This is a genomic window from Erysipelothrix piscisicarius (genome assembly GCF_003931795.1).
Classification (GTDB): Bacteria; Bacillota_I; Bacilli_A; order Erysipelotrichales; family Erysipelotrichaceae; genus Erysipelothrix; species Erysipelothrix piscisicarius.
Window position 1 is genome coordinate 1 of record NZ_CP034234.1, and the last position, 115,343, is coordinate 115,343.

Sequence of the window (115,343 nt, forward strand, 5' to 3'; positions counted from 1 at the left end):
CGTAATGGACGGTTCCTAATCACAATATCTGCCGTCAAGATCCTGGCAAATCAAATCAAGTTCTTGTCCCCAAACATAATAATCCCAGTTGAGGTTTGTATTGAGTCGATTTGTATAATTTGTATGACCGTAAGGCTCACCCGTGTCTTTTTCACCGAGAAGTTGGTGCAGCACCCGCACATAAAGCAGTGCGGATTTTGTGATAACTTGTGCCTTAGGCATTGTATTGGTTCGCGTTGCTTGAAGAATATAATCGTCTTCAATCAAATCGTTGCTTCAGACATTACAAAGTCTCCACGATAATCGCCATCGGTTATAAACCCAACTGCTTCTTCAGATTTAAGTAATGCATTTATGGCTTGATTGAAGCGACACTGTTATTGGAAACAATCACAATTTCACCCTTACCATCAACATGCGTTGTGGTTTCAGGTGCTGCATCAAGCCATGTAAATTCTGCGCTTTCGAAGGCACCAACTTGGGTGATCACATCCATATCAAAGCCACGTAGCTCTGAGAATGCGGTGAGCGGTTCTGAATAGAGGTCGGTCCAATTTTTAATAACGATGTTGTTGTAGAGTGCTGCATTGGCCATATTTCGTTTTGCCTGATGCAAATCAACAATCATGGTTCCTTTAGGATTCGTGATGCCCTTAACGTCTATCTCATTTCCTAACACTTTTACCTTAACATCATTACGTAAAGATATTCCATCATCTCGGATGCTGCGTAAGTTTTTGCATTGCCGGTTCCATTGAATAACATAATACCAGGAAGAAGTTATTATTTTCTTCATAACGGGCACGGAAGATATCTGCTTCTGCACCTTTTCATCTTGTTGATTTACGTAGTATGGGCGAATTTCATCGGCATCAATATTCTTATGACCTCGGTCCCAACCTTTCAATTGGTTGGTATAAAATGCTTTATGCATTCCCACATAACGTCCATTGTTGAGTAGTGCATACTTAACTGCTTGCGTCGCATCCTCATTTCCATATGGAACTTCAACGGTATAAGCAACGACACCGTGAAGCATCGAATATTGGGGTGTATAACTTGAAGACATATCGTCAAACGGTTCCCATTCATAGCCACCTTTATCGCTTGCTTTTAAATAATCACGCATCGGCATTTGGAAACTGTTAATTGATTTATTATTTGTAATCGCAACACCCCAAACTCTTCCCTTGTGCGAGTGCATTCTCAATAAACAAATCATACTCCACGTTTGGCTCATGGTTGGTGAGCAAGGTTCAATTTGGAATTGATTATAGAAACCATGAATTTCATAAAGGTTCACAGGATTCCACGTTGAAATAAGACGCGCCATGGCTTGTGTTTCTGGTTGTGTTTGTAAGTGTTATCACGATTTAAATCGAACCCATTACCATTTGTTCGAACATTTGTTGCGGCTGCATCCGCATTTTCTGCAGGCACAACGATAAAGAACACATCCTCGAGCATCGTTTTAATGTTTAAGTCTACTTGCTCCATTTCATAAAATTTCGCAAGTTGTTCACTTAATTTGCAGCTGCATCGGTACTGTTAGATGTTCTTCACTTTGAACGCCATTCGGATATAACCACTCCGGTGACATCATTTGCAATGAGTTCAGACCACTTAATACTCTGCTTGCTTTTCTGCCTCGACTTGTGCTTTCCTTCAGACGTTAATCCACTAATACGACGGTATTCAACACTTCCATCAGCATTCTCGATCATCACGGATAAAATTCCATAATCGCATCAATTCCCGGATTTTCATCGGAGTGAATGTTATTGTAGAGAATTGAACTTTATAATCAATTGATCCCGATTCAATATCTTGAATCACAGATTGTGGATCCGCCTCTGCGCGTTCATTTAACGCAAGGTGATTCGACAGCGTCTCAGCCGTATCCGCATAAAGATTGCATTCATCGGTCTTCCCATTGCCGTACGTCCCATTCGCGAACTTCCGCATGAATTCCTTGGATAATGCGAGTGCTGCAAGATCTGCAAGACGTTGATCGATTTCATTATAAAGTGTAGCTATTATAAGGTTTAAAGGACACGGGCGTTGTTGCCAATACCTGTTCCCTTCCACCAGTTTTAAATCATAGGTCCTGTGTAATCAAGAAGTGCATTACGGATTAAGGCGCGATCACGACCATCAATTCCATTCACACCAAACATCAGCACATTCTTAAACGTTAACTGCAATCCTCCAGGAATGACTTCCGTTTTATATCTTTAAATAGAGTATCGCCTGCAGTGGTAAATTAGTTTTAAAGACAGTCCATTCATTCAAAGGTCCACCCAAATACTGATAAGGAAATCCTCCTCATTTTGACCCCTTCATCCCGCGTCAAAGTCCAAGACGCATTCACAAAACTTTAAGTTCCTCAGGCGTTTTCTCAAACATTACTGTCGCTTTATATTCTTTTGACTCTGTCATGGAATGACTTCAGACTCACCCGTAGTATTTATAAAATCAATGACCGGTTGAGTATCACTATAAATTGACGCGCATGACTGAATACCAGTCCAATCGATAGTACAAATATGGTTAAGCATTTAGGATTCTATGTTCATTTCTTTTGTCCATTTTTCTCCTCATAGTATTAATAAAATATACGAACATCCAATACTTAAACCGCTACAATCCCCTTCCTTACTTTTAATATTTTGTGAGTTCACGGACTCACGCTAAGCATATTGTAATCAATTTTATTGGGTGTTGTATTTATAACGACTTTTATGTATAAACGGTTGCACTTTTAGGGAAACTTTTATTGAAATGGCAAGATATCAAAGCCTTCGTCCCAAATTACGCAGCCATTCATAAAACCGTGCATTTTGAAAATAAAAAAAATGATTGAAATCCAATCATTTTTTAATTTTGAGAAAATTCATACCATATTCGATTGATTCACAGACTTCTTTGGTAAAGGCAGCCACAAAAATGCAACCCATATAAATAAAATCAACCCCGTAAATCGTCTAGAAAATACAGCGAGCATCATTATTATTTGTGCTCCGATAACCAACACTTCTTCAAAGCGTTCTTTATTGATCATCAACACGTGATTATCTTCGGTCTCAGACTTCAATAAGTCATCCACACGCACACCATAATACTTCGCAATTTGAAGCAGCATATTCGCATCGGGGTAACGTTTCCTTGTTCCCATTTGAGACAGCTTGGCGTGAAACGTTTAAGGCCTTCGCAACCGTATCTGTGTAAGCGATCGTTTTCTCGTAATCGTTTTAAATTATCATTAAGTTTCATAAAGCCTCTAACTCACATTCTAAAGTAGCTTCACCGAATCGTAAAGACATTTTGTTGCATCAAAGTTTTCAAGGACCATAACACCAACCCCAAAGTCCCGTCAAACAATAATCTTCGTAGGATCTAACTTAAATTTTCGTAAACCAAGGTTGCGAATACAAATAGAATACCGTTTGAAACATCAAATGACTTATATCGCGGAGACCTTCACCAAAACGCAGTAATAAGGATTGTAAGCCCCGCTGAAGCAATTAAAGCCACCACGGTAGGTCTTAGTCCATCCAAAACATTTTGAATGATGGTGATATCACTAAACTTGTAATAGATTGTCGCAAGAAGAAGGACAATTACAATTGAAGGAAAAACATTACCTAAGGTGGCCGCAACGGCACCTGGAATCCTGCTACCCTTAATCCAACAAACGTAGCTGCATTCAACGCAATGGGTCCAGGGTCATTTGCGATATTGTAATTAAATCCGTAAACTCGGTCATCGTAAGCCAACCATGACCGACGACCACTTGACTTTGAATGGGTGCAAGCGCTGCATAACCACCGCCAAAACTTACCAAACCAATTTGCATAAAAGAAATAAAAGTTCCCAAAGAATCATTGTGACTCTATCTTTCCACCTCGAGACAATGCCCCAACAATCCCTGCCGCAAGGATAATATAAAGGACATTAATCTTAAGGAAATATGCAGCAATAAATGACGTAACCATTATCACGATTGGTAAGGTTCGTTTAAGATTAAATACCTGCCGTGCCATCGTCATAACCACATCCACAATCACTGCCGCAACGCCCGCTTGCATCCCATGAAGTGCTGCATTCACAAACACATTGATTTAAACTCCGCATAAAATTGAGAAATTATTGTGAGGAGAAATAAAGGTGGTAAAATGGTGCCGAGAATGGAAAATATCGCGCCCATAACCCCATCAACTTTATATCCAACTAAAATGGATGCATTCACCGCTAAAGATCCTGAGAGGATTGCGCAAGTGCCATCAAATCCATCATTTCATCCTCATCAATCCAGCCTAATTCTTCCACAAATTTCGTTCGCATTAATGGGATGATAACATAACCACCCCCAAACGTAAATGCACTTAAGTGAAACGATGATTTAAACAATTTCCAATATACCTCTGATTTTTTCATAATTCACGACCTTCCACTGTTTACTATTCTATCGCGTATCTTTTCAAGATTGCAAATGCGAAAAAAAGAGCGTAACTCACGCTCTAATTATTTAACTAAATTTTCATAGATATCTTCCAGTTTTTGAACATTTATCCGCTCGTCAAACCCTTTTCAATTAATTGTTCCCGAGTACTTCGACGCTCATAGTCTAGATGTCCCACAATATAATCAGCCCACTCATGGGGATTATCTATAGAAATGAAAATGATCTGTGAGAGCACTTTGACGATCAATTGTATCGGATGCAAAGCATAAGAGTCCTGCCGCTTGAGCCTCTACCAGCACATATGGCAACCCTTCAAAACGGAAGGAGCAAAAGACATCGAGAACTTGTAAACATCCGGAATATCATCCCTTAATCCAAGGAACTTAACATGATCTTCAATTCCAAAATTTTTCACTTGCAATTTCACATCGTCAAACAACTCCCCTTCGCCTGCTAGTGCTAAGATTGCATTGGGTTTTGTTTTCACGACTTCATTAAACACTTCAATCAGAAATTTATGATTTTTTTGGAAGTTAAAACGACCGATATGACCAAATACCAATTGGTCATCCAAATTCAATGCTTTACGTAATCGTTTTCGTTTCGTTTCATTATACTCGTATTGTTCAAGATCAATTCCGTTATTCATAATTGTATATTCTAAATTAGTAGAGAAAATCGCCTGCTTCTTTTGAACACGCTAAAAGCACATCCGCATAATCAGGAATCTTCATCAATTGATCCTTATATTTGATTAATAGAACATTGTCAACAAAATGACGACTCCCATGGGAATGTGAAATCATATAGGAATTCCATCTTACGAGCAGCTTGGAATATGAGTGGATTCAGTGCGTTCATATGACTGTGAATAATATCATATTGCTCTTTTCTAACATTTTAGAATTGTTTACGTGAAGGATGTTTCCAAAAATCATGGGGTTAATGGAATTCTAAAATTTTACCCCATGCGTAATGACTTCCTTATCGTAATAACCTTCCTTGCATCCAAAACAAGAAAATCAATATGAACTTTTTGGATCAATATTTCGAAATACACTCATCATATATGCTTCAGTACCCGCTTTTTCAAGCGTTCCACCGTGGGCAAATAATACTTTAATTGGTTTCATAGACACCTCGAAAATAATCGTATCATTTAAAAATTACGATTGCAATGACCACAAAATACCACTTGACTGTTATTGCTTGACTTGATTGTAATATTCTATAAATTGATTCATGACCCCATCGATAAAGGTTACAGTCCCTTCATCAATTAACATCCCGGATTCATCAAATTTTGTATGTACAGCACCAATCAAGATATCATTGCCAGGTAGAAGCCACATAGGCATTGTATCAAGCACTGTATAGAGGTTTAGATAACCTCGTGCCCAGCCGTTTGTCCCATCGAACAAGAAGCAATTAAACCCGCTTTATTCTTAAGTCCTGGTTGCGTACGGCTTGCCCAATCAATAGCATTTTTTAATACACCTGATAATCCATGATTATATTCTGGCGTAATCATAAACACTGCATCCGCATCATGAATTTTTTGATTCATAACCTTTACCTTTTCAGGTGTATCCGTTGGATTATCCAAATCACCATTATAGTTTGGAACATCGATATCTAGTATTTCAATTTCCATCTGATCTGCATATCGTTTTTGTATATGTTTTCCCAACATCATATTGTAAGAACCTTTACGTAAACTTCCAACCATCATCACAATTTTATCATAGCATGTGCTCCTTTTATTTATAGTATACGTGATTTTAGGGTTCGTATTTGAAATCTGTATTAAATGTTAAATTAATGTGACGAAATGGTGTTTTAATTGATATTATCTTGCTCTTTCTATATGATAGTCTTAGCGTTTTTAGAAGGAGGTCGAATCGATGAATCTAAAGCGATTTGTAGGCGATAAAGACTTTTATAAAAAGGCTTTATTTATTGCAATTCCGTTAATGCTCCAACAGCTTATCAGTACATCCGTAAACTTACTGGATAACTTGATGATCGGTCAGCTCGGGGACCATGCATTATCGGGTGTTGCCACCGTAAATCGTTACTTTATTATCGCTGTATTTGGAACAAATGGCGTGATTGCTGCATCAGCTGTATTTATGGCTCAATTCTTCGGAGCAAGAGACAAAGATCATATGAAGCAAACATTCCGTTTTTCAATTCTAACATCAATGTTGATAATGAGTACATTCGTCATCCTCGCATTACTTTTTCCAGGAAATATTATCCGGTTCTTTGTAAAGGATCCAAAAGTAATTGAGCAAGGTATGAGATATATTTACGTATGTGCGTTGGCGTTTATTCCCAACCTATTTACATTGGCCATAGCGGGCTCAATGAGAGCAACTGGAGATTCAAAAACTCCTCTTGTTGCAAGTGTTATTTCAATGATTACAAACTTTTGTTTTAATTATTGTTTGATTTATGGTAACTTCGGTGCACCACGTCTTGGTGTACTAGGTGGTGCAATTGGAACGTTTATTGCACGATGTGTTGAATTAACATTTATCAGTTATTTCCTTGTTACGGGAAATTATGCGTTTAAGACACGCATTCGTGATATGTTTGATATCTCTAAAACACTCGTAAAACGAATTACCGCCAAAGCCTTTCCCCTTGCTTTAAATGAAGTATTGTGGGCATCAGGAATGGCATTATTACTTCGTTTCTATGCAACCCGTGGAGCGGAAGTTATTTCTGGTTACTCGATTGCGACTACGGTTTCGGATATGTTCTTCACCATGAATGCCGGTATGTCTGTCGCCATTACCATTCTTGTTTCTCAACCACTTGGAGCTAATAAACTCGACGAAGCGCGCGAAAACGGGTATCGCCTTATTGGATTTGGTGTATTACTCAATGCAGTCTTTGGCACCCTGCTTTTAGGTTCCACGTTCCTTATACCGAAAATTTATTCAGTATCGGCTGAAGCGATGTGGACCGCTCAAACATTCTTGAGAATTCAAGCACCATTATTTAGTATCTATGTGATTAATACAACATGTTACTTTATTCTTCGTGCTGGTGATACACGTTCTACATTACTTCTGGACTCAGGGTATATGTGGTGTGAATTTGGTTGCGGTGGGCATTGCAACCTACACAACAGACTTAAGCATTCTTTGGCTTTATATTGTAGGGCAATCTACAGATATCTTAAAAATGATGCTTGCATTACGATTTGTGAATAAAGAAAATGGATCGTAAATCTTGCGGAAGAAGAAAAGCAAGAAGAAGCATTTGTTTTAGAGTTTGAATCTTAATCGATCAATTGAACGAAGAAAACACCATCATAGTGAAAGGAACTGACCTAGTTCCAAATGATGGTGTTTTTTTTAATGATCTGGTTTTTCCTTTGCTAATTCAAAGGACACAATTTTAGAACCATTGGTTGTTATGATTACATGAGTTCCTTTAGTCAAGAATGCAAGTTCATCATTTAGAATAAGATTTGCTTGATAAATGGCTTCATCCCCTTCAAGACGAATGAGGTAATGCGTATTGCCATCAATGATAACTTGTTTAACATCTGAAACGACCCCGGTTTTCTCCACAATTTCTTCTGGAACAATACCTACTTGATTTCCCATAACATTGAGATAATTCTTCTCAGATAGTTGATAGGTGTCGCCTACGGCTGACTTGGTGTAATCTTGGTAATTAACCATTGAGAAACCACGAACTACACTCGATGTATCTTTGAGACATCACATATGTAGAATCCTCCAACGTTTTGTAGAATTGGTGTTGGTGTATATCCTTTTCTTGATCGAACCAACTGAAGTCATTTCAGCCGCTGTAATGGAAACCCCTGGTAAATCCATTTGAAGCGTCTCCAGTTCGCTTATTCATAAATAAGAGCCCTGTTGTTGAACTTGAATCTAATTTTATGGGACGTATTCCAGTATATAGATCTCATCGTCGATACTTACATAGTTATAAGAACCTTCTTGCTGGTCTACAGCCATCACACCTTGTTGTTGCATGAAAGAATTAAAATAACTCCCTTTAAAGTGAAATGATCTTTCGCATGCGATAACATCATATCCGTTGGATAAACGGAATCCACCCACTCTGGGATTTCATTGAGTTCATAACGTGCAGTTTCTCCAGTGACCGCATCCACAACAATCACAGCATCCATGTCTTTAGCGCCCCAAATCCCAACACGTTTTGTAATCGATTGAACAATCCAATAGGGATGTCCTGCATCGTCAATTTCAAAGTTCCAATCATCAAGATAACTAAATTTATGGTGTAAAGCCACATGACGACGTAGATCATATTGTAATGGTGCACCTGGGTAATATTTAATGGGTGCGGGTAACGTTACAATCTCTGACTTCGCATTCATATTTCCGTCCCCTGTAGTTACAAGAACATAGTAGGGCACACCACTTGAGAAGTTCGTATATTTTTTAAAAGTATCCGCATAAACAAACGGTGCAACACGCGCCATTTTGCCTTGATAATTTATTTGGGTAAATTCATTGGTATTAATATCAAAACGCGATGATACCTCACTGAGTTCTCCCATTTTTTTCTCTGCCGATAACAACGCTGAGTCCTTATCTACATAAGAAACTTCAATATTATGATTTTCACCATAGAGATCTTTAAACTCTACTGGTTTTACTTGCCCCAATACATTTGCATAGCGTTTCGCATTAATCATACGTGATGATGTCACACTACCCACTAAGAAAACAATGGCAAAGATCCCTACGATGATGCCGAAGGTATTAAAGAACTTTTATAGTTTTCACGGTCGATAAACAGTATTCAGCAATCACTAAGATAAATGTACTTAAATAGAGCATCGAGCCGATATCCATGTAGTGATATGTATTTCCAAACCAGATATCAAGTAGGATAAATACAATCACAACGATACCGATTTGTATTGATTTGCGTTTATTCATAGTAGAACCTCCATCTCCTTATATCTTAACGATTTCTCGCAGTGCAAATAAAAAGCTAGATAACCTAGCTTTTATTCAACAGTACAAACCCATCAGTACACATCATTGCATCATTTTTGAGCATTAAGCGTCTCAACATGTTGAGCGCTGACTTAAATGTTTCAATAGGTTGATCCTGATAAGGATACTTGGTCATCAATTACAAAGTGTGGAACACCTCGAGCACCAATCATCTGTGCCCATTGCTCGTCTTGACGAACACTTAATCCGTACTCATCAGATTCAAATGCATGTTTGATGCCTTCTGCATCAAGTCCAACTGAGACACCAAGTTCAATTAAGGCCTCAAGATCGTTTAAGTAAACACCTTTTGAAAATACGCATCCATTAACTTTTCACTGTATTCATTTCTAAACCTTTAAACTTTGCATACTGAAATACTTTATGTGCTTTAAATGTATTAGTATATTTCATCGCATCAAAATCATAGTTTAATCCAACTGTCTGAGCCATGGACCTACACGTTCGTTATTCAATCGTGCTTCATCAACGGATATGTTATATTTTGAGCCAACATTTCATGAATGTTTAAATCCGGTTGATCAACATAGTTTTGATCTAATTCAAAACTCATAAACTCTACTTCAATTTCTTTATCTAATTGCTTTATTGCTTCTTCCAAATGTCTTTTCCCATAGCAAAATGGGCAGACAAAATCGGACCATACTTGTACTTTCATCACATTCACCTCTAGATACATATTGTATCGACTAAGCGATTTGAGCGCCATCAATATGCCCCCATGGTATAATATAACCAAGGAGGAATTATGAATAATACAATTAAACAACAACTCAACCATCGTACCATTCGTCAATTTACGGATGAACCCATTTCTCAAGAAATTATTGATACGTTGGTTTCCGTCGCTCAAGCGACATCCACAAGTAATTACATGCAATCTTATTCAATTATTAGCGTAACGGATAAAGCAAAGAAGAAAGCAATCGCAACTATAGGCGCACAACCTTATATCGAAAACGTTGGTCACTTATTTATTTTGTGATTGATCAACATCGTAATGGGAAAATTGCACACGAAGGAAATATCGACGACATCGAAGTCCTTGAAACATTTGATCGTATGATGATTGATATACCGATGCGATTCTCGCTGCACAAACACAATGTTAGCTATTGAGAGCCTTGGCATGGGTGGGTATTTTAGAAGTATTCTCAATGATGCTCAAGCAATCATCGACTTATTAGAGTTGCCTGAATATGTTTTCCTGTACTGGGACTTGGTTTTGCTATCCGAATCAAAGCCTCAGCTCAAACCGCGAATGCCACAACAACTCATGCATTTTGAAAATACATATCCTAACATGGATGCAATTACCGATGCGATGCGCGACTATGACGAGACGGTTACAGAATATTATGACTTACGTGATGCAAACAAACGCATCGACTCATTCACAAATCAGATTAAACAAAGCATGAGTCGACGACATCCTGACGCATGCAGTTAAAAGATGCGATGCATAAACAAAAGCTCGGTCTAAAATAAAAAGTCTATCACTTGAACTGACCTAGTTCCTTGGGACTAAAGAAAACCAAGTTAGGATGAAGTTAACCGATAATTTACGGGAGATTGATATCCTAGCTTTTCTTGTATTCGATTTTCATTGTAATATTTTAAATAGTTTATCACAGTTTGTGATACAATTTCAGTAGAACCTTTAGTTCTGGGTTTAATTCGAATGTTTCACTTTAGCGAGGCATGAAACGATTCGATAGAGCATTATCAGCGGTGTACCCTTACGGGACATACCATGGTAATGCTTTTATTTTACTTTGAGTTGATACTCTTTTGATGTATAGACACCCCTTGATCAGAATGAAGAATACATGGCTGAACGATATCCGGAAGTTGATTTAATGTATCAACCACACATTCTAGGTTTTGTCTGTCACTCAATGTAGACGCAATAATCTCACCATTATATAAATCCATGATCGTAGATAAATAGAGCATCTTATGGCCATAAGGGATGTAAGTGATATCTGTCACCAATTCTCTAGAGGAAGTAGTGATTTAAAGTCGCGATTAATGATATTGGGCATAATGATCTTCGGATTTTGTTTTTTTTCGATTTGACCTTAACACGGCATTGACATTGGTGTTTCTGCATTATCTTTTGAACAGTGTTCTTATTGATAATTCTTTCTTTCGAATTAATGCAGTTATTTTCGATATCCATAACGAAATTTATTTTCTTTACAAAGTTCAATTACTAATGCTTCATTGACAGAATAATTATTAGACTCTAGTTGCTCTTTTAGTCCAACGGTAATACGTTGACTTAGGTACCCCAAAAGATTCAAGATATCTTTAAGAGATACAGTGTTGCGATACTCTTCAACGAGCTTGATGATTATTTCAGGAACCACATCCTTCTTTCCAAATACTTTTTAATAGTTCAATTTGTTGCTCCAAAGATTTAATTCTAAGTCTTTGTGTTTCTTCGACCGTGTCTCCTTCAGGCCCTTCCAAAAGTATATTGCTTGCCTACAGGTTGAGAAAATCGATAGTGTTCACCATTTCGATACCATCTCCACCATGTTTTGACTTGTGTTACATTTTTATTCCAAGTTCAGTCTGAATAAACCTGCTTGAGTAGCTGCCAATTTCATTTCTATAACTTTCATCTTTGTCTCATAGCTATGCATAGTTCGTGTTCATATAAAACCTCCTATATTGAACTATTTTACAATAATTTCATACAAGAGGTTTTTCTTAGTCCCACGGAACTAGGTCAGTTCCTGTTTAAATACGCTACTGATTTTCGTTTTTCTTTTATTCATAAGCATTAAGACAAATCCTAGAACAACAAGGCCACTTGCAAGAAGTACGGTGTACTCGACTGCAATACCTGTTGATGGAAGGATGAACCCTTGATTCTGAATGCGTTCCGTTCTCAGAACCGTTACTTGATTCTTGATTGGAACCGTTATTCGATCCATTGCCATTACTGCTATCAACCGTAATATTTAAGTTGACATTCTTGCTCATGGTTTTCATAAGTCCAAATGTCATTGATCTTTTACGCATGTTTCTTCATCAATAAAGTCACCATCAATCGCGTATGTCAACTCAATATCATAGTTACCGGGTGCAAGTTCTCAACATCAATTGATCGGTAATCAACTTCTGCTAATTCTGCTTCTTCACCGGTATCCAGATTGATCAGTTTTCCTTCAGCACGGTTGATAATTTTTCGAGCGTACCGTTTGCTTTAAATGTCTTGAATTCGGTCATTGTCATGTTTAAATCATGACCTACAACTTCATAACGTGCGGATACGACCTAATACCGTGACCTGAACACCCCGCTTCAAAGACAAAGTTATGGTATCCAGCGGTTTGAGGTAGTTCGCCAACAAGTTTAATATCTTGAACATCAACTGCATTTCCGCAGCATCAAATGCAGTAACACCTGCTGCGATACGCACGGAATCTTGTGTCATATGCTTCATTTTAATTTCAAAGTTGTTTGCGTAAATTGAACCGGTTCCAGGAACAACAGTACCGTTGTAAAGCGTTGCTACTACACTCAGTGTCGACGTTTTCCGAGGTCACTTGTTGCTTCGAAAGTAACTGTATGGTTACCCAATGACTGTGGAAGGTCTGTAAGTACTGTAATATCTGTAATCGGTGTGATTTGCGTTGATTTGATACATCAAATGCTTCAACTCCTGAATTTGCAATCAGTGCTTCCGTAGATACATCATCAAGCAACATTGAGAAATCATGAGCATTCATAGCAATCTTATTCACATTATCAATCACATCGAAGACATGGGCAACGACCGTAATCTGTGTCCCTTCAACGTCGTAAATGTAATGTTATGATCACCAATTGTTGTGGGTAAATCTGAAACGGTAATGGTATCTAGATCTAACGGAAGTGCTGGATTGACACTAATATCGTAGGCTTCTAAACCGGATAATTGTTTTACATTAATCATTCACATAAGATAATTGAATTACGAAGTCATCGGCGTTCATTGCTTCTTTATTTTCTATATTTACAGAGCTGTAAACATGAGCCGTAACTTCTTTTGACGTACCTTGGTCCGTTTCAAATTTTACAGTGTAATCACCCGTACCGGTAATCGCATGCGTTACTTTTGTAATCTCAATTTCTTTAGGTTTTCCACCCAATACGATGAATGCTTTGGCTTTGCATGCTCAATAAGATTTTATCATTGACATCCTCAAGTTGAATATCGAAGTCATGAGCATTTATGGATTCATTTGTATTTGGATCAAATTTATCAACTACATTGACGGTAATGGTCTCAACATTTGAACCCAATCCCGCTTTATCGATAACTTGAATTTGGAATTGGTAGCGACCAATTTCATTCCTTTACCGACCCAAAGTCGATTGTAGTTTCTTCAATTCCTGTCATATCACCATTATCGGTAAACTTGATTGATTTCTTGTTTAAGGTCCGCATAGGTTAAACCATCGGTCTTTTCAAGCACTACCACATTCTTAGCGATTGTTAAGATTGGTGCAGTTGTATCCTTTACCGTTACTTTAACGGTTACAAATTTGTATTGCCTGCACCATCTGTTGCAGTGATTGTGACGTTTACACCAATTGCGGTGTCTTTGGTCAACGCCAATGGTATCAAAGTCTGATGACACGGTAACATTACCACTGTTATCTGTTGCATTCACATTCACAAGCCCAAGGAATGCACTTTCATTAAGATCGGCATCGCTCGAGTTTAAGACTAAGCTTGACTCCGCTGTAATTTCTGGTTTCACATCATCCACCAAGGTTACAGATACAGCGAATACTTGTGTATTGTTTGAAGCGTCTGTAGCTTTAAGTGTCACAACAACACTTCGGTTTTGACTGAATTGCTTGCGTTAGCTTGATGTCAAAGTCAGATGTTGTTACAGTCCCAAGTGAGTTATCCGTAACATGATATTGAATTAGTGCTAAGAACTCTGCTTCTGTTAGCGGCTTGAGTTGTTGATGTTTACCGCATTTAACGTTTCAGATCCAATGGTTGGAGCCAATGTATCAACCGTTGTAAATTTGATTGTTTGTTTGACTTCATTGTCATCTCGATCTTTTACCGAGTATTCTACATTTTGTATTGCACCCAATACTGATGTATCAAGTGTAGATGGTGTAATCACAACATTAGAAGGATCAATAGGACCATCTTCATTATCCGTAACACTCGCAATATAATCACTAAGATTTACCGATGTGTTAATTTCCACATCCGCCACGATTTTTTGAAGCGTTAAGACTGGAGGGGTATTGCTTGTAACAGTAACTTGAATCGTATCACTTGCGGTATTACCGTAAATATCAGTAACCGTTACAGTGATATCTGCAGTTCCTACAGCTTGCCCAGTAACACGACCGGTTGATGATACAATTGCCACACTTTCCTTACTTGAAGTAAAGGTCATTGATTCTTTAATTGAATTAAAGAAATCTGGTGTAATGGTTGTAGCAAGATCAATTTCCTTTTTCGCTTTAACAGTTTCAGATGATTTATCAAATTTAACCGTTAATTGCGTGAGGTCGTAGTCAATAACACCGACTGTAATTTGTCCAGATTGTGTTGATGTTGGATCAATAGACGATACAAGACCAGCATTTGGTCCTTTCACATCGACATCAGAATCTTTCATGCCATCATTACCTTGGCCTTTTAGTGTAAACATTTGATTACTTCCTAATACACCATTGAAGTTTACTTGGTAATCACCATTTCCTAAATCACCAAAAGCATACGTTCCATCTGCATTCGTGTTCATCGTTTTCACGGAAACATAGGCTCCGTTTGTATCTTTTTTCAAAAGTTCTACGGGTTTGCTTCCAAGTCCAACTTCTGAACCGTCCATGATCCCATTCTTGTTTGCATCAAGGAATACAAGACCTTTAATTTCTGCAATTTCTAAATTAGCACCAACACGTGATCCGATGACCCCAACAGTTCCTGCATCAAATGAGTAGAATGGCATAAAGTCATTAATTTTACCCAATTTGCCAATTGCGGTTGCAGGTGTTTCATCCACAACATAGTCCATCACAAGCACGGCACGTTCTCCACTTTCAACCGATCCGCTTGTATTTTCGAGTCGAATCATGGTTGTATTGGGGTTAAAGGATGTACCGTAGGCTGCACCTAAATAATTAGCTTCTGTTGTTGCATCGGTAGAGTATGTTAGTTTATAACTTGAACCTTTTCTATCGAAATGTCAGCACCATTCTTATCGTAAATTTCAATTTTGGTACTGCATTCAGTTTCATATTCCATGCGAATGGTGTCGATTGGAAGTTCTTTCCGAAATCATTACCCTCTTTTGGTACTGAATATATACTGCGAATCCATTGATTGAACATTTTATTGTTTAATAAATCAACGGTATAGGTCGCTTCTGTACCTGGTGTAAATGAAACTGCTGTTTCCGGTTTCGTGATATCAAATGAAGGACGACGAATATCTCCTTTAGGTTGGGTATACGTATCAATAATTAACTCTTCACGCGAAATAATATTTAATTGGGTAGCTTTGGCATAATGCGTTCTGTTACGTCGTTATCATTATTGATATCGTCAGTATCCGCAACAGATCCAGGGCCCGGAAACATTTGAAACGGTCCAATTTTATCAATTTCCAGAATCCTGCTTTATTTAGCTCATAAATACCACCAGATTTAATATTGGTGTTTAAGTTAAAACGAACATAAGGCAATACTGGTAAATAACTGTCTTTATAGTTTGCACCAAAGACGCCTGAGAATTGTACTCTTAATGCACGTTGTCCTGTAGCATTAATTGTAAATCTCTGAAGTGTAATCAGAACTTCCTATCGCTTTATTTGATGCCCACACTTTAAATGTGCTCATATCAATTTGTGTATTTTCTGGGATGATAAAGAAGAATTCTGGATCAATTATACCAAATGAGTTGGCACCATTATCGTAGTAATATTGCTCTGAGAGGTTAAATTGTAACGTTGTAGTGTCTCCGCATTCACAACTTTACCGTCGTTGTTTGAAGCATACGTACATGTGGCTTCGCAATTCGACTTACGACTTGAGTTTCTGAAACGACAGACTCTAAATCTTCGGTTCCATCTGCAAGGCGCGCAAATACTTTTACAGTAACATTACCGGCAGCAGCACCATTTTAGACGTCCAATGATATTTCCATATTTGCTATTTGAAAGATAGTCAGCAGATCGATATGCTTTTGGAATATCATTCATCTCAAATACAACGCGTAAAGTACTCATCCGCTTGGAGACCCAGGATTGTTTGGCTTACACCAGTCATACCTGCAGAGTTCAAGCCTACAATTTGACTTTATTCTCGAAGCGAAGTGTTCTTATTGGTAACATAGAATACCTTTTAACATTTTTAACGCCACCTGAGCTAAAGCTGCTTTAACTTCTAAATTCGCATCAAAATCTAATTGAATAATTTGATTTGTTTTGACTGTTGTATTGTCGTTTAAAATTGAGTAACGAACAAGACTGTTACTAAAGTCTTCGTGTTGATTCACAAAGGGTGTTTTATCTGTTCGCAATGTTAATTTATTTGGAACTGTTTCAGGATCAATAATGTTTAGTGAAGCTTTAGGACATCTTTATCCGTAACCTTAATGACAGCGCCATCGTAGGTATTTATTTCGAAATATGACTGATCCGAAGCATAGTAAAATCCTTCAGCTAAATGACCATATTTTAAAGGTACAGTAAATAGCTGTAGTTGAACTCGATAGATTATCTGCTGATAAAACAATTTTCCGATTGAATCATCTTTAGATACAACTGTTTGAGTAAGTTGTGTCATCAATTGTCGTCCAATTGATAATACATGGTAGTTGTAATGTTTTTACAGCAAAGCGTGTTTGATTAAAACGACCATCACGACTTACACGAGGATTCCCATTATCAATGTGTCTGTATCACCTTTTGATACTGTAGCATGAAAGTTTGAAGACGGCGCACGCAAGAGGTAAGAAACCTTTTCTACGGTTGTATGAGAAAATGATTTCATATCTGCAAGATCGCCATTTTTAAATGCTTCTACTTTAATCGCATCGGTAAATGTTTTGGGTCCATAGTAAATTTTTTCATCTACTTTAACGGTAATCATACGTTCTAACTCAACAATTTGAGTTGTATCGCTGACTTTATAGACAATTTGCCCATTAAAGGATTCGTAATACGTTGGTTCTAATTTTTGTGATTCTGTAATAACACCATCAACCAGTGTACCATTCATCGAATATTCTGGAGTACCACTTTCTGGTGATCCTTTAACGGGATAGGAAACGACTTCCATTCCTTCAGGAACGTTAATTCGAATCTCTTTACCGGTTGAGTTATTGTCCTTGAAATCAACCTTTACATTAATCTGATGTTGTTCTCCCGCTTTCCATTCAACAGAAGGATCATAGTCCACAACTTCTAAGGTAATATCCGCATCACCCAATGCATCCACCGAAACTTCAGGTGCCTTAACATCCTCCGTTTGTGTTAAGGGTGCTTCAGAATTGGTTTCTGGCTCTACTTCTGTGATTTCATCAACATTTACACTAAATGTAAGTGTTTCTTCACGGTTAATTGCTTCCGCATCATCTTGAGCTTCCTTGACCTCTTTTGAATACGTTAACTCAAATTCATAGTCATCATTTTCTGAAATTTTAATTTCATACTCATCCTCTGAATCATTGCGTAGCGAAAGTTCCTCTTTCCACACCTTTTTGAGTTTTGATATGAGAAATCTCCTTGGAGTATCTTTCTTCTTATCTTCGAGTTTGATTTTAAATCTACTGTAAGATTCGTAGGGTTTAGTTTCTTATCAACGCCCACTTTATAGTCGTCATTTCCAAATCTGCATCCATCGCAAATGTTGGGGCCATTTCAAATGATGACATCATGAGAACTGCTGATAAGAATGCTACTAAATTTTTCTTAAATCCCGCCATATCTTTTCCTACTTCTGACACACCGCAGTGCGCTTATGTATGAATCTTAAAAGAGAATGAACGCGTTAAGCTGGATATGTCACAAACAAAACTATATTTGTCATGAATAAAAACGGGATTTATGTAGATAGTGAAGATGAAAAGCGTTCGTGAACAAGATTGTGAAACAGCCTTAAATCCTTTAATAAGTGGGTTTGTGTTTTTTCGTATATGAATCATGTTCACATAACCATCTCATTAATCTACACAAATTGTTCACAGTGATTTACGTTTTAATGGATAAATTCCATGAAATAATTCATAAATTTAATTTTTATTACATGTATACGTATTTCGAGAACATCAAGACCTTCATATTCTTTAAAAACAGTAAAATTAAATCATAAAAAAAGAGGTGACATTTATGAAAAAAATACTATTTGTAGAAGATGATGTTGAGTATTCAAACTTTATCACTGAACAACTTTTAAAAGTACCCTATGAGGTCGATTGTGTCTATAGCGGGATTGATGCCATGGAACACTTAGCGTTAAACCAATATGATTTATTGCTTACGGATCTAGAGTTAGATGTATTAGATGGATTGCGCTTGGTAGATTCTGCACGGAAAATGGCACCAGGAACCCGTTCCATTATTCTGACAGGAAAACCAAGCAATCACACTGAACTTGAATCCTTGAAACTTCATGCTGATCTCTACATTGAGAAATCAAAAAGCTTAAAAGTGATTCTACACTATATCGCCAATATTTTGGAACGCGAAAGTTTACCAATCACACACATTAAGTTTCTTTCTTCAAGTGTTGAGAATATCATGATGGACCTAAGAAACCGTACGGTATATAAAGAAAATGTATCTTATAAGTTAACGCCTACAGAGTTCAATCTACTTGAATATTTCTTGAATCATAAAAACACATTGGTTATGCGTGAAGATTTATTGCGCGCTGTATGGGCTGAAGAACCGACAGCTGACAATATCCGAAAGGTTGATGTTCATCTTAAAAATTTAAGAACTAAAATGGGAATCTTTTCGATTGTTTCAGTAAGAGGGGCTGGATATAAGTGGAATGAAGGCTCCTAAACGAAGTACGTGGGTCGGGGTTGTTTTAACACTTGCCTATGCCGTGCTCATCGTTGTATACATTCTTAATCTTGTGAATTTCCCTCAACGCTATCAAGAGGAAGAAAAGAATACCGTGCACCAAATGGAACAACGTATTAGTGAGTCGGTCAATGAGTATGCATTAACCAAACAAGCTTCATTTGATGAACTTGTGGAAAACTATCCCCTCGATTTACTTGTGTTTGAAGGTGATCAAATGATCTATCATTCTTCTGAAGTGTTAAATGAAGCAAACTTCTTTGGCGTGGTCTCGTCAAAAGCAGTACTTTATGAATCTAAGGGTTCCTTGAGTGCTTATGATTCTACATACCGTTTTTGGGTGCGCATGTATAACTTCCCTGATGATGCCTACTTGATCCCCTTTCTTTCGAAACAAGTGTCCGTCCTAGGGGCTTCGTTTGTGGTGATGACAATTGGTTATTTCTTCATAATGTATTCACTGTTTAAGCCACTTCACTACGCAAAAAAATCGCTTGCGTCCCTTCAAAATTATGATTTTGATGCGATTAAACCACGCGATGATGTTATTAACCAAACATTATCCAATGTTTCTACTCAAATACATCATGCCATGACCGCTGCATCGCATCGTTATACCGATTTTGAGAAAGATTTAGAGATTGGTCGTCAACGTCTAAACAATACGTTACTCGTGTCCAAATCGTTTGTTCATGACCTTAAAACACCGATTCACCAACAAATTATGATGAATGAATTGGTGGTTGATGGTATTGATGAATCCAATACACCATTGGATGTCGCAGAAATGAACATTAAGCAAAGCCAAAAAATTATGGAACGGATCAATGAAATCCTAACAGTCTTAAATCAAGATAACCTGACTTTGGAACATAACTTATCTGAATTTGACTTGGTATCCCTAACCTACGATACGTTACGTTACTTTGGTCAACATTTCGCGAAACGAAATCTTATGATTGATTTGGATTCTCCGGATACACTTGTGATTGAATCCAATAAAGTCATCCTTCAACTTTTAATTCACAATTTAATGTCGAATATTGGAAATTATGCTACGGATAATTCAACGGTTTCAATTGGCTTGACCCTTGATGATGAAACGGTCATCATGACCTATCGTAATCAAACCTTACCTGCCAATCTTGAACACATGAAGAAATCAGAATTTTTATTTAATGTATTAACCGATGAAGCACACCAATACAGCAGTGGCAATGGGCTTTTCTTAATTAAAGATCTCAGTTATCTTGCCAACGGCTCTTACACCCTTCATACAGAAGATGGTGCTGTACTTATAACGATTCCCCTACCTTTGAAAGGTGGAACAAATCATGCGTAAAATCGGAGTGATTTTGGGATGTATGGTTTTGATTGTAATGCAATTTACACCCTTATTCGCAACTTATGAAAGTGTCAATCTTGATGAAATCGATGCCCCAGGTACATACCTTGTACGGCTCCAATTCCATGATCATGAAGGTCGATCTTATTGGAAACGTGTGCAGATGACGATCACGGCGGATGATCTTAAAACCATGGATTTAAAAACGCTTCAATCTGAACCAATCACTTCTAAAACCGAACGAATTGAAGCCTTTGACCTTAAGATACCGGCAGGCAGTTTAGAACGTCTAACAGACCTCCGTTTAATTGAACTGGCCAAAGCACATGCTTGGATTCTAGAAACACAGCTTGAAGTCCCCATCACCTCTGTCATTAAAGAATATGGGGATGGTTCTGATACGGTCCTCTTTAAGACAGCACTTGGCACACAAAAGCTTGTCCAAGTATTTCCGAAATCGTTAAGCAATCCAACATGGACCCCTTCACATCCATCCCATACTTCCGGACGTAATGATGAAGGATTTCAATCAATCATGTTTACACACATCAAAACAACACTTCTAATCCTGCTTTTACTCCCGATTATTGTAATTTCATTTATGTATTTGTATACGAAGAAGCAATTGAAAGAAGTCGATGTCATTCTCTATAAAAAAGATCAGAATACCTTCTGATCTTTTCTTATACCTTAAATTCATGCACCTTGACTACACCACTCAATGTATCAATTGTCACCCATTCCAATCCTTCATCGATAAGTCGACAGACAATCCCTTTTTCAAGCTCATACATTCGATTGGATTTACGATCAATCAAAACCATACGTAATCCTTTTCGGGTTTTCTTGTACCCTACAATAATTGCTTCATTATGAGCAATTGGAAATAAATCTTCATATTGTGATGGAAAGGTTTGTTGGTTTAGAACACGATATTGATTCAACCATACTGAAATCCCTTCACGCATTCCTAATAACCATTCTGAATCATTAACGGATGCGATATTATAATAGATATTCGCATCATGCTTTAATAAATTTTGGTCATCCAACTGATACTCAAAGACCCCTTTAAAACAACGGGTTCGATTCATTTTACTGCAATAACCAAAAAGGAAATTATCACCAAATCTGCGCATCATCCCTGCCCCAGAAACGACCTTAAACGTTGATCGTGTGAGAAGGTTAAAGCGATAGATGTTGGGACATGACACAGAATCTGTTTGTCCTGAAAAGTAAAGCGTATGATTGTGAAGAATTGCTTGATCCAAGAGTTCCAGGCATCCATCCAAATAGGGCGTGACAAAGTCAATCGTGTTTGAATCCATGCGATAGATTAAATAACAATCATCACCATGACTGTTCTCATAAGCATAATCGACACGAAAGACACAGCGATGATCTGTTGCATCTAAATATTTAATTTTCGCAATCTTCTGACTTAAGAAAATATCATTTTTAGTTCCCGTTTTAAAATCGAACCGAACCAGACGCGTTCGATGCTTATGCATATCCACAGCACAATAGAAAAGATATGAATGTGTCGCCGTAAGCAATTCAATCTTCTCCGAAATGGGTTCATTTAAATCATAATATTCACTCCGTATTTGAGGATTTAAAGTCTCTTCTTTCTCGACGTTTGGAAATTCATCCATAATTTTTAGATTTACATTCCATTCATTTAAAACTTTTTCTACGGTTTCTTTTGAATGATTAAAATTATTTTGAAAAGATTGATGGAGGCAAGTTTGGGGAAGGATAATATCAATATCTTTGAGGGCACTCTCTAAGGTTTCATAACCACCCCATGGTTCGTGATGGTAATAGTTTAAGTCATCCACACACAAGTCAAACATACGATTGGTACCAATCACGTCAAAAAGTTGTGGCATGGATGCCTTTCCCATTCCCATCTCCTGTGTTTTATGATACGTCTCATCCGGTGTCGATAAGATTAATTTATAAAATGTGTAACCTTGACTCAATGTCCACGCATAAAATCCATCCAGAACCGTTTGTTCGGTTGAACCATTCACAATCGAGCACACCAAAGTAGGCCAAAGACTTTTTTCTAAGATTCGGACATACGTATAAAAATAATCGGTAAACCCTTGATAGTCTGATGCCGACATTTTTTGTGTTGTCTTTTCTAAGAGAAAATAGAACAACGCATCATCCTTTTGACTTTGTTGGCGGACCGTATCCATGATTGTCCAAAAATTTACTTGATTCATAAAAATACCTCATTTCACCGTTTCATCACAAATAATATAAGCGATTTCGAGAAAATGGATGGAACTATGTTATCTAAGTGAACAAATTTGTCATCAAAATTAAAAAAATAGCCTTTCAGGCTATTTTATGGGTGTTGTGCGATCATCAAGCCAGTCAATACTATCTTGCATGACTTCCATACCATTAGGCTCATCGTATAAAACGTGCCTCATGTGTGGATAAATTTTGAGTTGCTTATCCTTCGACTTAATTGAATCGTAAAACGTTTCCGAGATATCTTTGGGAACCGTAGGATCTGCTTCCCCTTGTGCAATAAAGGTTGGGTAGCGATAGGCATCAAATTGAGACATTATTGTCTCTGCGCCATCAAGGAAGACGGTCTTCGCAAAGCGTACTGTAAAATAGGAAAGCTTGAGTGGATTTTTACTGGTAAACGCATAATCACGTTCAAGTGCTTCTTTTTTAACGGGATTATTTAATTCCAAAGAATCCCCTGAAAACTTTACCAACAGATCATCCGCAAGCTTATTCATGACTTTAAGTGCCAGTTTATTCGGACCGCGTACGGCACTGACATAGCCTACTGCAGGACCTAAAAAGACTTGTCCACTTAAACTATTAGGATACTTGACCCCATACAAGGCGGAAATCAAGCCTCCCATACTGAAACCAAGTGTAAAAATGGGACGATGAATATTTTCACGCGTCGCCAAGCGTATGATTGTATGGAGGTCTTTAACGTACGTCTGAAATGAATCAATATCACCACGCGCAGACTTCGTCTTACCATGCCCTCTCATATCATAGCGATAGACCGAATAATTATGGTCATTTAATAATCGGGCATAAACATCATAATCACCCGAATGATTCGTAAATCCATGACACATCACCACAACCCCACGGGGTTTGGGTACGGTGTTTTTAATATAAAATAACGAAGCATCCTGACTCACTTTTAAATAATCATACATTTTTATACCTCACATTCTCTAAAACATCATACCACGACACGCCCTAATCATCATCTTCATTAAACGCTTCAAGAAAATGGTGTGATGTTTCATCATCAAAATACGAGATTACCTTGTTTAAATTTACCTGCTCAACACTTCGGAAAATATTTGCCTCAATAAAAGGATTAATCTTCTTATATTCTTGAATCCATGACTTAATTTCTATGCGCTTACTCTTTGACTCATGATCGAAGCTATGCTCTGTAAAGCGACAGGCGCATTGAAGAAAGGTGAGTCCCGTATAATGAACCCAACGTAAAATCGCTGCTTCACGGACCAAATAAAGCGGTCTGATTAATTCAATATGTGGATGACTTGTGGACTTTAGACGGGGCATCATCGTTCCAACCTGACCCCATAAAACATATTCATCAGAATTGTCTCAATCACATCATCATAGTGATGTCCGAGTGCAATTTTATTACATCCTAAAGACTCCGCAAATTCATAAAGATGTCCGCGACGCATCCGTGCACACAAATAGCAGGGATTCTTTTCAATTGTATCCACATAGTCAAAAATCTTAGCGTCAAAGATTGTGACATCCAAGCCCAGTAAATCTGCATTTTTCTTTATTTGTTCACGATTAAAAGGTGCATAGCCGGGATCCATCACCAAATACTTAACCGTAAATGGAACCTTGGAATGTTGAACGAGAATACTAAAGCATAATGCCATGAGCATGCTGTCCTTTCCTCCTGAAATACACACGCCAATACAATCCCCTTCTTGAATTAAATCATAGTTCGAGATTCCCTTCATAAATGGCGTCCAAATATCTTTACGATACGTTTTTAAAATGATATTTTGATGCGTCATAACCGCTACTCCTTTTGCTTGTAATCAAATCCTAACATAAACTCAAAACGTCACGCAATAAAAAACCAAGCTGTCGCGATACAGCGACCCTTGGTTCTTAGGATGTTTACGTTGTTTCTCCACATTGGCCCGTAACTGTCCACATGCAGCATCAATTTCACTTCACTTTTCACGTCGAATGGTACATTGAATTCCATTACGTTTGAGGTAATCATAAAATTTCGCAGCTTGCTCAGGCTTTGTTTGACGGAATGGATTTTCATCCACTTCGTTATAAGGGATGAGGTTGACATATGCATTCATACCTCGGATTAGTTGTACTAATTCCTTGGCATGTTCTAATTGATCATTCACGTTATCAATTAGAATGTACTCAAACGTCAAACGGCGATTGCTTTGATCTTGATAATATTTTAAAGCTGAAAACAACTTCTCAAGATTAAACATCTTATTGACCGGCATAATCTCAGACCGAAGGGTATCGTTAGGCGCATGAAGCGAAATCGCAAGGTTTACCTGTGTTTTCTCATCTGCGAATTTTCGAATCACTGGAGCAACACCGGAAGTTGAAACCGTAATGTGTCGAGCACCAATGCCCAAACCATGATCATGATTTACAATCCGAAGGAAACGCATGATATTATCATAATTATCAAACGGTTCCCCAATTCCCATGACGACAATATGACTGACACGCTTGTCTTGTTCATCCAAATGACGTTGTACAAACATAATTTGGTTGACCACCTCAGCTGTAGTCAAATTTCGCTTTTTCTTTAAGAGACCGGATGCACAGAACTTACAGCCCATTGCGCAGCCCACCTGCGACGTTACACAAACACTATATCCATAGTCATGTTTCATCATTACCGTCTCAATAAGCGCCCCATCATGACACTCAAGCAAAAATTTAGTCGTTTCATCTGAAGCGACTTGTTTCATAACAACATTTAACGTATCCAAGACAAAATCTTGTTTTAATTTTTCTCGTAAAGCAATGCTTAAATCACTCATCTCATCAAACGAATTTACACGTTTTTGATAGAGCCATTGAAAAAATTGTTTTGCGCGAAAACGTTTCTCCCCATACGACTCAAAGAGATCGCCCATTTCATTTAAATCATATTCATAGATTGCTTTCATATTTATCACCGTATCAAGTCTAGCACGGGTAACTGAAACTTCATAGTTCCATATTGCATAATTTAAACTTTTTTTCACAAATTAGTTCAATCTAGAATCATATAAAACAATCTTGTGAGAATTGTTAAGGTTCTTAGCAAAATCACAAATAAAAACTCAATCCCCTACAATCTAATTAGAGATTGCAATTTTAAAATCAAAAGTACCACAACTTATTGTAAGAAAGATTATATTCAAACACGTAAGAATAACGAAATATAACGAAGTAAAAAAAGATAGAATAAAATAAACTGATTGATTACCTCATATTCTCGACTCTAGATATTCTTAACAGTATTAAAACTACCCACTCCAAAACAACCAAAAATTTGGTCTTGAATGTAGAGTAAATCTAAGCAAAATATTTACTCTTTAGATTTTTAGTCGAATTTATATTTGAAAAAACATAAGAGTTTATCATACTTAAAATTACATAAAGAATCCAAAAAATATTTTTAAAATTTATTGGGTCAATTAATGACGCAAATAATATAAAGGATTGTAGAAGTAAAGATACTGATATTAAAATTTTCAGGACACTAATTGAATAATCTTTGCTTTCATTTGTATTAATTTCACTTAATAAATAACTCGTTTTATAGTAGCTAAACAACAGTGGAGACATTATTCCAAGAAATCCCACTAATCCTGTTTCTGCAAGCAGTTGTAGAACAATATTATGAACATTTCTTGTAGTTCCCGCTGGTTTTCCTAAAACGAGGTAACCATGTTTGGCAAATGATCCCCAGCCCACACCAAAAACTAAGTTTTCCTTAAATAAACTGTATGCTTTATTATATAATTCTATCCGTCCAGAAGTTACTCCGCCCGTCATATTTGTTCCATTAACTAGTGCATTCAAAGTCATAGTATATCTATGTAAGAACTTTATTTTCAATAAAAACGGAAGACAAATAATGATTAAAATAATAATTCCGATAATAGTAGAAACTACTATAGATGCCCTTTTTAACCTACTACCCTGTCTAGCCCTAAAAATGTAATATACGATGAGTGCAACTAAAAAAGCAAGCAATTCACCGCGTCGTCCTAATAGTATCAGTGTTAAAGTTAATAAAGCCATAATTGAGTAGAGTCTCAACTTTGACTTAGCATGTAAATCATTATATATTAAGTAGGATAGTAAAATTATTAATCCAAATACTATGATATATGATGTATATGCAACACCCCCAAACGAAATACTATATCCCTTAAAGAAATATCGCTTTGCTAATTCTTGAGCTGTTACTGATAAAAGAGGATAAATTAAAGACCAATAGAGATCTTTAAAAACCTGAAAAAATAAAATTATAATTGAAAATACGACTGATGTACCTAAAAATACTGACAATGATTTTTTTACGTCAATGAGATTTATTTTAGAAAAAACAAAAAAGCCAAAAGTAATAATCATTATAACTATATAAGAAAAACTTTCCTTATCATGATATGCATCAGGTCTAATAAAATTTAGCAATATGACTATCAACATAAATAAATAAGTATAATGAAAGATATTTAAATTTTCAATACTAAAATTAGAAAAGTTCTTTAATACAATTCCAATCAGTAATAGTGATAGGACAGCATATCCTAGAACTTGTCTTACTCCAAAATCTTGATAGATAAAATAAGTACAGGCATAAACTGATAAAATAGTCATCGGATAATCCAAAAAATCAAATACTTTTTTTTCAAAAATTTCTTTAATATTGCGAGTTAACTTAGTTCCCATTATTTCTCCTTTTCAATTCTATCAATTATAGGAAGATACGAATCATTTTTCTATAACTGATAATATTGCTTCTTTCTAAATCATATAAAATAGAAAGAAATATATGTAATTTCCATATATTCAATTTACTTTACTCTAAAATCTTTGTTCTGTTCTAATAATCTATTTAATAAAAATCCCAGAATAATGGAAAGCGGCACATAAATTAGACTAAACAATAAAACCTGTGGTCTGGTTTTTCTTTTATCAAATCTCAACCGCACCACTTTCACTTTTATTAAAGTCTATCTCATAGGCCGTTTTGAAGTCAAATATTTTTCGCGGCATTGAGTTAATTTTGAAGCAAATATCATCAAGATATTGTTGCGCTATATCATACATTGATTTTCCTTTTGGTATAAACCTTCTAACGATTGCATTCGCTCGTTCATTGGTTCCACGTTGAAAAGAACAGTATGGATCACACTTATATAGTTTCACACCCAACCGCTTGGCTGTAATTCCTAATGTTTTAAATTCAAGGCCATTATCTACTGTTATCGATTTCGTGGTTATATTATTCTCTTCAATAAATTTTCGAATTAAGTTTGATGTGTAATAGTCATATCGATATTCTGCTTTAATAAGCCAGGTCATTCTTGAGCAGCGGTCTACAATGGATATAATCGCTGCAGATTCATGTCTTACCGATTATAGAGTCGATTTCGAGATGGCCAATCTCGTTACGTTCCTCAATGTATTTAGGTCTAAGGCTAATTGGAAGTACCGTTTTCTCTTCCAAGTTCCATCTCAAGTGATTCATCATTCCACTAATTCTCTTTTTACGTTTTCGACGTTTATAGCACATTCTATTTGGTTTTATATCAAGTTTACCTTGATTAATCCAGTTATAGACTTGCTGCGATGAAACACACGGTTTATATGGATGATATCGTTTATAGTTACTCAAGCATACTTCTACCCAATGAACTTTAGGATCATAGTGAGAATGCAGATATTCGATTAAGTGGGAATATTTTTCTCGAATATCAATCGTTCGTTTCTTATAGACATTATTTTATATCTAGAAATCGTAGAATGAGATATATTGAGTTTACGTGCTGCCTTGCGCATAGAGTAGCCGATGCTTAATAGAATATCAATTTGGTCTTTCATTTTTATCTAATTGTTTATACTTCATATGGGAGCTTAGTGAACCGCACCCCGAATCTTGGACAAAGATGAGGAGGTGCGGTTTTATGCTAAGCTAACACGAAAACAAAATTGAAATATATGAAAACGAAAGTTAGGACAATCAGTATGTTCATTAGTAAATGAGTATGGTATTAATAAATCAAGTATTAAATATTTGGTAAGACTTATCGATCAACATGGCCCAATGTTCTAAGACGAAACAAAACTTTTATTCTCATGAATTTAAGTCAAAAGTAATAAATCGGATATTAATGGATGGAGAAAGTACAATAGCTGTCGCCATCGAACTTGGATTAAGTTCTGATGGATTGATTTACAATTGATTAAAATTATAAAGAAAACGGCTATAATGTCATAGAACGGAAACGAGGTAAACCATCTATGACAAAACCAACTAAACTATTAACAGTTAATGATGAACTAAAGGCATTGAAGAAAAACAAGTATTTGGAAGCGGAGAATGAATATTTAAAAATTGAATGCCGTAGTGAAACAAAGGGTGGAGCGCGAAAAGAAGAAAACCAGAGTAGTTTCACTACGACAAAATATCCCTTAGAGATTCTTTTAAAATATCCGGACTCGCTCGATCTACTTACTACTTACGTTTCAAAATTGATTTTGATACCAAAACGACGAACTCATGCAAGAGATTATAGAAATCTATTATGATCACAAAGGACGATATGGTTATCGTAGAATTACTTTAGAACTAAATAATCGAGGAATTCGTGTAAATCACAAGAAAGTCTTGAGACTTATGAATAAATGGGATTACATTCAATCATAAGAAAGAAACGTATTCTTCATATAAAGGGACAGTGGGAACCATTGTTGAGAATCGAGTTCAAAGAGATTTTGAAGCTGATAAACCCAATCAAAATGGTTTACGGATATCACTGAGTTTAATGTGCAAGGAAGAAAATCTATTCACCAATACTTGATGCATATGGTAGATACATTGTATCTTACAACATATCTACAAGTCCTAATTTGATCAAACTAGAGACATGCTTCACAAGGCATTTTCTTGTAACGATACGCAAGGAATTATTCATTCGGATAGAGGATGGCAATACCAACATCAATTTTATGTGAAAGAATTAGAAGCACATTCGATGATTAGAAGTATGTCAAGAAAGGAAATAGTATTGATAACGGACTCATGGAGGGCTTTTGGGCTACTAAAATCAGAAATGTATTATGACCAAGAACATAAGTATAAAAAGGTAGAAGAATTAGTTGATGCAATTGATGAATATATCGACTCTTATAATAACAAGAGAATTAAGAGCAAACTAAAAGGACTGACCCCTGTTCAATACAGGAATCAATCCTTAAATTTAAAAGATAATTAGCTTGTCCAAAATTTGGGGTTCAGTTCATAGTCGGGTGGGCTCCTTTTATTATACAAAAACAACCGCACCTTGGGTGGTGCGGTTGAGATTTATTTAGGAAAACACACTTCTAGAGTGTGTTTTTCCGGTAATAGTTTTAATGATTCAATCATGGATAAAACTGCGGTTGTTCCTCTTCGGTTAGGTACCAAACTTCAGGATCCACATAGATGATATGGCCGTTTTGGTAAGCACGCGTTGCTTTCACAAAGGCATTGTCCATCAAGACTTCCGCATTTCCTTCACCACCGGTTCCCCGGGAGCGATCCATTACAAGGATATAATCAGGGTTAAGGTCTTGGATTTGCTCGAAGGAGAGGGTAGAACCATGGGTTGAGACATCAAATTGTTTGGATACGGGCGTAAATCCGAAATCACGGTACACATGATCATATCGGCTTTCAGGTCCGAAGGCTTTAATCTCATTACCATTGGCCATTAAGAAAAGCAAGGTGCCCGCTTGTTTTTGTGCTTCATTTTTGAATGCATCTACCTGACTTTCTAAATCAGTCATCAAGCCTTCAAGATCACGTCCTGGGTAGAGTTGATGAAGTATCTCAGTATTTGCCTTCATCGATGCGATTAAGCCATCGGGATGGCTGTCTCTTCCCATATAGATGGTAGGGGCAATTTTTGAGAGGGCTTCGTAATGTTTGGCACTGCGAGATAACGATAAGATCCGGGTGTGCTGCGCTTATGCGTTCATAATTGGGCTCAAAAAAGCGTACCAATATCGGTAAGGTTTGGGTCCAACTTTGACTTAAGCGTTGTCGTTAAGGAGGCAGTAGGCACCCCGGAAATTGGTAAATCATAGGATTCCATCATATCAATGATTCCCATATCAAAGACAAATACGTTCTGTGGGTTTTCGTTAACCTCGGTTGTTCCTAATTTATGTGTAATGGAAAGGGTGGTATCTTTTGTTTTTTGAGGTTTACATACCGTCACGAAGATGAGGGCAAAGCACACGATTAATGTTTTAAAGTTCATAGTTCCTCGTTTCTACACAACATTGTTTGATTGTGTTATGGGTGAAAATTGTAAAGTCTAAATCATAAAGCTGTTTTAGGATGGGTTGTGTTAGCGTTGAATCGACGGCGCCATGCGCAATGCATTCCCCATCTTTTAAACAAACAACCGTATCACAATACCGATATACCATATTTACATCGTGCATAATCATGACGATGGTTTTATTGCGATGGGTTACGAAATGGTTCATGCATTGCATGAATTCATGGGCATGTTTTAAGTCCCAATTATTTAACGGTTCATCCAAAAGAATTACTTCGGTATCTTGCGCTAAGACCATCGCGATATAGACACGCTGAAGCTGTCCTCCGGAAAGGGTTTGGATGGATTGGTCTTTAAAATCCCAGCATTCTATGACTTGAAGGCATGTCCTCACAATTTGATGATCTTCTTCCGTTAGTTGACGTGGATTATGGGGGTAACGACCGTAGGATACAAGATCGTAGACACTTAAATTCAAGTTATGGTGATTGCGTTGTTTTAAAATCGAAACGTGTTTCGCAAAATCAATGGCTTTGAAGGTTTGGATATCGTTGTCGTGAAGATATGTTTTCCCTGATGAGGGATGGGATAATCGTCCAATCAGATTGAGTAAGGTTGATTTGCCCGATCCATTTTCGCCAAGAATGGCGGTCATAGTACCTTTTTGAATTGTGATTGCACAGTTCTCTAAGGCATCAAGGCTCCCATAGGTTTTAGTAAGTCTTTCTGTTTTAATCATGTTTACGCTCCTTAATCATAAAAATAATAAGTGTGAACGAGCCAATCAAATTAATAAAAACGGTGATGGTTCCGGTGAAATTAAAAAGACGTTCGAAGATAAGTTGGGATCCGAGAAGCAGTATAAAGGCTAGAAGCGTTCCGGTGATGATAATAGGTTTTGTTCTGGCATTTGGACACAGTTCTTGGGCTAAGTTGCTGGTCAGTAGACCAAGAAACGTTAGTGGTCCGACAAGACTTGTGACAAGGGAACTTGCGAGAATGACAAGAAATAGGACTTCCTTGTGGACCAAAGGGACATCCACACCTAAACTTTGTGCAGTATCATCCCCAAGGACTAAAACATCAAACTGGTGGCGTTTGTGGTTGTAGATGCCGATGATGAGAAGCGTAAGCAACACGGAAATTCTTAAAAATTGTGGTTGGATGGCATTAAAGGATACAAAGTTTTGACTTTGAAGGATACTGAATTCCAGCGGATCCATCATTATTTGTAAGGTTGTGGAGAGTGCACCCATTAAGGTTGAAAAGACTGTCCCAATTAGAAGCATCAAATAGATGTCATTTCCACATCGATTTAAGATTTTTGGGTAGATCATGAGGCCGATGATTGACATGGTGAATAAGGCGATTAGTGGATTGAGCATCGGATTGTTTAGAATCATAAGACACCCGATTTGAATCAAAAGGTACAGGCGTTCAAAGCCCAATAAAGCCGGAGAGACAATGCGGTTATGGGTTAGCCTTTGAAATAACGTTGTGCTCAGATTAACTAAATACGAAGTGATGCATAGGGTGAGGATTTGAACGCATCGTCGCTGAAAGATATACGCGCTGTTTAAGCCACTCCCCAAATAATAAACAGCACAGATAAAGGCAATCCATCCTAAGATTTTTTTATAATTCATGGCGAATCATCCCTAGAAATCCTAAAGACCCAACAATTCCCAATATAAATCCTACGGGAAGCTCGTAGGGGAAGATTACGATGCGTGCAATAAGATCACATCCTAAGACCAGGCATGACCCATATAGCCCACACAGTAAAAATGAGTTGGATGATCCATAACGCATGGCAATCATATTGGGGACAATCAAGCCTATAAAAGGCAGTGTTCCCACCGTCACCACGACCGAAGCGGTAAGCAGTGATACGAGCACCAAAGCAAGGTTCATTACGTACTTAGGTTTTAAGCCAAGATTCCGCGCAAAATCATCGCCAAGGGATAGAATATCGAATGTACGGGCGGCAAATAATGCACACAATAACAGCGGAACGGCCGTAAAAAGCAACTCATAACGCCCTGCAATCATTTGAGTAAACGATCCCGTCATCATCCCTCCTAAAGCTTGCATTAAATCAAACTTAAGGGCTAAAAAGGTGGTCATCGATTCAATCATGGTTCCAAACATAATCCCGAGAAGTGGAATAAAGACTACATTTTTTAAGGGAATTAGACGTAAGAGCCTCAAAAAAAGGGCGGGACCTAAAATCGCAAAGCCATAGGCAAGCAAAGTCTTATGCAGTAATGATGCCCCTGGAAAGACAATCAACGCGATGAGAATTCCCATCCGGGATGCATCCATCGCTACAGCGGTTGAGGGAGATACAAATTGGTTACGCGTCACCACTCCCTGTAATCAAGGCGTTAAAAGACAAGGGCAAGACGCCTACAAATAATGATCCAAAACTTAAAACAAACAAGATCATTACAGCCCATGTGGTGTGTCGATCTTTAAGCGTAAAACGAACAAACATATTCTTGATTCCTTTCTGTTACTGCCCTTTAGTGTATGGAAGTGCTTTATAACACACAAGCAAAACATTAATTAAGTTTGGCTCTTTTTTCACAAATTCTCGATATTTAGCGCTTGTTCTGATTTAAAATGACGTTTTTCAGGTCTAATTGATATTGGTTTTCGTTATCTTGTGAAAAACTACGCTTCATCTACAAAAATCACGGTGATTGGGATTCTAAAATGAACGTTTTGTGAAGTGCGTTCATTTTATGACAGAAATTGAATTTTTAAGAACATGAAAACAGTCTTTACGTGCGGAAGTGATACGATGTGGTTACAAGAGGAGGAATCTTATGAAAAAAATCTATAAAAGTTTACTCGTGTTAATGCTTACATTCACAACATTTGTAATCACAAATAGACCAACAACGATTGATGCCTTAGGGAGTTTCCAAAAGGCCGTGATTTCAGGTGTTGAATCGCAGTCTGATTACGGTGGGGTATTGATCTATCCCAATGCGGAAAACCGTCGCATGTATCGTGAAAACTACGTTCAACTTCGAAACTTTTTAAGTTCTGATAATCATATGGTGTGGACTACAATTTCACCCGATGATGGCATACAAGACTTTGAAACAGGAAGTTTAAAATTCTATCTCAGTAATAATTATCATGATGACGATCATACCATTCAAGAAATGCATGATAATGGATTCGATTTCAAATTCTACGTTACTACAGACTACGTAAATTTTGTGGAAGCAACAGATGAACTTGATTTTAATACGGAAACCCATGCCTACTCATACGCAAAACCCCTTGTAGGGTATAAACTCAGCGTGGATAAACTAATTCCGGGTGCTGTAACGCATAAAACCGTAGCGATTGCGCTTAATCACAATATCGAACTTAATTATAATAATATGACACAAGGTCAACTTGAGGGATATGAGCCCTTGGAGAGCTGGAATGGCAGCCGAAGTGCAAATCAACCCGCAACACCAAACCATCAAAACATCTATGTAATCCAACCTGAAATCAGTGGTACGATCAAGCATCAAATCATTGATGATGGGGAGACACCAGTATGGAATGATGCAAGCTTAAAAGAAGGTGTATCCATTAAGCTTGTGGAAAACACCCCAGCCGGGGATGTGGATGTTGCGACAACCACAACCGATGCGAATGGTAAGTTTATCTTCTCAAATACTAAAGGAGCAGCTTACTCATTTACGGACAGTCATAATACACTTACAGTTCGCATAAATCATGATGGTTATAAATTGTGGGATGTGACCGGAGCTGCCGTTACCGAAGCATCGTCCAATGAAGTCTTGATAGGACGAATCACAGATATCAGTCGCTACCAAGCCGACTTTAATACCGCAATTTCAAAAACAAATTGGAAATCACCTTTTGATACGCAACAAGCCGAAGGCGAAAATGCCTTAGGTCGCGAAGCCATCTTAACGGAAAATCCAATCATTGAAGGAACGCTTAATGTTTCTTATGTGCATACTGATGGTAATACATTAGAAGCAACGAAAACAACGAAAGAACCGGTTGGAACACCTTATGATACTGAGAAGCTTTCATTCCCAGGTTACACATTTAAGGTGAATCAAGGGGATTCATAAAGGAAACTACATTGATGGTGTTCTTAACGTTGTATATGTTTATGAAAAAGATGCGCCCATTGTGATTCCACAAAAGGGTACCGTTAATGCCCATTATGTGGCTGAAAACGGTAACGTCATTGCGGATCTCGAAACCACTACGGGTGATGTCGGAACATCATATAAAACAATTCAAAAAATAGTGGATGGCTATACCTTTAAAGAAGTAAAAGGTGATAATGTGGACGGCTTGTATATTAATGGAACTTTAAATGTGACGTACATTTATTCCCCCAAAAATACGCCAACTCCTGAGAAACCAGTGCCAACCCCAACGCCAGAGACGCCAACTCCAGAAAATCCAACACCGGAAACACCGACGTTGCCTCAAACTGGAATCCAAGCGAATGATACAGGTGCAATGATCCTAATTGCAGGAGTACTTGTATGTGTAGGATCTTTATTGAATCAAAAAAATAGAAAAGGTCAGTCCTAGACTGAATAGGGAATCAAATATGAAAAAAATTATTACTGCTGCATTGATCGTTCTTGTTTTGGTATCGGGATGTTCCAAATCAAACAAACCAAATGATGAACAAAAAGCAAAGCTCAATGAAGCTTCAGATCGTTTAATGAATGCAAATGCAATTGATATGGACTTAACACTTGAGATGAAACCAGAAAAGCGTGAACAGCTTAACGATGCGGTATCCGCAAATATTGAAATCCAATATGCGAAAGCAAAATTACCGCTTGATTTTGATTTGATTTTTAAAATTAACGTACCTGATGAAGACGATACATCAATGAATTTCTATAAAAAAGGTACTGATGTTTATATGGACTTTATGGAACAAAAAATGAAGATTGATCTTAAACAAATTCCACAAGTGGGTATGTTCTTAGAATTACCATTTAATGATGTGCAATCCGAACCGGCAGATATTAACTTTGAAAAAGCAACCGTTGTATCGGAAAATAATCAACTTGTTTATACCTTCGACCTAAATGACTTCTTACAGTCTGATACATTTAAAAAAGCATTGGCTGAACAAGGGCAAGATGTGGACTTAGACTTCAAGCAAGGTCAAGCAATTGTGAAGGTAGGGGACGAAATTGAGACCATCGATTTAAGCTTCATGGTAACTGAAAAAAATTGGATGGAATCCTTGGAAATGTTGATTAATATTGAAGTTGTAGGATTAAACGATTCAGTAGAAATGTCGTTCCCAAACTTTGATACATTCATCGACATGACTCAGTTATACCAGTAAACATTAGTAAAATTTACGCAATAAAAAAAGCAAGAAAATAACATTTCTTGTTTTTTTATTACATTGCATTAATCTTGTAAACTGATAAAATAAACATAGAAGAAGCCAAGAATTGGCCTTGGGAGGGAGTATGAAAGTTTTAGTTACAGGTGGTGCTGGTTATATCGGGAGTCATACATGTGTTGAATTATTAAACCAAGGATTTGAAGTTGTTGTGGTTGATAATTTAAGTAACTCAAGTGTCGAAGCACTCAAACGTGTTGAAGCAATTACTGGAAAAACCGTTACGTTTTATGAAACCAATGTTTTGGATAAACCAAGCTTAAATGCAATCTTTGAAAAGGAATCTGTGGATGCCGTCATTCATTTCGCAGCCCTAAAAGCAGTTGGTGAAAGTGTATCCAAACCTTTAGAATATTATCAAAATAATATTACAGGAACACTTACACTTTGTGAGGTAATGCGTGATAATAATGTAAAGAATATTATCTTTAGTTCATCCGCAACGGTTTATGGAGCACCTAAAACGGTTCCAATTAATGAATCATTCCCACTTTCCACGACGAGTCCATATGGAAGTACAAAACTCATGGCAGAAGATATGTTGCGCGATTTAAATATTGCAGATCCTTCATGGAATGTTGTGATTTTACGTTACTTTAATCCAATTGGTGCCCATGAATCGGGAACGATTGGCGAAGATCCAAAAGGTATTCCAAATAACCTTGTACCTTACATTACTCAAGTAGCAGTTGGAAAATTAGATCATCTATCTGTATTTGGTGATGACTATGGCACAGTTGATGGTAGTGGTGTTCGCGATTACATTCATGTGGTTGATATTGCTTTAGGCCATGTGGCAGCCCTTAAGAAAATGACCGAAACACCGGAATACCGCGTTTATAATCTTGGTACAGGTCAAGGATATTCGGTTCTTGAGATGGTTAAAGCATTTAGTGATGTTGTGGGACATGAAATTCCTTATGAAATTAAAGAACGTCGTCCGGGTGACATTGCGGAATGTTATGCTGATCCACAAAAGGCTCGTGAAGAGTTAGGTTGGGAAGCAAAACGTGATCTTCATAAAATGTGTGAAGATTCATGGAACTGGCAAAAATCAAATCCAAACGGATACGAACAATAATCTTAAAAAAGAGATCGCATGCGATCTCTTTTTTAACGTGCTGATTCAAGTTGAATGCGGGAGGTAATAATTTGTGGATAAATTTCATTCCCATCAACCATAAACTTAAATTGCTCAACTTGTTCATTCACATTCACAGCCATAAATCCATCAAGCTTTGGCTCATCATAATGATCGACAAGATTTTTGGTTGTGGCAGTAAAGATGACATGAGGTACTCTATCAATTACTTTATTGGAAACACTCATCTGTTCAAAGTTGCGTGCTTTCGAATAAATATAAAAATAAGCATTGTCCTGGGTGTCGCGTATGAAGTAAAACCCTTCGTTGACGGTAGTCAGTTCATTTTGAATGGTGGATAAACAAAGATCTGTATGACTTACCGTTCGGATTCCATCATGCATCGACTCAGCACTGTTTTTCGCATTACATCCAGTAAGTGCAGTAATTAAGATTAGAAAAACCATGAAACGCTTCATAAACACGCCCCCTTTTACAGTCATTGTATCACTAAGATATAACAGTTGCTTTAAGGATATTGCTATCCTTGTGTAATTACGGTGAGATTTATAATTTGTAGGTACTACCTTGTTGGCGTGCACCCAAAAAATAAAACGGACAATGTATAATGAAAAGTTTATAAGGAGGGCTTTTCGATATGCAATATGTTTACATGTTTTCTGAAGGAAGTGCAGCGATGCGTCCAACCCTCGGTGGTAAGGGCGCATCCCTCTGTGAAATGACGAATTTGGGGTTACCGGTACCCCAAGGATTTGTAATCAGTACGGATGCGTGTCTTCATTATTATGAAAAAGACCATGCAATCGCACAAAATATACTGGATGAAATTTTCGCAAACCTCAGTCAATTGGAAGCGTTGACGGGGAAAACGTTTGGGGGAACAGAGAAACCATTGCTTGTTTCCGTTCGAAGTGGTGCCCGTGTTTCCATGCCAGGGATGATGGATACCGTCTTAAACCTTGGTTTAAACGATGAAGTGGTTGAAGCATTGGCGAAAGATAATGAAAAGATGGCTTATGACTCGTATCGACGTCTGATTCAGATGTATGCGGATGTGGTTATGGGGATTGAGAAAGTGAAGATGGACCGAGAAGTCGCATTGGTGGTACATAAATATGGTGTAGACAGTGATCATGATTTAAGTGTTATTGCTTTGAAGGAATTGATTCAGCGTCTTAAAGAAACTTATCGAATTGAAGTGGGTGAACCCTTCCCGGATTCTCCTCAAGTTCAATTGGTTCATGCTGTAGAGGCAGTCTTTAGAAGTTGGAATAATCCAAGAGCGAAGTATTATCGCAGAATGCATGATGTTCCCGATAATTGGGGAACCGCTGTAAACATTCAAGAAATGGTTTTTGGAAATCGTGGTGACGGGTGCGCTACAGGGGTAGCCTTTTCACGAAATCCTGCAACGGGAGAACATGAGCTTTATGGAGAGTTTTTATACAATGCTCAAGGTGAAGATGTTGTTGCGGGAACGCATACACCCTTACCCATTTCAACTTTAAAAGAAACAATGCCCGAGGCATATCATGAATTTGAACGCCTCGCAGAGAAACTTGAGAAACGTTATCATGATATGCAAGATATGGAGTTTACGATTGAGAAAGGAAAACTCTATATGTTGCAGACACGAAGTGGAAAGCGAACGGCTCAAGCAGCTGTGAAAATTGCTTATGATATGGTTCATGAAGGAACGATTACCAAACAAGAAGCCATCAACAATCTCGATGTATCCATTTTGGATGGATTACTCCATCCTCAATTTGATACCGAAAATCTTAAAACAATTGAACCGATTGCGAAAGGATTACCGGCTTCACCTGGAGCCTCAAGCGGGATGATTGTCTTTGATACTCTTACGGCAGTCAAATACACTCAAAAAGGAAAACCTGTAATATTAGTTCGTTTAGAGACGTCTCCTGAGGATATTGAAGGGATGCATCTTGCTGAGGGTATCTTAACTAGTCGTGGTGGGATGACTTCACATGCCGCTGTTGTAGCGCGTGGTATGGGGAAATCCTGTATTGTAGGATGCAGTGATGTGATTGTGCATGATGATAATACGTGTGAGATTGATGGGAAGGTTTATAAACTTGGTGATGAAATTTCAATTGATGGAGGAACTGGTTGTGTTTACCATGGCCGACTTAAAACACAAGAAGCAACCATGTTACAGGAATTTGAAACCCTCCTTGAATGGGCTGATGAATTGAGTCCAATTGATGTATACACCAATGCGGATACGCCAAGTGATGCGCAAACCGCAATTGAGTTTGGTGCGAAAGGAATTGGCTTAATTCGTACTGAACATATGTTCTTTGAACGCGATCGTATTCGGGCGATGCGTGAGATGATCTTAAGTCGAACGCCTAAACAACGTGAGGCTGCATTAACGAAAATCTTACCCATTCAACGAAAGGATTTCGAAGCAATCTTTACGGTCATGGAAAATCGAAGTGTTACCGTGCGATACCTTGATCCACCCCTACATGAGTTCATGCCAACCACAACACAAGAAATTGAGGAATTAGCGGCATCGATGAACATGGGTGTTGCAGAGATTAAGACGGTTATGAGATCCTTGCATGAATATAATCCTATGATGGGACATCGTGGCTGCCGTCTTGCAATCACATATCCTGAAATTGCACTCATGCAAACACAAGCATTGATTGAAGCTGCAATCAATGTCAATCAAAAAGGTCACCATGTGAATCCAGAAATCATGATTCCTCTTGTCGGAGACGTTCAGGAATTCAACTATCTTGCAAGTCGTATTCGAAACCTTGCGGACGCCTTAATTGAGAAGGCGGGTGTAGAAGTTCATTATCGGATTGGTACGATGATTGAGCTTCCGCGTGCGTGTTTACTTGCGGATAAGATTGCGGAAGAAGCGGAATTCTTCTCATTTGGAACCAATGACTTAACCCAAATGACCTATGGTTTTTCCCGTGATGATGCAGGATCTTTCTTAAAAGATTATTATGAGCAAGGCATTTATCAACAGGATCCCTTCGCGTCATTAGATCAAGAGGGTGTTGGGCAATTAATTCAACTTGCGATAGCAAAAGCACGTGGCGTAAAGCCAAACTTAAAGATTGGAATCTGTGGCGAGCATGGTGGTGATCCACGTTCGGTTAAATTTTTCCGAGATGCAGGATTTAATTATGTATCCTGTTCACCGTATCGTGTTCCAATTGCACGCATTAGTGCAGCGCAAACTGTCTAATAGAAAACACCTCGTTTACACGAGGTGTTTTTTGTATTGTTTAGGCATCGGGTGTGGCACAAGCTTTGGTACCATCACTGATGTAAATATTAATGTGGTCGGTGGTGGATACAAATTGGTTATTCTTGGAAGCACGTACGACCGTTCCTTTTTCACCACATTCCGAAACGCGTGTCACATCATAGGTGATGTGTGCGCCTTTACCACTGAATTCATAGAAATATGCCGGTAAATCGCCTTCGGTAAGACCGACAAGCCCTTTAATATAAGGCTGACCCATGGAGTAGTAAACAATCACAATCGTGTCCGGATCATCGTTTAGGATGGTTCCGGGTTCTGTGTTTTGTTCAACAAAAGCGCCATACGGGTAATTCATTGTATAAATTTGTTTTTGAATCACTTGGGCTCCCATGGAATTAATCGTGTCGAAAGTATTGAGATCAGAAGAGGAATAATCCGGGACACGTACGGCTTTTCCTTTTGAAATTACGAAGGTAAGTTCGTCATTTTTCGCAACTTTCTCTGCTGCACTCACACTTTGTGAGATCACACCGCCCGCTTCGATTTTGTCATCAAATTGTTCTTCATACGTAAAGGTACTAACAAATTCTTTGTCTTTTGCCCAAAGTTCAACATCCATCTTTGTACGATTTTTAAAGTCTGGAACGATGATGTTTTTTTCGTACTGTTCGGGGCCATTTGAAATTTTAATGAGTGCTTTGTTTTTACGTTGGAAATGATCTTTTGTGACGTTTTTATCTTTGATTTCAAACGAAATAAAATTACCCTTTGCGACATCTTTGGAGAATACATTTTCGACTTGGATGTAACGCATTTTTTGTTCTTCAATCCATGCATTGATTTCAGCTCCACTGAGTTTCTCGAAATCAGGGAGTGTCACGACTTCTTCGAGATCGGGTCCCTTGCTTATGACGACACTTACCATGCTGCCTTTTCGGATTTTAGTTTTAGGTTCAAATTCTTGTGAAATGACAACATTTTCATCGTACTCTAAACTGAATTCGTCTTTGAAGTCAACTTCTACTTTATGTTTTTTTGCCCAGATTTCGACTTCTTGACGTTGCTTGTCCGTAAAATCAGGCATGAGTGTATGTGATTGTTTATTCCATATTAAACCAATAAGCAGGAGTGATAGAACGGCGGCGATTCCGATAAGGACCATCCTTTTTTGTTTTTTTGCTTTATAAGAAGGATCAAGCTCCGTTTCTTCTTCACGAACATAGAAACGCTCTTCATCTTGATAGGTAGTTGTGGTTTCAAGGTCATCCATTTCCATTACGTTTTTCTCTGATTTTTCAGTTCCGATATGAACTTTATTACGGTCATAAACACCGGGTTTAAATTGATCAAGAAAATTACTCATGCAAGTCACCTCTACTAATTTCTTCCAACGATCCTTTTTTTAGATATAAAATTTTATCTGCTTGCTTTGCGATTTCTTGGGAGTGCGTCACAACAATAACGCATTTTGGTGATCATGGGCAAGGTGTTGGAAGATATTAATAATTTCGGCTTCCATTTCTTCGTCCAAGTTTCCAGTAGGCTCATCCGCTAGAATTACATCCACATTGGTTGATAAGGCACGCGCGATGGCAACCCGCTGTTGTTCTCCTCCAGAAAGCATGGTGACAAGACGATCGGCCTTACTTCGGGTAATGCCAATAAAATCAAGCAGATTGTATGCAACTTCTTTTGTCTCTTCGGGAATTTGATTGGTGGTGATGTTCATGGCTACAAGTACATTTTCAACAGCCGTTAAATGAGGAATTAGATTATAACTTTGAAAGATAATCCCAATTTGATTGCGCCGATATTCCGCAAGCCCAATCTCAGAGATGTTTTTATTTTTATAATAAACAGCACCTTCACGCGGTGTATCCAGTGCACTCAGTAGGGATAAAAAGGTCGTTTTTCCAGACCCGGATTGGCCCAAAATGGCATAAAAGGTACCGGCTTCAAAACTGGTATTCACATCCCGCAAAATGAAGCGACGTTGATCGCCATCTTGGTAAAAATAATTAATGTTTTTGGTTTCTAATAGTTTCATAATCGCGCTCCTACATTAAGATTTTCTTTGGTTTCATGCGTGTAACATAAAACATTGGAAGGATGCTTGAAGCAACCGCAACACCTGCACCCAAGAGATAGACAGACAAGACATAAGAAGGGGACAGCTCGATGCGATAATCTTCATTTACTTCAATCATATTAATTGAAGGGAGATACGAACTTTCCGTATCAATAAATACGTCATCCATATAAGAATCCGAAATAAGAACATCAGAAACCTTATTCGCAAGCATTAAACCCGTTCCAAACGACAAGGTTAAACCCATAAGTGTAATCATGAGAACTTCCAAGGTTACTTGCCCCAATACGCCCCATTGGCGATCTCCTAACGCAAGATAAATACCCATCTCATGCTTACGATCTCTTAAAAAGAGAATCACCACAAGAGATAGCACGATGGTTGTGGTAATGGCTGCACCCTTTAAGGTATAGTCTGCCATTACATTCAACATTGCCATGGGTGCTGCAATCATTTCAAACGATTGTTGGGAGGTTCGAACCATGAGGCCATCTTCCAAAAGATCTTTTGCTTGTTGTGTAAAAGCGTTTAAATCTGCTTCCGATTCCATTACAAATACGGAATCTCTATAGTTATATTTTTCTTCATTATAGATTGAGTCATTACCGAGGATATCGATCCCTTGTGCTTCCGCAATCTTCGCTTCTTCAGCGCGTAGCGTTCGTAAACGATGATTAGGAATGTAGATTCGGTTATACATCGAGGCTAGACCCCAGTTTTCATTATCAGATTTTTGACTAAACGATACCGGTTTAAACGATCCAACCACTTTAATTTTAAAGCTTATGTTTTGCGCTGCTTCACTCTCATTAACACCATAATTAGGGAGCATCGTTTTAAGTTCGATGACTTCATCAAGACGAATGTTGTTTTCAGTCATCACAATATCCGAAAGAATGACTGGATAGACATCAGACTTTAAATCATCATCGTTAAAGGTACGGCCTGACGTGAGTTCGATCCGCCCGGTTTTTGTATCAAGAAGGTCAAGATATTCGACACCCTGAAATGAGAAATAGTGAATCGGTTCTTCAGAATCGGCACGATCTCGCGCATGAGGCATTTGGTATGATTTTAGAGAACGCGATTGAATATCATGCTTTAGCGCATAATCAAAAAATGCGACCTCAGGTAGTTTTCCTAATTTTTGAATGGTTGATTCGCTAATCTTCAGCGTTTCGAAATCAATGCGATCAAACGCTTCGTAGTCAAGCGCTACGGTTGCATTATAACCAAGTTTCTCCTTAAGGTTTGTTTCAACACGGGATGTGCCTTGTTTAATGGCAAATGTTCCTGCAATTAAGTTACCGAGAATAAATACAACGGTTAAAAGAATGAAAGACTTCCCTTTGCGTCGTGAGACACTCAACCAGGCTCTTTTAAAATGATTCATGATACCTCCTGCTGTACTACTTGCAATAGTACGCCTGAGATTATAATAGCGTTTACATTACCGTAAAGCAAGAAAAATATCATAAGTGGAAAAGATATTTATATTCCATAAGGGATGATACAGCAATCCGCAAGTTGGTGTATGAAATTTTCAAAAATATGGTGATTTTTAATAAAATTTCATTCCGTAAAATTAAATCTATGATATGATTTATAAGGTTAAAAGGAGAAGGAAATGAAAAAAATAATTGTAGCAGTATTATTTTCACTTGTACTTGTTGGATGTTCCGCAAATAAGAACGTTTGTACAGTAGAAGCTGATGGCATTAAACGTACACTTAAGTTGGATGTGAAAAATTCTGAAGTTGTTGGTTTAGAAGAAGAAACTGTAATCCAAATGGATAAAGCAACTCAAATGAATACCTATGATGACTTGTATAAGCAATTTGCTGAATCAAAAGTAACAGATGGTGTCACCTTTGAATATGAGAAATCCGATACCGCAATCACAGTTAAAACAACTGTTGATCTTGCAGTTGCTAAAGGGACCCAATTAGAAAAATATTTCTCATATCTAAGCAAGTCCGGTCAAAAAATTATTCTTGATCAAGAAGACTTAAGCGTTGATGCTGTTAAAGCAGCTCTTGAATCAGAAGGTTCATTCAGCTGTTCAGGAAAATAATATAAACGGATTGATACCAAACACTACTTTGATAACCGAAAACCCTTATAATAAAATGTAAGGAGGGTTTAAAGATGCATCATAAAATACGTAATTTTAGAGATTTAGGGGGGATTCCAGTAAAAGGAGGTCACGTAAAACACCATAAACTTTTACGGGGTGGTCCGCTCTATGATTTGGATGATGAGACGGTGTCGAGTCTTCTTAACGAATACCACCTTAAAATGGTTATTGATGTAAGATCTGATCGCGAAATCGAAGAAAAACCAAATAAGGTGATTGAAGATGTTGAAGCCATTCATCTTGACATTATGACTAAAGCACAACAGAATGCAGATCCAGAAAAAATGGCACTTAAATATCGACGTGAAATTTCTACAGAACACATGAAAGGTTTAAACCGATTGTTTGTGGAAAGTCACGATGCACGGGATGAGTATCGTACATTTTTTAAATATCTTCTTAAAAATAAAGAAGGAGCTCTTTATTTTCACTGTACTGCAGGTAAAGACCGAACGGGTTTTGCGGCTGCTCAAATTCTTAAAATATTGGGAGCGAGTGATGAAGCAATCTTAGCAGATTATCTTGAAACCAATACAATGACTCATGAACTCGTTGAAAAAGAATTGGCGGGATTTAAAGTTAAAGAAAATCTAACGGATGATCAGGTGAATAATATTCGTGGATACATGACGGTGGATACCAGTTACCTTAAAGAAGCATGGGATGCTATTGAAGATATTTACGGGGATTTTGAAACTTATGTTTCAGAAGGTTTATTACTATCGGAAGAAGATGTGGAGACACTAAAAAAGATCTATATCGAATACTAACGGTTGCCAATGGCAATCGTTTTATTTTAAATTATGGTATAATGTTCACGAAAGTTTCACAAAGTGATTTGAGGGGTTTAGATTCATGGCATCTCGTTTTAAAAAAGGCATTACTATCATCCTGGTATTCGCATTGATTGGCATTCAACCCATCAATGCGTTTTCACGCACCGACTATGAACGGGATGAAGGTTATTATCATGAGTTGTGTTCTGGGGCGAGCGCACGTGATCATCAGGATGAGTGTTCTGGATTTACCGAATATATTAATGAAAAACTTGCGGATTCGGAAACATTATTAAGACGGATTCGTGAAGAAAAAGAGACGGTTTTAGAGGAAATTGAAGATAATAATGAATTGTTAGAAGTTTACCAAAAAGAAATTTTGGTTTTAAAAGAACGTGTTATGGAGATTCAAGAGAGTATTCGAATCATTGAAGAAGATGTTTTGGCGACCGAAGCCAAGATTAAAGTGTTTGAAGATAAAATTAAAGTTTTGGAAGAGAAAGTGAAACTCAATATTCGTGCTTCACAATCCTCTCTTTATGTAAATAATTATATAGAGTTTGTATTTGGAGCTGCAGATTTTGTGGATTTAATTCGTCGCATGGAAGGGTTGACACGAATTAAGCAGAGTAATGATGGTGTGGTAAATGAGTTGATTGTTGCACGAAAGGCATTTGATGAAGAAAAAGAGCACTTGTTATCTCAAAAAGAACAATTGGAAGCGAAAGAAGCGTCTGTAAAAAAAGAAGAGCATGATATCAAAGTCTATCAGATGGAAGTCCGAGATTTGATTCAATCGTTGATGGCCAAACATCAAGTGCTTGAGGATCAAAGTAAAGAGGTTCAAGAAAAGATAAGTTTTGAGAACAAACTGTTTTTAGACCTTCGAAATTTACCCAATGAAAATGGATTTGTACGACCGATAAAATCAAATTATTGGGTATCAACAGGCACGTGGCATTATGCAAAAGGCGGTCGTCATATGGGTGTTGATTTAGCTCATGTTGATGCGCGTGTGGGCTTGGAAATTCTTGCTCCGGGCTCGGGTATTATTACTGGGACACAAGGTGGATGTCCAACCTATGGTTCGTATCCTCGCGGGAATTGTAATGGAGGTTGGGGTAATTATCTGACAATGATGTTTAGTGTGAATGGAAAAATTTATGGTGCGTTGTTTGCACACCTTGAAGAAAATTCATTTAAGATGTCACCCGGATCTGTAGTTCGTGCAGGCGATGTGATTGCGAATATGGGCTCTTCAGGTTTATCCTCGGGTCCTCATCTTCATTTAGAAATTTATTATCTTGGTTCTGATAGCATTGAGGCTGCATATGATCGTTGGGATGGAAACATAACCTTTGGAACGGGAGGCGCAAATTGGGGCAACGGTTGGGAGAAACGTTGTGAAATGAACAATCATGATGCTCCATGTCGCGAAAACCCTATGAAAATATTTAATTATACTTATGAAGCAGAATATTAAAAGTCGAGTGAAAATCTCGACTTTTTTATTTTTTTGAACATATCCATTGACAAAAAAGGAGAACAAAGTTATTCTTTTGTTGCAAACGTTTCGCATTTAAATAAATGGGTGTGAATTTAGGGTAACACTTAAAACATTCATATTTTGGAAATGCAAGGCCACGAAAGTGAGGATTTGAAATGAAAAAATTAGGTTTAGTATTGCTTGTCTTGATGATGCTAGTGGGTTGTCAAGCACAGAATAAAGATGAATCTGGAAAATTAAAAGTAATGACAAGTTTTTATCCACTCTATGATTTCGCGCAAAAAGTCGGAGGCGATAAAGTAGCAGTCGAAAACATTATTGAAGGTGGGGAAGCACATAGATATGAACCAAGTGCAAATGATATCATTCGTATTCAAGAATCCGATGTTTTTATTATGAATGGTGCTGGTTTTGAGGCATGGGCTCCTAAAACATTACAAAGTGTAAAAAATGAAAAATTAAAGATTCTTGATTCGAGCCAAGGGGTGACCTTCCATGAGGGTCATGACGATCACGATCATGATGATGATCATCACGGTGAATATGATCCGCATATTTGGATGAATCCCATGAATGCCTATCAACAAATGAAAAACATTAAAGATGCTTTTGTGGAAGTAGATCCAGAAAACAAAGAATATTACGAAGAAAACTTTAAACGTTATGGTGCTGAGTTTGAGTCATTAAGCAATGATTTTGAAAATAAGTTACGCAATGTGAAAAACAAAGAAGTTGTCGTAGATCATACAGCATATGGATATATGCTTGAGCCCTATGGTATCGAACAAGTTGCCATTGCAGGCAGTCTTCTAAGTAGTGAACCAACTGCAAAGCAAGTGGATGAATCCATCCAATACATTAAGAATCAAAACATCAAAGCAATCTATATGGAATCACTCAGTAATGATAAATTACTCCAAACGATATCCAAAGAAACGGGTGTGAGAATTCTTAAATTAAACACGCTTGAGAGTTTATCAAAGCAAGATTTAGAAAAGGGCACCGATTATTTTAAAGTCATGCATGAAAACTTGGAAAGTCTTGTCGAGGGATTGTCACTCTAATGATTGAAAAACGAAAGGGTGTAAGTATACTCACAGTGCTTGCACTCTTTTTTTCCATTTCGCCCATTCACGCCCTATCTGAAAATGACTTTAAAAAAGATGAAGCATATTTCCATGACCTATGCTCTGGTCAAGCATCGCGGGAGCATGAAACCTTATGCAGTCAATTCACAGAGTATATTAATCAAAAAATAAGCGATTCCCAAACACGTCTTAAAGATATTGAAAAGCAAAAAGACGATATCAATACATCGATTGATACCCAACAGGAAACAATTCGAGTTTATCAAGAAGAGATTAATACCCTTTCCGCAACTGCTCGTGAATTAAAAGATTCCATTACCGCAATCAATGAAGATATCAAACAAACACAAATTAATATCGATGTCTATCAAAAAGAAATTGATGTGCTAAATGAAAAAGTAAAGAAAAACATTGCAACCTCTCAATCACAACTTTACGTCGATCCGCTAGTCGAGTTTGTCTTTGCGGCCGTCGATTTTGTCTCCCTCATTCGCCGTGTCGAAGGGATTGCGCGCATTAAGGAAAGCAATGATCTTACCGTAAATAAATTAATTGAAGCAAAGAAGGTTTTTGATTTAGAAAAAGAACATTTAAATCATCAACGCCAAGAATTAGAGAAAAAAAACAAGCTGATTGAAGAACAAGAAACGATTAAGAAAGCATATATGGAAAAAGTCAAAAAGACGATTGCCTCCTTGATGGAGAAAAACAAAACACTCGAACTTCAATATGACGAACTCCAAGAAAAAATCGATCTTGACAGTCGCTTGTTCAGTCGAATCTCGAGTATTGAAGAAACCAATGGCTTTATTCGCCCCGTTGAAAGTGGATACTGGGTATCCGCAGGAACTTGGACTTATCCATGGGGTGGTCATCACATGGGGGTGGATTTAGCTTCCGTTACAGGATCGATTGGTCTCAATATATTGGCACCGGGGTCGGGACTTATAACGGCAGTTAATGGAGGGTGTCCCACATATGGATCGTATCCAAACGGCTCGTGTAATGGAGGATTTGGTAATTACATCACCATGATCTTTAAGACAAATGGTGTTGTTTATGGCGCGATGTTTGCTCATTTAAAAGAAGGAAGTATGACCGTTTCCCCAGGTGATATCGTTTCGGGCGGAACAGTGTTAGCGCAAATGGGTTCTTCAGGACTATCCATGGGACCCCATCTACATCATGAACTTTATTATCTTGGTGAAGATTCGATTGAAGCAGCATACGAGCGATGGGATCGGTCGGTAACCTTTGGTACAGGTTGTGCTTATTGGGGGAATGGGTGGAATATGCGCTGTGATACCAATGGTCGAAGTGTTCCACGTCGTGAAAACCCTATGACGATATACCAATACACACTTGGAGGTGAATATTGATGCGAAAATACCTACCTCACGGGGTCATCCTTCTAATCATCATTTTATGTTCGTTGTTATCGTATCACTTTCAAAATCATGCGGTTATGGCACAGTCCTTGGAAAGTAAACATGACGCTTTGTATCAAGGAACCGTAACAAAGGTCCGAACCGAAAAAGATGAAACAACGAAAATGACGAAGCTATTTTTAGAAGTATACTCTGAATCTTTTCCATATCTTAATAAAACAATTTCAATCGAACAATCCTTGAGTGAAAATACGGCTCAGGCCCTTCTTCCATTACAAAAAGGGGACTCTGTTCTATTGAATCAAACGACAAATGATGAGGGGGTCCAGTATACGCTCAATGGTCCAACCCGAAGCATGCGTGTATTTGTCGTGATTGGGATCTTTAGTATCCTCTTACTGGTTATTGCAAGAAAACAAGGTTTGAAAACGTTAATGTCGTTTGCGTCAACGGTTTTCGTGGTTGGAACCGTCTTTATACCTGGTATTTTAGCCCAACAAAATATGTATCTTTTGGTATTGGTTGTTGCGCTCTGCATTACCCTTCTATCATTTATCACATTGTCGGGATTCTCCAAGAAAACAATGGCTTCTATTATTGGGACACTGGGGGGTGTTTTGGTCGCAATCGTATCGGCAATGCTGATTGTCTTCTTTTTAAAGATTCGAGGTGCAGCGTCAGAAGAATACTCGTATATTGCGATGATGAATCGCGAACAGCCTTTCAATGTAAATCAAATTCTCTTCGGTGCTGTAATCATTGGGGGACTTGGGGCGATGATGGATATTTCAATGTCTATTGCTTCATCAATGTGCGAGATGATTGAAATCGAAGCGTCCTTACCAAGACGCGATCTCGTGAAAGCAGGGATGAACGTGGGCATTGATGCAATCTCAACCATGGTCACAACGCTTGTCTTGGCATATACAGGAGGTGCTTTGCCATCAATCATCCTCTTAAATCTCTATCAGCGAAGTGGTACCTATATTCTCAATAGCTTATGGTTTTCCGTTGAAGTCCTCCAAGCACTTGTTGGTTCCATCGGCATGATGGCAGCCGTTCCATTAACCGTATATTTTATGAGTTGGATTCAAAAGCATTTACAACGAAAAACGAATACGAAAACCTGTAGTTAAATGGTTGTATATCATAGTTTTTCATATCTATGTATGGTAATTATCATCCGTACAAATAGATGATAAGGGGTGTTTATATGAAAAAAACTATTGTACCAGAAGGGAACTGACCTAGTTCCTTGGGACTAAAGAAAAACCCAAGTTAGGATGAAGTTAACCGATAATTTACGGGAGATTGATATCCTAGCTTTTCTTGTATTCGATTTTCATTGTAATATTTTAAATAGTTTATCACAGTTTGTGATACAATTTCAGTAGAACCCTTTAGTTCTGGGTTTAATTCGAATGTTTCACACTTTAGCGAGGCATGAAACGATTCGATAGGAGCATTATCAGCGGGTGTCCCCTTACGGGACATACTCATGGTAATGCTTTTATTTTTTACTTTGAGTTGATACTCTTTTGATGTATAGACACTCCCTTGATCAGAATGAAGAATACATGGCTGAACGATATCCGGAAGTTGATTTAATGTATCAACCACACATTCTGGGTTTTGTCTGTCACTCAATGTAGACGCAATAATCTCACCATTATATAAATCCATGATCGTAGATAAATAGAGCATCTTATGGCCATAAGGGATGTAAGTGATATCTGTCACCAATTTCTCTAGAGGACGTAGTGATTTAAAGTCGCGATTAATGATATTGGGCATAATGATCTTCGGATTTTGTTTTTCGATACCGTTTGACCTTAACACGGCATTGACATTGGTGTTTCTGCATTATCTTTTGAACAGTGTTCTTATTGATAATTCTTTCTTTCGAATTAATGCAGTTATTTTCGATATCCATAACGAAATTTATTTTCTTTACAAAGTTCAATTACTAATCCTTCATTGACAGAATAATTATTAGACTCTAGTTGCTCTTTTAGTCCAACGGTAATACGTTGACTTAGGTACCCAAAAGATTCAAGATATCTTTAAGAGATACAGTGTTGCGATACTCTTCAACGAGCTTGATGATTATTTCAGGAACCACATCCTTTCTCTTTCAAATACTTTTTAATAGTTCAATTTGTTGCTCCAAAGATTTAATTCTAAGTCTTTGTGTTTCTTCGACCGTGTCTCCTTCAGGCCCTTTTCCAAAAGTATATTGCTTGCCTACAGGTTGAGAAAATCGATAGTGTTCACCATTTCGATACCATCTCCACCATGTTTTGACTTGTGTTACATTTTTTATTCCAAGTTCAGTCTGAATAAACCTGCTTGAGTAGCCTGCCAATTTCATTTCTATAACTTTCATCTTTGTCTCATAGCTATGCATAGTTCGTGTTCCCATATAAAAACCTCCTATATTGAACTATTTTACAATAATTCTCATACAAGAGGTTTTTTTCTTTAGTCCCACGGAACTAGGTCAGTTCCAAACATGGATAATGGTTTTTCATTTGTATACATCGAAACGTACCGTAATTAAATTTCAGTACCAATTCCTAGTTCGCGTGCTTTTTCATAAATCTTATGTGCCACAACAACATCAAGAACTGCAGTCCCTACAGATTTAAAGAATGTAATTTGATCATCACGTTGACGTCCTTTTGAACCGTCAAGTGCTAAAGTACCCATCTCCACAAAATCTTCTTTTGTTTTAAGATTTTGTTCCAAGGCACTCAAGACATCCCCAGCTTCTGCAAAGACACCATCAAAGGTATCAACCACAACAACATCTGCTTTCGCAATCGCTTCAACAGGAACTTCTTTCATTTCTGAAGTATACGCACCCACACCATTAACGTGAGCGCCTGGTTTCACAAGGGAACCATCAAATACAGGACGTTTTGATGTTGTAACTGCAGTAATAATATCCGCATTTGAAATGGCTGTATCAACATCTTCAACTAAATAAATTTCAGTATTGTATGACGCAAATTTTTCATTCATGCGTGCTACAAATTTTTCCGCAAATTCACGGTTAAGATCCACAACACCCACACGGTCTAAATCACGAACAACAAGCATTGCTTCAAGTTGAGATTCCGCTTGTCCACCTGCTCCAATTAAAACCGCTTCTTTCGCATCAGCACATGCAAGGTAATCCGTTGCAGCACCTTGAACAGCACCCGTTCTTAATTGTGTTAAATAAGTACCATCCAACATGGCACAAACTTCTCCCGTTTTCCCATCAAGTAGCACCATTTGTGCAGGTACTGCTGGTTTTCCAAGACTTGGATTATTTGGGAATACAGAAACAATTTTAATTCCTGTAGTATTCAACTCTGAAACATAAGCAGGCATAAATAAGTTTTGCCCATTTTTCGCATCAATATTTGTACGAAGGGGTACTGTGGTACCACCTTCTGTATACATGCGTAACGCTTCTTTATCCGCTTCAATGGCTTCTTTCATTGAAAATACATTTTCGATATCACTCTTACTAATAACTAACATCATAGCCTCCTAGTTTGCTTCTACCATTTTTTTTGATTTAAAGAACTCTTCATAAATCATGTTTGCTCCACTATAGAGAAGAATTCCCGCTACAAGCCATTGTAACATACTTACATCTAACGACTTCACAAGGAAAACTGCAATAAGAACCCCTAAAACACCAAGTGTTGACGTGAATAATGTAATCTTACGGCTGTATTCACCAAATTTAATAAATTGCATGCTTCCAACAGGAACTGAGAATGTCGCAGCACCCATCATAATTGGGAATGCAACCCCTGGGTTCAGACCCATTCCATAAACCGTAACCATTGTTAGTGCATAAGAACCAATACCAATATTATTTAAAGCGCCAAAGATAAAGATTAAGATTGCAGTCACAACAAGTTTCACGCCATAAAGTCCCGTAGCCGTTCCACCTGATGGAATAATATTCATTTTACCTGCAACAATTAATGTTGATGCAATCACAAGACCAATACCGATAAATTTACGAATCAATTCAACGGGTAGTTTCACAACAAAGCGTGGTCCGACATAAGCACCTAAAATTTGTGCTCCAATACATACAAGTAATGTAGTAAGATCGACTTGAATTCCAGAGATGTATGATAATGCCATAACTGCTACGGGTAACACACATTGTGTATTTAATGTACCAGGTAAGCGTTTATCATCCACCCACTTTAATTTACGATACAAGACCGTTGAAATCGCAAAGTCTGAAATTCCAAATGTTGATAAAAAGAACATAATAAATGATGAAATAGCGAGACCAACAGTCGGTGCGGGTTCTGCTTTTGTTTCTTCACGGTGGGCTAATAAGTCCATAACAAATTTCACTAAGAAGGCCCCGTTAATTAAAACGATGGCTCCTAAAATTATTCCTAACATAATGTTTTCTCCCTTAGAATAGTGTTTTTATTTTGAGTAAGTCGGGTCCAAATTCTTTCTTCGCTTCTTCATCTAACGCATCAATCAATCTTAAGCAATACGCATCATGACGTACATTCTCTTTGGCTAAAAACACCATGCTGGGTGCTTTTGTCCACAAGACCTCTACATTTTGTGGCTCTATATGACCAAAGATGAGTGCTTCATCATCCACAACAAGATTAATCCATCGACAACCACGGTTTTCCGCTAACATCGCTTCCTCAAAACCATGAGCGTAAACGTGTTTTAAATCGACCTCATAGTTCTTATCCTTGCTGTAAAGAATCACAACAAGATTTCCAGATCGTGCCTCGAATTGTTTAAGTTCATCATAGATTAGCGGTAAATCCTCTTTCCAAACTTGTAACAAAACGGTTGATTTTGCTTCATGAATCAAACGACGACAGCGATTAAAGACATTTTCATAACCTTTTAAACTCCATAACTCCGTTGATTCAATTTTATGACTAAAACGTTGTAATTCATCCGAAACATCACCAAGACGATCATTCATTTGATATTTAAAATTATCAATGACCCCTTGAATATCCACAGCACTGTAATGCACCGGATCTGTTTGTTTAGAAACCAATACAGCACCCTTATCTCTAAGGCTCTCGAGTATGTTATACACCTTAGAACGGGCTACCCCTGATAATTTACTGGCTTCATATCCTGTCATTGGATTGTTTTGTAAAAGCGTCAAATAGACTTTTGACTCTGATTTTGAAAAGTTTAAACTCTTTAACAATGAAACAGCTTTTTCCATTGAATCACCTCATTTATTGTAGTAGCTACTTACAGGTACTATTATAATCATCATCCTATTTTCTTGACGAGTGTTTCAAAGTACAAAACCGCAGAATAATACAAATTAAAGCATAAAAAAACCAAAAAGAACCTTACTTTGTGAAAATCATAGCAAAGTTCAACAATAACCTTCGTAATCCATTCACACAAAAAGAAAAAAAAAACTGGTCTCCCAGTTTTCCAATCGTCCTAAATTATGATTTGCGACGTTTTCCAAGATATTTAAGAACAAGCGATACCAAGACACAAGCCATCGCAATGTATAAATACCATTGTTGCTTCGTGAATACTCCAATAAACACAAAAATTAATGAAGCAATGCTTAATGCAAGCGAAGCAATTTCTGACTTTTCATTTGCTTGAGCTTCTTTAACACTTGCCTGTTTTAACTGTTTCTTACTCACATGTTCCCCCGGAACACGGTTTTTCTTCTCACGTGATTTACGACCCATGATCAGTCCTCCTTATTTTCCATAATCTGCACCATCGTTTGCATTGGTGATGTACACGATACATATTATACGTTAAATCGTTTTATTTCAATTCATGATGACATAAGAAAAACTACACAGGGTGTAGTTTAGTCAGTCATTGCCCATTCCGGTAACACATTGCCACGTCGAACTAAAATCCCTTTTTGATAATCCGTTTGGTTAATAAAACGAATGGTTTCAAGTTCTTCCGCTTCAGTACAACCCCATAAAAGTTTCACTTCTAAATCTCTCTTTAAAATATCCGCGACAATCATCACAGCGTCTGCACTTGAACGTTTTAAACTTCCTTTGAATACCTTGATTTGATCTGTGTCTTCAAGATACCCATAATCAACAGGATACACCATATTCATATACTTAGGATGGTGAGACCCTTTGACTTGAGAAATTACTACATTTGTTGATAAAACGAGTGAATCGATTTTCTGCCAAAAATAACCATTGTTTAATAATTCCTGCATGTACATCATCCTTATCTCTCTACTGGTGATATTATAACCTTTGTTTCATAAAATGTAAATATATGATATTTTTCATGAAAAATGCTTACAATTAATCACACCGCTACGCAAACGGTGATTTAAAATCCAAACTTTATCTTTATATTTTTCGTAAAAAAAACATGAATGCTTTGATTCATGTTTTTTGGTTTTGACTAACGTTTAACGTGCATAATGCGCATTGCATTCAGAACTGCAAGAATGCTTACACCAACATCCGCAATAACTGCCATCCACATTTTCGCAAGCCCTAAACTTCCTAGGACTAATACTAATATTTTGATAACCATAATGAGAATAATATTCATATACGTAATGCGTTGCGTTTTCTTTGCAATATCAATCGTTTCTAGAATTTGATGCGGGTTGTCATTGACCAACACAACATCAGAATATTCAATCGCAAGATCATTTCCACCCGCACCCATTGAAAATCCGACATCACTCAATCCCAACACCGCAGCATCATTCATACCATCACCTGCATACGCTAAAGTTGCATTGCGTTGTGCTTTTATTTTTGAAAATTGAGAAACTTTATCTTCTGGAAGTAATTCCCCATATGCAACATCAATCCCCATCTCTTTCGCAACGCGATCCACAACGCTTTGACGGTCTCCACTTAACATGACGCTGAAAATATGACGTTTGTGTAAATCTTCAATTAACTGCTTACTGTCATCACGAAGTGTATCATCCAATTCTATGCCACCAATTAATACATCATTTAAAACAACCAGAACGGATGTCATATCAGTTTCATAAAGACTGACATCATACCCTTCTTCTTTGACATTTTTAAGCGATCCTACAAAGACCGGATCACCATCCCAAAGGCCTCGAATCCCCTTACCAAAAACTTCCTTAACATCCGAAACACGATCTAAATTCACCGGTTTGTCGTATGCACCCACAATCGCTTTCCCAATCGGGTGGTTTGAATACGATTCTAAATGTGCTGCAATTTCTAAAACATCATCACGACCTTGAACGTCTGTAACTACAAGTTCCCCTTTTGTAAGAGTTCCGGTCTTATCAAAGACCACACCATCGACGGCTGCAAGAGCTTCAATCGATTCGCCACCTTTAATTAAGATACCTGATTTACTTGCTCGTCCGATACCCGCAAAATAACCAAGTGGAATGGACAAGACTAAGGCACAAGGACAACTAATGACTAAGAATACAAGACCCCGATAAATCCCATCATATGCAACGCCAGTTGTAATCGCCACATAAAGCATAATCACAAGGGCAAGTACAAATACAATTGGAGTATAAATACGCGAGAATTTCGTCATAAAGATTTCTGTTTTCGCTTTATTATCGGAAGATGCTTCAATCAGTGTCAACATCTTCGAGATTGTGGAATTTGAATATTCTTTCGTTACTTCCACTTCAATTGGAGATGAAAGGTTAATGGACCCCGAGAGAATCGTATCCCCTTCAAAAATATTTTCGGGCATCGATTCACCCGTGAGTGACGACATATCAAATGTTGTATTTCCTGCAACGACACGACCGTCTAGAGGAACCTGATCTGAAGGATTAATGCGAATGCGATCCCCAATCTGAACCGTTTCACACGCGACGATTTCCTCAACACTATCTACAAGTTTACGTGCAAACTGAGGACGTTTATTCAATAATGCTTTAATAGAATCACGGGAATCATCAACGGCTTTATGTTGGAAATATTCCCCAACACTATAGAAAACCATAACACCCAAAGCTTCTCCGTATTCCCCAATGGCCAATGCACCAAGTGTCGCTACCGACATTAAGACATTTTCATCAAAAAATTGTTTTCGTGATAAACCACTTACAAATGCTTTGAGTACTGGCCATCCAACGACAAAATACACCGCAATGGTTAAAACGTTTAACCAACTTGCATCGATAAAGAGACGTAAAAGAATTATGAGTACCCCCAGCCAAATAAATGGTGACATGCCCGCATCCTCATGATCGTGATCATGGCCTTTATGGTCATCGTGGGGATGTTCTTGAAGGCCCTCTTCTAAGGTGACACCGATGTTCTCAATACTCTGGATGGAATTGGTTACATTCTTTACAAACGCATCATCCACGTCAATACCTTCTTTAATTTTGAGCTTTGCTTTTCCCAAAACTACATCAACACGAGCATCTTCGATATAGTCTTGCTTTTGAAGTTCGCGTTCAATTTTACCGGCACAATCCGCACAATGTAACCCTTCCAATTCAAATTTAACTTCTTTAATTGTTTTCATGATTTACTCCTTTACGTGATCCAGTGCTTGACTGAAGATTTGCATTACGTGACTATCCGCCAAGTGATAGTATGCATTTTTCCCAACTTTTGAACTTCTTACAAGATTCATCTTTCGAAGTGAAGCCAACTGATGTGATACTGCAGATTGGGTCATCCCCAAGATTGCCGCTAAGTCATCAACACAAACCGTTTCTTGAGACAAGATGGTAAAGATACGCAAACGTGTCGGGTCTGCAAACATTTTACACAACATCGATAAATCTGTATATTCTTCTTCCGCTAAGAGTGTTTCTTGAAGTGCTTTAATTTCGTGGTGTTCCAATTCTTTTTGATCCATAAGTGTTATCCTTTCATATGATCAGTTGTTCATGTATTCATATTATACGTTACGATTGATCAAACCACAACCCCAAAACGTCAAAAAGTGGCGATGCCATTCTTTTGCATCGCCACTTTTTGATTAAACTGTTTCTAAGTCACTTAAGCGCTTAATAATATCCAAATCATGAATGCGTTTCTTACGTGTCGCATAATGTTTGATTACACCTAAATCTTTCCCATTTAATAATTGAACGTGATGCGTTTCCGCAAGATCTCGTGCTTCTGGAGTATAGTCCGCATTGGAAAGAATTACCCGGGCATCAACGCGATCCCAGTAGGGTGATGACAAGCCATCTATAATGGATTGTTGGTCCACTCGAGAGGTCATGTATAAAATGCGAATATAGTAGGTAAACCGATCCGCTCGGTAAAGAACCATCTCGGATGGATTCACTTCCTGGTCACGTCCCAATACGGTATAACAAAACTTACTTAACAAATCTTTGGTATACTGATAAAACTGTAAATCCGTTTTAATATGAGCACATGCAAGATTTAAAGATTGATCGCGTTCCTTTTCTTCTTCGAAGGCTTGAAACGTATCTGCATATTTTAATTGATAATCGTTAAAGTACGCTTCATAGTTTCCCAGTTGTCTTAAAATCCAAATAATATCTTTTGATTTAGTGCTTTCGATTCCTACCCCTCTTCGAATGCATGCATGCATAATCGGACGCGTAATGCTTTGGTGTGCCTGCTCAGGATGTTTTGCATAGTGTTCCAACCAATGACAAATGGTGTCGTGAAGGCTCTTATCTGGATCTACAACCACATCATTAAAAATTGAACGGCCGTCTTGATCATATTTACTATGGTAAACATCATTCACGAGATACCGGTATTCAAATCGATCACGAATCCCAGGCAAGGGATCCAGTGCATACGTTTCAACCGTCTCCTGATACACCCCGACAACGGAATCCGTTTTAAAACATGCTTCTGAAAGCATTTTATACAATGGATGACGTGTGTCTAAGCTTACTGCGATGCGCTCAAAGAATAAAAGTTTTGAAATCGCAACGGCACTTGCAATTGTCACAAAGACAGTATTAACCCGTGTTGTACGGAAAAAATTCGGTGCTCCTTCTGGCAATTCAATCGTTTCATTGAGTAAATAATCACTTAAACGATGAATTTCTAAGAAACGGTTATCAAACATACTCTTTGGACCGTTAAAGTTATAACGATCATTTTCGATTTCCTTGTTTAATCGATTCCAATCTGAAGGATCTAACATCCATTGGGTCAAGGTAATTAAATAGCGAACATCCAACCCTTTTAAAAAATGTTCATACGAATCAAAGTTTAAACTGTGACCAAAAACATGTTGAATGCATGTATCCATACGCAAGGGCTTCACAAGCTGTGCTTGGTCCTCACCCCCCCCCGTTGCACATCAAGAATTTTTGAAATCTGACACATCGTTTGATATGACTGGGTTTCAAGGGCATTACGAAATGCTTGTTCTTCAGTAAAATGTGTTTGTTGTTTAACAGGTCGTTTAGGACGAACACACTTTCCTGGCCAACGCCACCAACTTAAAATCCCCAGTCCAATACTCCAGACAATAACCAGTCCCATATAGATGTAATAGAGATCAAAAACACGCAAAACAGGATAGGATAAAATCCACATAATTACGGATAAAGACGCTAACGCAAGTAAAATTTGTCCTGGAATGCACATACAAATTTCATATTTTTGACCAAGTTTGGTTAATTCACCGCTGATCATAAATCCTAAGATCATCAGCATCAGTCCCAATCCATGCATTTGAATTGATATTTCAAGTTTTCCTGGTGCGAGGAAATAAAAACATGCACCTAAAGCTAGAATTGCTCCGGCCAAAAACACAATAAAGCCAAGAAGCATCTGAAACCTCTTATAAATCTTCATAGAATTCCCCTCTTCGTCCTTTATAATAACAGTTTTTATCGCTTTAAACATAGAAAAAACAAGCAATCATGCTTGTTTCGCTATTTTTTATTAAAAAGTGTGGAGAGTGCGTCACCAACGCTAGAATAATGTGCTACACCCATTTCTTTTACCAAGGCTTCTCCCGTAGAAATTACAAACCCCTGAAATGCTTTAAGCATTGGAACATCATTATAACTATCCCCCATCGTGTAGATGGGCCCTTTGTAGTCATAGTAATCGATTATCTTTTGAAGTCCGGTTGCTTTTGAAATCCCGTGAGCTCCAATATCCACAGCACAAACATTCTGACTCGCCTCAACATGCAACGCACCATAATGTTGATTAATATGATTGGTAAGTGCTAAGGCTTGCCTTGGTGATGATGTCACAACATACAATGCCTGAACACCACGTTCTTGTTTTAAAACATCTAAATCGGTAAGCGGGATATTGGGGACCATAGAATGGGCGGATGCATCCAACACAACGCGACTTAACCGGTACCCATCATTGACCCCATAGAAAGAAACCTCAAAGGCTTTAAAATCATCAATCATGGCATCCACCACAGATTGATCTAAATCACTGATAAAAATTTCTTGGTGATCATGGGTTAACACGACACCCCCATTAATCCCGACAATAAAATCAACCGGAATATTGTAGGCTTCAATCTCAGTCTGAATGGAATGAATCGTACGGCCTGTGACAATTCCAAACTTATTTCCCAATGCTCGAAATGTCCTAATGGCCTCAAGATCGTCGTGACTTACCGTTGAATTTCGAAAGAGCGTGCCGTCATAATCCGATGCGAAAATCTGAATCACGTCGTCAAACCCCGTTTAATCCGACGGATATAACTGATCATGTTCATCCCGGCAATACAACCATCCCCTACAGCTTTCGCAATTTGTTGGACCCCAAACGTACAATCTCCTGCGGCATACAACCCTGGCATATTCGTTTCCATATTCTCATTAACAAGAATCCGACCATTTTCAACACCTAGACCTAATTTATTTGCGAGATCGGTGCTGGTAGCAGAACCAATGGCAACAAAGATACCATCCAATTCTAAGATACCTGATTCCATTTCCACGCCCGAAACCTTTTCCTCACCAACCACGGTCTTTACTTTTTCTTCGAGAATAATACAACGGTCATCAAAAGTTCCTGTGATTGGCTCACCATTGGTCAATACATAGACTTTCGATGCTACCTCTACAAGTTCCGCTGCTTCATGAGCTGCATACTCAGCACTTCCAACCACGGCAACCGTTTTACCGCGATAGAAAAATGCATCGCATACTGCACAATATGAAACACCACGTCCATTATAATTACGGATTTTTCGAATTCTTGGAATGTTTCGATGAGACCCCGTCGCTAACAACACACTGATGGCTTTATACGTTTCATGAATCGTTTCAACAACATAAGTTGCTCCATCAAAACCAATGGACAACACTTCATCCGTCACAACTTCAATGCCCAACTCAATGGCTTGATCAATCCCACGTTGAACCAATTCAACACCACCAATTGAGGTGAATCCGTAGAAATTATCCACATCCCGTGCCGTTTCACTTGCGCCTAAATCTTTACCAATAACCGTTGTGTTTACATTCCCACGTTTAAGATATACGGCAGCTTGAATCCCCGCAGGTCCCTTGCCAATTATTAATGCATCCGTTTCTTTCATAGATATCTCCTTCAAACTCTTTCAATTATATGATATATGATTTTCGCATTCAAGTTTGATGTTTTTGAAAAAAATTAAAGTTTTTATTGAATTTAAAAATCATAGCGTTATAATATAAAGGCAAACGCTCCGTTAGCTCAGTCGGTAGAGCAACTGACTCTTAATCAGTGGGTCCACGGTTCGAGCCCGTGACGGAGCACCATTGAGTTTATTACACCACTTTCGAGTGGTTTTTTTATGTTCAAGCAAAAACAGTTGGCGGTTCCAAACGAAACACCAACTGTTTATTTTTTAAAGATTCAATTCAATTTCCAAGACGTCATCTTCATGAATTTCATGCTTTTGAATCGTACCATCAACATGCGTCAAAACATACGCTTTACAGTGATTATGTTCTTTAAAAATATGTGCTTTCGATCCTTCGTAAATCATCGCAACCCCATTCTCCAACGCAATCCCTGGTACAGATGGATACGCTTTATAAAATGCATCAAATGTCTCACGACCTGGCTCATTATAGTTTGGTACATGAACTGCTTGAATAAAACCAAGACCTGATGTCATGATGAACTTCCAATCTTCCTTATTATCAAAGGACTCTGAATCACTATGACTGTATTGGTACCAGCAATTGGACCCTGCACTAAGACCTGCGAGGATAATTCCACGGTGATACGCATCTTTTAACACATGATCAACACCCCGTTGACGCCATACTTTAATCATCATACGAGTATCCCCACCACCAACATAAATTAAATCGGTATTTAATAATTTATACTGAATGACAGCTTGAGATGGAGACTCCGACACAAGTTTTAAAACGTCTACAACACACCCAAGCGCTTCAAATCGTTGCGTGAGCGCCTCGATATATTCAACACGATCTGAGCTCGCAGTCGGTAACACAAGCACGCGTGGCTCCTTCTTTCCGGTCATTGCGATTAATTCCTTTTCGATCGCGGGTGCACTTCCAAATACATCGGTGCCCCCACCAATTGTTACGATTGTTCCCATAAAATCACCTCTTTGATATATGAGATTAACACAAGATTGCTTAAAACACAAGAAATTTAAAATGCCACTCAACCCACAACGCTATTTGTGATCTTTATCTTTTAGACCCAATAACCCATAAAGAAAGTGTTCATTCAACATTATAAATACAAATAAAATTACAACGATTCCCGTAATCTTTACTTCCAAGTCGAAAATCATAAAAAAGATTGCACATACGATAATTTCTACCGACCAAATCATGATTTTTTTTGAATCTTTCATAGCGATCACACTCCTCCATACATTATAACACTCTCATCTCAAAACCAAAAATAATAATTGAAGGTCTGCTTTATGTAGCGTATGATAATATAAAGAGATTGGAGATGGAACGTATGTTGAAGGTTGTTGAGTTGGAAAATGAAATTGTACATCATTCCTTAAAATTAATTGGCAAACGCTATACAGAAGCAGATCAGGAAAATGGTATGTATCAAAATCAATGGAAGACATGGTTTGAAGCTGATTTATTTGAGGATGTTATGAAAGAGTGTGCACCACATTATGCCTCACCCATTGGTCTTATTGCGGAAGATGATGCATATTGGATTGGACAAATTTTTAAACGTGATGCACCGGTACCAAAATCTTATGAGTGTTATGATTTACCGAATGGCGTCCTTGTGAACGTCTTTATTGAGGGGTCAACACGCAATGGTGAACTCTTTGAAACACCACTTGTTGATTTCGCTTGGAATCATTTAAAACAAGCAAATGTCATTGAAGCAGAACGTCAACCTAAAGTTGTTTTGGAACGGTATGAATATTTTGATCCCAGTCAAGAAACAACAGTCATGATTATTGGATTTGTAATTTAGAGCGTAGTTTATGCTCTTTTTTTATGGATAACCTATGCTTAAAACATCATCTATGGCATAATACTTGTAATATAAAGGAGACACTTATGAAACATCTAATCCATGATTTAGAAATACTTTTAAACATTAAAAGTCCTACTGGAAATACTGAAGAAGCTGTATTATTCTGTGAGAAACGCTTCCAATCATTAGGCCTTAAAACTTATCGAACCGTTAAATGTGCACTGATTGCCACATTAGAGGGTGACTGTACCGATAAAGAAGTTACGTTATCCGCACATGTAGATACCTTGGGATGTCTTGTTAAAGAGATTACATCCGATGGTAAACTTCGTCTTCCCCAATTAGGTGGTTATGCATGGGCAACGATTGAAGGCGAACATGTCGCAATTGAAACGCTGTCGGGCCGTTTTTATTCTGGAACAATTCTTACAAATGTCGCATCCTCTCATGTACACGGATCACTGACATCCACAACAGAGCGGACTCAAAAGAACTTAGAAGTTCGTATCGATGAAAAAGTTAAAACATATGATGATGTTATTGCTTTAGGCATTAATGTTGGAGACTATGTTCATTTAGATCCACGTTGTCAAGTAACTGAGAGCGGCTTTATCAAATCCCGTCACCTGGATGATAAGGCGTGTGTCATTGCTTTATTTGGTATGGCTGAACATTTTGTATCCACAAAAACAAAACCAACCTACACAACCAATTTCTTTATCTCTACATTTGAAGAGGTTGGACATGGATCAAGTGCCGCAATTCCCGAAAAAACATTTGAATTCATCGCAGTCGATATGGCTGCACCTGGACAAGGTCAAACATCAGACGAATTTTCAGTGACAATCTGTGCGAAAGATAGTAGTGGTCCTTATGATTATGACCTTCGCAAACGTCTTGTTGCCCTTGCTTCACAAAACAAAATTCCTTATAAGATTGATATCTATCCTTACTATGGCTCCGATGCTTCGGCTGCATTACGTACAGGATATGATTTTAAAGCAGGACTGATTGGTCCCGGCGTTGATGCATCACACAGCTTTGAACGGACACATGAAGAAGCCATTCAAGCGACCATCGACCTTGGAATTGCCTACCTCACCTCAACATTTTAACCAAATCCTTTGATTTGGTTTTTTTAAGCAAGATTTCTATCTTTTTAAGAGATGTTTAATTTGTGAAATGAATCCAATAAAGGACAAAATAAGCCAATTTACCGCTAATATAGATAATATACTACGCATTTATTGTGAACACTCTGAAATTTGTAAGCGTTTACTTGACACTTAATAAAAGCAAGTCTATACTGAAAATATAAGATAATGATATATAAAGAATTGTTTAGGGGTGCTAGGGTATGAATAATCTATATTTCGAACATTATAGTTTTAGTCGTGCAGATTCGCCATTAATTGTGGAACATTGCGAATTTGATCTTTCAACTGCAACCAATGCCTTTTATTGGCATAATGACTTTGAAATTATTTTAGTCAAAACCGGTCTGTGTGAGATTGATATTGAAGATGAGGTCTTTACCGCAATGAAAGACACGGTCGTCTTTATAAATCCTGGGCAAACACGACGAATTGTACCAAAAACAGAAGGCATAACACTTGATCGTTATATCATTGATCATCGTTATCCGGAAAATTTTAATCTGGATTTGGAACATAAACAGTTTGAAACACTCTCACTTAGGCAAGAACTTGTAGCCATTTTACATGTAATTTCGCTTGAGTACGATGCGAGTCTTAGTGATGAAACATCATCTCTAAATCCTTTAACCTATTCCCTCTTTGACATGCTGGTTAAATATCAACCACGCGTTCCCGTTCATACTGATCGCAAACATTCAAAAATTGATATCGTAAAACAAGGCATTCAGTATATGCATAAAAATTATAAAGAGGAACTTACACTTGATCAAATTTGTCGTGATATTGGAATCAGTAAGTTTTATTACTGTCGTCTTTTTAAAGAAGAGACCGATACGACAATCAACAGCTACCTCAATGAGGTACGGTGTCATTATGCTTATGAACTCTTAAGCGAGTCAAACCTACGTGTGGGCGAGGTTGCTAAAGCCTGTGGCTATAATTCAACTTCTTATTTTACCAAAATATTTAAGCATTTATTTGGCTATCCTCCTTCACATGTGGAGAAAACTGTCGTCTAGTCCTTATTTAAAAAGCAGCTGAGTCCGTCGGCTGCTTTTTATGTGCACGTCTTTCTCATATTTTCTAAGATGATGTTACAATACTTGTGAAAGTAAGAGGAAATTGTAATGAAAATATTATTTGCAGGTGCGGGTGCCATGGGTGCGCGCTTTGGTGCCCTATTGCACCGTAGTGGTAATGAAATTGTTTTTGCGGATGGATGGCAAGCACATCGTGATGCAATCAATGAACACGGACTCAAGATGATTATTGATGGCGTCGATGAAGGCTTTGTTCAGATTCCAGCGGTTTCACCAAGTCAAGTCGAAGGAACCTTTGATCTTGTCTTTGTCTTTACCAAAGCGATGCATCTTGATGCTATGATGCAAGACATCAAACACGTCATTACCGACAACACACGCGTAATCTGTTTATTGAATGGATTGGGAAATGTTGAGGTTATTGAACGATATGTTCCTCAAGAAAATATCTTTTTAGGGGTAACCGTATGGACTTCAGGTCTTGGTGGCCCTGGAATTGTTGATGCAGTTGGGTCCGGTGCTATTGAACTCCAACAAGTTCATCAAACCCAATCACCCTTTAATAAAACACTCCTTGAGACCTTAAACCAAGCTGGACTTAATGTTGTTTACAGCGATGATGTGAAACAATCAATCTGGAATAAAGTTGCATTAAACTCCGTACTCAATACATATTGTACCTTAATCGATTGCAACGTAGCGGAATACGGTCATTATGAAAACAATCGTATTCTTACTGACTTAGTTGTGGATGAAGTCATTGCGGTTGCCAATGCTGAAGGGATTCTTTTGGATAAGGATGCTTTAGTCGCTAAAATTGAAGCCGTCTACGATCCACAAAAAGCCGGCAATCATTACCCCTCCCTCTACCAAGATATGGCAGCAGGGCGTAAAACAGAGATTGATTATCTGAATGGAGCAATTGCCCGTTTAGGTGCAAAACACGGAATTGCGACACCGGTATGTTTGGCGATTACACATATGATTCATGCTAAAGAAGGCGTAAAGAAAACACATCGTTAGATGTGTTTTCTTTTTTTATACTCATTAATTAACGTGGTGATACGCTCAAGGATCACCTCACAATTGTACGGCTCAACAATATAGTCTTGCGCCCCTTGGACTAAAAGTTCGAGCGTTCGCTTCGGACGGTACCGTGTTGTTACGCTGACAATAGGTTTGTGATAATTTTCCTTAAGCCATGGGATGAGGGCTGCACCATCGTGATCACAATAATCTATATCCACGAGGAAGCAATCCGTATCCTCTGATTGAAGTGGAAACGTATGGATAGTCTTCACACACCATGTCGGATCAAAACAATCGAGTAGGTTGGGAATATCATGATGACTTATGATTGTGATTGTATACATTTCATTAACTCCTTGATTCATTGTGATGCGTCGTTTTAATTTGAAAGCGTTTATCGTTAATGTTGATCGTTTTAAACCCATCAAGGGCCCTATCGATCGTGGATTCAATAATAATATAAGGAATTTGATGGTATATTGCAATCTGTTCTGCGCAATCAATCATTATTTTTATCAATAAATCGTCACGCACACTTTCAAGGCTTTCGAAGCACTGTATCATCATTTGGGTCTCACACTCAAAATTGTAAGCTAAATAACCTAGGATTGATTGGGACGATGCGATTGTAATGAAACGCTGTGTTTCACTCAATGTATGCGTTGGAAAGCACGCTTGAATTTTTGTTATGCATTCAAGGCTTTGATGTGCGGGCCACACATATGTCTGATACCGTTCATGATGCCTTAACTTCCATTGTGATCGAGTTATTCCATAGGATACCGAATCATAGTAAACACCTTGATAATAGCGGGCTTTTTTTATCACTGCTTCGCGGTTCATACCCAATTTGTCACCAATACGCTGCATCCCGATATTTCCAGACCATGTCACAAATCCAATGCGTTCGATTTCATAAAATAAAAACGCTTCATGAATTAATAGTTTCATTACTACGGTCCCAATTCCTTTAGACCAAAAAGATTCATCAAAAAGATCAAAACCACTATTCATCCAACGCGTACGTTGATCTTGCCAGTACAAGGAAGTCCGACCAATAATCACATCATCATATAAGATTACCCGGGTGCGGGGATTGTTGAGGTAGAAAGGTGCTTCGTTCTCAAGAAATTCACGTAAAGACTTTTGTTGGTATTCCTCAAAATAAGGTGCATCCAAATCACACCACGCATAATGCGGCTCTTTCGCTGACAACTCCCAAATACGCGGTAAATCTGTATGGCGAAACGGTCTTAGCTGAAGTTTCGATTCAATAAAACTTTGTTTCGGTTTAAACTGTTTTCGAGTAAGGGCAAGCACCCATTGACTTGGACGATACCCTTCGGGTGGATCCACCGCAATAAACCCCAAAGACTGATAGAGGTGAATGGCACGATGATTTTGTGGACTTGGATCAACATATACATGGGTACATGATGTCTTTTTAAACACTTCATGAATGAGCCAACTTAATGCGTAACCACCCACATGAAAACGATTGTACAGTTTAATATCAAGTTGCGCATAAGTATCAACGACCCGATAGAAGAGTTCCCCGACATAGTCATGGTTTTGATATACACTAAAATGAACTGAATTGTGATTTAAATGAATCTGTTGGACCATCGTTGCATGGCTTCATCATCCAACAACAATCCCGACTCAAAGCCAACATGATGCATTATTTCAGGGTCAGCCCATAACTGCTGGAGGTTCTTTAAATCCTTTTCCTGTGTAGGTTCAATCGCTATATTTAGACTTTGTTTATGCCAATTCATCACTTCACCTCTTTTCTAAAGAAAATATATCATAATGATAGGTTTTTAGGTAGCATCTGTTATTAAAAGGGACTCAAAGGATACAAAAAAAGAGTCAGTGACTCTTTTAGGCAATCGGCGCAAGCAATACTTTACCTGTACCACGATACACATTCACAAATCCTTCGCCTGAAACGGCAGAACCCATTAAACTTTTGGTAGATTTTTCGACACGGAAATCCAAGGATCCAGACCATGCAATCGCAAAGGTTCCATCAATTCGAATTTCATCGTCTTGAAGTTCCACTACAATCAGTTCTTCACGAGGGACTGGGCTTTCCAAAACCGCAACACCATGACCTTCGAGTGCAAGGTTAAAAAGACCTTCTCCACCCATCATTGCGGATGATAAATTCCCACGAGAAACAACTTTTTGTTTGATATCTGAATCGCAGGCAAGGAATAAACCATCTTCAAGCACAATTTTTCCCCAATCTTCAACACGTTCAAGCAGAATGTGTTTATATGTCGGTTCTAACATCAAATATCCCGTTCCGGAGTATCGCGGTTTCGCAGCAGATTCTTTCGTTACAGAACCTTTGATTGCTTTTCCAATAAAATCCCCAACACCTTTCACATCTGCACCCATCTTCACATCACCGGCAGACCATTGCATCGCACCAGCACTAACCGTTACGGCTTGATTTTCCAGTTGAACATAGACTTGACGCTTACGAATATTCATCTCGGATGCATAATATGCAGCAATCGCATTTTCGGCACTCACACTTAAATCCTTTTGGTATTCCAATACTTTAAAACAACCCATGGAAGCAACTTCCACAATATTACTGTTATCCTGTAAATTTTTAATTTGAATCATTATCTTCTCCTTATAATATAAGGCTATCCTACCAAATTTTATAGCGAGAAAGTGTTTAAACGACCTAAACCGCTCAATTTTTGTGCTCAATGAAAAAAAAGACTGATTATTCAGTCTTTTCGTTTCCAAATATTGCTTCCGCAAGGGCTCTTCCTTCAATTGTATCCGCAAGACCCCCTTCACCGGTTTCTCGGAATTTACGCGGAAGTTCTTTCCCTACTTTATACATTGCTTCTACCACCGTATCCGGTGTCAAGGCACTCTTTACACCGGCAAGCGCCATATCGGCGGATACTAAAGCTTGTGACGCACCCAAAGCATTTCGTTTAACACACGGCACTTCCACAAGGCCTGCGACAGGATCACAAATTAGACCCAACATATTTTTGATTGTCATCGCAAAAGCATGGGCGCACATCTTTGGTGTTCCCCCTAATACATCCACAACCGCAGCACTTGCCATCGCACTGGCGCTGCCAATTTCAGCTTGACAACCCCCTGTAGCACCTGCAATGGACGCATTATTCGCGACCACCAAACCAAAACCTCCCGCTACAAACAAGAAATTAATTTCTTGTTCGCGTGTAAGATGATAACGTTCTGAAATTGCAGATAATACTCCCGGCACAACACCGGCACTCCCCGCCGTTGGCGTTGCGCAAATGATACCCATCGCAGCATTCACTTCGTTCGTTCCGACTGCATTTTGAACCGCAGTCATCACCGTCGGTCCACAAATCGTTTCACCATGACTTAAATATTTTGAAATCTTGGTTGCATCACCACCCGTTAGACCCGTGGTCGATTTTACACCGCGTTTCCCCTGCTCAATGGTTCGTTTCATAACATCCAGTTGTGAACCCATACGTTGAACGATGACATCGCGGGATTCTTCGGAACGCTTCATTTCAAATTCAATAATTGTTTCAGATAAACTTCCACGCTCTGTAGCAGTATCAACTAATTCTTGGATAGATTTAAACATAATATCTCCTATTTCGCAATGTAGAGAACTTCACAAATATTCTCCACACATCGTAAGCGATCCAGTGATGTTTCCAAAGCATCTTGATCCAGTTCAATCCCCATATACGCTTTTTTTCCTTTTTCCTCACGATCCACTTTCATGGAACCAATATTAATGTGCATCTCACTGAGAATGGTTGCGACCTTCGCAATCATCCCAGGACAATCCTCATGAAAAATAAGAATTGTTGGGACACCCCCATCGATTTCCACTTTCGTACCATTGATCTCGGTAATCTTTACATTTCCGCCACCAATCGATATTCCTACGACTGTACATTTACGCCCCGCTTTATGCATTACAATTTTTGTAGTATTGGGATGATCCACCTTATCCACTAAAGGAATAAAGGTCACCTTCATCCCTTCTTCTTGTGCAATGAGAAGGGATTCATGCAAGCGCGTATCATCGGGATCCATCCCCAAAAGACCGCCCGCTAACGCAACATTGGTCCCATGTCCCTTATACGTTTTCGCAAACGATTCATATAAATAAATATTGGCTCGCTCTGGACATTCTCCAAAAATACTGCGAGCTATCTTTCCAATCCGCGCTGCTCCAGCAGTATGAGAACTGCTGGGTCCGGCCATAACTGGTCCAATAATATCAAAAACAGACTTAAAATCTTGACTACTCATGATGGACCCTCCTTACGCACATTATAACGATTTTCACTACGTATCACAACATCTTAAAACATAAGAAAAACACTTTAGTTCAAAAGGGCAAACCAAAGTGTTTCTTTGCTTATTGTTCTTAGAAATCGTAGTGATCGATTGGATACGTGAGGTAATGAATTTGCTCAAGTTTTTCGGCCGTGATAAATCCTGCTGGTGCATCGAGCACTTGTGGTATACGGTTTACAACCGTTGCACACGTATGTGCTACCGTATCCGGTTTTTCGACTGAGAATACTACATCTGGGTCTCCGACAATCTTCCATTCACAGAGATCCCCATCATTCTCACCGTAAACCTTCCCAATACATTGAACTTCCAGTTCTGGGCCTTGATGTGTAAGGATTGTGGTGACCGCTGACATACCAATCGCATCCCCCGCTGGAATTTCACGTCCTAATGTTTCTGAATAAATTGCATGATCTAAAACATACGGAACATTTTTTTGTGAAATGGCCTTAATGGTCCATCCCATTTTTGCGCAGATGCCCTCGCCTGCATTCCACATATAGCTTGGCAAACTTTCTGCTTGCGCAATTTCTTTTTCAAACGTCTCAAGATCATAACCAGCACCGTGTGCTTCCGCCAGTGCAAGTCCATAATCTTCTACATTATAGCTAGCCGTTCCATACATCTTCTCAATACGATTCACACCGCCTGCAACAAGACACGGCATGTTAATCCAATAGATATCTTGCATACCACTTCCCGTAATGGTAACATTGTAATCTTTCGCAAGACGATCAAGGCGATTAGTTTCTGATGGTGCGGTGGTCCATGGATAAATTGCTTCTTCACAAGTCGTAATGACGTTTACACCATGAATTGCGCATGTTTCAAAAATTGAGTACATATCGTTCATATAACTAAATACTGTCACGATCGCAACATCTGCATCACATTCTGATAATACCTTATCAGCATCATCGGAAATCAGTACACCGGTTTTACGTCCCAAATTCGCAAAGTCACCGACATCCACCCCTACTAATTTCGGATTCGCATCAATCGCTCCCACGATTTCTGCACCGTGATCAACTAAATTACGAACAATCACTTCGGCAATTTTACCACAGCCATATTGTATAACGCGTACCTTTTCGTGTTTCATATCCAAGCCTCCTATTTCTTGATATATATTTCACAACTATAGTATAATCTCTATAGTAAGGTGAGAGTCAAGGAGGGTTTATGCAAAAATTAAGAATCGGGGAAATTGCCCGTTTGAATGATGTTTCCATTCAAACATTACGGTATTATGATGAAATCGGTCTTCTCAAACCGGCTTCGATTGATCCAGAAACGCATTATCGCTACTATACGATTGAACAGTCTGCAACGTTGGATATGATTCAGTTTCTTAAACGATTAGACTTTAATCTCATGGAGATTCATGACATTCTAAAACAAAAAATCAGCCTTGAGTCTTTGAAGGCTTCCCTTAAATTAAAAGAAGAACAACTTCTCGATGAACATCGATCGATTATCCATCAAATTCAGTCAATCCATCATTTTATGGAAACCACCAACTTGTATACACAAAATATGGATAAGCACTGGATGGAAATCAGCTCGTTTCATGCACGCCATATCTACCGTTATCCCATTACACAAAATATTTACGAAATGTCGATTGATGCCTATGAATATGCGTTGCGCGACTTTAAACATCATCTAAAATCGAAAACCCTTTTTAATCGAGTCGGTTCCATTATGTCCAAGGAAAACTTTAACCGGCAACACTTTGACTCGAAAGAACTTTTTGTCTTTGTCGATGATCCAGCTCAAGCTAACGACAGCCTCCCACAGGGGGATTATGCCGTCTTTTTCTGTCAATCTTTTGAGGATGAAATAGAAGCAATGCATGCCTTTCATCAACTCATCAATGCGCAAAACCTTGTCATTAATGGGGATTATATTTGTGAAGTACTCTACGAAATGCCCAATACCAATTCCGGTCGTCGTGATATGTTTATTCGACTTCAAGTCCCTATATTACTTGATATCTAAAAATGTATGGGTACTTTGATCCCCTATCGTTACGCTCGAACGGTTTATGTTTTTTCAAATTCATAAAAAAAATTTCCGTTTTCATTATTAAGTGATAAACGGAAATTTTGGATTGTGATGAAACGTTGTGGTTTCATTAAACCAGTTCTTCGATATTAAGTACGTTAAATATTACTTAATTTCCCAACTCATGACAATGGATTGTGTCACGGCTAAGTCATTTGCAGTCATCGTGAAACCCATCATATCCGCACTGGCCATACGATGCATTGGTCTTGCAGTAGCATGATTCACGTACTCCATATTACAAATATGACCCAATCGGATCCCTGAAGTATCCGCAATCAATTTCGCTTTATCGGTAGCTTGATTAATCGCGAGAATCAAGGCATCATTATCTGCTTTGGTTGAATCTTTTAAGAAATACGAAAGACTGAAATTAAAGTCATCACTGGTTCTTAAATGATCTAACAACTCCGACATCTTCGTAAGATTAATACTATCTTCAAAAACAAGGCGTTGCACACATCGGAATAATTTGGGTTGATTTTCGGTGGGTTGGAGGATGGAAACCTCGATCCCTGACGTTTTAATCAAACTGGTATTAAACTCTACGCGCTTAAAGGCCTTCACAATATTTTCATATTGTTTTTTTAATGCATCAAACGAACTTGCGTACGACGAATCATCTTGTACTAATTCATAGCTAAAACGCATCATATCTGGTGTTACATAGATACTGCCCGATCCTTAAATCGTTAATTTACTACTCATATCAATCACCTCTCTCTCTAATGATACAGTATAATAGGTGAAATAAAAGTAAAATGTGCTATATTTTAATAAAGGAGTCAACCATGAAAAAATTTAATCTGAAACAAAAACTCATTGTGAGTCTGGTAATGCTTGCGATTACCCTAATTACCTTTGTTGTGATGACCTTTTTCGTTTTTAGAGTTCCATTCCAAATGGATCTCTTATTAAATGAAGTCGTTCTCGCACTTGTCGTATCCGTCTATGCATTTTTTATTATAAATATTGGATCTTGGGTAAGTATTGTATTTTTTATCCTTGGAATGCTTGCATCATTTTGGGCAATTGCGTTCTCGGTAGCTCGTTCTGGTGGCAATGCAATTGCATTCAATGGTCTATTTATATGGATTATTGTGATGTTTAGCTCGAATCTTATTGGATTAATCTTAGATTTAGTCTGGAAATCAAAACGAAAAGCAAAACGCGCAGAAAAAGCTAAAAATGATGCACTCAAACAAGAACAATTTGAGGCAAAACAAGACGAAGCAATTGCTAATGAACCACAAACGGAAGAGCATCCCACAATTCATCTCAATGATATTACAGTGGATGAACCGCTTGATGAAAAAGAAAACAACGTTGATTAACGTTGTTTTTTTATGATTTAAAGGTAATCTTCCCTGAATCCACATCGATGGATTCGATTTGTGCTTGACAATATAGGTCGTGTCCTTCATCTACGAGCATTTGATAACCCGGTTGAAAATTCTTTGAAATACAAATACCGGTTGCGACAAGCGATGCATCCGCTTGGCTTAGAAGTTTATCTACATTATGAACAACACTTCCTTTCGCAAGGAAATCATCGAGAAGAATAACACGTTTTCCTTCAATAAGATGTTTCGGTACGGTTAAGTGATAACCGTTTTTCTTTGTGAATGAAAAACATGATTGTTGGATAAACTTAGGGTCATCTTTTTCAGTTAAACTTTTTTTGATAATGATTAGCGGTTTGTTTGCATACAACGCTGCGAAAACACTGGGCGCAATTCCTGATGTCTCAACTGTTACAAACAAATCAAAGTCATAATCTGCATAGAAATCTGCGAAGTCTTTTCCTAAAGCTTCCATAACTTTAGGATCTACTTGAGCATTCAAAAATGAACTCACATCCACAATTTCTTCAGATTTAACTTTACCTTTTTCTTGTATTATTTCTTCGAGTAATTTCATGGGTACCTTCTTTCAATTTTACTTAGTATTATACTACAACGTACAAATATATGCTATTGAAATCAGGGTAATAAAGTGCATAATCTTAGGAAGCTCTTTACCACGTCCCGCAAAAACCATACACATTTCATAGGAAATAAATCCTAAAGTTAACCCTAAAGCAATTGATCCCGTTAGAGGCATCATCACGATTGTTAAGAAGGCAGGAATAATGTTTTCAAATCCTGAGTGCCATTCGATATTTGTAATGTTTTGCATCATAAAGATCCCAATCACAACCATAGCTGGTGTTGTGACAGCTGGCGTTACAAGCGATAATAAAGGATAGAAGAACATGGATAACAAGAAGAGCACTGCCGTAACAACTGCCATAAGTCCTGTTCGTCCACCATTAATAATTCCCGATACTGATTCAATATACGTTGAAAGATTTGATGTTCCAAAAAGTGAACCTACAAATGTTCCAAGGGCATCGGCCATATAAATACGATTGTTGTTTTCAAATTCTTCTTGTGGAATATGTGGAATTTGTGATGCCGCAGCGGATAATGTTGTTGCAGTTCCAAAGAAGTCTAAGAATAAGAACGTTAAAACTACAATAATCGCTTGTGGATTCAATAAGTTCGGTAATTCTTTCACCGCTACAAACATGGTTTCATGAACCATTGTTTGAATTGGTTCTATAGGGAACACTATAGGGCTTCCTGCTGGCAATTGGGTAACGTCGCAACTACATCTGGTGCCATTGATAATACGCCCATATTTACCCCTAAACGCATCAACAAGCCACAAACCGCTGCACCAACCATACCGAGAAATACAGCATATTGATTGCCACGAACCAAGAAAAACGCAGCCGTAATAATCCCTACAAATGCAATAATAACATTTGGATTATCAAAACCACCAAAAGTAATAAACATACCTGGATCGGGTACAATAATCCCTGAGTTTTTAAAACTTACAAAAGCAATAAAAATACCGAGGCCCACCGTTCCTGCTTGCTTAATGGTTAATGGAATCGATTTAATAATCTTCGATCGAACGCCTGAAGCAGCAAGAATAATGAATAAAATTGATGATGCAAGCACCGAAGCCAAAGCTGTTTGCCATGAAATCCCCATTTGCATGACAACACTAAAAGCAAAGAACGCATTCATCGACATACATGGTGCAAGGCCTAGTGGAAACTTCGCATAAAGCCCCATAATTAACATTGCAATTGCCGAGGAAATAATGGTTGCAATAAAGACCGCATCCTTCGGCATTCCTGCTTGCCCTAAAATAATTGGATTAACGAAAATAACGTATGACATTGAAAGAAATGCCGTTAACCCTCCCGCAAATTCACGTTTGATTGTCGAACCTGCTTCTTCAATCCCAAAATACTTATTGAGAATATTTTTCACGTAATGTCCTCCTCTTCCTCAATATATAAAAAAACTGCCATTATATGTGGCAGAAAGAGACGTGAAAATATCCTATCATGAAGATAAGGCTCTTTTGCCATAGTTTACATCTTTACGGGATGTAAGTAGAAACTTCCGGACCCTATTACCAGAAATATATGGAGTTTTTTCATACCTTAAGACTACCATGGTCCGGTGCAACATGCAAGCCTTGATAACTGCTATTGATTGTCTAAAAGTTATTGAAAACGATATCAAATCTTCATTATGAGATTATTGTGTAGCATCTTATCGTTTGGGATGATTCTGTCGCATAAAAAAACTCACTCTTTCGAGTGAGTTTGATCAACGTTTAATTATTTTTTGATGTTGAAGAATGTGTTAGCACCTGAATATTTAGCTGCTGAACCTAATTCATCTTCGATACGGATTAATTGGTTATATTTAGCTAAACGGTCTGTACGTGACATTGATCCAGTTTTGATTTGACCTGCGTTAAATGCTACTGCAATGTCAGCGATTGTTGCATCTTCTGTTTCTCCAGAACGGTGTGAAACTACTGATGTATATCCTGCACGTTTTGCCATTTCCATAGCGTCAAATGTTTCTGTTAAAGTACCGATTTGGTTAACTTTAATAAGGATTGAGTTTGCGATTCCTTTTTCGATACCTTCTGCAAGAATTGCAGGGTTTGTAACGAATAAGTCATCACCAACGATTTGGCAACGGTCACCAATACGATCTTTTAGACGTTTCCATCCATCCCAGTCGCGTTCTCCTAAACCGTCTTCGATTGATACGATTGGGTATTTGTTTAAGAATCCTTCGTACATATCGATCATTTGATCCGATGTTAATTCTTCGCCACCTGATTTACTTAATACATAAACACCTTTTTCTACATCGTAGAATTCTGAAGCAGCAACGTCCATTGCAAGAACGATATCTTCACCTGGTACGAACCCAGCGCGTTTGATTGCTTCAACAATAACTTCTAAAGGTTCTTCGTTTGATGCTAAGTTTGGAGCGAAACCACCTTCGTCCCCAACAGCTGTAACATGACCTTTTTCTTTTAATACTGATTTCAATGCGTGGAATGTTTCAGCACCCATACGGATTGCTTCTTTAACTGATTTTGCGCTGATTGGCATAATCATAAATTCTTGGAAATCAACTGATGAGTCAGCGTGTGAACCACCATTGATAACGTTCATCATTGGAACAGGTAATTCTTTTCCGTTGAATCCACCTAAGTATTTGTAAAGTGGCATATCATAGAAATCAGCTGCAGCAATAGCACAAGCCATTGAAACACCTAAGATTGCGTTTGCACCGAATTTTGATTTATCGGATGTACCGTCTAATTCGATCATTGCTTGGTCAATTAAGTTTTGTTGTGTTACATCAAAGCCAATTAATTCTTCAGCAATAATATCGTTAACGTTAGCAACAGCTTTTAATACACCTTTACCGCCGAAACGTGATTTATCACCATCACGAAGTTCTAACGCTTCGCGTTCACCAGTTGAAGCACCTGATGGTACCATTGCGCGTCCGAATGCGCCTGATTCTGTCGTTACTTCTACTTCAATTGTTGGGTTACCGCGTGAGTCCATGACTTCGCGTGCATAAATATCAATAATACTTGGCATGTTATATCCTCCTGAGCCTCTATTTATTCTTTTATTAACTTGTTAATAAATTATTTAATTGCATCGATGATTGCTTTGAATGAATCCACTTGAAGTGAAGCTCCACCAATTAATGCACCATCAATGTCTTCTTGTGACATGTATTCCTCAATGTTTTCAGGTTTAACGGATCCACCGTATTGAATACGAACTTTATCTGCAACTTCTGCTCCAAATAAGTTTTTAACTTCGTCACGAACTAAAGCACATGTGTTTTGAGCAATCTCAACTGTTGCGCTCTTACCAGTTCCAATTGCCCAAACAGGTTCGTATGCGATCACGATGTTTTGAACATCGTCTGCATTTAAACCACTTAAGCAACCCGCAACTTGCTTACGAACAACTTTTTCTGTTTTATCTGCTTCAAATTCAAATAATGTTTCCCCAACACAAACGATTGGAGTCATACCATTTTCGATTAATACAGCTGCTTTTTTATTAATGTCTTCATCTGTTTCGTTGAAGTATTGACGACGTTCTGAGTGTCCGATAACAACCCATTTTGTGCCAATTTCTTTTAACATTTCAACTGAGATTTCACCTGTATAAGCACCGTTTGCTGCCCAGTGAACATTTTCAGCTGCAATATGTAAGTTTTTAGCATTTGCAATGGATGCTTGGAGTGCTGTGAAAGGCACTGCCACGCCAAAGTCTGCTTTATCTGTAACAAATGCATCAACACCTTGAACGAATTCAGTTGCTTCTGCAATCGTCTTATTCATTTTCCAGTTACCAAAGATAATGGGTTTTCTCATGTTTTATTTATCCTGAATTGCTGCAATACCTGGCAATTCTTTTCCTTCCATAAATTCTAAACTTGCTCCCCCACCGGTTGAGATGTGAGTAATTTTGTCTTTGAATCCTAATTGAATTGCTGCCGCTGCGGAATCTCCACCACCGATAACACTCAATACATCAGGAAGTTCTGTAATTGCTTTACAGATTGACAATGTTCCTTGAGCAAATGCGTCAAATTCAAACACACCCATTGGACCATTCCAAACAACAGTTTTCGCACCCTGTAATTCTTTTTCGAATAATTCGATTGTCTTAGGACCAATGTCAAGTCCCATCATATCTGCAGGAATTTGATTTGAAGGCACAACAACTGGTGTTGCATCTGGTGCAAATTCCTTAGCAACCACAGTATCAACTGGCAATACTAATTTATCGCCTGCTTTTTCCATAATTGCTTTCGCTACATCAATACGGTCCATTTCAACAAGTGAAGTTCCGATTTCGTAACCTTTTGCTTTGTAGAATGTATAAGCCATTCCACCACCAACAATAACTTTGTCAGCTACGTCTAATAAGTTTTCAATAACATTAATTTTGTCACTTACCTTAGCACCACCTAAAATCGCTACGAATGGTCTTTTTGGTGAATAGATTGCTTCTGTTAAGAACTTAACTTCTTTCTCAACAAGGAATCCAAGTGCTGAAGGAAGATGTTGTGCAATCCCTACTGTTGAAGCATGTGCACGGTGAACAGATCCAAATGCATCTGTTACGAATAAGTCTCCCAAACTTGCCCAGTATTGTGATAAGTTGTCGTCGCATTTGCTTTCGCCAACTTCATAACGTGTGTTTTGCATTAACACGATGTCGCCATCAGCCATAGCTGCAACAGCATCTTCTAACGCACTACCACGTGTAACTGGAACAAACTTAACATTTGTTTCAGGCATTAATTCTTGTAGTCTTACTGCAACAGGTGCCATATCATTTTTAGCTTTGTCTGCTTCAGTTTTTTCTGAATCCTTATGATTTACTTTGCCCAAGTGTGACATAAGAATAACTTTTGCATTGTTTTCTACCAAATATTTGATTGTTGGAAGTGCACCATTGATACGGTTATCGTCTGTAATAACGCCATCTTTTAATGGAACGTTAAAGTCAACACGTACAATGACTTTCTTACCAGCAACATCCAAATCACTGACAGTTCTTTTTGTCATAATTGCCTCCTTATTTACCTTTCCCATTATAACAAATACAAATGGGTTTCTCAATGAAATCATGCGCAGTAGTTTACGCTTTCACACATGAAAACGGTTTAAAACCAATATTTTCACACTTATATGTTTGTTGCTTGTGCAAATCTGTCTTTGCTTCATATAGTTATTCCAATTTAATCCTACTAAATTGCTCTATTTTCACGTTAAAATAAGAAAAACAGGCTATTTTACAGAATAGCCTGCTGATTGAATTGCTTGTTTTGCTGCATGGACGGTATCGTTTGATCCTTCAACCGTTACGGATTTATTGACCAAACTGATCGTATAATCCACACGTGTGTTATCCAATTCTTCTGAAATACGTTTAACGCATCCCTCACACTTCATATTATCGACAAAAATTATATGCTTCATAGTTACCGCCTTTCTCTTATATTTTAATCTTAAAGCGACGTAAACGCAATGCATTTGAAACAACACTTACGGAACTTAGAGCCATTGCGGCACCGGCGATCATTGGATCAAGAAGTGGCCCTTGGAATAAGACTTTAAAAACACCCGCCGCAAAAGGGATCCCCACGACATTATACGCAAATGCCCAGAATAAATTTTGTTTTATATTACGCATGGTTGCTTTACTGAGGGCTAATGCATTCACAACATCTTTCAAGTTATCTTTCATCAGCACAATTTTCGCGGATTCAATCGCTACATCCGTTCCAGTACCTACTGCAATCCCAACATCGGCTTGAACCAAAGCGACCGCATCATTAATCCCATCTCCTACCATTAAGACGTTTTTACCGTTACGTTGAAGTTCTTTTATTTTGGCTGCCTTTTCTTCAGGCATCACTTCTGCTAACACATGGTTGATGCCAATTTGATGGGCAATTGCGTGTGCTGTATCACGATGATCACCGGTAAGCATAATGACATCATAGTTCATATCTTGTAATGCTTTTACGGTTTCAATTGATTCAGTTTTAACAGTATCCGCAACTCCAACAATCCCCATTAATGCTGTTTGATCTGAAACATACATCGCCGTTTTACCTTCTTGAGATAAACGTTTCACATCTGCTTCATAACGATCTGTAGAGATATTTAACGAAGCCATCAACGCTTCATTTCCAATTGCAATGGATTTTCCGCCAACACTTCCTTGAAGACCTTTTCCTGAGATTGATTTAAATGAATCAATGGCTAAGATTTCTAGATTTCGCTTTTCTAACTCTGAAACAAGCGCATGTGCTAAAGTATGTTCGGAAGCATTTTCAAGTGAACCTACAATACTTAAGAATTCATTTTCAGGCACGTTCGTGATGATATCCGTTACAACAGGTTTCCCATGTGTTAAGGTTCCTGTTTTATCGAAAACAACGGTATCAATATGCGCAGCAGCCTCAAGTGCTTCCGCTGATTTAATAAAAATACCATTTTGTGCACCCACTCCGGTTCCGACCATGATTGCCGTTGGGGTTGCAAGTCCAAGTGCACACGGACAAGCAATAACGAGTACCGTTACGAAAATTGTAAGGGCACGTTCAAGGTCTTTGGTAGCGATAAACCATAAAATTCCAGAAATAAGCGCAATGAACATAACCACAGGAACAAACACACCTGCGACTTTATCTGCTACTTTAGAGATGGGTGCCTTTTCGTTTTGCGCATCTTCAACCAAACGAATAATTTGGGCAAGTTTTGTATTTTGATCATCAACGGTCACTTCGATGACAAGACGACCATTAAGATTCATGGTCCCCATCACAACATCATCATTTCGCGTTTTATCAACCGGAATACTTTCTCCAGTCAACATCGACTCATCGACCGCACTTTCGCCTTCTAAAATTCGTCCATCCATTGGAATGGATGTACCCGGTTTTACCAGCAAATGATCACCAATTCGGATTTCATCCGCATCAATTTCCACAACACCACCCTCACGAATCAAAAGTGCCGTTTCTGGTTTAAGGTTTAATAATGCTTTAATGGCACTGGTGGTCTTCGCTTTACTGCGAGACTTCATGGTTTTTCCCAGACGAATCAACGCTAAAATTACCGCAGCAGACTCAAAGTAGAGATGATGTACGAAATGCGCTTCGCCATTTAAAATTTTGAAGAATCCGTAGAAACTGTAAAGCATTGCACTTCCAGTTCCAATGGCAACTAAAGAATCCATATTAGGATGTCCTTTGAATAATGTTTTAAAACCCCTTTTGAAGTAATCACGGTTTAACCAAACAATCGGTACCGTAATGATGATTTGTAAGAGGGCATTGTTTAATGCATTAAGATTTGGATCGATAAAGGATGGTAATGGGAGTTTATAGGCAAACATTTGACCCATTGTAATATAGAGCATGGCAGCCGCTAAGACTAAACTCATGTAAAGAGTACGATTCGCTTTGTGAGCTTGTTGTGTTTGGAGATCTGTTGATACTGCGTCAACTTCATCCAAACGACTTGCACCATAGCCTTGATGTTCAATCGCTTGAATCATATCCACCAGTTTTAGTTTATGAGGATCATAGGCCACTCGAGCACGTTCGGTCATTAAATTAACACTTGCGGACGAGACGCCTTCTAAGTGTTGGAGTGCACCTTCCACATTCGCAACACAGGATGCATAGGTCATATCGGTAAGTTTGAGATCGACTGTTTTTTCTTGAATTAGATTGGGGATTTCAAGGCCATAACCTTGATCTTCAACCGCTTGGATTAAATCAGCTTCAGGAATTGTGTTTTGTGACGTAATAACGGCTTGATTGGTAAGGAGATTAACCTCCACATGTTCAACCCCTCAACACCTTGTAATGCTTTTCAACTTGGCTTTGACAGGATGCACACATCATCCCTGTTACGTTATAGGTTTTTTTATTCATGATTTCCGTCCTCCTTTATCGTTTACATTTGTAGTTTATCATGGTATTTCTGCGATATCAAGTGGTATGACTACAAATGTAGTTTGGTTAGGAATTAAAAAACTCACCGATTATCGATGAGTTTTATTTTTTAGAATTTTAAAGAAATTGCTGCATCCAACGCAATCTTCATCATATTTGTGAATGAGAGTTGACGTTCCTCTGCTGAAGTCACTTCTTGAGTTACAAATGAATCTGAAATTGTTAGAAGACATGCTGCATGTTTGTTTAATTTCTTAGCATTTGCAAACAGTGCAAATGATTCCATCTCAACACATGTAACACCATGATTCTTTGCAAGTTCTTGCCATGTAACGCCCGAGTCACGATAGAAAACATCACTTGAATGAATACGTCCTTCTTGCATTGGAATTTCTAATTTTTGAGCTGAAGCGCGTAATTGATCATTTAACATCTTACTTGGTTCAAGAACATCTTCTTCATATCCAAATCCAACTTTCGCAAATGAAGATTCACTGTATGCACTGTCTGAAAGAATTACATCATAAACATCAAGTCCTTCAACATACGATCCTGCTGAACCAATACGAATAATTGCTTCAACATCAAATTGTGAATATAGTTCATAAGAATAAATTCCAATACTTGGTTGTCCCATTCCTGAACCCATTACTGATACTTCAACGCCTTCATAGGTTCCTGTATATCCAAACATATTACGAACATCGTTAAATTGTTTCACATCTTTCAAAAATGTTTCCGCAATAAACTTTGCGCGAAGTGGATCTCCAGGCATTAATACAACCTTAGCGATTTGCCCTTTTTCAGCATTAATATGTGGTGTAGCCATAAATATAAATTCCTCCCATTAATTTATTCAATTATAACATAGCCTTTAAAGAGATTCATTACCTTTGGTGTAAAGAACGAAAATGCCAAGAATTCACCAACTTAGCTCTAAATTCCCTAAATATCGATAACCATGATGAAAAAGCACCAAAAAAACCGGAAACCCCCTGTGATTTATTTGTATATGTTATATAATTCACATAGTAAGGAGGTTGTCATGACAATGAGCCATAAAAAATTAAAAAAGCAACGAACCATGCTCTATTTTATGCAGGCAGCCAAAGAAATTGTGAACACCGAAGGCATGCAAGCAATCACCATCCGAAAAGTCGCAGACATTGCCGGATACAACAGTGCTACCCTCTATAATTACTTTGAAAATCTTGACCAACTGATTGCTTTCGCCATGATCCATACCATCACCGATTACCTCAGTGATCTTGAAACCATTATTAACTTAGACCTTAATGCACTTGATAAGTATTTATTAATGTGGCGATGTTATTCCGATTGGTCTTTTAAAGATCCCGAAATCTATACTTACGTATTTGATTCTGAGAAGTCTGATGAAATTTTAAGTCATATGGATGCTTACAACGCAACGTTTCCAATGCATAAAACCAAACCCGCAAAACACATCAGTGATCTTGTTTTAGGGCAAGGAATGAAACGGCGTAACCAACTTTCAATAGACCCTTGTGTCGAGGCGGGATATTTTAGAGCCGATGATGTTTCAACGATCGTGAATTTTGCCTATATTATGCATCAAGGGATTATCCGTCGTATTCTAAAGGGGTCCTATACCTTCGATAAGAATCACGTTAAAGAATTTCTTGATTATTTTGTTTCCTTTCTTCGAGGGTACGATCAAACACAAAGTCTAACTGCTGACACAGTCACCAAAATCTTAGCCTTTGATATCCATAAAAAACACATCAACCCTGGAACTGACCTAGTTCCGTGGGACTAAAGAAAAAAACCTCTTGTATGAGAATTATTGTAAAATAGTTCAATATAGGAGGTTTTTATATGGGAACACGAACTATGCATAGCTATGAGACAAAGATGAAAGTTATAGAAATGAAATTGGCAGGCTACTCAAGCAGGTTTATTCAGACTGAACTTGGAATAAAAAATGTAACACAAGTCAAAACATGGTGGAGATGGTATCGAAATGGTGAACACTATCGATTTTCTCAACCTGTAGGCAAGCAATATACTTTTGAAAAGGCCTGAAGGAGACACGGTCGAAGAAACACAAAGACTTAGAATTAAATCTTTGAGCAACAAATTGAACTATTAAAAGTATTTGAAAGAGAAAGGATGTGGTTCCTGAAATAATCATCAAGCTCGTTGAAGAGTATCGCAACACTGTATCTCTTAAAGATATCTTGAATCTTTTTGGGGTACCTAAGTCAACGTATTACCGTTGGACTAAAAAAGAGCAACTAGAGTCTAATAATTATTCTGTCAATGAAGCATTAGTAATTGAACTTTGTAAAGAAAATAAATTTCGTTATGGATATCGAAAAATAACTGCATTAATTCGAAAAGAAAGAATTATCAATAAGAACACTGTTCAAAAGATAATGCAGAAACACCAATGTCAATGCCGTGTTAAGGTCAAACGGTATCGAAAAAACAAAAATCCGAAGATCATTATGCCCAATATCATTAATCGCGACTTTAAATCACTACGTCCTCTAGAGAAATTGGTGACAGATATCACTTACATCCCTTATGGCCATAAGATGCTCTATTTATCTACGATCATGGATTTATATAATGGTGAGATTATTGCGTCTACATTGAGTGACAGACAAAACCTAGAATGTGGTTGATACATTAAATCAACTTCCGGATATCGTTCAGCCATGTATTCTTCATTCTGATCAAGGAGTGTCTATACATCAAAAGAGTATCAACTCAAAGTAAAAAATAAAAGCATTACCATGAGTATGTCCCGTAAGGGTACACCGCTGATAATGCTCCTATCGAATCGTTTCATGCCTCGCTAAAGTGTGAAACATTCGAATTAAACCCAGAACTAAAGGGTTCTACTGAAATTGTATCACAAACTGTGATAAACTATTTAAAATATTACAATGAAAATCGAATACAAGAAAAGCTAGGATATCAATCTCCCGTAAATTATCGGTTAACTTCATCCTAACTTGGTTTTTTTCTTTAGTCCCAAGGAACTAGGTCAGTTCCCCTAATCGGTGATGTGTTTTTTGTTTTTAGAATATAATCATTGAAAGTACAAACATAAAGACCGTACCAACAATCATTGGAACCGATGTACGTTTCACAATATCAAACGGTTCTTCTTTTGTTGTTCCTGCAACAATCATCACAACGGCAGATACCGGTGAAACAGCACGTAGTAAGTTTCCTGCAAGCCCCATTGGCACAGTCACCGCAAATGGACTAATGCCCGCTGCTGCAGCAAGAGGAACCATAAGCGGTACCATTGCATAGAAGAGTGCCATTCCACTACCACTCAAGAGGACAATCAGTGCTGTAAAGAGTACAAGAATCAGTGGTAAGACAAAGCCTGAAGCTTGGGTTGTTTGCATTACCGTTTGAAGTTGGGTAATTAGACCAATCGCTTTAAGACCATTCACAAAGGTTGAAGCAGCAACAAGTAAGACAACAATCCCCATTGCATTTCCCATCCCTTTAAAGAAGGATTCTGTAGCTGTTAAGACTTTATTTCCATCACGATGACGTATCAGTTCGCACGCAATCACAATGATAAAGGACATCATCGATACCACTTCAACAGATAAGTTCAAGGTTGATCCTGTGATTGCATTAATTGCAAAGACAACAAGTAAAATTAAGATTGGTAACAAGGGAAGCAATGTGTAGACAAATTTATAAAGACCACTGCCTTCAATTTGCTTGGGTGCTTCTACATTAAGAACAACCTTTTCTTCACCACTTGCTACAAGTTTTTTATCACAGTATTTTTGCCAGAATGTATGTGCGAGTGCCATCACAAGAAGTGTTGGTACGGAAACAATTGCATGATGTTGGAAGACATAGTCTGCAACAGGCATTCCAAGTTCCGCAGCAATCGCAACGTTATCTGCACCTAATGGTGTAGGCATAACCGTTGCCGTTGTCGCAATAATTGCGGCTGCAGTTAATGTTGACATCCCTGATTCTTTTAAAACTGGATACAAGGTTGCAAGCAAAATAATGGATAAATTGGATGCACTTGGAATTACAAGGGATAACAAGTTCCCGAGTAAGAATACAATTGGAACCAAAACGTATGCTGATTTTATGCCTTTGAGGGGTTTTGTAAGTGTATTAACCGTTACCTCATTTGCACCAATCGCATTCATATAAGCCGTATAACCACCCAATACAAGAATCACAAACCCAGAACTTGGGAGTGTTTTCTTAAATTGATCGATAATCGCAAGAAGTGGATCAACTAAGATATGAACCGGTTCTTCAATAACCGCATTCCCCATCATAATTGCTACCACCATGAGTAAAATACCAACACCAAACAACGTAATCTTAATATCGAGTTTTTTAAGAAGCATGACAACTACGATTGCGACTGCAATCAAGCCTGCTCCATACATAACAAATGGACTCATAACCTTCATTCTCCTTTATATTAGTTTTTCGTTTGACACTTTTGAATTGATTCGAGGAACCATGTTTTAAATAGATCCGCATCGATATCAGTCGTAACTTTCGCATTTGCGGGCTGACCACAATATCCTTTTAGGTCTACCACGGTAGCCCCTGATGTATATTCCCCTTGAGTCTCAATACCTACAAATGTCTCCACCACTTCAAACATTTCTGGTTTAAGTAAGTATGCAATCGCACAACTGTCATACATCTTTAAACCAACCTTAAAGCTTCCACCGCGATAGGTTTTAAATAAGTGATAAAACATATTTCCAACAGGATTCATGTCCTTAATCAATGCAGAATCTTCCGGATAAACAAGGGCTTTAAGACCTACATCAAGACCTGCCATCACAATATTTAGACCACTTTCAAAAACAATCTTCGCAGCTTCTGGGTCTACTTTAATATTAAATTCAGAATAGACACCCGCATTACCACGTCCGACACTACCACCCATTAATACCACTTCATCAATGCGTTCAATGACTTCCGGATATTCTCGAATTAATAAAGCAATATTGGTTAGTGGACCAATTGGAACAAGTGTAATTTTCTCCGCACTGTTCATAATGACCTCATACATTGCCTCTACCGCATTTTTCTCGAGAAGCAAACTTCGATCTTCCTCAGGGAAATCATAACCATCCATCCCCGTTTTACCGTGTACACCACTGGCATCAATCGGTTCTCTTAGTAAGGGACGGGATGCACCCATGGCCACTGGAATTTTTTTACCGTAGAAGGGCAACAGCTTTAAGGTGTTTTTCGTAACCTTCTCAATACTTACATTTCCTGCAACCGTTGTAATCAACTGAACATCCAGTTCTTCCGAAAATAAAGCGATTGCCAGTGCAACGGCATCATCAATGCCTGGATCTGTATCAATGATAATTTTGCGTTTACTCATCATTTCCTCCTTGGTTCATAAAATCTGTTAATGCTTCAAGTGTGGGAAGTGCTTCTTGAGCACCTTGTTTTGTACATGCAAGGGCACCTGCAGCACTTGCATAGGTTAATGCTTTTTGAAGATTCCATTGCTTACTAAGACCGTATAAGAACGTTCCAATATAAGCATCGCCTGCTCCCGTTGTATCTACTACATCTACTGCATAAGATGGGATGATGTCAACGTGATCTTTAGAAATACAGATACTTCCCGAGCCACCTAAGGTAAAGACAACCGTCTTAACACCTCGTTCACATAAGGTTGTGGCCGCACGCTTACAATCCTCAAGATCATGAGGGAAGATCTCTGTCAAAATTTCACTCTCTGATTGATTTACCACAAGGTAATCTATTAATGGATAAAAATCTTCGTTCATCACTACCGCAGGGGCTGGATTCACCACCGTTGTCATTCCCAAGGTTTTTGCTTGTTTGAGACCTTCATATACGGCATAGAGTGGAACTTCAAATTGAGTTAAAAAGAAATCCTGGTTAGATCCCTGTAGGGCTTCATGAATGCGTGGAACACTAATATTCGCATTCGCACCTTGGTTTATAATTATGCGATTATCGTGATCTGTTTTTAAAATCATCGCAACCCCGGTATGTTCATCATCACTGAGAAGAACATGATTTGTATTAACCCCAAAATTATTTAAAGCATTTAAGGCAAGTTGACCATGATAATCCCGTCCAACACTTCCAATGAGAAATGTAGGGGCGCCTAGATTGGCACATGCCGCTGCTTGATTACCACCCTTACCCCCAATTGCTTCAAAATAATCATAGCCAGCAATCGTTTCACCCTGTTGAGGGACACGATTCGCGGAAATCATCAAATCCGCATTAATACTTCCAAGTACATAGATCTTACTGCTCATAAAATAACACCATCCCACTTCCTAGTTCTTCAGTCGGTCTTGTGATAAAACCATACTGAGCATAAAACGCTTCAACACCTGGCGTCGCCATGAGCCCTACATAAGCACCTTGACAGGCAACCCGTGAAAGATACTTAAAGATTGATTGCATCAGTAAATCGCCACAGCCTTGATGTTGATATTGCGGATGTACGATGACATCCTTGAGAAAGAACACAATCCTTCCATCACCGACCAGTCGGGCAATGGCAACCGCTTGGTCACCATCAAACACCACAACATCGTATAAATCATGATCAAGCGCCATCTGAATATCCTCTAAGGCATATGCTTTAAAGTTACAGACTGAATGCATCGCTAAAACGGAAAGATCTTGAGAAACAGAAGTTAACGGAATCCCAAACATCTCTGATTGTTTTAAATTATCATACCCCACAACTTTAAGGGTTTTCTGAGTCAGTCCAGCTTCATCCATCGCCTTAAGCAATCCGTAAGCCATGAGATCATTACATGCAAAGACCCCATCGATGTCTTTACGTGCTACGACATCCTTTCCAAAAACATACCCTGTCTCATACCGGTAATCCCCTTCATAACGGTTTTTCTTTGAAATCGAATATCCGGATTCTTTTAAGGCACGAAGATGCCCCTCATAACGTTGACGCCCACCATAGGTAAGTAAAGAACCGGTAAAACATGCAATGTGTTTACAACCCTGTTCAATGAGGTATTGTGTCGCCAGATACCCACCATATTCATTATCGTAAGAAACTTGATTTGTTTGAATGTTTTCAAAAATGCGGTCTACCAACACAAAAGGACCCCCAATCGAATCCAACTCCTGCTGTACATCCGCATTCACACGGTATGCATCCAAAGCAGGACAGAGAATTAACCCATCAACTTGCCGATCTTTAAGTTCTTTAATAAGCGTGCGATCATTTTCAACATGATCATCACTGTTGACCATAAAAACGAGATATCCCTCTTTACGTAATAAATCTTCAACATGTTTAGAAAATGATGAAAAATAGGGGTTTTCAATATCTGGAATAATTAAGCCGATTGTTTGCGTTTTATTCGTAGAAAGACTGCGAGCAACATAATTTGGTCGATAATTTAACTCTTCCGCAATCCGTTTAATCTCTGATTTCTTAGCTTCTGAAATTCGTGAGGGCGCGTCATTTAATACTAAAGAAACGGATGCTTCTGAAACATGCGCTAACTTCGCAATATCTTTAAGTCTAACTTTTTTCATACTCCTCCATTCTTACTACTATTGTAACTGATATTTTATTCATGTGAAGAACCTTTTACACAATCAGTCTTAGATTGTTTTACTTTTCATAAGTATATCAAATATCTGCAATTCAAAAAAAGTATGGATAAAACAATTGAAGATATTTCTTTTTGTGTTAGCATGGACATATACATACAGGAGGAACGATCATGGCACAATATGATGTTAGAGAAATGTATAAAGCTTTTACAGGTGGTTTAACTGAATTATCACGTACACAACGCGAAGGTGTTGGTGCGTTTATGAATCTTTTAGGAAAAAGTTATGCTCCTGGAGCATTAGATCCTAAAACGAAAGAATTAATCAGTGTTGGGATTGCGGTGTATAACCGTTGCGAATACTGCATTGTTTACCATACACATGAAGCATTAAAACATGGTGCAACACGTCCAGAAATTGAAGAAGCTGCACTTGTTTCTGTTGCATTTGGTGGTGGTCCAAGCATGGCTTATAAGGTAACACTCCTTAAAGAAAGCCTTGATGAATTCGAGAAAGATTTTAAATAATTATAGAAAAGCCCACATCTGCTGATGTGGGCTTTTTCTTTGCACCGGTAGAGCGATGCTTTTTTAAATCGTTAAATTATTTTTTTGTTTTTGTATGAATTTTTTCTGCAGGATAGTAAGCATGTTCAATAATTTCCTTCATATCCTTAACAAGTGGAAGACGTGGGTTACATGGTGAACATTGGTCTTCGTATGCAAGATAAGCAATGGTTTCTGTTTCAGCCATAAATGCTTTTTCATTAACACCTTGTTCTTGGAAACTCATCTTAATACCACAACGAACGGCTAAGTCATGACATGCTTGCGCATAACTTTCAACACCTTCTTCGGTTGTGCTTGCAGGTAAGCCAAGGATACGTGCTAATTCAGCATAACGTTCATGGGCACGGTATACATTGTATTTTGGCCATAATGAAGGTTTTTCTGGATGTGTACCATTATAACGTACAACATAAGGGAAGAGAATTGCATTAATACGTCCGTGAGGCATTTCGTCGAATTTACCACCAATTTTATGTGCTAATGAGTGACTCATACCTAAGAATGCATTCGCAAATGCCATCCCTGCAAGGGTTGAAGCATTATGCATTTTTTCACGTGCATCCAAGTCGTTTTTTCCATTATGAACTGCACGTTCAAGGTTTTCAAAGACCATTTTAATGGCTTGAATTGCAAGACCATCTGTATAGTCATTTGCGAAGTTTGAAACATATGCTTCTGTAGCATGTGTTAATACATCAAGACCTGTATCTGCAGTTACGGATGCAGGAAGGTTTGTTGTGAAGATTGGGTCAACAATCGCAACAGTTGGAACAAGTGAGTAGTCCGCAAGTGGGTATTTCTTATTTGAATCTGTATCGGTGATAACTGCAAATGGTGTAACTTCACTACCGGTACCGGAAGTTGTTGGGATACATACAAGTTGTGCTTTTTCACCCAGGTCTGGGTAACGGAATGCACGTTTACGGATATCCACAAATTTTTGTTTAAGATCGTTAAAGTCTACATCTGGATGTTCATAGAAGATCCACATACCTTTAGCGGCATCCATTGGTGAACCACCACCTAAAGCAATAATTGTATCCGGTTGGAATGATTTCATCATTTCATAGCCACGTTTAACAGTGTTTAATGATGGATCTGGCTCAACATCGCAGAATAATTGAATTTGAACTTTGTTACGTCGTTTATTAAGTTGTTCAACAATTAAGTTGTAGTAACCTAAATCAACCATAGCACGGTCTGTTACAACAAATACACGTTCAACATCACGCATTGATTTTAAATATTGAATTGAGTTTCTTTCGAAATAAATTTTTGATGGTACTTTGAACCATTGCATATTGTTATTACGTCTCCCAATCTTTTTAATATTCAAGAGGTGAACTGCACTTACGTTATCGCCTACTGAGTTATGTCCGTATGAGCCACAACCAAGTGTTAATGAAGGAATAAAGTCATTATAGATGTTACCAATTCCTCCAAAGGTTGATGGTGAGTTCCAGATAATACGAATTGCAGGAACAGTTTCTCCAAATTTTTCGGAAAGTTCTTTTGATTTTGTATGGATTGCTGCTGAGTGACCCAATCCATCAAATTCAACCATTTGACGTGCTAAGCTGATTCCTTCATCGCTGTCTTTTGATTTTAAGACTGCAAGAACTGGTGATAATTTTTCACGTGTTAGAACTTCGTTAGGTCCTACTTCTTTACATTCTGCGGCTAAGATTACTGTATTTGAAGGCACTTTAATCCCTGCTTGTTCAGCAATCCATGTTGCATCTTTCCCTACAACATTTGGATTTAATTTTGCTTCAAGAACATTTGCATCGCCACTTGAAACTCCGAACATAAATTTCTCAACTTTTTTCTTATCTGTAGCTGAGAGGAAGTGCATACCGTATTTTTTGAATTTTTCAATGGCTTCATCATAAACGTCTACGTCAATAACCACAGCTTGCTCTGAAGCACAGATCATTCCGTTATCAAATGATTTTGATAGGGGAATATCGTTAACAGCTTGGGCAACCTCTGCTGATTTTTCAATATATGCAGGAACGTTTCCGGCACCAACACCAAGTGCAGGTTTCCACATGAGTAAGCAGCACGAACCATTGCATTACCACCGGTTGCAAGAATTGTCGCAACACCGTCGTGGTTCATCAGCTCATCTGTTTTTTCTTTTGATCCACGTTCAATCCATTGAACACAGTGTTCAGGAGCCCCTGCAGCAACTGCAGCTTCATAAACAACTTTCGCAGCCGCAATACTACATTTTTGTGCAGATGGGTGTAATGAGAAAATAATTGGATTTCTTGTTTTAAGTGAGATTAATGATTTGAATATTGCAGTTGATGTTGGGTTTGTAACGGGTGTAATTCCACAAATAACCCCTACTGGATCAGCAATTTCGGTAATCCCTGTGATGTCCTCATCACTGATAACACCAACTGTTTTAAGGTGACGCATATGGTTAATAACATGTTCACATGCAAATAAGTTTTTCGTTGCTTTGTCTTCAAAACAGCCTCGTCCTGTTTCTTCAACAGCAAGTTGCGCTAAAACACCGTGTTGATCGAGTGCAGCAACACTTGCTTTCGCAACGATATAATCGACTTGTTCTTGATTTAAATCCATAAAACCATTTAATGCTTTTTGAGCATTCGCAACGAGTTCATTGACTTCGTTGTCCAATTCTACTTTTTTAGTTGTCATGGTATGTGACCTCCCTTGTTATTTCTTTCACATACATATTGTATGTTGGATCAAAGGCTGACTCAAACAAATCAACGTAAAAAAGCGCAAATAAAAACTAAATTCGTGATGATGAAACAAGTTAAGCGTTTTCATCATCACGAATTTAGTAAGTTTTATGATTTTGCGTCAAATTTTGTTTTACAGTTTGGACACGTAATCTCAATTTTTCCTTTTCGTCGCGGAACACGAAGTCGGGTTTCGCACGTCTTGCATGTGAAATATTTATACTTCGGCCATGACTTAATGCGATTCCATTTCGCGTTTCCTTTGCTTAAAAATGTAAGATACGCTTGATTCTCTTGATATCGTTTTTGAATCTTACGCGAGAAGGTACGGTAATAGACATAAACTAAAAGTAACAACCAAACCCCTTGCAACCAAACTTGTCGGGTAAAAATCCCAACAATCGCCACAACCACACCTAAATAAAGAAGATGTTGATTCAGTTTATCCGTTCCATAACGGCCCTGCATCATTTGAATAAATTTTTGCTTCATTGAAACGTCACCGTATATTGATGCACAATGTCATCACCTTTCTGAAGACGCTTAATTCCAAGCTTTTCACGAATATCAGGGTATCCACCGTATTCATCCGCAATACCTACCCAAGGCTCAATACATACAAAAGGTGCCATTACACCTTCCTTACAAGGTCGCCATAACGCTAAGTAGTCAAAGCCTTCGTAAGCTACCGTAACGGATTCTTGGGTGTTCTTGTTTATTAATGTCACTTCTGAAGTATGATCATAGATTAAGGTTGTATCCTTGAAGTTTGCTTCATTCACCTCAAGTCGATCTAATTGAACGGGAGCCTTTCCATCAATAAAGCCTTCTTTGAGTCCGTATTGATGAACGTTTTCAGTTTGTTCAAAGACAAACTCATAATCACCTTCATCATCAAGTAGAAAAGCAGGATGTGCTCCAATGGCATAAAACATTTCGTTCTCATCTTTATTAAAGATATGCCACGTTACAGTGATCCGTTTTCCATCTAATTTATAAGCAATTTGTACTTTGTGTTTATATGGATATACTTCCAACAGTGCATCATTACTGTGAAACTCAAATACAAACTCATTTTCAGTATGACGTACAACTTCAAATTCTTGGTCTCTTAAAAAACCATGTTGCGATAATTGATAGTCTTGACCATCGATTGTATATTTTCCATTAAATACTTTTCCTACAATGGGGAAAAGGACTGGAGAAACACGTCCCCAAAATGCAGCATCACCGTTCCACATTAATTCTTTTTGCGTCTCTTTATTTAATGCGCGACGAAGCTCTGCACCTTTACAATCAAATTCTAAAAGTAACGATTCATTTTCTAATTTCATCCTTATGCCACCTCATTTTACGTTTTGATTATATCATGTCTTTATGCAAACAATGCTTCATTCCCCAAATTTACATTAAATAACATAATACAAAAAAGCAGTCCTTTCGACTGCTTAGTATGCTTCCACAAATACATCAACATGTTCGTTGCCATGAATCAGTTTTGATACAGGGCATCGTTCATGGGCTTGACGTACAAGACGTTCACTTTCTTCTAAGGAAATTCCCTCTACGGCCAAATATGCATAGGCACTGAAGTAATATCCTACTCCATTTGCCTCTTTATGGAGGTCTACCTCAACACGCACTCTTGAATTATGTTCGAGTTTTCGTGCTTTTAAGAGTGCTTGACTTGTGGCATTAAGGCATGTTGCCCACGACATTGCAAGAAGTTGTTCTGGATTCGAACCTTCTTGAGGATCTAAAGGCGGTGTCATTGTAAGTGCTAGACCGTCTTCAATTCGAGTTTGATTTGGCACAGTTGTTTCATTGATTGCCGTTGTTTTATAAATCGATGTCATGTTTATCATTCTCCTTTTATTATACATGAGTCTGTATTTATGAACCTTCAGAACGCTCATTTTGTTAGTAAAATCACGTTATTTTATTGTTTTTTTATGAGTATATCAGGTGAAAATCAGGTATAAAGCAACTATAATAACGGTGGGTTAATGAGCTGGGAGGTTTTATTATTATTGAGTTTAAAAATGTTTCTAAACATTATCAAGGTAAAAACAAAACATTCAAGGCACTCGACAACGTTTCATTTGAAATCAAACAATCTGAAATTTTCGGAATTATTGGTGAAAGCGGAGCCGGTAAGTCAACTGCGCTGCGTTTAATCAATGGATTAGAACAGCCCGACGATGGTGTCGTTTACGTTGATGGCACCGATTTAAAATCACTCTCAAGTAACGCAATGCGTTCACTTCGTAAAGAGATTGGCGTCGTTTTCCAAAATTTCAATTTATTGGGGAATCGTACTGTGTTTGATAACATTGCCTTGCCACTAAGACTTGCAAAGAATAAAGATTGTAATGTGGTGTCTGAAGCACTTTGCTTTGTACACCTCGAATCAAAGATCCACCACTATCCTGCACAACTTAGTGGTGGAGAGCGTCAACGTGTTGCCATTGCACGTGCATTGATTACCAAACCGAAGATTTTAATTTGTGATGAACCATCATCTGCTTTAGATCCTCATACTACCAAAGAAATTCTTGAGGTTTTAAACAAATTAATCAACAATTCGGCACAACGATTGTGATTGTTACTCATGAATTAGAAGTTGCGAAGATGTTGTGTGATCGGGTTGCGATTTTGGATAATGGAACGCTTCATGAAGTGATTTCAGTAAATCGTCACGATGAAGACAATCCAACACCCTCTTACGCAATCCATGCAAAGGACTATTTATTACAATGATATCGATATACGCTGAATTTCATGCTGAGTTGCTTAAAGCACTGAGCGAAACCTTTATTCTTTTAGGATTTTCAATTCTATCTGCACTTTTAGTTGGATTACCACTGGGCACACTTATCTACCTTACCCGAAAAGACGGGTATTACGAAAATCGATTTGTTTCATTTTTCTTAAATGGATATGTGGATGTGGTGCGTTCGTTTCCGTTTTTATTATTTATTGTGTTTATGATTCCGGTGACTCGATTCTTAATTGGGACTTCACTTGGAACTTATGCAGCCTCAGTACCCATGAGTTTTGTTGCAGCGGCATTGTATGCTCGATTTGTTGAACAAGCACTCCTCGAGGTTCCTCAAGGAATTATTGATAGTGCCCTCTCACTTGGGGCAACACCGTTTCAACTTGTTTTTAAATTTCTGTTTGTTGAAGCACGATCAGGACTTGTCCTCGGACTTACATCTTCCATTATTAGTTATGTAAATTACTCGACGGTAATGGGAGTTGTTGGTGGCGGCGGAATCGGGGACTTCGCAATGCGATATGGTTATCAACGATTTGAGTGGCAAATCATGTATGCAACCATTCTCATTATGATTGTTCTTGTACTGATGATTCAATTCACAGGAAATAGAATCGCTAAACGAATTGATAAGCGATAAGGAGAAAAGATGATTAAAAAAGGACTTGTATTACTCACAGCAATGCTCATGCTTACCGCATGCGGCGCCAAAAAAAATCCAGATGACATGAAGTTAAAGGTTGCATCACATATGATGCCAATGACCGATGTTGTCGAAATTGCTAAAGAGGAATTGAAAAAAGACGGTTATGAACTTGAACTTGTATCCGTTTCAGACAATACCCAAGCTAATACTGCTCTTAATAATAAAGAAATCGATGCCAACTTCTTCCAACATGTTCCCTTTATGGAAATGTTCAACAAGAGTCAAAGTGGTAACCTTGTAGGCATTCAACCAATCTATGATGCAATTGTAGGTTTCTACTCAAAAGATCTTAAGGACATTAAAGATCTTAAAGATGACGCAAAAATCGCAATTCCAAATGATGCAGTCAACCAAGCTCGTGCCCTTCTAATCTTGCAAGATGCTGGACTCATCACATTAAAAGATGGTGTTAAATATGATGCAACGATTAAAGACGTAACAGATCATAAAAACTATCAGTTTATTGAAGTTGATCTCTTAACTTTAAATCAAGCATATGAAGAAGTCGATCTCGTATTCAACTATCCTACTTATATTAAACAAGTTGGACTCACACCAAGTGATGCGCTAATTTTAGAAAAATCAGATGGACATTATGCAATTTCATTAGTAGCACGTGAAGATAATAAAGATGATGCGAAAATTCAAGCACTAAAAAAAGCCATGACAAGTGATGCTGTTCGTAAATTCTTAACAGAAGAACACAGCGCAACACTCTCACCAGCTTTCTAAACACGAAAAAACCTCTCGATATCCATTGAGAGGTTTTTTATTTACTTATAAGAGTTCTATTTTTCCTTTACATGTGTCTAAAGTCTCATCATCCCAAAGACTTACTTGAACTTCACCAATATGTGCATTTCCCAATAACAGCATACACATACGGCTCTGACCAATACCACCACCAATTGTTAGTGGAAGTTCATCGTCTACGATCATCTTATGGAAATCATATTTTAAGCGATCTTCTTGATTTGCCTCTTTAAGTTGATACAACATCGCTTCGCGATCGACACGAATTCCCATGCTGGATAGTTCAAGTGCAATCCCAAGCGGTTCATGCCAGAACAACAAATCTCCGTTTAAAGACCAATCATCATAGTCCGGAGCGCGGTTATCATGCGGTTTTCCACTCTTGAGTTTATCACCAATTTGAATGATAAACGTTGTATGATGTTCCTTAACATATGCGTTTTCTCGTTCTTTAGAGCTCAAGTTTGGATACAAATCTTCCAATTCTTGACTTGTAATAAATGATACATTTGAATCAATCATGACATCCACATCTTGATACTTCGTATGTAAACGACTTGAAGTTTCCACGATCGCATTCACAATGCTTTGAACCGTTTCTTTTAGATAATCTATCGTAAGTTGTTCACGTGAAATCACACGTTCCCAATCCCACTGGTCCACATAAATTGAGTGAATGTTATCCAACGCTTCATCACGGCGAATTGCATTCATATCCGTATAAAGACCGTTTCCTTCTCTAAAATCATATTGATGTAACGCAATGCGTTTCCATTTTGCCAGGGAGTGTACTACTTCACCCTCTGCATCCAGTGAGGGAACGTCAAAACGAACCGGACGCTCCAAACCATTTAAGTCATCATTTAAACCCGAATTTCGTGCCACGAACAAAGGCGCAGAAACCCGTTTTAATTTTAAACTTCCTGTGAGCGCCTCTTCGAAGCAACGCTTAATAAATCCAATCGCAGTTTGTGTGTCATAAACACCAAGTCTGGACTGATATCCTTGGAACTGACCTAGTTCCGTGGGACTAAAGAAAAAAACCTCTTGTATGAGAATTATTGTAAAATAGTTCAATATAGGAGGTTTTTATATGGGAACACGAACTATGCATAGCTATGAGACAAAGATGAAAGTTATAGAAATGAAATTGGCAGGCTACTCAAGCAGGTTTATTCAGACTGAACTTGGAATAAAAAATGTAACACAAGTCAAAACATGGTGGAGATGGTATCGAAATGGTGAACACTATCGATTTTCTCAACCTGTAGGCAAGCAATATACTTTTGGAAAAGGGCCTGAAGGAGACACGGTCGAAGAAACACAAAGACTTAGAATTAAATCTTTGGAGCAACAAATTGAACTATTAAAAAAGTATTTGGAAAGAGAAAGGATGTGGTTCCTGAAATAATCATCAAGCTCGTTGAAGAGTATCGCAACACTGTATCTCTTAAAGATATCTTGAATCTTTTTGGGGTACCTAAGTCAACGTATTACCGTTGGACTAAAAAAGAGCAACTAGAGTCTAATAATTATTCTGTCAATGAAGCATTAGTAATTGAACTTTGTAAAGAAAATAAATTTCGTTATGGATATCGAAAAATAACTGCATTAATTCGAAAAGAAAGAATTATCAATAAGAACACTGTTCAAAAGATAATGCAGAAACACCAATGTCAATGCCGTGTTAAGGTCAAACGGTATCGAAAACAAAATCCGAAGATCATTATGCCCAATATCATTAATCGCGACTTTAAATCACTACGTCCTCTAGAGAAATTGGTGACAGATATCACTTACATCCCTTATGGCCATAAGATGCTCTATTTATCTACGATCATGGATTTATATAATGGTGAGATTATTGCGTCTACATTGAGTGACAGACAAAACCTAGAATGTGTGGTTGATACATTAAATCAACTTCCGGATATCGTTCAGCCATGTATTCTTCATTCTGATCAAGGGAGTGTCTATACATCAAAAGAGTATCAACTCAAAGTAAAAAATAAAAGCATTACCATGAGTATGTCCCGTAAGGGTACTCCCGCTGATAATGCTCCTATCGAATCGTTTCATGCCTCGCTAAAGTGTGAAACATTCGAATTAAACCCAGAACTAAAGGGTTCTACTGAAATTGTATCACAAACTGTGATAAACTATTTAAAATATTACAATGAAAATCGAATACAAGAAAAGCTAGGATATCAATCTCCCGTAAATTATCGGTTAACTTCATCCTAACTTGGGTTTTTCTTTAGTCCCAAGGAACTAGGTCAGTTCCGACTGAGATGTTTTTTTACTTTATCATTTATAAGAAACCGTCATTTTAGAATTACATATTACTTACTCAACTGAAGCAATATCCACTCAACCATAGTATCTAGAATCTCAGGGTACATCTTTTCATTAAGGATTTCATGGTATAGGTCTGGGTAAGCAATAAAACGTTTGTTTTTTGAACTGATGTTTTCATAAAGCCATTCACCTACTTCGATAGGAACAACCTTATCCTTTTCTCCATGACAAATTAAAACAGGATAGCGGTAACGGGATACATTTTTCGCAACAAACTCCGGTGCCTTAATTAAAAATTCACGCATAAATCGTGCAGTTGCTTTATGTAAAACATCCGGATCATTTTTATAAGCACTCACAACCTCGGGTACCGAACAAATGTCATCTTCCACAACATTACGAATGTTTATCTTTTTAAATGATTTACCGACTACATTTAATACTTTACCCATATTTCCTTCAACCGGCGGAAGTGGTGCCACAGCAGGACCTGATAGAATTTGGCCTTTTAGTTCATAGGGATGTGCTATACCATACATCGTCGTAACAAGCCCACCCATACTATGACCTAACATAAATACAGGAACACCGATATTCTCATCTTTAACAAATTTAACCATTTCATTACAATCTGAGATAAACGATAAATACGAATCGATATGTCCTTTAGGGGAGTCGGTACGACCGTGTCCACGTAAATCATAGCGATACACACTTAATCCTGCTTTATTAAAATGCTCTGTAACATGATCATAGCGACCAATATGCTCCGCAAAACCATGGTTAATAATAACAATAGCCTTCGGTTTTTCAACACAATCAGCTGCATAACGCAGCGAAACCTCATCATTAATCTTTAAATAAGATTCCATATTCCTATCTCCTATCTTTGAGTTCCTGAATCACTGTGGGATTTGAAGCACACATAAATTCAAAATTCTTATCTTCAAATATAATCTTATTATCGCATGTATCGTAAGTGAATGCACCACCAACTGCCTCAAGAATGATTGCTGTAGCTGCAATATCCCATACCTTCAAGCGCCGTGAGAGATACACCTGATGACGACCTGCAGCGACACCACAAATTTCAAGCGACGCTGCTCCCATATAACGTACCGACATAAAATGATCATGTGCCTACCGCATCCCCAAACATAACCTCTAGAGTCTTAGTATCCGAATAAACAACGGAATCACGAAGTGTTACGGTTTGAGATAGCATTGGAAGCTTATGATCGTTGAGGTAAGCCCCTTCGCCTGCAATCCCGACATACATTTCATCACGACTCACGTCATAGACAATCCCAAAAACAGGTTTTTGTTCTTCATAATAACCAACAGATATCGCAAAATTACGTTTTTCAAAAATAAAATTTCACGTACCATCAATTGGATCAATGATCCACAAATCATCAAGTCCAGTCGATGCAACCATTTTTTCTTCGGTAATAAAATTTTGGTTTGGATATTTTGCATTAATGCGTTTGGCTAAAAATTGCTCTGTCCCTTTATCGACATTGGTAACAAAATCATTGCGTGCTGATTTCGTATCAATATTTAATTCTTGCTTCATATGTTCGCGAACATAGTCTCCTGCTTCATAAACTAATTGCTTCGCAAATGATAATTTTGATTGCATACATTTCTCCTTATAGTAGTGCTTTTAAACTTTCTTTAATCGTTTGATTGGATGCCGCGATAAATACACGGGGTTCATTATCAAAGTAAAGCGTATCCTCTAAATCCCCAAAGTGGTAAGTACCACCAACACATGTTAAGACAATCACCGCAGCTGCGAAATCCCATACTTTGAGTTTAGGAAAGACATATGATTGCCATCGCCCTGCCGCAATATGACATACTTCTAGAGCTCCCGACCCTAAAAATCGATGCGTAATAAATAGTAGTTTAAGTTCTTGAGGGGTCATTTTAAATAAACCAGGACGGTAGACATCACCGGAAATAATTGAATCTTTTAACTGAATATCTTGGTCGAGCATCGCTAATTTTTGTCCGTTCAGATATGCTCCTTCACCAACAATCCCAACAAACATCTCATCTGCCATGACATCATAAACAATACCAAATACAGGCATTCCTTGATGATAATAACCCACAGAAATACTGAAATTTTGTTTTTGATAGATAAAGTTTGTGGTTCCATCAATCGGATCAATAATCCATAAATGGTCTTTCCCCATCGTTTCCACGGTTTTTTCTTCAGTTAAGAAATTTTGGTTTGAATAAGCTTCCTTGATTCCTGAAACTAAAAAAATCTCTGTTTGTTTATCAACATTCGTTACAAAATCTGATCTTGATGATTTAAGACTAATATCAATCGATTCCTGCATCATCGTTTTAATGCGTTCTCCGGCTTGACGTACAAGTTTTATCGTAAATTCTGCTTTTTTATTCATTTTAACGCCTCCATCTTATCATTATAAACCTTTATCAATAAATATGTACATATAAAAAAAGTCCTCCACTCAAATCGATGAGTGTAGGCCCTTAATTTTAGAAATGCATTGATTTATAAAACTCAATTATCCACGAATAATTTCGCTAATAACGGAATCCTCTTCCTCAATTGTATTTCGTTCAATACGTTCTTGGCGCTTGAGTTCAGCCATTTCTTTAACCATTTCAGTTGATTCACGGTATAATTCAGAACCTGTTCCCGCTGGAATTTTCTTACCAATGATAACATTTTCTTTCAGACCCATGAGTGGATCAATCTTAGACTTGATAGCTGCATCCGTAAGAACTTTTGTAGTTTCTTGGAATGAAGCAGCTGATAAGAATGATTCCGTTTCAACAGAAGCTTTGGAAATACCGAGTAACACTGGACGATAACGTGCAGGGTTCTTACCTTCCATAAGGATATCTTCATTGATTTGAGTCATGTTATCAACATGCATTTGAACACCAGGAGAAATTCCTGTATCTTGTCCATCAATTACAATAACTTTACGCATCATTTGGTTAATCATAACTTCAATATGCTTATCAGAAATTTCGATACCACCACTTTGGTAAACTTTTTTAACTTCTTTTAAAATGTATTTTTGAACATCGAGACGTCCTGCATATTCCATAAGTTTCTTAGGATCTACAGAACCTTCTGTTAGTTTTTCACCGGCTGAAACCTCAGAACCAACTTTTAACCAACCACGAGCAGGTTGATGTGGTAATGTATGGTGCTCAACAGATGTTTTATCGTTTGCAACGGTGATGATATAACCGAAACCATCTTCGGCATTACGGATATCCGTAATACGTCCGGAAATTTCAGAAATCGCAGCACCCAGTTTTGGTGAACGCGCTTCAAAGAGTTCTTCAACACGTGGAAGACCTTGAGTGATATCTTCCCCACCAGCAACCGCAACCCCACCGGTATGGAACGTACGCATGGTTAGCTGTGTACCCGGTTCCCCGATTGATTGAGCGGCAACGATACCGACTGCTTCTCCAACCTCAACAATTTCACCTGTTGCCATGTTACGTCCGTAACATTTTTTACAGATACCATGTTTTGATTCACATGAGAATACAGAACGAATGCGAACTTGTTTGATTCCTGCATTCACAATACGTTTTGCAGCAAACTCATCGATATATTCGTCTTCTTCGATAATAACTTCTTTAGTTTTTGGATCAACAATTGTTTCTTTAATATAACGTCCAACAAGACGGTCATGGAGTGACTCAACAATTGTATTAGATTTACGATCTACAATTTCCTCTACAAGGAAACCGTTGTCGCTATAACAGTCATCTTCAACGATTGTGACATCTTGCGCAACGTCAACAAGACGACGTGTAAGATATCCTGATTCCGCTGTTTTAAGAGCAGTATCGGTTAGTCCCTTACGCACACCGTGAGTAGAAACGAAGAATTCACTAACGTTTAGACCTTCACGGAATGACGAATAGATTGGAACTTCAATAATTGATGATTGATAGCCTGCTTTTGATTTTGATTGAGTAGGTTTACCCATTAAACCACGCATACCGGATAACTGAGTAAAGTTAGAAACGTTACCACGAGCACCCGATGTCGCCATCATATTGATAGGGTTTTTACGAGCAAGTTCGTCCATTAATTCCGCACCAACGCGTCCTTTAATACCATCCCATAGAGTCATCAGTTTACCTTCCCACTCTTGAGCTGTTAAACGACCCCGTTTGTATTGTTTCATTAATTTCGCAGCTTGTTCTTTACCCTCATCAACATATTTTTCTTTGTTAGGGGCAACATTGATGTCACTTAACGCAACAGTCATACCCGCAACAGTTGAATAGCGGAAACCTAAGTCTTTAATGTTATCTAAGATTTCAGCTGTTTTATCGATTGAGTAACGATCAAAGATTTCTTTGATAATTTTCTCGAGATCTTTTTTCTTGAAGTCATTATTAAGTGGCATTGCACTAATAATTTCACGAACATCTTGTCCCATCGCAACAAAGAATTTATCCGGTGTCGCTTTAAAATTATACGGTGAAACCTCGTTTAAGTATGGGAAGTCACTTGGGAACATATCGTTAAAGATAAGTTTACCAAGCGTTGTAACAAGGTACATTTCGTTTTGTTTTGCACTTAACGTTGATTTCTTAAGTGATGATGCACGAACACAAATACGTGTATGTAAGTGAATCAACTCATGTTCATATGCAAGTTGTGCCTCATTGATGTCACGGAATGCTTTACCTTGGTTTTCACCAAAGCGACGCCATTTAGCACCTTCTTCCATATCGCCACGAGCTTCACATTGTAATGCTTTTTCTTCAAATTCTTCTGGAGATTCTTCCATGTTTAGATAGAAGTTTCCAAGAACCATATCTTGAGATGGTGTAACAATCGGTTTTCCATCTTTAGGACCAAGAATATTACGTGAACCAAGCATGAGCAATTCTGCTTCTGCTTGAGCCATTTCGGATAATGGAACGTGAACCGCCATTTGGTCACCATCAAAGTCCGCGTTAAACGCAGGCGTTACAAGAGGGTGAAGACGAATTGCACGACCTTCAATCATTTTCGGTTTAAAGGCTTGAATACCAAGACGGTGAAGTGTAGGGGCACGGTTTAAGAGCACAGGGTGATCTTGAATTACTTCTTCAACAATATCCCAAACACGTGGATCTTGACGTTCAATAAGTTTTTCAGCAGCTTTAGCATTATTACTAATTCCACGAACCTTCATCTCATTTACAACAAATGGTTTAAAGAGTTGAATTGCCATTTCTTTAGGAATACCACATTCATACATCTTAAGATCTGGTCCAACAGCGATAACTGAACGACCTGAGAAGTCTACACGTTTACCAAGTAAGTTGGCACGGAAACGACCTTGTTTCCCTTTAAGACTGTGTGAAAGTGATTTTAGAGGACGTCCACCAGCACCTGTAACAGGTTTTGAACGACGACCATTGTCAATCAATGCGTCAACAGCTTCTTGAAGCATACGTTTTTCGTTTTGAACGATAACTTGTGGTGTACCCATTTCAAGTAAACGTTTCAGACGGTTATTACGTGTGATTACACGACGGTATAAGTCGTTTGCATCTGAAGCAGCAAAACGGCCACCATCAAGTTGTAACATCGGACGTAAATCTGGTGGAATAACTGGAAGTTCAGTCAGTACCATACATTCTGGCATGTTATCAGAATTAATAAATGCTTCAACCGTTTCAAGACGGCGAATTAACTTCTTACGCTTGTCGCCTTTAGCATTTTCTAATAACTCAAGAATTTCATTACGTTCTTTTTCTAAATCCATATTTTCAAGCAAGGTTTTAATACCTTCTCCACCTGCTTGAGCTACGAAACCATTCGGTCCGTATTGATTGATGTATTCACGATATTCGCGGTCATCAATAATTTGTTTGTATTGTAATCCTGATTTCTTAGGATCCACAATAACCCATTTTACGAAGTACACAACTTCTTCCAAAATTTTAGGGGTAATGTTTAGTAATAAACTCATGCGTGATGGAATACCACGTAAATACCAAATATGTGCAACAGGTGCAGCTAACGTAATGTGTCCCATACGTTCACGACGCACAGCAGATTTCGTTACTTCCACGCCACAACGATCACAAATAACACCACGGTAACGTACTTTCTTGTACTTACCACAGTAACATTCCCAATCCTTTGTAGGACCAAAAATCTTTTCACAGAACAATCCATCACGTTCCGGTTTTTGTGAACGATAGTTAATTGTTTCTGGTTTTTTAACTTCTCCATGAGACCATTCTAGAATGCGCTCAGGGGACGCTAAAGCGAGTTGTATCGAGTCAAAATTATTAATACTCATGAGATTACCGCCTCCTTCTACGCTTGCTCATCAAGGTTTAGTGATTCAACCTCATTAGTTTCTTCGATTTCCACAACAATTTCTGGTTGCGGAACATCTTGTGATGGTGCTGAAGCAACTTCTTCATCACCATCTACAAGACTTTCTTTGATTTCTTCTTTGTTTTGGTCCAAGAATTTCACATCAAGTGCAAGTGCTTGGAGTTCATGTTTAAGTACTCGGAATGATTCTGGAATTCCAGGTTCTGGAATATCTTCACCATTTTGAATAGCGGCATAAGTCTTTGTACGTCCATTTACGTCATCGGACTTAATGGTAAGGATTTCTTGAAGTGTGTTTGCAGCTCCATAAGCATAGAGTGCCCAAACTTCCATCTCTCCAAATCTTTGTCCACCATTTTGTGCTTTACCACCAAGTGGTTGTTGGGTAACAAGTGAGTAAGGTCCTGTTGCACGAGCATGAAGTTTATCATCAATCATATGTGATAACTTAAGCATGTACATAACACCTACTGAAATACGTTCATCATAACGCTCACCAGTTTGTCCATCATAAAGTACCATCTTACCATCAGGTGAAACGTTACCTTCTTTCATGATATTAAACAGTTCATCTGTTTCAATACCATCGAAAACACTTGTAGCAAACTTAATATTTAAGTTCTTCGCTGCAATACCCAGATGTAATTCTAAGATTTGTCCAATGTTCATACGACTTGGAACCCCAAGAGGGTTAAGCATAATATCAACAGGTGTACCATCTTCCATGTATGGCATATCTTCTACAGGAAGAATCTTAGAGATAACCCCTTTATTACCGTGACGTCCAGCCATCTTGTCACCTTCATGGATTTTACGTTTTTGAACGATGTAAACCTTAACAGATTCACTTACTCCAGGTGGCAAGTCATGTCCTTCCGCGCGGCTAAAAATCTTGATATCTTGAACAATACCTGATCCACCGTGTGGAACTTTAAGTGAGTTATCTCGTACTTCACGGGATTTTTCACCAAAGATTGCAAGTAATAATTTTTCTTCTGGAGAAATTTCGCTTTGTCCTTTAGGTGTTACTTTACCCACTAGGATATCGCCTTCTTTAACTTCAGCCCCAATCATAACGATTCCGCGTGCATCAAGATGACGGCATGCAACTTCACTTACGTTTGGTATATCACGGGTAATTTCTTCAGGTCCAAGTTTTGTCTCACGAACTTCAAGTGTATATTCTTCAATATGAATTGATGTATAGACATCTTCTTTTACAAGACGTTCACTCATGATGATCGCATCTTCATAGTTATATCCGTTCCAAGTCATAAATGCGACTGTAACGTTTTGACCAAGAGCAAGCTCACCATTTTGCATGGATGGACCATCCGCAAGGATGTCACCATTTGAAACTTTTTCACCAAGAGCCACTAAAGGTTTTTGGTTAATACATGTTCCTTGGTTTGATCGTCTGAATTTTTGTAATAAATATGTACGTTCTTTTCCTGATACTCCGTTTACAATAACGCGGTTTGCATCAACATAAGAAACGATTCCGTCTTCATGACAGATTACCGCACTCCCTGAATCCTTTGCAATACGGTGTTCAATACCAGTACCAACAAATGGTGAGTTCGGTTTTAAAAGCGGAACAGCTTGACGTTGCATGTTGGCACCCATGAGAGCACGAGAAGCATCATCATTTTCCAAGAATGGAATCGCCGCAGTCGCAACAGAAACAATTTGTTTAGGACTCACGTCAATAAGTTCTACAGTGTCACGGTGGGCAAGAATATTTTCACCACGGTAACGAACAACAACTTCTTCGTTCACAAGTTTGTGATCTTGCACTTCGTTCGCTTGCGCAATAACATATTCAAACTCATCGTCTGCAGATAGATAAATAATATCTTCAGTAACGGTTCCATCTGGAGTAACGATTCGGTATGGTGTTTGAATAAAACCATACTTGTCAATTTTTCCATATGACGTTAAGTTCGAAATCAACCCGATATTTGGTCCTTCAGGTGTTTCGATTGGACAAATACGACCGTAGTGTGATGTATGAACATCTCGAACTTCGAAACCAGCACGGTCACGTGTAAGTCCACCCGGTCCTAAAGCTGAAATACGACGTTTGTTTGTAAGTTCAGCAAGTGGGTTTAATTGGTCCATAAATTGTGACAATTGGGATGAAGAGAAGAACTCTTTAACCATTGCGGTCAATGGACGAACGTTTGTAAGATTTTTGGGTGTTAGGTTCGATGAATCTGAAGAGATTGACATACGTTCCTTAACAACACGTTCCATACGGCTTAAACCGATTCGGAATTGATTTTGGATTAATTCTCCAACTGTACGAATACGACGGTTACCTAATTGGTCAATATCGTCTTCATTACCAACACCATCAATGAAGTTTAAGAAATATGAATATGTAGCATAAATATCTGATGCTACGATTGTTGTTTTTTCAAGTAATGGATCAATACCAACAATCTTCACAATTTCTTCATGATCATCTTCATGCGCAACAAACAATTCTTGTATTGCTGCTCCGACTAACCACATTGTTACGGGGCCATCTTCTAATGAATCAACAATAAGTTTTTCATTTGTTTTATTAATTTTAGGTACGTTGTAATTTGGTGTGAAACGATCAGCGATTAGATTTCCTTTTGCAGACATCATATCTGCTCCAGAAGCATCAAGAATACGTCCAACAGTATATAAACGTTGTGAGTAGTTTAACACTGCCCATACGTTATCTTTTGTTACCACAACTTCTTTACCCATGATCCCTGTGTAAATTTGAATCGTTTCGCCTTTTAAGGTCTCAAGATCTTGTGCAGTAAGAACCGTTCCGCGTTCAAATTCAAAATCATCACCATCAACATCTTTCGATAAGATACGTCCAACTAAATGCACGGTTCCATCAACCTTGATATCACTTACATCGGGTGCCGAGAAGATATTCTTAAGTGGGAATACATTCATGTGTCCGCCTTCGCGTAATACATCACGTAATTTTAAGACATCATCACGACGTGTAATATGTGTTCCTTTTTCAAAAACAACATTACCGTTAATATCTTTGATATCCCTTGTAAGAACGGTTCCATTTACACGATTGTAAACTTCAAGTTTTTTATGAATTTTATAACGACCTGCTTTATTAAGGTCATAACGGCGTGGATCTAAGAACTTCGCGTTCATCAAGTTGATAGCACCGTCAGTTGTAGGGATTTCATCAGCACGTTGGTTTTCATACATTACACGTAATGAATCTTCAAACGTAACAGTCTTATCTAATACTAATGAGTTCACAATCTCAGGATAGTTTCCAAAGAATGCTGTATAGAGTAACGCATATAAAGTTAAGAATTCACGTTTCTCACTATCAATTTCTTCCCATTCATCATAAACAGGTAAATTCATAGCATTTAAGAACGTTTTAAATGAATGTGTATCAAATGCATCTTCACCTTCTTGTAAATCAAGACTTAAACCAAAAGACTTGAACAAAATTGTGGATACAATCGTACGCTTACGGTCAACTTTCATGTTGATAACACGACCATTAGCCGCTTTACGATCATCACTCATAAATTCTAACCAAGTACCACGACTTGGAATTAATTCGGACATGAACGTGTCACGACCCGTTTTATCATCATTTTCAGACTTAAAATACGCTCCAGGAGAACGCACAATTTGCGAAACAATAACTCGTTCCGCTCCATTAATAATAAAGGTACCTGTTTCAGTCATTAAAGGAAGATCCCCGAGGAACACCTCTTCTTCTTTTTCAATCACTTCACCAGTTTGTTTGTTAATTACTTCTAGACGCATTGTTGCTCGAAGTGGCGCAGCATAGTTTGCTTCGCGTGATCGACATTCGTCTACGTTATATTTAGGTTCACCAAATGAATAATCAATGAACTTTAGTTTTACATTTTCATTATAGCTTTGAATAGGATAGATTTCGTTAAAAACTTCAAAGAGTCCCTCGTTTTTAAACCATTCATACGCATCCGTTTGAATTTCTACCAAATTAGGCAATTCTAAGGTTCCACTAACTTGAGAATAATCACGACGGGTAGCCTTATTACCAAATTTCTTTACACTATATACTTGGTTTTTCTCCATTTATGCCATCCTTTCCTGTACTTTTTATAACAACCAAAAAAACGCGCATAAATCCACTATTATGCAATTATATATATTATCACTAATGTGGGTTACAGTCAACGCTTTGAGGCACAATAGATGTAATATCCCTTTTCTTTTTTTAATAACGTGCAATTACCAAATAATGCTTCACATTTTGCTTGCGCAGACTTCGCTCCATGTGACTTACGAATTACAAAGATAAACATCCCATCCTTGGTCAAAACATCGTAAGCATTATCAAATAAAGAATACATTTTTTCTTTTCCAACACGAATCGGCGGATTGCTAATTACAAAGTCATACACGCCATCCAACCCATCTTGAATTTTATTAATTCCATTCACATTATATTTTTCATAGTTTATATTGGCGAGTTCAACCGAACGCGGATTAATATCGACGCCCGTCATTTCAATATCACTAAAGAAATGCGAAAGAATCACACCCACAACCCCAATACCGCATCCTAGGTCTGCAACCTTTCCTTTTAAGGGATGATTGACACAGACTTTAAGCAGTGCTTCGGTACCACGATCCAGGCCATCTTTCGAGAAAACCCCATCATCCGAGATAACTGAAAAACTAATGTCTAAAAACCGGAAAGGGATATCTCTCCGGTTTTTATTCAAATTAGAATTGTCTGTAAAGTAATGACTCACAGAAGATCCTTCTTAACGTGTTAATTATTTAACTTCTACAACTGCGCCAGCTTCAACAAGTTTAGCTTTGATTTCTTCTGCTTCTGCTGGTTTGATGTTTTCTTTAATTGCTGTTGGTGCGCCGTCAACTAATGCTTTAGCTTCCATCATACCTAAACCTGTGATGTCGCGTAATGCTTTGATAACTCCAACTTTTGAACCTGAGATTTCTTTCAAGATTACTGAAACTTCGCTTGGTCCTTCTTCTTCACCAGCATCTGATGCTGCTGCAACTGCAACTGGTGCTGCTGCTGAAACTCCGAATTCTTCTTCGATTGCTTTTACTAATTCATTTAATTCTAAGATTGTCATTTCCTTTAGGGAAGCGATTAGTTCTTCTGATGTTAATTTTGCCATCTTAATATTTCCTCCTATTTAATTAAGCTTCTGTAGCTTCTTCTTTTACTTCTTCTACAACAGGTGCTTCTTCAGCAACTGCTGCTGCTTCTTCAACAACTTCTCCGCCCTCTGCACGTTGTTCAGCAACTTGTGATACAGCGTAAGCAAAGCTTCGAATTGGGGATTGGAACATTCCAGCCAACATAGCAATCATGCCATCGTGGTTTGGTAATGCTGAGAGTTCTTTGATTTCTTCTTGGTCTACTAAGTTACCGTCAACGATACCAGCTTTAAGGATTAACTTTTTGTTCTTCTTAGCGAAGTTAGCTAATACTCGAGCAGGTGCAACAGCATCTTCTCCAAACGCAACACCGTTAGGTCCTGTTAATTCGGATTTTAAACCTTCAAAGTCTGTGCCTTCGACAGCACGTTGGAACATTGAATTTTTATAAACTTTAAATTCAACGTTTTCTGCACGAAGTTGACGACGTAGTTCAGTCATTTGATCTACGGTTAGTCCACGGTACTCAACAACAACTGTTGATCCGGCATTCTTTACTTTTTCTTGAATCTCTGCAACAACAGCTTTTTTATTTTCTAAAATTTCTGTACGCAAATGATTCACCTCCATTCGATCTCGGAAATCAAATTAAACCAAAAAAATAAACCCATCCAAAAGACAGGTTCAAAAGTTTTATACTTTCACCTCGGTAACATTATTAAGGTTGCCCCGTTACTGTCTTTGGTTAATTGATAACATAGATATTCTACCAACTTTATTCAGAAAGTCAAGATTTTTATTATTCCAATGTTAAATATTTCCAACAAATAGCCCCTGCTATCCTTCATGACTGTTTAGATTCATGATTGAATAATTATTTAAAGGCATGCATGTACAAAGCGCCCCATCTTTTTGATGTAAAACAAGCGGACACATGACGTATCCGCTTATCACATTTTAACTATAACTCTGACTTCAATTCTGACTTCATTAAAAGGGCTTTCTTTCGTAAAAAAAGAACCAGTTCATTGATAAGTTTTATTTTGTTTTCTTCATCCAACTCTCGAATATTTAAACCGACTTCATGATGCGTCCCACATAAATTTAGCACATGATAAAACGCTAAATGTAAGCTCCATTCATCAAAATCTTGCATGTGTTTCGGTTTTTGACAGAGAAGACACTCCACAGAAATATTCAGTTCCTCGCAAATCTTTACAAGATTTGAAGTATCTGGATTCGAAACCCCCACTTCCCACTTTGCGACTGCTTGTTGAGAATAATTTACACGTTTCGCCAGCTCACGCTGCGTTAATTTTCGTTTTAAACGTATTTTCTTTAGATTAGAGTCTAACATCGTGCTCACCCCTCAAATTGATTATAATCGACAAGTTTTGAAAAAAATATATCATTCATTGACTATATTCTTAAGTAATCTTAATTTTTCGCGGTCAATTCAAATCAAGTACTATGGATGACATTTAGAATTTGATATGATGATGGTACGAGGTATCTTATGAAAACAGTAGAATTTAAAGATAAAACATTGCATTTTGTATCCACCGCTCATGTATCCAAGCAATCCGTCCTTGATGTACAAGAATCAATTGCTTCCGTTCAGCCACAGGCTGTTTGTATCGAATTGGATGATAACCGGGCTCGTAACCTTATGGAATCTGATAAATATAAAGAAGTTGATATTAAGCAGATTATTAAAACCAAACGAGTTGGTGCTTTTATTGCCACCTTGGTCCTTTCTTCCTATCAGAAAAAACTCGCAGATGACCTTAATACATCTGTAGGTCAAGAAATGAAGCAAGCAATTGAAAGCGCTAAAACGTTTAACGCTTCGATTCATTATATTGATCGTGATGTCCAAGTAACCTTTAAACGCATTTGGGGAAATCTCACTTGCTTTAAAAAAATATCCTTGCTTTCCACGCTCATTTTAAGTGTCTTCGAAGATGATTCGGTTTCAGAAGTTGATGTTGAGAATTTAAAAGAGAGTGATTTATTGTTTGAGTCTGTTCGTGAAATGGATGAAAAACTTCCAGCAATTTCTAAAAGTCTTCTCCATGAGCGAAATGCTTTTATGGCCGAAAAAATTAAAGCATTACCTGAAAAAGAAATTGTGATTGTTGTAGGGGCTGCTCATACTGAAGGTATCATTGAGGTACTGGATCAAGACCATTCG

At 38.0% G+C, this 115,343-nt stretch carries 125 protein-coding genes, 1 tRNA gene, 8 pseudogenes, 1 riboswitch and 1 other annotated feature (1 of these 136 running past the window's edge); of the genes and pseudogenes, 35 read left to right on the plus strand and 99 right to left on the minus strand.

The genetic code is table 11. The features are described from left to right. Positions 1-15: 15 nt before the first annotated feature. The 13 genes and pseudogenes from EEI45_RS08620 to EEI45_RS00030 all read right to left on the minus strand — a co-directional run bounded on the left by EEI45_RS08620 (position 16) and on the right by EEI45_RS00030 (position 6,194). A complete protein-coding gene (locus tag EEI45_RS08620; RefSeq protein WP_181950058.1) occupies positions 16-267 on the minus strand; it encodes a hypothetical protein in 252 nt (83 codons plus the stop codon). 85 nt (positions 268-352) lie between these two features. Next, positions 353-1,333: a M14 family metallopeptidase gene (locus EEI45_RS08625; RefSeq protein WP_181950059.1), complete on the minus strand. Its 981-nt coding sequence runs from the start codon at positions 1,331-1,333 to the stop codon at positions 353-355. After that, positions 1,300-1,497, minus strand: a complete 198-nt coding sequence (locus tag EEI45_RS08630) for a M14 family metallopeptidase (protein ID WP_181950060.1) — start codon at positions 1,495-1,497, stop codon at positions 1,300-1,302. The genes EEI45_RS08625 and EEI45_RS08630 overlap by 34 nt, the downstream gene beginning before the upstream one ends. Positions 1,498-1,559: 62 nt before the next feature. After that, the gene (locus tag EEI45_RS08635) at positions 1,560-1,724 is read right to left on the minus strand and encodes a hypothetical protein (protein ID WP_181950061.1); all 165 of its coding nucleotides are present in this window, start codon (positions 1,722-1,724) and stop codon (positions 1,560-1,562) included. Then, a complete protein-coding gene (locus EEI45_RS08640) occupies positions 1,708-2,088 on the minus strand; it encodes a hypothetical protein (protein ID WP_181950062.1) in 381 nt (126 codons plus the stop codon). The genes EEI45_RS08635 and EEI45_RS08640 overlap by 17 nt, the downstream gene beginning before the upstream one ends. A gap of 805 nt (positions 2,089-2,893) precedes the next feature. Beyond that, a complete protein-coding gene (locus EEI45_RS00010; protein WP_228410370.1) occupies positions 2,894-3,175 on the minus strand; it encodes a hypothetical protein in 282 nt (93 codons plus the stop codon). A 305-nt stretch (positions 3,176-3,480) separates the two neighbouring features. Beyond that, on the minus strand, positions 3,481-3,687 hold the full coding sequence (locus tag EEI45_RS10130) for a chromate transporter (protein WP_456073051.1): 207 nt from the start codon (positions 3,685-3,687) through the stop codon (positions 3,481-3,483). Positions 3,688-3,706: 19 nt separating this feature from the next. Continuing rightward, positions 3,707-3,856, minus strand: a complete 150-nt coding sequence (locus tag EEI45_RS10135; protein ID WP_456073043.1) for a chromate transporter — start codon at positions 3,854-3,856, stop codon at positions 3,707-3,709. Between the two features lie 25 nt (positions 3,857-3,881). Next, a pseudogene (locus EEI45_RS10040) lies at positions 3,882-4,437 on the minus strand (chromate transporter). 317 nt (positions 4,438-4,754) lie between these two features. Beyond that, a complete protein-coding gene (locus EEI45_RS08655; protein ID WP_228410372.1) occupies positions 4,755-5,114 on the minus strand; it encodes a glycosyltransferase in 360 nt (119 codons plus the stop codon). A gap of 16 nt (positions 5,115-5,130) precedes the next feature. After that, positions 5,131-5,271, minus strand: coding sequence for a hypothetical protein (locus EEI45_RS08660; RefSeq protein WP_228410373.1), 141 nt, complete (start codon positions 5,269-5,271; stop codon positions 5,131-5,133). Between the two features lie 396 nt (positions 5,272-5,667). Next, the gene (locus tag EEI45_RS08665; RefSeq protein WP_228410374.1) at positions 5,668-5,835 is read right to left on the minus strand and encodes a hypothetical protein; all 168 of its coding nucleotides are present in this window, start codon (positions 5,833-5,835) and stop codon (positions 5,668-5,670) included. Between the two features lie 11 nt (positions 5,836-5,846). Further along, positions 5,847-6,194 (minus strand): NADPH-dependent FMN reductase, encoded by a 348-nt coding sequence (locus EEI45_RS00030; protein WP_267128123.1) that lies wholly within the window; start codon positions 6,192-6,194, stop codon positions 5,847-5,849. A gap of 175 nt (positions 6,195-6,369) precedes the next feature. Between EEI45_RS00030 and EEI45_RS00035 the strand changes: the two genes are divergently transcribed. After that, a complete protein-coding gene (locus EEI45_RS00035; protein ID WP_228410376.1) occupies positions 6,370-7,689 on the plus strand; it encodes an MATE family efflux transporter in 1,320 nt (439 codons plus the stop codon). Between the two features lie 144 nt (positions 7,690-7,833). On the opposite strand, the gene EEI45_RS08670 is transcribed toward EEI45_RS00035, so the two are convergent. From EEI45_RS08670 to EEI45_RS08690, 6 genes are all read right to left on the minus strand, one after another. Further along, a complete protein-coding gene (locus EEI45_RS08670; protein WP_228410377.1) occupies positions 7,834-8,166 on the minus strand; it encodes a hypothetical protein in 333 nt (110 codons plus the stop codon). Between the two features lie 299 nt (positions 8,167-8,465). Continuing rightward, on the minus strand, positions 8,466-9,188 hold the full coding sequence (locus EEI45_RS08675) for a hypothetical protein (protein ID WP_228410378.1): 723 nt from the start codon (positions 9,186-9,188) through the stop codon (positions 8,466-8,468). A gap of 52 nt (positions 9,189-9,240) precedes the next feature. Then, the gene (locus EEI45_RS08680) at positions 9,241-9,420 is read right to left on the minus strand and encodes a hypothetical protein (RefSeq protein ID WP_228410379.1); all 180 of its coding nucleotides are present in this window, start codon (positions 9,418-9,420) and stop codon (positions 9,241-9,243) included. Between the two features lie 161 nt (positions 9,421-9,581). Then, entirely contained in the window at positions 9,582-9,758 is a 177-nt protein-coding gene (locus tag EEI45_RS08685) for a DsbA family protein (RefSeq protein ID WP_228410612.1), read from the minus strand. A gap of 49 nt (positions 9,759-9,807) precedes the next feature. Then, positions 9,808-9,933: a hypothetical protein gene (locus tag EEI45_RS09830; RefSeq protein WP_267128124.1), complete on the minus strand. Its 126-nt coding sequence runs from the start codon at positions 9,931-9,933 to the stop codon at positions 9,808-9,810. Between the two features lie 19 nt (positions 9,934-9,952). Beyond that, positions 9,953-10,159, minus strand: coding sequence for a DsbA family oxidoreductase (locus EEI45_RS08690; RefSeq protein ID WP_228410380.1), 207 nt, complete (start codon positions 10,157-10,159; stop codon positions 9,953-9,955). 90 nt (positions 10,160-10,249) lie between these two features. Here EEI45_RS08690 and EEI45_RS08695 point away from each other — a divergent pair, with 90 nt between their 5' ends. Genes EEI45_RS08695 through EEI45_RS08705 form a run of 3 tightly spaced genes read left to right on the plus strand, consistent with a single transcriptional unit; the run spans position 10,250 to position 10,951 of the window. Continuing rightward, the gene (locus tag EEI45_RS08695) at positions 10,250-10,486 is read left to right on the plus strand and encodes a nitroreductase family protein (protein ID WP_228410381.1); all 237 of its coding nucleotides are present in this window, start codon (positions 10,250-10,252) and stop codon (positions 10,484-10,486) included. After that, positions 10,483-10,620, plus strand: a complete 138-nt coding sequence (locus EEI45_RS08700) for a hypothetical protein (RefSeq protein ID WP_228410382.1) — start codon at positions 10,483-10,485, stop codon at positions 10,618-10,620. The genes EEI45_RS08695 and EEI45_RS08700 overlap by 4 nt, the downstream gene beginning before the upstream one ends. Further along, positions 10,607-10,951, plus strand: coding sequence for a nitroreductase family protein (locus EEI45_RS08705; protein WP_228410383.1), 345 nt, complete (start codon positions 10,607-10,609; stop codon positions 10,949-10,951). Before EEI45_RS08700 ends, EEI45_RS08705 begins: the two co-directional genes overlap by 14 nt. Before the next feature lie 89 nt (positions 10,952-11,040). On the opposite strand, the pseudogene EEI45_RS00055 reads toward EEI45_RS08705, so the two are convergent. From EEI45_RS00055 to EEI45_RS08505, 13 genes and pseudogenes are all read right to left on the minus strand, one after another. Then, a pseudogene (locus tag EEI45_RS00055) lies at positions 11,041-12,152 on the minus strand (IS3 family transposase). Between the two features lie 81 nt (positions 12,153-12,233). Further along, positions 12,234-12,446, minus strand: a complete 213-nt coding sequence (locus EEI45_RS08710; protein WP_228410384.1) for an LPXTG cell wall anchor domain-containing protein — start codon at positions 12,444-12,446, stop codon at positions 12,234-12,236. 323 nt (positions 12,447-12,769) lie between these two features. After that, on the minus strand, positions 12,770-12,958 hold the full coding sequence (locus tag EEI45_RS08715) for a hypothetical protein (protein ID WP_228410385.1): 189 nt from the start codon (positions 12,956-12,958) through the stop codon (positions 12,770-12,772). Between the two features lie 7 nt (positions 12,959-12,965). Then, positions 12,966-13,259, minus strand: coding sequence for a hypothetical protein (locus tag EEI45_RS08720; protein WP_228410386.1), 294 nt, complete (start codon positions 13,257-13,259; stop codon positions 12,966-12,968). An 8-nt stretch (positions 13,260-13,267) separates the two neighbouring features. Then, a complete protein-coding gene (locus EEI45_RS08725; protein WP_228410387.1) occupies positions 13,268-13,450 on the minus strand; it encodes a hypothetical protein in 183 nt (60 codons plus the stop codon). After that, positions 13,443-13,646: a hypothetical protein gene (locus tag EEI45_RS08730; protein ID WP_228410388.1), complete on the minus strand. Its 204-nt coding sequence runs from the start codon at positions 13,644-13,646 to the stop codon at positions 13,443-13,445. The genes EEI45_RS08725 and EEI45_RS08730 overlap by 8 nt, the downstream gene beginning before the upstream one ends. Beyond that, positions 13,630-13,800 carry a hypothetical protein gene (locus tag EEI45_RS08735; RefSeq protein WP_228410389.1) on the minus strand — a complete coding sequence of 57 codons (171 nt, stop codon included), beginning with the start codon at positions 13,798-13,800 and terminating at the stop codon, positions 13,630-13,632. The genes EEI45_RS08730 and EEI45_RS08735 overlap by 17 nt, the downstream gene beginning before the upstream one ends. Before the next feature lie 104 nt (positions 13,801-13,904). Continuing rightward, the gene (locus EEI45_RS00065; RefSeq protein WP_125163651.1) at positions 13,905-14,333 is read right to left on the minus strand and encodes a hypothetical protein; all 429 of its coding nucleotides are present in this window, start codon (positions 14,331-14,333) and stop codon (positions 13,905-13,907) included. 123 nt (positions 14,334-14,456) lie between these two features. Beyond that, entirely contained in the window at positions 14,457-15,608 is a 1,152-nt protein-coding gene (locus EEI45_RS00070; protein ID WP_125163652.1) for an SdrD B-like domain-containing protein, read from the minus strand. A gap of 1,243 nt (positions 15,609-16,851) precedes the next feature. Beyond that, positions 16,852-17,028 (minus strand): hypothetical protein, encoded by a 177-nt coding sequence (locus EEI45_RS08500; protein WP_228410390.1) that lies wholly within the window; start codon positions 17,026-17,028, stop codon positions 16,852-16,854. A 62-nt stretch (positions 17,029-17,090) separates the two neighbouring features. Next, complete coding sequence (locus tag EEI45_RS00075; RefSeq protein ID WP_125163653.1) at positions 17,091-17,318, minus strand: hypothetical protein; 228 nt, start codon at positions 17,316-17,318, stop codon at positions 17,091-17,093. Positions 17,319-17,399: 81 nt separating this feature from the next. Next, entirely contained in the window at positions 17,400-18,230 is an 831-nt protein-coding gene (locus tag EEI45_RS00080; RefSeq protein ID WP_125163654.1) for a hypothetical protein, read from the minus strand. A 91-nt stretch (positions 18,231-18,321) separates the two neighbouring features. Then, positions 18,322-18,480, minus strand: a complete 159-nt coding sequence (locus EEI45_RS08505) for a hypothetical protein (RefSeq protein ID WP_228410391.1) — start codon at positions 18,478-18,480, stop codon at positions 18,322-18,324. A gap of 382 nt (positions 18,481-18,862) precedes the next feature. Here EEI45_RS08505 and EEI45_RS00085 point away from each other — a divergent pair, with 382 nt between their 5' ends. From EEI45_RS00085 to EEI45_RS00095, 3 genes are read left to right on the plus strand one after another with little or no spacing between them, the layout of a single operon-like run. Further along, the gene (locus EEI45_RS00085; RefSeq protein ID WP_125163655.1) at positions 18,863-19,543 is read left to right on the plus strand and encodes a response regulator transcription factor; all 681 of its coding nucleotides are present in this window, start codon (positions 18,863-18,865) and stop codon (positions 19,541-19,543) included. After that, positions 19,530-20,906, plus strand: a complete 1,377-nt coding sequence (locus tag EEI45_RS00090) for a sensor histidine kinase (RefSeq protein WP_125163656.1) — start codon at positions 19,530-19,532, stop codon at positions 20,904-20,906. Before EEI45_RS00085 ends, EEI45_RS00090 begins: the two co-directional genes overlap by 14 nt. Next, complete coding sequence (locus EEI45_RS00095; RefSeq protein WP_125163657.1) at positions 20,899-21,585, plus strand: hypothetical protein; 687 nt, start codon at positions 20,899-20,901, stop codon at positions 21,583-21,585. Before EEI45_RS00090 ends, EEI45_RS00095 begins: the two co-directional genes overlap by 8 nt. Before the next feature lie 7 nt (positions 21,586-21,592). On the opposite strand, the gene EEI45_RS00100 is transcribed toward EEI45_RS00095, so the two are convergent. The 7 genes and pseudogenes from EEI45_RS00100 to EEI45_RS00125 all read right to left on the minus strand — a co-directional run bounded on the left by EEI45_RS00100 (position 21,593) and on the right by EEI45_RS00125 (position 29,079). Then, the gene (locus EEI45_RS00100) at positions 21,593-23,143 is read right to left on the minus strand and encodes a DUF4240 domain-containing protein (RefSeq protein WP_125163658.1); all 1,551 of its coding nucleotides are present in this window, start codon (positions 23,141-23,143) and stop codon (positions 21,593-21,595) included. 120 nt (positions 23,144-23,263) lie between these two features. Then, positions 23,264-24,118: an alpha/beta hydrolase gene (locus EEI45_RS00105; RefSeq protein ID WP_125163659.1), complete on the minus strand. Its 855-nt coding sequence runs from the start codon at positions 24,116-24,118 to the stop codon at positions 23,264-23,266. 43 nt (positions 24,119-24,161) lie between these two features. Continuing rightward, the gene (locus EEI45_RS08740) at positions 24,162-24,500 is read right to left on the minus strand and encodes a tRNA lysidine(34) synthetase (protein WP_228410392.1); all 339 of its coding nucleotides are present in this window, start codon (positions 24,498-24,500) and stop codon (positions 24,162-24,164) included. Continuing rightward, positions 24,497-24,979 carry a tRNA 2-thiocytidine biosynthesis TtcA family protein gene (locus EEI45_RS08745; RefSeq protein ID WP_228410393.1) on the minus strand — a complete coding sequence of 161 codons (483 nt, stop codon included), beginning with the start codon at positions 24,977-24,979 and terminating at the stop codon, positions 24,497-24,499. Before EEI45_RS08745 ends, EEI45_RS08740 begins: the two co-directional genes overlap by 4 nt. 162 nt (positions 24,980-25,141) lie before the next feature. After that, complete coding sequence (gene rlmN, locus EEI45_RS00115; protein WP_228410614.1) at positions 25,142-26,122, minus strand: 23S rRNA (adenine(2503)-C(2))-methyltransferase RlmN; 981 nt, start codon at positions 26,120-26,122, stop codon at positions 25,142-25,144. A gap of 391 nt (positions 26,123-26,513) precedes the next feature. After that, entirely contained in the window at positions 26,514-27,899 is a 1,386-nt protein-coding gene (locus EEI45_RS00120) for an O-antigen ligase family protein (protein WP_125163660.1), read from the minus strand. Positions 27,900-28,145: 246 nt separating this feature from the next. After that, positions 28,146-29,079 (minus strand): annotated as a pseudogene (locus EEI45_RS00125) (IS30 family transposase). Between the two features lie 82 nt (positions 29,080-29,161). Between EEI45_RS00125 and EEI45_RS00130 the strand changes: the two are divergent. Continuing rightward, positions 29,162-30,448, plus strand: a pseudogene (locus EEI45_RS00130) (IS3 family transposase). 148 nt (positions 30,449-30,596) lie between these two features. Here EEI45_RS00130 and EEI45_RS08750 read toward each other — a convergent pair. The 6 genes from EEI45_RS08750 to EEI45_RS08760 form a co-directional block, all read right to left on the minus strand. After that, positions 30,597-31,100: an ABC transporter substrate-binding protein gene (locus tag EEI45_RS08750; RefSeq protein WP_267128125.1), complete on the minus strand. Its 504-nt coding sequence runs from the start codon at positions 31,098-31,100 to the stop codon at positions 30,597-30,599. A gap of 101 nt (positions 31,101-31,201) precedes the next feature. Beyond that, positions 31,202-31,477, minus strand: a complete 276-nt coding sequence (locus EEI45_RS08755) for a substrate-binding domain-containing protein (protein WP_228410394.1) — start codon at positions 31,475-31,477, stop codon at positions 31,202-31,204. After that, positions 31,467-32,240 (minus strand): ATP-binding cassette domain-containing protein, encoded by a 774-nt coding sequence (locus EEI45_RS00140; RefSeq protein WP_125163661.1) that lies wholly within the window; start codon positions 32,238-32,240, stop codon positions 31,467-31,469. Before EEI45_RS00140 ends, EEI45_RS08755 begins: the two co-directional genes overlap by 11 nt. After that, positions 32,233-33,147 (minus strand): iron chelate uptake ABC transporter family permease subunit, encoded by a 915-nt coding sequence (locus tag EEI45_RS00145; RefSeq protein WP_125163662.1) that lies wholly within the window; start codon positions 33,145-33,147, stop codon positions 32,233-32,235. The genes EEI45_RS00140 and EEI45_RS00145 overlap by 8 nt, the downstream gene beginning before the upstream one ends. Continuing rightward, complete coding sequence (locus EEI45_RS00150) at positions 33,137-33,868, minus strand: iron chelate uptake ABC transporter family permease subunit (protein WP_228410395.1); 732 nt, start codon at positions 33,866-33,868, stop codon at positions 33,137-33,139. Before EEI45_RS00150 ends, EEI45_RS00145 begins: the two co-directional genes overlap by 11 nt. Continuing rightward, positions 33,858-33,998, minus strand: a complete 141-nt coding sequence (locus tag EEI45_RS08760; RefSeq protein WP_228410396.1) for a hypothetical protein — start codon at positions 33,996-33,998, stop codon at positions 33,858-33,860. The genes EEI45_RS00150 and EEI45_RS08760 overlap by 11 nt, the downstream gene beginning before the upstream one ends. Before the next feature lie 334 nt (positions 33,999-34,332). Between EEI45_RS08760 and EEI45_RS00155 the strand changes: the two genes are divergently transcribed. From EEI45_RS00155 to galE, 4 genes are all read left to right on the plus strand, one after another. Continuing rightward, a complete protein-coding gene (locus tag EEI45_RS00155; RefSeq protein WP_125163663.1) occupies positions 34,333-35,616 on the plus strand; it encodes a MucBP domain-containing protein in 1,284 nt (427 codons plus the stop codon). Between the two features lie 61 nt (positions 35,617-35,677). Then, positions 35,678-36,091: a MucBP domain-containing protein gene (locus tag EEI45_RS00160; RefSeq protein ID WP_228410397.1), complete on the plus strand. Its 414-nt coding sequence runs from the start codon at positions 35,678-35,680 to the stop codon at positions 36,089-36,091. A gap of 19 nt (positions 36,092-36,110) precedes the next feature. Next, a complete protein-coding gene (locus EEI45_RS00165; RefSeq protein ID WP_125163665.1) occupies positions 36,111-36,869 on the plus strand; it encodes a hypothetical protein in 759 nt (252 codons plus the stop codon). A 130-nt stretch (positions 36,870-36,999) separates the two neighbouring features. Beyond that, the gene (galE, locus tag EEI45_RS00170) at positions 37,000-38,013 is read left to right on the plus strand and encodes a UDP-glucose 4-epimerase GalE (protein ID WP_125163666.1); all 1,014 of its coding nucleotides are present in this window, start codon (positions 37,000-37,002) and stop codon (positions 38,011-38,013) included. Between the two features lie 32 nt (positions 38,014-38,045). Here galE and EEI45_RS00175 read toward each other — a convergent pair whose 3' ends face one another. Next, the gene (locus EEI45_RS00175) at positions 38,046-38,492 is read right to left on the minus strand and encodes a hypothetical protein (RefSeq protein WP_125163667.1); all 447 of its coding nucleotides are present in this window, start codon (positions 38,490-38,492) and stop codon (positions 38,046-38,048) included. A 179-nt stretch (positions 38,493-38,671) separates the two neighbouring features. Here EEI45_RS00175 and ppdK point away from each other — a divergent pair, with 179 nt between their 5' ends. Further along, positions 38,672-41,266 carry a pyruvate, phosphate dikinase gene (ppdK, locus tag EEI45_RS00180; RefSeq protein ID WP_125163668.1) on the plus strand — a complete coding sequence of 865 codons (2,595 nt, stop codon included), beginning with the start codon at positions 38,672-38,674 and terminating at the stop codon, positions 41,264-41,266. Between the two features lie 40 nt (positions 41,267-41,306). Here ppdK and EEI45_RS00185 read toward each other — a convergent pair whose 3' ends face one another. From EEI45_RS00185 to EEI45_RS00195, 3 genes are all read right to left on the minus strand, one after another. Continuing rightward, on the minus strand, positions 41,307-42,650 hold the full coding sequence (locus EEI45_RS00185; RefSeq protein WP_125163669.1) for a PASTA domain-containing protein: 1,344 nt from the start codon (positions 42,648-42,650) through the stop codon (positions 41,307-41,309). A gap of 87 nt (positions 42,651-42,737) precedes the next feature. Continuing rightward, positions 42,738-43,334: an ABC transporter ATP-binding protein gene (locus tag EEI45_RS00190; protein ID WP_228410398.1), complete on the minus strand. Its 597-nt coding sequence runs from the start codon at positions 43,332-43,334 to the stop codon at positions 42,738-42,740. A gap of 10 nt (positions 43,335-43,344) precedes the next feature. Next, on the minus strand, positions 43,345-44,769 hold the full coding sequence (locus tag EEI45_RS00195; protein WP_125163670.1) for an ABC transporter permease: 1,425 nt from the start codon (positions 44,767-44,769) through the stop codon (positions 43,345-43,347). Positions 44,770-45,003: 234 nt separating this feature from the next. Between EEI45_RS00195 and EEI45_RS00200 the strand changes: the two genes are divergently transcribed. The 6 genes from EEI45_RS00200 (at position 45,004) to EEI45_RS00225 (ending at position 51,408) form a co-directional block, all read left to right on the plus strand. Beyond that, positions 45,004-45,450, plus strand: coding sequence for a hemolytic protein (locus EEI45_RS00200; RefSeq protein ID WP_125163671.1), 447 nt, complete (start codon positions 45,004-45,006; stop codon positions 45,448-45,450). Between the two features lie 74 nt (positions 45,451-45,524). Next, on the plus strand, positions 45,525-46,283 hold the full coding sequence (locus EEI45_RS00205) for a tyrosine-protein phosphatase (RefSeq protein WP_125163672.1): 759 nt from the start codon (positions 45,525-45,527) through the stop codon (positions 46,281-46,283). 85 nt (positions 46,284-46,368) lie between these two features. Next, the gene (locus EEI45_RS00210; protein ID WP_125163673.1) at positions 46,369-47,772 is read left to right on the plus strand and encodes a murein hydrolase activator EnvC family protein; all 1,404 of its coding nucleotides are present in this window, start codon (positions 46,369-46,371) and stop codon (positions 47,770-47,772) included. Between the two features lie 179 nt (positions 47,773-47,951). Further along, entirely contained in the window at positions 47,952-48,860 is a 909-nt protein-coding gene (locus EEI45_RS00215) for a metal ABC transporter solute-binding protein, Zn/Mn family (RefSeq protein ID WP_125163674.1), read from the plus strand. Further along, positions 48,860-50,263 (plus strand): murein hydrolase activator EnvC family protein, encoded by a 1,404-nt coding sequence (locus EEI45_RS00220; RefSeq protein WP_125163675.1) that lies wholly within the window; start codon positions 48,860-48,862, stop codon positions 50,261-50,263. Before EEI45_RS00215 ends, EEI45_RS00220 begins: the two co-directional genes overlap by 1 nt. Continuing rightward, positions 50,263-51,408 carry a YibE/F family protein gene (locus EEI45_RS00225; protein WP_125163676.1) on the plus strand — a complete coding sequence of 382 codons (1,146 nt, stop codon included), beginning with the start codon at positions 50,263-50,265 and terminating at the stop codon, positions 51,406-51,408. Before EEI45_RS00220 ends, EEI45_RS00225 begins: the two co-directional genes overlap by 1 nt. A 142-nt stretch (positions 51,409-51,550) precedes the next feature. Here EEI45_RS00225 and EEI45_RS00230 read toward each other — a convergent pair. From EEI45_RS00230 to EEI45_RS00280, 12 genes and pseudogenes are all read right to left on the minus strand, one after another. After that, positions 51,551-52,694: pseudogene (locus tag EEI45_RS00230) on the minus strand (IS3 family transposase). Positions 52,695-52,828: 134 nt separating this feature from the next. Continuing rightward, positions 52,829-53,803 carry an ornithine cyclodeaminase family protein gene (locus tag EEI45_RS00235; protein ID WP_125163677.1) on the minus strand — a complete coding sequence of 325 codons (975 nt, stop codon included), beginning with the start codon at positions 53,801-53,803 and terminating at the stop codon, positions 52,829-52,831. Between the two features lie 9 nt (positions 53,804-53,812). Next, positions 53,813-54,697: a sulfite exporter TauE/SafE family protein gene (locus EEI45_RS00240; RefSeq protein WP_125163678.1), complete on the minus strand. Its 885-nt coding sequence runs from the start codon at positions 54,695-54,697 to the stop codon at positions 53,813-53,815. 13 nt (positions 54,698-54,710) lie between these two features. Then, a complete protein-coding gene (locus EEI45_RS00245; protein WP_125163679.1) occupies positions 54,711-55,508 on the minus strand; it encodes a TrmB family transcriptional regulator in 798 nt (265 codons plus the stop codon). 235 nt (positions 55,509-55,743) lie between these two features. Further along, a complete protein-coding gene (locus EEI45_RS00250) occupies positions 55,744-56,001 on the minus strand; it encodes a hypothetical protein (protein ID WP_125163680.1) in 258 nt (85 codons plus the stop codon). Positions 56,002-56,129: 128 nt separating this feature from the next. Next, positions 56,130-56,504 carry a hypothetical protein gene (locus EEI45_RS00255; RefSeq protein ID WP_013853249.1) on the minus strand — a complete coding sequence of 125 codons (375 nt, stop codon included), beginning with the start codon at positions 56,502-56,504 and terminating at the stop codon, positions 56,130-56,132. Positions 56,505-56,698: 194 nt separating this feature from the next. Further along, a complete protein-coding gene (locus tag EEI45_RS00260) occupies positions 56,699-58,795 on the minus strand; it encodes a heavy metal translocating P-type ATPase (RefSeq protein WP_125163681.1) in 2,097 nt (698 codons plus the stop codon). Positions 58,796-58,798: 3 nt separating this feature from the next. Further along, complete coding sequence (locus EEI45_RS00265; RefSeq protein WP_125163682.1) at positions 58,799-59,134, minus strand: ArsR/SmtB family transcription factor; 336 nt, start codon at positions 59,132-59,134, stop codon at positions 58,799-58,801. A gap of 123 nt (positions 59,135-59,257) precedes the next feature. Further along, positions 59,258-60,523: a hypothetical protein gene (locus tag EEI45_RS00270; RefSeq protein ID WP_228410399.1), complete on the minus strand. Its 1,266-nt coding sequence runs from the start codon at positions 60,521-60,523 to the stop codon at positions 59,258-59,260. 11 nt (positions 60,524-60,534) lie between these two features. Then, positions 60,535-61,074 carry a hypothetical protein gene (locus EEI45_RS08765; protein WP_228410400.1) on the minus strand — a complete coding sequence of 180 codons (540 nt, stop codon included), beginning with the start codon at positions 61,072-61,074 and terminating at the stop codon, positions 60,535-60,537. An 80-nt stretch (positions 61,075-61,154) separates the two neighbouring features. Next, on the minus strand, positions 61,155-61,922 hold the full coding sequence (locus EEI45_RS00275; protein WP_125163683.1) for an HAD-IIB family hydrolase: 768 nt from the start codon (positions 61,920-61,922) through the stop codon (positions 61,155-61,157). Beyond that, positions 61,919-62,797, minus strand: coding sequence for an NAD(P)/FAD-dependent oxidoreductase (locus tag EEI45_RS00280; RefSeq protein WP_125163684.1), 879 nt, complete (start codon positions 62,795-62,797; stop codon positions 61,919-61,921). Before EEI45_RS00280 ends, EEI45_RS00275 begins: the two co-directional genes overlap by 4 nt. 126 nt (positions 62,798-62,923) lie before the next feature. Here EEI45_RS00280 and EEI45_RS00285 point away from each other — a divergent pair. Continuing rightward, positions 62,924-62,999 (plus strand) — tRNA-Lys (locus EEI45_RS00285). Positions 63,000-63,088: 89 nt separating this feature from the next. Here the strand turns inward: EEI45_RS00285 and EEI45_RS00290 are convergent. Beyond that, positions 63,089-63,814: a Type 1 glutamine amidotransferase-like domain-containing protein gene (locus tag EEI45_RS00290; protein WP_125163685.1), complete on the minus strand. Its 726-nt coding sequence runs from the start codon at positions 63,812-63,814 to the stop codon at positions 63,089-63,091. Positions 63,815-63,895: 81 nt separating this feature from the next. After that, positions 63,896-64,078, minus strand: a complete 183-nt coding sequence (locus EEI45_RS00295) for a hypothetical protein (protein WP_125163686.1) — start codon at positions 64,076-64,078, stop codon at positions 63,896-63,898. A 104-nt stretch (positions 64,079-64,182) separates the two neighbouring features. Here EEI45_RS00295 and EEI45_RS00300 point away from each other — a divergent pair, with 104 nt between their 5' ends. The 4 genes from EEI45_RS00300 to EEI45_RS00315 all read left to right on the plus strand — a co-directional run bounded on the left by EEI45_RS00300 (position 64,183) and on the right by EEI45_RS00315 (position 67,897). Then, positions 64,183-64,674: a hypothetical protein gene (locus EEI45_RS00300; protein WP_228410401.1), complete on the plus strand. Its 492-nt coding sequence runs from the start codon at positions 64,183-64,185 to the stop codon at positions 64,672-64,674. Between the two features lie 86 nt (positions 64,675-64,760). Continuing rightward, complete coding sequence (locus EEI45_RS00305; RefSeq protein ID WP_125163687.1) at positions 64,761-65,792, plus strand: M42 family metallopeptidase; 1,032 nt, start codon at positions 64,761-64,763, stop codon at positions 65,790-65,792. 242 nt (positions 65,793-66,034) lie between these two features. Continuing rightward, on the plus strand, positions 66,035-66,853 hold the full coding sequence (locus EEI45_RS00310; RefSeq protein ID WP_125163688.1) for an AraC family transcriptional regulator: 819 nt from the start codon (positions 66,035-66,037) through the stop codon (positions 66,851-66,853). 108 nt (positions 66,854-66,961) lie between these two features. Then, positions 66,962-67,897: a ketopantoate reductase family protein gene (locus EEI45_RS00315; protein WP_125163689.1), complete on the plus strand. Its 936-nt coding sequence runs from the start codon at positions 66,962-66,964 to the stop codon at positions 67,895-67,897. Here EEI45_RS00315 and EEI45_RS00320 read toward each other — a convergent pair. From EEI45_RS00320 to EEI45_RS00345, 7 genes are all read right to left on the minus strand, one after another. After that, positions 67,894-68,247 carry a response regulator gene (locus EEI45_RS00320; protein WP_125164889.1) on the minus strand — a complete coding sequence of 118 codons (354 nt, stop codon included), beginning with the start codon at positions 68,245-68,247 and terminating at the stop codon, positions 67,894-67,896. The genes EEI45_RS00315 and EEI45_RS00320 overlap by 4 nt on opposite strands. Before the next feature lie 4 nt (positions 68,248-68,251). Further along, positions 68,252-69,529: a GNAT family N-acetyltransferase gene (locus EEI45_RS00325; protein ID WP_228410402.1), complete on the minus strand. Its 1,278-nt coding sequence runs from the start codon at positions 69,527-69,529 to the stop codon at positions 68,252-68,254. Next, positions 69,508-69,681, minus strand: coding sequence for a hypothetical protein (locus tag EEI45_RS08770; protein ID WP_228410403.1), 174 nt, complete (start codon positions 69,679-69,681; stop codon positions 69,508-69,510). The genes EEI45_RS00325 and EEI45_RS08770 overlap by 22 nt, the downstream gene beginning before the upstream one ends. A gap of 106 nt (positions 69,682-69,787) precedes the next feature. Continuing rightward, on the minus strand, positions 69,788-70,543 hold the full coding sequence (locus EEI45_RS00330) for an AIM24 family protein (RefSeq protein ID WP_125163690.1): 756 nt from the start codon (positions 70,541-70,543) through the stop codon (positions 69,788-69,790). Positions 70,544-70,649: 106 nt separating this feature from the next. Further along, on the minus strand, positions 70,650-71,528 hold the full coding sequence (gene sdaAA, locus EEI45_RS00335; protein WP_125163691.1) for an L-serine ammonia-lyase, iron-sulfur-dependent, subunit alpha: 879 nt from the start codon (positions 71,526-71,528) through the stop codon (positions 70,650-70,652). An 8-nt stretch (positions 71,529-71,536) separates the two neighbouring features. Continuing rightward, a complete protein-coding gene (gene sdaAB, locus EEI45_RS00340; RefSeq protein WP_125163692.1) occupies positions 71,537-72,208 on the minus strand; it encodes an L-serine ammonia-lyase, iron-sulfur-dependent subunit beta in 672 nt (223 codons plus the stop codon). 118 nt (positions 72,209-72,326) lie between these two features. After that, positions 72,327-73,358 carry an NAD(P)H-dependent amine dehydrogenase family protein gene (locus EEI45_RS00345; RefSeq protein ID WP_125163693.1) on the minus strand — a complete coding sequence of 344 codons (1,032 nt, stop codon included), beginning with the start codon at positions 73,356-73,358 and terminating at the stop codon, positions 72,327-72,329. Positions 73,359-73,438: 80 nt separating this feature from the next. On the opposite strand from EEI45_RS00345, the gene EEI45_RS00350 reads away from it, so the two are divergent. Next, a complete protein-coding gene (locus EEI45_RS00350; protein ID WP_125163694.1) occupies positions 73,439-74,257 on the plus strand; it encodes a MerR family transcriptional regulator in 819 nt (272 codons plus the stop codon). Positions 74,258-74,428: 171 nt separating this feature from the next. Here EEI45_RS00350 and EEI45_RS00355 read toward each other — a convergent pair whose 3' ends face one another. Continuing rightward, positions 74,429-74,995 (minus strand): SIMPL domain-containing protein, encoded by a 567-nt coding sequence (locus EEI45_RS00355; protein WP_228410618.1) that lies wholly within the window; start codon positions 74,993-74,995, stop codon positions 74,429-74,431. A gap of 119 nt (positions 74,996-75,114) precedes the next feature. Between EEI45_RS00355 and EEI45_RS00360 the strand changes: the two genes are divergently transcribed. Continuing rightward, positions 75,115-75,657 (plus strand): hypothetical protein, encoded by a 543-nt coding sequence (locus EEI45_RS00360; protein ID WP_125163695.1) that lies wholly within the window; start codon positions 75,115-75,117, stop codon positions 75,655-75,657. Positions 75,658-75,667: 10 nt separating this feature from the next. Here EEI45_RS00360 and EEI45_RS00365 read toward each other — a convergent pair whose 3' ends face one another. From EEI45_RS00365 to deoD, 9 genes are all read right to left on the minus strand, one after another. Next, positions 75,668-76,243, minus strand: coding sequence for a phosphoribosyltransferase family protein (locus EEI45_RS00365; RefSeq protein WP_125163696.1), 576 nt, complete (start codon positions 76,241-76,243; stop codon positions 75,668-75,670). Between the two features lie 33 nt (positions 76,244-76,276). After that, positions 76,277-76,936, minus strand: coding sequence for an NCS2 family permease (locus EEI45_RS09835; RefSeq protein WP_267128127.1), 660 nt, complete (start codon positions 76,934-76,936; stop codon positions 76,277-76,279). Continuing rightward, a complete protein-coding gene (locus EEI45_RS09840; protein ID WP_267128128.1) occupies positions 76,936-77,652 on the minus strand; it encodes an NCS2 family permease in 717 nt (238 codons plus the stop codon). Before EEI45_RS09840 ends, EEI45_RS09835 begins: the two co-directional genes overlap by 1 nt. A gap of 80 nt (positions 77,653-77,732) precedes the next feature. Beyond that, a riboswitch (purine riboswitch) is annotated at positions 77,733-77,834 on the minus strand. 174 nt (positions 77,835-78,008) lie between these two features. Next, positions 78,009-79,304 (minus strand): phosphopyruvate hydratase, encoded by a 1,296-nt coding sequence (gene eno, locus EEI45_RS00375; protein ID WP_125163697.1) that lies wholly within the window; start codon positions 79,302-79,304, stop codon positions 78,009-78,011. Between the two features lie 50 nt (positions 79,305-79,354). Then, positions 79,355-80,098: a triose-phosphate isomerase gene (gene tpiA / locus EEI45_RS00380; protein WP_125163698.1), complete on the minus strand. Its 744-nt coding sequence runs from the start codon at positions 80,096-80,098 to the stop codon at positions 79,355-79,357. A 3-nt stretch (positions 80,099-80,101) separates the two neighbouring features. Then, positions 80,102-81,301, minus strand: coding sequence for a phosphoglycerate kinase (locus tag EEI45_RS00385; RefSeq protein WP_125163699.1), 1,200 nt, complete (start codon positions 81,299-81,301; stop codon positions 80,102-80,104). A 222-nt stretch (positions 81,302-81,523) separates the two neighbouring features. Next, positions 81,524-81,715 (minus strand): heavy-metal-associated domain-containing protein, encoded by a 192-nt coding sequence (locus EEI45_RS00390; protein WP_125163700.1) that lies wholly within the window; start codon positions 81,713-81,715, stop codon positions 81,524-81,526. A gap of 16 nt (positions 81,716-81,731) precedes the next feature. Next, positions 81,732-84,092 carry a heavy metal translocating P-type ATPase gene (locus tag EEI45_RS00395; RefSeq protein WP_228410404.1) on the minus strand — a complete coding sequence of 787 codons (2,361 nt, stop codon included), beginning with the start codon at positions 84,090-84,092 and terminating at the stop codon, positions 81,732-81,734. 224 nt (positions 84,093-84,316) lie between these two features. Next, positions 84,317-85,036 (minus strand): purine-nucleoside phosphorylase, encoded by a 720-nt coding sequence (deoD, locus tag EEI45_RS00400; RefSeq protein ID WP_013853271.1) that lies wholly within the window; start codon positions 85,034-85,036, stop codon positions 84,317-84,319. Between the two features lie 222 nt (positions 85,037-85,258). Here deoD and EEI45_RS00405 point away from each other — a divergent pair, with 222 nt between their 5' ends. Together EEI45_RS00405 and EEI45_RS00410 are read left to right on the plus strand one after the other, a co-directional pair. Further along, a complete protein-coding gene (locus EEI45_RS00405) occupies positions 85,259-86,005 on the plus strand; it encodes a TetR/AcrR family transcriptional regulator (protein WP_228410405.1) in 747 nt (248 codons plus the stop codon). A gap of 59 nt (positions 86,006-86,064) precedes the next feature. Next, a pseudogene (locus EEI45_RS00410) lies at positions 86,065-87,208 on the plus strand (IS3 family transposase). Positions 87,209-87,275: 67 nt separating this feature from the next. Here the strand turns inward: EEI45_RS00410 and dcuC are convergent. The 4 genes from dcuC to EEI45_RS00430 are packed head-to-tail and all read right to left on the minus strand — an operon-like array spanning position 87,276 to position 91,782. Further along, positions 87,276-88,655 (minus strand): C4-dicarboxylate transporter DcuC, encoded by a 1,380-nt coding sequence (dcuC, locus tag EEI45_RS00415; RefSeq protein ID WP_125163702.1) that lies wholly within the window; start codon positions 88,653-88,655, stop codon positions 87,276-87,278. Positions 88,656-88,675: 20 nt separating this feature from the next. Beyond that, the gene (rihC, locus tag EEI45_RS00420) at positions 88,676-89,605 is read right to left on the minus strand and encodes a ribonucleoside hydrolase RihC (RefSeq protein WP_125163703.1); all 930 of its coding nucleotides are present in this window, start codon (positions 89,603-89,605) and stop codon (positions 88,676-88,678) included. Continuing rightward, positions 89,598-90,524 (minus strand): ribokinase, encoded by a 927-nt coding sequence (locus EEI45_RS00425; protein WP_125163704.1) that lies wholly within the window; start codon positions 90,522-90,524, stop codon positions 89,598-89,600. The genes rihC and EEI45_RS00425 overlap by 8 nt, the downstream gene beginning before the upstream one ends. Continuing rightward, the gene (locus tag EEI45_RS00430; protein ID WP_125163705.1) at positions 90,514-91,782 is read right to left on the minus strand and encodes a GNAT family N-acetyltransferase; all 1,269 of its coding nucleotides are present in this window, start codon (positions 91,780-91,782) and stop codon (positions 90,514-90,516) included. The genes EEI45_RS00425 and EEI45_RS00430 overlap by 11 nt, the downstream gene beginning before the upstream one ends. A 191-nt stretch (positions 91,783-91,973) precedes the next feature. Here EEI45_RS00430 and EEI45_RS00435 point away from each other — a divergent pair, with 191 nt between their 5' ends. Further along, positions 91,974-92,330 (plus strand): carboxymuconolactone decarboxylase family protein, encoded by a 357-nt coding sequence (locus tag EEI45_RS00435; RefSeq protein ID WP_125163706.1) that lies wholly within the window; start codon positions 91,974-91,976, stop codon positions 92,328-92,330. A gap of 76 nt (positions 92,331-92,406) precedes the next feature. Here EEI45_RS00435 and adhE read toward each other — a convergent pair. The 4 genes and pseudogenes from adhE to EEI45_RS00455 form a co-directional block, all read right to left on the minus strand. Beyond that, positions 92,407-95,045 (minus strand): annotated as a pseudogene (gene adhE / locus EEI45_RS00440) (bifunctional acetaldehyde-CoA/alcohol dehydrogenase). Positions 95,046-95,200: 155 nt separating this feature from the next. Continuing rightward, positions 95,201-95,584: a hypothetical protein gene (locus EEI45_RS00445; RefSeq protein ID WP_125163707.1), complete on the minus strand. Its 384-nt coding sequence runs from the start codon at positions 95,582-95,584 to the stop codon at positions 95,201-95,203. Next, entirely contained in the window at positions 95,581-96,426 is an 846-nt protein-coding gene (locus EEI45_RS00450; protein ID WP_125163708.1) for an aldose 1-epimerase family protein, read from the minus strand. The genes EEI45_RS00445 and EEI45_RS00450 overlap by 4 nt, the downstream gene beginning before the upstream one ends. A gap of 114 nt (positions 96,427-96,540) precedes the next feature. Continuing rightward, positions 96,541-96,948: an OsmC family protein gene (locus tag EEI45_RS00455; RefSeq protein WP_125163709.1), complete on the minus strand. Its 408-nt coding sequence runs from the start codon at positions 96,946-96,948 to the stop codon at positions 96,541-96,543. Between the two features lie 278 nt (positions 96,949-97,226). On the opposite strand from EEI45_RS00455, the gene EEI45_RS00460 reads away from it, so the two are divergent. The 4 genes from EEI45_RS00460 to EEI45_RS00470 are packed head-to-tail and all read left to right on the plus strand — an operon-like array spanning position 97,227 to position 99,309. Then, complete coding sequence (locus EEI45_RS00460; RefSeq protein ID WP_267128153.1) at positions 97,227-97,694, plus strand: ATP-binding cassette domain-containing protein; 468 nt, start codon at positions 97,227-97,229, stop codon at positions 97,692-97,694. Next, positions 97,691-97,852, plus strand: coding sequence for a hypothetical protein (locus EEI45_RS08775; RefSeq protein ID WP_228410406.1), 162 nt, complete (start codon positions 97,691-97,693; stop codon positions 97,850-97,852). The genes EEI45_RS00460 and EEI45_RS08775 overlap by 4 nt, the downstream gene beginning before the upstream one ends. Next, the gene (locus EEI45_RS00465) at positions 97,849-98,511 is read left to right on the plus strand and encodes a methionine ABC transporter permease (protein ID WP_125163710.1); all 663 of its coding nucleotides are present in this window, start codon (positions 97,849-97,851) and stop codon (positions 98,509-98,511) included. The genes EEI45_RS08775 and EEI45_RS00465 overlap by 4 nt, the downstream gene beginning before the upstream one ends. 9 nt (positions 98,512-98,520) lie before the next feature. Further along, positions 98,521-99,309 carry a MetQ/NlpA family ABC transporter substrate-binding protein gene (locus EEI45_RS00470; protein ID WP_125163711.1) on the plus strand — a complete coding sequence of 263 codons (789 nt, stop codon included), beginning with the start codon at positions 98,521-98,523 and terminating at the stop codon, positions 99,307-99,309. A gap of 45 nt (positions 99,310-99,354) precedes the next feature. On the opposite strand, the gene asnA is transcribed toward EEI45_RS00470, so the two are convergent. After that, positions 99,355-100,383 (minus strand): aspartate--ammonia ligase, encoded by a 1,029-nt coding sequence (gene asnA / locus EEI45_RS00475; RefSeq protein WP_125164890.1) that lies wholly within the window; start codon positions 100,381-100,383, stop codon positions 99,355-99,357. A gap of 40 nt (positions 100,384-100,423) precedes the next feature. Here asnA and EEI45_RS00480 point away from each other — a divergent pair. Further along, positions 100,424-101,574, plus strand: a protein-coding gene (locus EEI45_RS00480) for an IS3-like element ISErh1 family transposase (RefSeq protein WP_125163712.1) whose coding sequence is annotated in 2 segments (ribosomal slippage) — positions 100,424-100,697 and positions 100,697-101,574 — 1,152 coding nt in all. Because the reading frame shifts where the segments join, the coding sequence is not laid out codon by codon here. 98 nt (positions 101,575-101,672) lie between these two features. Here the strand turns inward: EEI45_RS00480 and EEI45_RS00485 are convergent. From EEI45_RS00485 to EEI45_RS00525, 10 genes and pseudogenes are all read right to left on the minus strand, one after another. Further along, the gene (locus EEI45_RS00485) at positions 101,673-102,500 is read right to left on the minus strand and encodes an alpha/beta hydrolase (protein WP_125163713.1); all 828 of its coding nucleotides are present in this window, start codon (positions 102,498-102,500) and stop codon (positions 101,673-101,675) included. A gap of 4 nt (positions 102,501-102,504) precedes the next feature. Continuing rightward, a complete protein-coding gene (locus tag EEI45_RS09845) occupies positions 102,505-102,753 on the minus strand; it encodes an inositol monophosphatase family protein (RefSeq protein WP_267128129.1) in 249 nt (82 codons plus the stop codon). A gap of 7 nt (positions 102,754-102,760) precedes the next feature. Further along, a pseudogene (locus tag EEI45_RS09850) lies at positions 102,761-103,270 on the minus strand (inositol monophosphatase family protein). A gap of 10 nt (positions 103,271-103,280) precedes the next feature. Further along, positions 103,281-104,048, minus strand: a complete 768-nt coding sequence (locus tag EEI45_RS00495; RefSeq protein WP_125163714.1) for an inositol monophosphatase family protein — start codon at positions 104,046-104,048, stop codon at positions 103,281-103,283. Between the two features lie 126 nt (positions 104,049-104,174). Further along, positions 104,175-107,951, minus strand: a complete 3,777-nt coding sequence (gene rpoC, locus EEI45_RS00500; protein WP_125163715.1) for a DNA-directed RNA polymerase subunit beta' — start codon at positions 107,949-107,951, stop codon at positions 104,175-104,177. 17 nt (positions 107,952-107,968) lie between these two features. Further along, complete coding sequence (rpoB, locus tag EEI45_RS00505) at positions 107,969-112,087, minus strand: DNA-directed RNA polymerase subunit beta (RefSeq protein WP_125163716.1); 4,119 nt, start codon at positions 112,085-112,087, stop codon at positions 107,969-107,971. A 98-nt stretch (positions 112,088-112,185) separates the two neighbouring features. Then, complete coding sequence (locus EEI45_RS00510; protein WP_125163717.1) at positions 112,186-112,770, minus strand: class I SAM-dependent methyltransferase; 585 nt, start codon at positions 112,768-112,770, stop codon at positions 112,186-112,188. Positions 112,771-112,794: 24 nt separating this feature from the next. Then, positions 112,795-113,166, minus strand: a complete 372-nt coding sequence (gene rplL, locus EEI45_RS00515) for a 50S ribosomal protein L7/L12 (RefSeq protein ID WP_125163718.1) — start codon at positions 113,164-113,166, stop codon at positions 112,795-112,797. A 22-nt stretch (positions 113,167-113,188) separates the two neighbouring features. Continuing rightward, on the minus strand, positions 113,189-113,764 hold the full coding sequence (gene rplJ, locus EEI45_RS00520) for a 50S ribosomal protein L10 (RefSeq protein ID WP_125163719.1): 576 nt from the start codon (positions 113,762-113,764) through the stop codon (positions 113,189-113,191). 34 nt (positions 113,765-113,798) lie between these two features. Then, positions 113,799-113,912 (minus strand) — a sequence feature (ribosomal protein L10 leader region). A 198-nt stretch (positions 113,913-114,110) separates the two neighbouring features. Further along, entirely contained in the window at positions 114,111-114,506 is a 396-nt protein-coding gene (locus EEI45_RS00525; RefSeq protein ID WP_125163720.1) for a helix-turn-helix domain-containing protein, read from the minus strand. Positions 114,507-114,665: 159 nt separating this feature from the next. On the opposite strand from EEI45_RS00525, the gene EEI45_RS00530 reads away from it, so the two are divergent. After that, positions 114,666-115,343 carry the 5' portion of a TraB/GumN family protein gene (locus tag EEI45_RS00530; protein WP_125163721.1) on the plus strand. The gene runs 465 nt beyond the window's last position, so only the first 678 of its 1,143 coding nucleotides appear in the window; the start codon lies at positions 114,666-114,668; the stop codon falls past the right edge of the window.

Coding starts and splice junctions, on each gene's coding strand:
- EEI45_RS08705 (WP_228410383.1), top strand. CDS start 10,607: ATGTTAGCTATTGAGAGCCTTGGCATGGGTGGGTATTTTAGAAGTATT.
- sdaAB (WP_125163692.1), bottom strand. CDS start 72,208: ATGAGTAGTCAAGATTTTAAGTCTGTTTTTGATATTATTGGACCAGTT.
- deoD (WP_013853271.1), bottom strand. CDS start 85,036: ATGGCTACACCACATATTAATGCTGAAAAAGGGCAAATCGCTAAGGTT.
- EEI45_RS08690 (WP_228410380.1), bottom strand. CDS start 10,159: ATGAAAGTACAAGTATGGTCCGATTTTGTCTGCCCATTTTGCTATGGG.
- EEI45_RS00350 (WP_125163694.1), top strand. CDS start 73,439: ATGCAAAAATTAAGAATCGGGGAAATTGCCCGTTTGAATGATGTTTCC.
- EEI45_RS08715 (WP_228410385.1), bottom strand. CDS start 12,958: ATGAAGCATATGACACAAGATTCCGTGCGTATCGCAGCAGGTGTTACT.
- rihC (WP_125163703.1), bottom strand. CDS start 89,605: ATGAGTAAACGCAAAATTATCATTGATACAGATCCAGGCATTGATGAT.
- sdaAA (WP_125163691.1), bottom strand. CDS start 71,528: ATGTTTAAATCTATCCAAGAATTAGTTGATACTGCTACAGAGCGTGGA.
- EEI45_RS00270 (WP_228410399.1), bottom strand. CDS start 60,523: ATGGATACATGCATTCAACATGTTTTTGGTCACAGTTTAAACTTTGAT.
- EEI45_RS00140 (WP_125163661.1), bottom strand. CDS start 32,240: ATGATTAAAACAGAAAGACTTACTAAAACCTATGGGAGCCTTGATGCC.
- EEI45_RS00100 (WP_125163658.1), bottom strand. CDS start 23,143: ATGAATCAAGTAAATTTTTGGACAATCATGGATACGGTCCGCCAACAA.
- EEI45_RS00325 (WP_228410402.1), bottom strand. CDS start 69,529: ATGGTCCAACAGATTCATTTAAATCACAATTCAGTTCATTTTAGTGTA.
- EEI45_RS08695 (WP_228410381.1), top strand. CDS start 10,250: ATGAATAATACAATTAAACAACAACTCAACCATCGTACCATTCGTCAA.
- EEI45_RS00470 (WP_125163711.1), top strand. CDS start 98,521: ATGATTAAAAAAGGACTTGTATTACTCACAGCAATGCTCATGCTTACC.
- EEI45_RS00200 (WP_125163671.1), top strand. CDS start 45,004: ATGAAAAAAATAATTGTAGCAGTATTATTTTCACTTGTACTTGTTGGA.
- EEI45_RS00240 (WP_125163678.1), bottom strand. CDS start 54,697: ATGTTAGGAATAATTTTAGGAGCCATCGTTTTAATTAACGGGGCCTTC.
- EEI45_RS00075 (WP_125163653.1), bottom strand. CDS start 17,318: ATGACACAACTTACTCAAACAGTTGTATCTAAAGATGATTCAATCGGA.
- EEI45_RS08660 (WP_228410373.1), bottom strand. CDS start 5,271: ATGATTTCACATTCCCATGGGAGTCGTCATTTTGTTGACAATGTTCTA.
- EEI45_RS00260 (WP_125163681.1), bottom strand. CDS start 58,795: ATGAAAACAATTAAAGAAGTTAAATTTGAATTGGAAGGGTTACATTGT.
- EEI45_RS00310 (WP_125163688.1), top strand. CDS start 66,035: ATGAATAATCTATATTTCGAACATTATAGTTTTAGTCGTGCAGATTCG.
- dcuC (WP_125163702.1), bottom strand. CDS start 88,655: ATGAGTCCATTTGTTATGTATGGAGCAGGCTTGATTGCAGTCGCAATC.
- EEI45_RS00030 (WP_267128123.1), bottom strand. CDS start 6,194: ATGGTTGGAAGTTTACGTAAAGGTTCTTACAATATGATGTTGGGAAAA.
- EEI45_RS00210 (WP_125163673.1), top strand. CDS start 46,369: ATGGCATCTCGTTTTAAAAAAGGCATTACTATCATCCTGGTATTCGCA.
- EEI45_RS00495 (WP_125163714.1), bottom strand. CDS start 104,048: ATGAATAAAAAAGCAGAATTTACGATAAAACTTGTACGTCAAGCCGGA.
- EEI45_RS00145 (WP_125163662.1), bottom strand. CDS start 33,147: ATGAATTATAAAAAAATCTTAGGATGGATTGCCTTTATCTGTGCTGTT.
- EEI45_RS08725 (WP_228410387.1), bottom strand. CDS start 13,450: ATGATTAATGTAAAACAATTATCCGGTTTAGAAGCCTACGATATTAGT.
- EEI45_RS00385 (WP_125163699.1), bottom strand. CDS start 81,301: ATGACAAAAAGAACTGTCAGTGATTTGGATGTTGCTGGTAAGAAAGTC.
- EEI45_RS00465 (WP_125163710.1), top strand. CDS start 97,849: ATGATATCGATATACGCTGAATTTCATGCTGAGTTGCTTAAAGCACTG.
- EEI45_RS08655 (WP_228410372.1), bottom strand. CDS start 5,114: ATGAATAACGGAATTGATCTTGAACAATACGAGTATAATGAAACGAAA.
- EEI45_RS00095 (WP_125163657.1), top strand. CDS start 20,899: ATGCGTAAAATCGGAGTGATTTTGGGATGTATGGTTTTGATTGTAATG.
- EEI45_RS08755 (WP_228410394.1), bottom strand. CDS start 31,477: ATGAACTTTAAAACATTAATCGTGTGCTTTGCCCTCATCTTCGTGACG.
- EEI45_RS00485 (WP_125163713.1), bottom strand. CDS start 102,500: ATGGAATCTTATTTAAAGATTAATGATGAGGTTTCGCTGCGTTATGCA.
- EEI45_RS08680 (WP_228410379.1), bottom strand. CDS start 9,420: ATGAATAAACGCAAATCAATACAAATCGGTATCGTTGTGATTGTATTT.
- EEI45_RS08630 (WP_181950060.1), bottom strand. CDS start 1,497: ATGGAGCAAGTAGACTTAAACATTAAAACGATGCTCGAGGATGTGTTC.
- EEI45_RS00365 (WP_125163696.1), bottom strand. CDS start 76,243: ATGAAATTACTCGAAGAAATAATACAAGAAAAAGGTAAAGTTAAATCT.
- EEI45_RS00175 (WP_125163667.1), bottom strand. CDS start 38,492: ATGAAGCGTTTCATGGTTTTTCTAATCTTAATTACTGCACTTACTGGA.
- EEI45_RS00525 (WP_125163720.1), bottom strand. CDS start 114,506: ATGTTAGACTCTAATCTAAAGAAAATACGTTTAAAACGAAAATTAACG.
- EEI45_RS00425 (WP_125163704.1), bottom strand. CDS start 90,524: ATGAGCAGTAAGATCTATGTACTTGGAAGTATTAATGCGGATTTGATG.
- EEI45_RS00225 (WP_125163676.1), top strand. CDS start 50,263: ATGCGAAAATACCTACCTCACGGGGTCATCCTTCTAATCATCATTTTA.
- rlmN (WP_228410614.1), bottom strand. CDS start 26,122: ATGAAAGCAATCTATGAATATGATTTAAATGAAATGGGCGATCTCTTT.
- EEI45_RS00165 (WP_125163665.1), top strand. CDS start 36,111: ATGAAAAAAATTATTACTGCTGCATTGATCGTTCTTGTTTTGGTATCG.
- EEI45_RS00280 (WP_125163684.1), bottom strand. CDS start 62,797: ATGAAAGAAACGGATGCATTAATAATTGGCAAGGGACCTGCGGGGATT.
- EEI45_RS00120 (WP_125163660.1), bottom strand. CDS start 27,899: ATGGGAACTAAGTTAACTCGCAATATTAAAGAAATTTTTGAAAAAAAA.
- EEI45_RS00010 (WP_228410370.1), bottom strand. CDS start 3,175: ATGGGAACAAGGAAACGTTACCCCGATGCGAATATGCTGCTTCAAATT.
- EEI45_RS00220 (WP_125163675.1), top strand. CDS start 48,860: ATGATTGAAAAACGAAAGGGTGTAAGTATACTCACAGTGCTTGCACTC.
- EEI45_RS00035 (WP_228410376.1), top strand. CDS start 6,370: ATGAATCTAAAGCGATTTGTAGGCGATAAAGACTTTTATAAAAAGGCT.
- EEI45_RS08625 (WP_181950059.1), bottom strand. CDS start 1,333: ATGGCGCGTCTTATTTCAACGTGGAATCCTGTGAACCTTTATGAAATT.
- EEI45_RS00195 (WP_125163670.1), bottom strand. CDS start 44,769: ATGAATCATTTTAAAAGAGCCTGGTTGAGTGTCTCACGACGCAAAGGG.
- EEI45_RS00450 (WP_125163708.1), bottom strand. CDS start 96,426: ATGAAATTAGAAAATGAATCGTTACTTTTAGAATTTGATTGTAAAGGT.
- EEI45_RS08740 (WP_228410392.1), bottom strand. CDS start 24,500: ATGATGCCCCGTCTAAAGTCCACAAGTCATCCACATATTGAATTAATC.
- EEI45_RS08635 (WP_181950061.1), bottom strand. CDS start 1,724: ATGATCGAGAATGCTGATGGAAGTGTTGAATACCGTCGTATTAGTGGA.
- EEI45_RS00390 (WP_125163700.1), bottom strand. CDS start 81,715: ATGAAGCATATAATTTTTGTCGATAATATGAAGTGTGAGGGATGCGTT.
- EEI45_RS08745 (WP_228410393.1), bottom strand. CDS start 24,979: ATGACGCATCAAAATATCATTTTAAAAACGTATCGTAAAGATATTTGG.
- EEI45_RS00290 (WP_125163685.1), bottom strand. CDS start 63,814: ATGGGAACAATCGTAACAATTGGTGGGGGCACCGATGTATTTGGAAGT.
- EEI45_RS00205 (WP_125163672.1), top strand. CDS start 45,525: ATGCATCATAAAATACGTAATTTTAGAGATTTAGGGGGGATTCCAGTA.
- EEI45_RS00265 (WP_125163682.1), bottom strand. CDS start 59,134: ATGGATCAAAAAGAATTGGAACACCACGAAATTAAAGCACTTCAAGAA.
- EEI45_RS00190 (WP_228410398.1), bottom strand. CDS start 43,334: ATGAAACTATTAGAAACCAAAAACATTAATTATTTTTACCAAGATGGC.
- EEI45_RS08770 (WP_228410403.1), bottom strand. CDS start 69,681: ATGAATTGGCATAAACAAAGTCTAAATATAGCGATTGAACCTACACAG.
- EEI45_RS00245 (WP_125163679.1), bottom strand. CDS start 55,508: ATGGAAAAAGCTGTTTCATTGTTAAAGAGTTTAAACTTTTCAAAATCA.
- EEI45_RS00360 (WP_125163695.1), top strand. CDS start 75,115: ATGAAAAAATTTAATCTGAAACAAAAACTCATTGTGAGTCTGGTAATG.
- EEI45_RS10135 (WP_456073043.1), bottom strand. CDS start 3,856: ATGCAAATTGGTTTGGTAAGTTTTGGCGGTGGTTATGCAGCGCTTGCA.
- EEI45_RS00345 (WP_125163693.1), bottom strand. CDS start 73,358: ATGAAACACGAAAAGGTACGCGTTATACAATATGGCTGTGGTAAAATT.
- EEI45_RS00435 (WP_125163706.1), top strand. CDS start 91,974: ATGGCACAATATGATGTTAGAGAAATGTATAAAGCTTTTACAGGTGGT.
- EEI45_RS00430 (WP_125163705.1), bottom strand. CDS start 91,782: ATGAAAAAAGTTAGACTTAAAGATATTGCGAAGTTAGCGCATGTTTCA.
- EEI45_RS00315 (WP_125163689.1), top strand. CDS start 66,962: ATGAAAATATTATTTGCAGGTGCGGGTGCCATGGGTGCGCGCTTTGGT.
- EEI45_RS00250 (WP_125163680.1), bottom strand. CDS start 56,001: ATGGGTCGTAAATCACGTGAGAAGAAAAACCGTGTTCCGGGGGAACAT.
- EEI45_RS00255 (WP_013853249.1), bottom strand. CDS start 56,504: ATGCAGGAATTATTAAACAATGGTTATTTTTGGCAGAAAATCGATTCA.
- EEI45_RS08760 (WP_228410396.1), bottom strand. CDS start 33,998: ATGTTTGTTCGTTTTACGCTTAAAGATCGACACACCACATGGGCTGTA.
- rpoC (WP_125163715.1), bottom strand. CDS start 107,951: ATGAGTATTAATAATTTTGACTCGATACAACTCGCTTTAGCGTCCCCT.
- EEI45_RS08750 (WP_267128125.1), bottom strand. CDS start 31,100: ATGGGAAGAGACAGCCATCCCGATGGCTTAATCGCATCGATGAAGGCA.
- ppdK (WP_125163668.1), top strand. CDS start 38,672: ATGCAATATGTTTACATGTTTTCTGAAGGAAGTGCAGCGATGCGTCCA.
- EEI45_RS00155 (WP_125163663.1), top strand. CDS start 34,333: ATGAAAAAAATCTATAAAAGTTTACTCGTGTTAATGCTTACATTCACA.
- EEI45_RS09830 (WP_267128124.1), bottom strand. CDS start 9,933: ATGGCTCAGACAGTTGGATTAAACTATGATTTTGATGCGATGAAATAT.
- rpoB (WP_125163716.1), bottom strand. CDS start 112,087: ATGGAGAAAAACCAAGTATATAGTGTAAAGAAATTTGGTAATAAGGCT.
- tpiA (WP_125163698.1), bottom strand. CDS start 80,098: ATGAGAAAACCCATTATCTTTGGTAACTGGAAAATGAATAAGACGATT.
- eno (WP_125163697.1), bottom strand. CDS start 79,304: ATGCCAAGTATTATTGATATTTATGCACGCGAAGTCATGGACTCACGC.
- EEI45_RS00300 (WP_228410401.1), top strand. CDS start 64,183: ATGGAACGTATGTTGAAGGTTGTTGAGTTGGAAAATGAAATTGTACAT.
- EEI45_RS00405 (WP_228410405.1), top strand. CDS start 85,259: ATGAGCCATAAAAAATTAAAAAAGCAACGAACCATGCTCTATTTTATG.
- EEI45_RS00320 (WP_125164889.1), bottom strand. CDS start 68,247: ATGTATACAATCACAATCATAAGTCATCATGATATTCCCAACCTACTC.
- EEI45_RS00215 (WP_125163674.1), top strand. CDS start 47,952: ATGAAAAAATTAGGTTTAGTATTGCTTGTCTTGATGATGCTAGTGGGT.
- EEI45_RS00445 (WP_125163707.1), bottom strand. CDS start 95,584: ATGAAGCAAAAATTTATTCAAATGATGCAGGGCCGTTATGGAACGGAT.
- EEI45_RS00085 (WP_125163655.1), top strand. CDS start 18,863: ATGAAAAAAATACTATTTGTAGAAGATGATGTTGAGTATTCAAACTTT.
- EEI45_RS09845 (WP_267128129.1), bottom strand. CDS start 102,753: ATGTCGGTACGTTATATGGGAGCAGCGTCGCTTGAAATTTGTGGTGTC.
- EEI45_RS00105 (WP_125163659.1), bottom strand. CDS start 24,118: ATGTATGATTATTTAAAAGTGAGTCAGGATGCTTCGTTATTTTATATT.
- EEI45_RS00455 (WP_125163709.1), bottom strand. CDS start 96,948: ATGACATCGATTTATAAAACAACGGCAATCAATGAAACAACTGTGCCA.
- EEI45_RS00070 (WP_125163652.1), bottom strand. CDS start 15,608: ATGATTCGACTCGAAAATACAAGCGGATCGGTTGAAAGTGGAGAACGT.
- EEI45_RS00235 (WP_125163677.1), bottom strand. CDS start 53,803: ATGTTAGTTATTAGTAAGAGTGATATCGAAAATGTATTTTCAATGAAA.
- galE (WP_125163666.1), top strand. CDS start 37,000: ATGAAAGTTTTAGTTACAGGTGGTGCTGGTTATATCGGGAGTCATACA.
- EEI45_RS00090 (WP_125163656.1), top strand. CDS start 19,530: ATGAAGGCTCCTAAACGAAGTACGTGGGTCGGGGTTGTTTTAACACTT.
- rplL (WP_125163718.1), bottom strand. CDS start 113,166: ATGGCAAAATTAACATCAGAAGAACTAATCGCTTCCCTAAAGGAAATG.
- EEI45_RS08765 (WP_228410400.1), bottom strand. CDS start 61,074: ATGAAGATTTATAAGAGGTTTCAGATGCTTCTTGGCTTTATTGTGTTT.
- EEI45_RS08710 (WP_228410384.1), bottom strand. CDS start 12,446: ATGGATCGAATAACGGTTCCAATCAAGAATCAAGTAACGGTTCTGAGA.
- EEI45_RS00330 (WP_125163690.1), bottom strand. CDS start 70,543: ATGATTCAAATTAAAAATTTACAGGATAACAGTAATATTGTGGAAGTT.
- EEI45_RS08670 (WP_228410377.1), bottom strand. CDS start 8,166: ATGGTTAATTACCAAGATTACACCAAGTCAGCCGTAGGCGACACCTAT.
- EEI45_RS00295 (WP_125163686.1), bottom strand. CDS start 64,078: ATGAAAGATTCAAAAAAAATCATGATTTGGTCGGTAGAAATTATCGTA.
- EEI45_RS00185 (WP_125163669.1), bottom strand. CDS start 42,650: ATGAGTAATTTTCTTGATCAATTTAAACCCGGTGTTTATGACCGTAAT.
- EEI45_RS00305 (WP_125163687.1), top strand. CDS start 64,761: ATGAAACATCTAATCCATGATTTAGAAATACTTTTAAACATTAAAAGT.